Source organism: Nocardia sp. NPDC005998, assembly GCF_040614395.1.
In the GTDB taxonomy this organism is placed as follows: Bacteria; Actinomycetota; Actinomycetes; order Mycobacteriales; family Mycobacteriaceae; genus Nocardia.
Genome location: NZ_JBEXUI010000004.1, coordinates 230,364 through 344,614, shown reverse-complemented (window position 1 = coordinate 344,614; position 114,251 = coordinate 230,364). Strand labels below are relative to the sequence as shown.

At 65.8% G+C, this 114,251-nt stretch carries 110 protein-coding genes and 3 pseudogenes (1 of these 113 only partly in view); 49 read left to right on the top strand and 64 right to left on the bottom strand.

Annotation, left to right across the window (positions count from 1 at the left end; all coding sequences use genetic code 11):
* The 4 genes from ABZ293_RS10000 to ABZ293_RS09985 all read right to left on the bottom strand — a co-directional run.
* Positions 1-8 carry the 5' portion of a hypothetical protein gene (locus tag ABZ293_RS10000; RefSeq protein WP_355179100.1) on the bottom strand. It extends 250 nt beyond the left edge of the window, so 8 of the gene's 258 nt are visible here — the first part of the coding sequence; it begins with the start codon at positions 6-8; its stop codon lies beyond the left edge, outside the window.
* Positions 9-106: 98 nt separating this feature from the next.
* On the bottom strand, positions 107-583 hold the full coding sequence (locus ABZ293_RS09995; protein WP_354957223.1) for an FxsA family protein: 477 nt from the start codon (positions 581-583) through the stop codon (positions 107-109).
* An 84-nt stretch (positions 584-667) separates the two neighbouring features.
* On the bottom strand, positions 668-1,327 hold the full coding sequence (locus ABZ293_RS09990; RefSeq protein ID WP_354957222.1) for a response regulator transcription factor: 660 nt from the start codon (positions 1,325-1,327) through the stop codon (positions 668-670).
* Positions 1,328-1,397: 70 nt separating this feature from the next.
* Positions 1,398-2,576 (bottom strand): histidine kinase, encoded by a 1,179-nt coding sequence (locus ABZ293_RS09985; protein ID WP_355179098.1) that lies wholly within the window; start codon positions 2,574-2,576, stop codon positions 1,398-1,400.
* A gap of 84 nt (positions 2,577-2,660) precedes the next feature.
* Here ABZ293_RS09985 and ABZ293_RS09980 point away from each other — a divergent pair, with 84 nt between their 5' ends.
* A complete protein-coding gene (locus tag ABZ293_RS09980) occupies positions 2,661-3,428 on the top strand; it encodes a TSUP family transporter (RefSeq protein ID WP_355179096.1) in 768 nt (255 codons plus the stop codon).
* 4 nt (positions 3,429-3,432) lie between these two features.
* Here the strand turns inward: ABZ293_RS09980 and ABZ293_RS09975 are convergent, their stop codons facing one another.
* Positions 3,433-4,086: a helix-turn-helix domain-containing protein gene (locus ABZ293_RS09975; RefSeq protein ID WP_355179094.1), complete on the bottom strand. Its 654-nt coding sequence runs from the start codon at positions 4,084-4,086 to the stop codon at positions 3,433-3,435.
* 76 nt (positions 4,087-4,162) lie between these two features.
* Positions 4,163-4,498, bottom strand: coding sequence for a helix-turn-helix transcriptional regulator (locus ABZ293_RS09970; protein WP_355179092.1), 336 nt, complete (start codon positions 4,496-4,498; stop codon positions 4,163-4,165).
* A gap of 86 nt (positions 4,499-4,584) precedes the next feature.
* Here ABZ293_RS09970 and ABZ293_RS09965 point away from each other — a divergent pair, with 86 nt between their 5' ends.
* The 3 genes from ABZ293_RS09965 (at position 4,585) to ABZ293_RS09955 (ending at position 8,390) form a co-directional block, all read left to right on the top strand.
* Positions 4,585-5,352, top strand: coding sequence for a glucose 1-dehydrogenase (locus ABZ293_RS09965; protein ID WP_355179090.1), 768 nt, complete (start codon positions 4,585-4,587; stop codon positions 5,350-5,352).
* 102 nt (positions 5,353-5,454) lie between these two features.
* The gene (locus ABZ293_RS09960) at positions 5,455-6,984 is read left to right on the top strand and encodes a TldD/PmbA family protein (RefSeq protein ID WP_355179088.1); all 1,530 of its coding nucleotides are present in this window, start codon (positions 5,455-5,457) and stop codon (positions 6,982-6,984) included.
* A gap of 8 nt (positions 6,985-6,992) precedes the next feature.
* A complete protein-coding gene (locus tag ABZ293_RS09955; protein WP_355179131.1) occupies positions 6,993-8,390 on the top strand; it encodes a metallopeptidase TldD-related protein in 1,398 nt (465 codons plus the stop codon).
* A gap of 60 nt (positions 8,391-8,450) precedes the next feature.
* Here the strand turns inward: ABZ293_RS09955 and ABZ293_RS09950 are convergent, their stop codons facing one another.
* Together ABZ293_RS09950 and ABZ293_RS09945 are read right to left on the bottom strand one after the other, a co-directional pair.
* Entirely contained in the window at positions 8,451-8,834 is a 384-nt protein-coding gene (locus ABZ293_RS09950) for a PPOX class F420-dependent oxidoreductase (RefSeq protein ID WP_354957215.1), read from the bottom strand.
* Between the two features lie 67 nt (positions 8,835-8,901).
* The gene (locus ABZ293_RS09945) at positions 8,902-9,450 is read right to left on the bottom strand and encodes a helix-turn-helix transcriptional regulator (RefSeq protein ID WP_355179086.1); all 549 of its coding nucleotides are present in this window, start codon (positions 9,448-9,450) and stop codon (positions 8,902-8,904) included.
* Between the two features lie 112 nt (positions 9,451-9,562).
* Here ABZ293_RS09945 and ABZ293_RS09940 point away from each other — a divergent pair, with 112 nt between their 5' ends.
* Positions 9,563-10,282, top strand: a complete 720-nt coding sequence (locus ABZ293_RS09940; protein WP_355179084.1) for a glyoxalase — start codon at positions 9,563-9,565, stop codon at positions 10,280-10,282.
* 45 nt (positions 10,283-10,327) lie between these two features.
* Here the strand turns inward: ABZ293_RS09940 and map are convergent, their stop codons facing one another.
* Entirely contained in the window at positions 10,328-11,095 is a 768-nt protein-coding gene (gene map, locus ABZ293_RS09935) for a type I methionyl aminopeptidase (RefSeq protein ID WP_355179082.1), read from the bottom strand.
* A 194-nt stretch (positions 11,096-11,289) separates the two neighbouring features.
* Here map and ABZ293_RS09930 point away from each other — a divergent pair, with 194 nt between their 5' ends.
* Positions 11,290-12,948 carry a hypothetical protein gene (locus tag ABZ293_RS09930; protein WP_355179080.1) on the top strand — a complete coding sequence of 553 codons (1,659 nt, stop codon included), beginning with the start codon at positions 11,290-11,292 and terminating at the stop codon, positions 12,946-12,948.
* A 148-nt stretch (positions 12,949-13,096) separates the two neighbouring features.
* Here the strand turns inward: ABZ293_RS09930 and ABZ293_RS09925 are convergent, their stop codons facing one another.
* From ABZ293_RS09925 to ABZ293_RS09910, 4 genes are all read right to left on the bottom strand, one after another.
* On the bottom strand, positions 13,097-13,525 hold the full coding sequence (locus ABZ293_RS09925; protein ID WP_355179078.1) for a nuclear transport factor 2 family protein: 429 nt from the start codon (positions 13,523-13,525) through the stop codon (positions 13,097-13,099).
* Between the two features lie 336 nt (positions 13,526-13,861).
* Positions 13,862-15,097 carry an FxsB family cyclophane-forming radical SAM/SPASM peptide maturase gene (locus ABZ293_RS09920; RefSeq protein WP_355179076.1) on the bottom strand — a complete coding sequence of 412 codons (1,236 nt, stop codon included), beginning with the start codon at positions 15,095-15,097 and terminating at the stop codon, positions 13,862-13,864.
* Positions 15,098-15,119: 22 nt separating this feature from the next.
* Positions 15,120-18,164 carry an FxsB family cyclophane-forming radical SAM/SPASM peptide maturase gene (locus ABZ293_RS09915; protein WP_355179074.1) on the bottom strand — a complete coding sequence of 1,015 codons (3,045 nt, stop codon included), beginning with the start codon at positions 18,162-18,164 and terminating at the stop codon, positions 15,120-15,122.
* Positions 18,165-18,231: 67 nt separating this feature from the next.
* Positions 18,232-18,381 carry a hypothetical protein gene (locus ABZ293_RS09910; RefSeq protein WP_355179072.1) on the bottom strand — a complete coding sequence of 50 codons (150 nt, stop codon included), beginning with the start codon at positions 18,379-18,381 and terminating at the stop codon, positions 18,232-18,234.
* 1,101 nt (positions 18,382-19,482) lie between these two features.
* Here ABZ293_RS09910 and ABZ293_RS09905 point away from each other — a divergent pair.
* From ABZ293_RS09905 to ABZ293_RS09890, 4 genes are all read left to right on the top strand, one after another.
* Positions 19,483-19,704 (top strand): hypothetical protein, encoded by a 222-nt coding sequence (locus tag ABZ293_RS09905; RefSeq protein WP_355179070.1) that lies wholly within the window; start codon positions 19,483-19,485, stop codon positions 19,702-19,704.
* Between the two features lie 15 nt (positions 19,705-19,719).
* Positions 19,720-21,510, top strand: a complete 1,791-nt coding sequence (locus ABZ293_RS09900) for an HEXXH motif domain-containing protein (protein WP_355179068.1) — start codon at positions 19,720-19,722, stop codon at positions 21,508-21,510.
* Positions 21,503-22,741 carry an MFS transporter gene (locus tag ABZ293_RS09895; RefSeq protein WP_355179066.1) on the top strand — a complete coding sequence of 413 codons (1,239 nt, stop codon included), beginning with the start codon at positions 21,503-21,505 and terminating at the stop codon, positions 22,739-22,741. The genes ABZ293_RS09900 and ABZ293_RS09895 overlap by 8 nt, the downstream gene beginning before the upstream one ends.
* A 167-nt stretch (positions 22,742-22,908) precedes the next feature.
* Entirely contained in the window at positions 22,909-23,172 is a 264-nt protein-coding gene (locus ABZ293_RS09890; RefSeq protein WP_355179064.1) for a helix-turn-helix transcriptional regulator, read from the top strand.
* A 1-nt stretch (position 23,173) separates the two neighbouring features.
* Here ABZ293_RS09890 and ABZ293_RS09885 read toward each other — a convergent pair whose 3' ends face one another.
* Positions 23,174-23,551, bottom strand: coding sequence for a PPOX class F420-dependent oxidoreductase (locus tag ABZ293_RS09885; protein WP_355179062.1), 378 nt, complete (start codon positions 23,549-23,551; stop codon positions 23,174-23,176).
* Between the two features lie 681 nt (positions 23,552-24,232).
* Between ABZ293_RS09885 and ABZ293_RS09880 the strand changes: the two genes are divergently transcribed.
* Positions 24,233-24,730, top strand: coding sequence for a pyridoxamine 5'-phosphate oxidase family protein (locus ABZ293_RS09880; RefSeq protein WP_355179060.1), 498 nt, complete (start codon positions 24,233-24,235; stop codon positions 24,728-24,730).
* Positions 24,731-25,113: 383 nt separating this feature from the next.
* A complete protein-coding gene (locus ABZ293_RS09875; RefSeq protein WP_355179058.1) occupies positions 25,114-25,626 on the top strand; it encodes a hypothetical protein in 513 nt (170 codons plus the stop codon).
* A gap of 16 nt (positions 25,627-25,642) precedes the next feature.
* Here ABZ293_RS09875 and ABZ293_RS09870 read toward each other — a convergent pair whose 3' ends face one another.
* Together ABZ293_RS09870 and ABZ293_RS09865 are read right to left on the bottom strand one after the other, a co-directional pair.
* The gene (locus ABZ293_RS09870) at positions 25,643-25,774 is read right to left on the bottom strand and encodes a hypothetical protein (protein ID WP_355179056.1); all 132 of its coding nucleotides are present in this window, start codon (positions 25,772-25,774) and stop codon (positions 25,643-25,645) included.
* Positions 25,771-26,274, bottom strand: a complete 504-nt coding sequence (locus ABZ293_RS09865) for a hypothetical protein (RefSeq protein WP_355179054.1) — start codon at positions 26,272-26,274, stop codon at positions 25,771-25,773. The genes ABZ293_RS09870 and ABZ293_RS09865 overlap by 4 nt, the downstream gene beginning before the upstream one ends.
* 558 nt (positions 26,275-26,832) lie before the next feature.
* On the opposite strand from ABZ293_RS09865, the gene ABZ293_RS09860 reads away from it, so the two are divergent.
* The gene (locus ABZ293_RS09860) at positions 26,833-29,148 is read left to right on the top strand and encodes an FdhF/YdeP family oxidoreductase (RefSeq protein ID WP_355179052.1); all 2,316 of its coding nucleotides are present in this window, start codon (positions 26,833-26,835) and stop codon (positions 29,146-29,148) included.
* 49 nt (positions 29,149-29,197) lie between these two features.
* Here ABZ293_RS09860 and ABZ293_RS09855 read toward each other — a convergent pair whose 3' ends face one another.
* Complete coding sequence (locus tag ABZ293_RS09855; RefSeq protein WP_355179051.1) at positions 29,198-29,875, bottom strand: hemerythrin domain-containing protein; 678 nt, start codon at positions 29,873-29,875, stop codon at positions 29,198-29,200.
* A gap of 103 nt (positions 29,876-29,978) precedes the next feature.
* Between ABZ293_RS09855 and ABZ293_RS09850 the strand changes: the two genes are divergently transcribed.
* Together ABZ293_RS09850 and ABZ293_RS09845 are read left to right on the top strand one after the other, a co-directional pair.
* Positions 29,979-33,272 carry a BTAD domain-containing putative transcriptional regulator gene (locus ABZ293_RS09850; protein ID WP_355179049.1) on the top strand — a complete coding sequence of 1,098 codons (3,294 nt, stop codon included), beginning with the start codon at positions 29,979-29,981 and terminating at the stop codon, positions 33,270-33,272.
* 73 nt (positions 33,273-33,345) lie between these two features.
* Entirely contained in the window at positions 33,346-33,801 is a 456-nt protein-coding gene (locus tag ABZ293_RS09845; protein WP_355179047.1) for a nitroreductase family deazaflavin-dependent oxidoreductase, read from the top strand.
* A 23-nt stretch (positions 33,802-33,824) separates the two neighbouring features.
* On the opposite strand, the gene ABZ293_RS09840 is transcribed toward ABZ293_RS09845, so the two are convergent.
* Together ABZ293_RS09840 and ABZ293_RS09835 are read right to left on the bottom strand one after the other, a co-directional pair.
* Positions 33,825-35,480 (bottom strand): sulfatase-like hydrolase/transferase, encoded by a 1,656-nt coding sequence (locus tag ABZ293_RS09840; RefSeq protein ID WP_355179045.1) that lies wholly within the window; start codon positions 35,478-35,480, stop codon positions 33,825-33,827.
* A 185-nt stretch (positions 35,481-35,665) separates the two neighbouring features.
* Positions 35,666-36,283, bottom strand: coding sequence for a TetR/AcrR family transcriptional regulator (locus ABZ293_RS09835; protein ID WP_355179043.1), 618 nt, complete (start codon positions 36,281-36,283; stop codon positions 35,666-35,668).
* Between the two features lie 45 nt (positions 36,284-36,328).
* Between ABZ293_RS09835 and ABZ293_RS09830 the strand changes: the two genes are divergently transcribed.
* On the top strand, positions 36,329-36,670 hold the full coding sequence (locus ABZ293_RS09830; protein ID WP_355179041.1) for a cytoplasmic protein: 342 nt from the start codon (positions 36,329-36,331) through the stop codon (positions 36,668-36,670).
* A gap of 413 nt (positions 36,671-37,083) precedes the next feature.
* Here the strand turns inward: ABZ293_RS09830 and ABZ293_RS09825 are convergent, their stop codons facing one another.
* Together ABZ293_RS09825 and ABZ293_RS09820 are read right to left on the bottom strand one after the other, a co-directional pair.
* Entirely contained in the window at positions 37,084-37,881 is a 798-nt protein-coding gene (locus tag ABZ293_RS09825) for a maleylpyruvate isomerase family mycothiol-dependent enzyme (RefSeq protein ID WP_355179039.1), read from the bottom strand.
* 202 nt (positions 37,882-38,083) lie between these two features.
* Positions 38,084-40,297, bottom strand: a complete 2,214-nt coding sequence (locus tag ABZ293_RS09820; RefSeq protein WP_355179037.1) for a serine/threonine-protein kinase — start codon at positions 40,295-40,297, stop codon at positions 38,084-38,086.
* 300 nt (positions 40,298-40,597) lie between these two features.
* On the opposite strand from ABZ293_RS09820, the gene ABZ293_RS09815 reads away from it, so the two are divergent.
* The 4 genes from ABZ293_RS09815 (at position 40,598) to bfr (ending at position 43,678) form a co-directional block, all read left to right on the top strand.
* The gene (locus tag ABZ293_RS09815; RefSeq protein ID WP_355179035.1) at positions 40,598-40,867 is read left to right on the top strand and encodes a DUF1876 domain-containing protein; all 270 of its coding nucleotides are present in this window, start codon (positions 40,598-40,600) and stop codon (positions 40,865-40,867) included.
* Between the two features lie 64 nt (positions 40,868-40,931).
* Positions 40,932-42,506: a DUF2235 domain-containing protein gene (locus ABZ293_RS09810; protein WP_355179033.1), complete on the top strand. Its 1,575-nt coding sequence runs from the start codon at positions 40,932-40,934 to the stop codon at positions 42,504-42,506.
* 428 nt (positions 42,507-42,934) lie between these two features.
* Positions 42,935-43,135 (top strand): (2Fe-2S)-binding protein, encoded by a 201-nt coding sequence (locus ABZ293_RS09805; RefSeq protein WP_355179031.1) that lies wholly within the window; start codon positions 42,935-42,937, stop codon positions 43,133-43,135.
* Between the two features lie 60 nt (positions 43,136-43,195).
* On the top strand, positions 43,196-43,678 hold the full coding sequence (bfr, locus tag ABZ293_RS09800; RefSeq protein WP_355179029.1) for a bacterioferritin: 483 nt from the start codon (positions 43,196-43,198) through the stop codon (positions 43,676-43,678).
* A gap of 256 nt (positions 43,679-43,934) precedes the next feature.
* Here the strand turns inward: bfr and ABZ293_RS09795 are convergent, their stop codons facing one another.
* Complete coding sequence (locus ABZ293_RS09795; RefSeq protein ID WP_355179027.1) at positions 43,935-44,375, bottom strand: MerR family transcriptional regulator; 441 nt, start codon at positions 44,373-44,375, stop codon at positions 43,935-43,937.
* Between the two features lie 47 nt (positions 44,376-44,422).
* Between ABZ293_RS09795 and ABZ293_RS09790 the strand changes: the two genes are divergently transcribed.
* Complete coding sequence (locus ABZ293_RS09790; protein ID WP_355179026.1) at positions 44,423-45,379, top strand: MBL fold metallo-hydrolase; 957 nt, start codon at positions 44,423-44,425, stop codon at positions 45,377-45,379.
* An 84-nt stretch (positions 45,380-45,463) separates the two neighbouring features.
* Here ABZ293_RS09790 and ABZ293_RS09785 read toward each other — a convergent pair whose 3' ends face one another.
* A complete protein-coding gene (locus ABZ293_RS09785; protein ID WP_355179024.1) occupies positions 45,464-46,669 on the bottom strand; it encodes a glycoside hydrolase family 76 protein in 1,206 nt (401 codons plus the stop codon).
* A gap of 249 nt (positions 46,670-46,918) precedes the next feature.
* A pseudogene (locus ABZ293_RS09780) lies at positions 46,919-47,086 on the bottom strand (sigma factor); the annotation flags it as partial.
* 342 nt (positions 47,087-47,428) lie between these two features.
* Between ABZ293_RS09780 and ABZ293_RS09775 the strand changes: the two are divergent.
* Positions 47,429-47,875, top strand: coding sequence for a hypothetical protein (locus tag ABZ293_RS09775; protein WP_355179022.1), 447 nt, complete (start codon positions 47,429-47,431; stop codon positions 47,873-47,875).
* Positions 47,876-47,930: 55 nt separating this feature from the next.
* Here the strand turns inward: ABZ293_RS09775 and ABZ293_RS09770 are convergent.
* From ABZ293_RS09770 to ABZ293_RS09755, 4 genes and pseudogenes are all read right to left on the bottom strand, one after another.
* Positions 47,931-48,032: pseudogene (locus ABZ293_RS09770) on the bottom strand (IS5/IS1182 family transposase); the annotation flags it as partial.
* Between the two features lie 154 nt (positions 48,033-48,186).
* On the bottom strand, positions 48,187-48,711 hold the full coding sequence (locus ABZ293_RS09765) for a hypothetical protein (protein WP_355179021.1): 525 nt from the start codon (positions 48,709-48,711) through the stop codon (positions 48,187-48,189).
* A 173-nt stretch (positions 48,712-48,884) separates the two neighbouring features.
* On the bottom strand, positions 48,885-52,586 hold the full coding sequence (cobN, locus tag ABZ293_RS09760; RefSeq protein WP_355179019.1) for a cobaltochelatase subunit CobN: 3,702 nt from the start codon (positions 52,584-52,586) through the stop codon (positions 48,885-48,887).
* Between the two features lie 224 nt (positions 52,587-52,810).
* Positions 52,811-53,251: a nuclear transport factor 2 family protein gene (locus tag ABZ293_RS09755; RefSeq protein WP_355179017.1), complete on the bottom strand. Its 441-nt coding sequence runs from the start codon at positions 53,249-53,251 to the stop codon at positions 52,811-52,813.
* A 473-nt stretch (positions 53,252-53,724) separates the two neighbouring features.
* Between ABZ293_RS09755 and cobG the strand changes: the two genes are divergently transcribed.
* The gene (gene cobG / locus ABZ293_RS09750) at positions 53,725-54,990 is read left to right on the top strand and encodes a precorrin-3B synthase (protein ID WP_355179015.1); all 1,266 of its coding nucleotides are present in this window, start codon (positions 53,725-53,727) and stop codon (positions 54,988-54,990) included.
* 337 nt (positions 54,991-55,327) lie between these two features.
* Positions 55,328-55,879: a hypothetical protein gene (locus ABZ293_RS09745; protein WP_354961839.1), complete on the top strand. Its 552-nt coding sequence runs from the start codon at positions 55,328-55,330 to the stop codon at positions 55,877-55,879.
* 134 nt (positions 55,880-56,013) lie between these two features.
* On the opposite strand, the gene ddaH is transcribed toward ABZ293_RS09745, so the two are convergent.
* A complete protein-coding gene (ddaH, locus tag ABZ293_RS09740) occupies positions 56,014-56,886 on the bottom strand; it encodes a dimethylargininase (protein ID WP_355179013.1) in 873 nt (290 codons plus the stop codon).
* A 137-nt stretch (positions 56,887-57,023) separates the two neighbouring features.
* On the opposite strand from ddaH, the gene ABZ293_RS09735 reads away from it, so the two are divergent.
* The 4 genes from ABZ293_RS09735 to ABZ293_RS09720 all read left to right on the top strand — a co-directional run bounded on the left by ABZ293_RS09735 (position 57,024) and on the right by ABZ293_RS09720 (position 60,483).
* Positions 57,024-57,461: an Lrp/AsnC family transcriptional regulator gene (locus tag ABZ293_RS09735; protein WP_354961841.1), complete on the top strand. Its 438-nt coding sequence runs from the start codon at positions 57,024-57,026 to the stop codon at positions 57,459-57,461.
* Between the two features lie 112 nt (positions 57,462-57,573).
* Complete coding sequence (locus ABZ293_RS09730; protein WP_355179011.1) at positions 57,574-58,200, top strand: precorrin-8X methylmutase; 627 nt, start codon at positions 57,574-57,576, stop codon at positions 58,198-58,200.
* On the top strand, positions 58,197-59,816 hold the full coding sequence (gene cobJ / locus ABZ293_RS09725) for a precorrin-3B C(17)-methyltransferase (RefSeq protein WP_355179009.1): 1,620 nt from the start codon (positions 58,197-58,199) through the stop codon (positions 59,814-59,816). Before ABZ293_RS09730 ends, cobJ begins: the two co-directional genes overlap by 4 nt.
* Before the next feature lie 112 nt (positions 59,817-59,928).
* Complete coding sequence (locus tag ABZ293_RS09720; RefSeq protein WP_355179007.1) at positions 59,929-60,483, top strand: dihydrofolate reductase family protein; 555 nt, start codon at positions 59,929-59,931, stop codon at positions 60,481-60,483.
* Positions 60,484-60,834: 351 nt separating this feature from the next.
* On the opposite strand, the gene ABZ293_RS09715 is transcribed toward ABZ293_RS09720, so the two are convergent.
* Entirely contained in the window at positions 60,835-62,061 is a 1,227-nt protein-coding gene (locus tag ABZ293_RS09715) for an MFS transporter (protein ID WP_355179005.1), read from the bottom strand.
* The gene (locus ABZ293_RS09710) at positions 62,061-62,702 is read right to left on the bottom strand and encodes a GntR family transcriptional regulator (RefSeq protein ID WP_355179004.1); all 642 of its coding nucleotides are present in this window, start codon (positions 62,700-62,702) and stop codon (positions 62,061-62,063) included. The genes ABZ293_RS09715 and ABZ293_RS09710 overlap by 1 nt, the downstream gene beginning before the upstream one ends.
* Before the next feature lie 100 nt (positions 62,703-62,802).
* Between ABZ293_RS09710 and ABZ293_RS09705 the strand changes: the two genes are divergently transcribed.
* Positions 62,803-63,333 carry a PadR family transcriptional regulator gene (locus ABZ293_RS09705; protein WP_355179002.1) on the top strand — a complete coding sequence of 177 codons (531 nt, stop codon included), beginning with the start codon at positions 62,803-62,805 and terminating at the stop codon, positions 63,331-63,333.
* A 165-nt stretch (positions 63,334-63,498) separates the two neighbouring features.
* On the opposite strand, the gene ABZ293_RS09700 is transcribed toward ABZ293_RS09705, so the two are convergent.
* The 4 genes from ABZ293_RS09700 to ABZ293_RS09685 form a co-directional block, all read right to left on the bottom strand.
* Complete coding sequence (locus ABZ293_RS09700; RefSeq protein WP_355179129.1) at positions 63,499-64,248, bottom strand: cobalt-precorrin-6A reductase; 750 nt, start codon at positions 64,246-64,248, stop codon at positions 63,499-63,501.
* Positions 64,245-64,835 (bottom strand): hypothetical protein, encoded by a 591-nt coding sequence (locus ABZ293_RS09695; RefSeq protein WP_354961946.1) that lies wholly within the window; start codon positions 64,833-64,835, stop codon positions 64,245-64,247. Before ABZ293_RS09695 ends, ABZ293_RS09700 begins: the two co-directional genes overlap by 4 nt.
* Before the next feature lie 99 nt (positions 64,836-64,934).
* On the bottom strand, positions 64,935-66,191 hold the full coding sequence (gene cbiE, locus ABZ293_RS09690; RefSeq protein ID WP_355179000.1) for a precorrin-6y C5,15-methyltransferase (decarboxylating) subunit CbiE: 1,257 nt from the start codon (positions 66,189-66,191) through the stop codon (positions 64,935-64,937).
* Positions 66,188-66,943 carry an SDR family NAD(P)-dependent oxidoreductase gene (locus tag ABZ293_RS09685; protein WP_355178998.1) on the bottom strand — a complete coding sequence of 252 codons (756 nt, stop codon included), beginning with the start codon at positions 66,941-66,943 and terminating at the stop codon, positions 66,188-66,190. Before ABZ293_RS09685 ends, cbiE begins: the two co-directional genes overlap by 4 nt.
* Before the next feature lie 361 nt (positions 66,944-67,304).
* On the opposite strand from ABZ293_RS09685, the gene ABZ293_RS09680 reads away from it, so the two are divergent.
* Positions 67,305-67,715: a PPOX class F420-dependent oxidoreductase gene (locus tag ABZ293_RS09680; protein ID WP_355178996.1), complete on the top strand. Its 411-nt coding sequence runs from the start codon at positions 67,305-67,307 to the stop codon at positions 67,713-67,715.
* A gap of 19 nt (positions 67,716-67,734) precedes the next feature.
* Here the strand turns inward: ABZ293_RS09680 and ABZ293_RS09675 are convergent, their stop codons facing one another.
* On the bottom strand, positions 67,735-68,862 hold the full coding sequence (locus ABZ293_RS09675; RefSeq protein WP_355178994.1) for a Xaa-Pro peptidase family protein: 1,128 nt from the start codon (positions 68,860-68,862) through the stop codon (positions 67,735-67,737).
* An 89-nt stretch (positions 68,863-68,951) separates the two neighbouring features.
* Between ABZ293_RS09675 and ABZ293_RS09670 the strand changes: the two genes are divergently transcribed.
* Positions 68,952-69,920 (top strand): 5'-3' exonuclease, encoded by a 969-nt coding sequence (locus ABZ293_RS09670; protein ID WP_355178992.1) that lies wholly within the window; start codon positions 68,952-68,954, stop codon positions 69,918-69,920.
* Between the two features lie 191 nt (positions 69,921-70,111).
* On the opposite strand, the gene ABZ293_RS09665 is transcribed toward ABZ293_RS09670, so the two are convergent.
* The 7 genes from ABZ293_RS09665 to ABZ293_RS09635 form a co-directional block, all read right to left on the bottom strand.
* On the bottom strand, positions 70,112-70,831 hold the full coding sequence (locus ABZ293_RS09665) for a DUF4333 domain-containing protein (RefSeq protein WP_355178990.1): 720 nt from the start codon (positions 70,829-70,831) through the stop codon (positions 70,112-70,114).
* Positions 70,832-70,981: 150 nt separating this feature from the next.
* Positions 70,982-73,681, bottom strand: a complete 2,700-nt coding sequence (locus tag ABZ293_RS09660) for an RNA helicase (RefSeq protein WP_355178988.1) — start codon at positions 73,679-73,681, stop codon at positions 70,982-70,984.
* Positions 73,682-73,683: 2 nt separating this feature from the next.
* On the bottom strand, positions 73,684-74,637 hold the full coding sequence (gene tatC / locus ABZ293_RS09655) for a twin-arginine translocase subunit TatC (RefSeq protein WP_355178986.1): 954 nt from the start codon (positions 74,635-74,637) through the stop codon (positions 73,684-73,686).
* 103 nt (positions 74,638-74,740) lie between these two features.
* Positions 74,741-75,013, bottom strand: coding sequence for a Sec-independent protein translocase subunit TatA (gene tatA, locus ABZ293_RS09650; protein ID WP_354957970.1), 273 nt, complete (start codon positions 75,011-75,013; stop codon positions 74,741-74,743).
* Positions 75,014-75,215: 202 nt separating this feature from the next.
* Complete coding sequence (locus tag ABZ293_RS09645; RefSeq protein WP_355179128.1) at positions 75,216-76,250, bottom strand: 2-dehydropantoate 2-reductase; 1,035 nt, start codon at positions 76,248-76,250, stop codon at positions 75,216-75,218.
* 30 nt (positions 76,251-76,280) lie between these two features.
* Positions 76,281-77,267: a YafY family protein gene (locus ABZ293_RS09640; RefSeq protein WP_355178984.1), complete on the bottom strand. Its 987-nt coding sequence runs from the start codon at positions 77,265-77,267 to the stop codon at positions 76,281-76,283.
* A gap of 79 nt (positions 77,268-77,346) precedes the next feature.
* Positions 77,347-78,342 (bottom strand): YafY family protein, encoded by a 996-nt coding sequence (locus tag ABZ293_RS09635; RefSeq protein WP_355178982.1) that lies wholly within the window; start codon positions 78,340-78,342, stop codon positions 77,347-77,349.
* Between the two features lie 88 nt (positions 78,343-78,430).
* On the opposite strand from ABZ293_RS09635, the gene ABZ293_RS09630 reads away from it, so the two are divergent.
* Positions 78,431-78,727, top strand: a complete 297-nt coding sequence (locus tag ABZ293_RS09630; protein WP_355178980.1) for an MTH1187 family thiamine-binding protein — start codon at positions 78,431-78,433, stop codon at positions 78,725-78,727.
* A 40-nt stretch (positions 78,728-78,767) separates the two neighbouring features.
* Here the strand turns inward: ABZ293_RS09630 and pafA are convergent, their stop codons facing one another.
* From pafA to dop, 5 genes are all read right to left on the bottom strand, one after another.
* Positions 78,768-80,126, bottom strand: coding sequence for a Pup--protein ligase (pafA, locus tag ABZ293_RS09625; protein WP_354957974.1), 1,359 nt, complete (start codon positions 80,124-80,126; stop codon positions 78,768-78,770).
* Between the two features lie 175 nt (positions 80,127-80,301).
* Positions 80,302-81,096, bottom strand: coding sequence for a proteasome subunit alpha (prcA, locus tag ABZ293_RS09620; RefSeq protein WP_354957975.1), 795 nt, complete (start codon positions 81,094-81,096; stop codon positions 80,302-80,304).
* On the bottom strand, positions 81,093-81,959 hold the full coding sequence (prcB, locus tag ABZ293_RS09615) for a proteasome subunit beta (protein WP_355178978.1): 867 nt from the start codon (positions 81,957-81,959) through the stop codon (positions 81,093-81,095). Before prcB ends, prcA begins: the two co-directional genes overlap by 4 nt.
* Complete coding sequence (locus ABZ293_RS09610; protein ID WP_014351559.1) at positions 81,956-82,150, bottom strand: ubiquitin-like protein Pup; 195 nt, start codon at positions 82,148-82,150, stop codon at positions 81,956-81,958. Before ABZ293_RS09610 ends, prcB begins: the two co-directional genes overlap by 4 nt.
* Before the next feature lie 315 nt (positions 82,151-82,465).
* Positions 82,466-83,965 (bottom strand): depupylase/deamidase Dop, encoded by a 1,500-nt coding sequence (gene dop, locus ABZ293_RS09605; protein WP_355178976.1) that lies wholly within the window; start codon positions 83,963-83,965, stop codon positions 82,466-82,468.
* A 138-nt stretch (positions 83,966-84,103) separates the two neighbouring features.
* Between dop and ABZ293_RS09600 the strand changes: the two genes are divergently transcribed.
* The 5 genes from ABZ293_RS09600 (at position 84,104) to ABZ293_RS09580 (ending at position 87,710) form a co-directional block, all read left to right on the top strand.
* The gene (locus ABZ293_RS09600; RefSeq protein WP_355178974.1) at positions 84,104-85,315 is read left to right on the top strand and encodes a DUF418 domain-containing protein; all 1,212 of its coding nucleotides are present in this window, start codon (positions 84,104-84,106) and stop codon (positions 85,313-85,315) included.
* 220 nt (positions 85,316-85,535) lie between these two features.
* Complete coding sequence (locus ABZ293_RS09595) at positions 85,536-86,252, top strand: hypothetical protein (RefSeq protein ID WP_355178972.1); 717 nt, start codon at positions 85,536-85,538, stop codon at positions 86,250-86,252.
* 19 nt (positions 86,253-86,271) lie between these two features.
* On the top strand, positions 86,272-86,799 hold the full coding sequence (locus ABZ293_RS09590; protein WP_355178970.1) for an NUDIX domain-containing protein: 528 nt from the start codon (positions 86,272-86,274) through the stop codon (positions 86,797-86,799).
* Between the two features lie 69 nt (positions 86,800-86,868).
* Positions 86,869-87,456: an alpha/beta fold hydrolase gene (locus ABZ293_RS09585; protein WP_355178968.1), complete on the top strand. Its 588-nt coding sequence runs from the start codon at positions 86,869-86,871 to the stop codon at positions 87,454-87,456.
* Positions 87,453-87,710, top strand: a complete 258-nt coding sequence (locus ABZ293_RS09580) for a hypothetical protein (protein WP_355178966.1) — start codon at positions 87,453-87,455, stop codon at positions 87,708-87,710. Before ABZ293_RS09585 ends, ABZ293_RS09580 begins: the two co-directional genes overlap by 4 nt.
* 272 nt (positions 87,711-87,982) lie before the next feature.
* Here the strand turns inward: ABZ293_RS09580 and ABZ293_RS09575 are convergent, their stop codons facing one another.
* Complete coding sequence (locus ABZ293_RS09575; RefSeq protein WP_355178964.1) at positions 87,983-88,852, bottom strand: alpha/beta hydrolase; 870 nt, start codon at positions 88,850-88,852, stop codon at positions 87,983-87,985.
* 45 nt (positions 88,853-88,897) lie between these two features.
* On the opposite strand from ABZ293_RS09575, the gene ABZ293_RS09570 reads away from it, so the two are divergent.
* Positions 88,898-89,674: an AraC family transcriptional regulator gene (locus tag ABZ293_RS09570; RefSeq protein ID WP_355178962.1), complete on the top strand. Its 777-nt coding sequence runs from the start codon at positions 88,898-88,900 to the stop codon at positions 89,672-89,674.
* A 12-nt stretch (positions 89,675-89,686) separates the two neighbouring features.
* Here ABZ293_RS09570 and glnA read toward each other — a convergent pair whose 3' ends face one another.
* Positions 89,687-91,120 (bottom strand): type I glutamate--ammonia ligase, encoded by a 1,434-nt coding sequence (glnA, locus tag ABZ293_RS09565; RefSeq protein ID WP_355179127.1) that lies wholly within the window; start codon positions 91,118-91,120, stop codon positions 89,687-89,689.
* Positions 91,121-91,528: 408 nt separating this feature from the next.
* Here glnA and ABZ293_RS09560 point away from each other — a divergent pair, with 408 nt between their 5' ends.
* From ABZ293_RS09560 to ABZ293_RS09550, 3 genes are all read left to right on the top strand, one after another.
* The gene (locus tag ABZ293_RS09560; RefSeq protein WP_355178960.1) at positions 91,529-91,792 is read left to right on the top strand and encodes a fatty-acid--CoA ligase; all 264 of its coding nucleotides are present in this window, start codon (positions 91,529-91,531) and stop codon (positions 91,790-91,792) included.
* Positions 91,793-91,813: 21 nt separating this feature from the next.
* Positions 91,814-92,986, top strand: coding sequence for a helix-turn-helix domain-containing protein (locus tag ABZ293_RS09555; RefSeq protein ID WP_355178958.1), 1,173 nt, complete (start codon positions 91,814-91,816; stop codon positions 92,984-92,986).
* 238 nt (positions 92,987-93,224) lie between these two features.
* Entirely contained in the window at positions 93,225-94,043 is an 819-nt protein-coding gene (locus ABZ293_RS09550; protein ID WP_355178956.1) for a helix-turn-helix domain-containing protein, read from the top strand.
* A 147-nt stretch (positions 94,044-94,190) separates the two neighbouring features.
* Here ABZ293_RS09550 and ABZ293_RS09545 read toward each other — a convergent pair whose 3' ends face one another.
* A complete protein-coding gene (locus tag ABZ293_RS09545) occupies positions 94,191-94,643 on the bottom strand; it encodes a hypothetical protein (protein ID WP_354957990.1) in 453 nt (150 codons plus the stop codon).
* 95 nt (positions 94,644-94,738) lie between these two features.
* On the opposite strand from ABZ293_RS09545, the gene ABZ293_RS09540 reads away from it, so the two are divergent.
* From ABZ293_RS09540 to ABZ293_RS09530, 3 genes are all read left to right on the top strand, one after another.
* A complete protein-coding gene (locus tag ABZ293_RS09540; RefSeq protein WP_355178954.1) occupies positions 94,739-95,032 on the top strand; it encodes a DUF6412 domain-containing protein in 294 nt (97 codons plus the stop codon).
* A 96-nt stretch (positions 95,033-95,128) separates the two neighbouring features.
* On the top strand, positions 95,129-96,013 hold the full coding sequence (gene yidC, locus ABZ293_RS09535; RefSeq protein ID WP_355178952.1) for a membrane protein insertase YidC: 885 nt from the start codon (positions 95,129-95,131) through the stop codon (positions 96,011-96,013).
* 305 nt (positions 96,014-96,318) lie between these two features.
* Complete coding sequence (locus tag ABZ293_RS09530) at positions 96,319-96,630, top strand: SPFH domain-containing protein (RefSeq protein WP_355178950.1); 312 nt, start codon at positions 96,319-96,321, stop codon at positions 96,628-96,630.
* A gap of 15 nt (positions 96,631-96,645) precedes the next feature.
* On the opposite strand, the gene ABZ293_RS09525 is transcribed toward ABZ293_RS09530, so the two are convergent.
* Positions 96,646-97,023 (bottom strand): nitroreductase family deazaflavin-dependent oxidoreductase, encoded by a 378-nt coding sequence (locus tag ABZ293_RS09525; RefSeq protein WP_355178948.1) that lies wholly within the window; start codon positions 97,021-97,023, stop codon positions 96,646-96,648.
* Positions 97,024-97,100: 77 nt separating this feature from the next.
* Here ABZ293_RS09525 and ABZ293_RS09520 point away from each other — a divergent pair, with 77 nt between their 5' ends.
* Entirely contained in the window at positions 97,101-97,610 is a 510-nt protein-coding gene (locus tag ABZ293_RS09520) for an NUDIX domain-containing protein (RefSeq protein ID WP_355179125.1), read from the top strand.
* 215 nt (positions 97,611-97,825) lie between these two features.
* Here ABZ293_RS09520 and ABZ293_RS09515 read toward each other — a convergent pair whose 3' ends face one another.
* Both ABZ293_RS09515 and ABZ293_RS09510 read right to left on the bottom strand, forming a co-directional pair.
* Positions 97,826-98,506 carry a TIGR00266 family protein gene (locus ABZ293_RS09515; protein WP_354957996.1) on the bottom strand — a complete coding sequence of 227 codons (681 nt, stop codon included), beginning with the start codon at positions 98,504-98,506 and terminating at the stop codon, positions 97,826-97,828.
* Positions 98,507-98,576: 70 nt separating this feature from the next.
* A complete protein-coding gene (locus tag ABZ293_RS09510; RefSeq protein ID WP_355178946.1) occupies positions 98,577-98,945 on the bottom strand; it encodes an arsenate reductase family protein in 369 nt (122 codons plus the stop codon).
* A 72-nt stretch (positions 98,946-99,017) separates the two neighbouring features.
* On the opposite strand from ABZ293_RS09510, the pseudogene ABZ293_RS09505 reads away from it, so the two are divergent.
* Positions 99,018-99,128 (top strand): annotated as a pseudogene (locus tag ABZ293_RS09505) (WYL domain-containing protein); the annotation flags it as partial.
* Between the two features lie 138 nt (positions 99,129-99,266).
* A complete protein-coding gene (locus ABZ293_RS09500) occupies positions 99,267-99,422 on the top strand; it encodes a hypothetical protein (RefSeq protein WP_355179133.1) in 156 nt (51 codons plus the stop codon).
* Between the two features lie 5 nt (positions 99,423-99,427).
* Here ABZ293_RS09500 and ABZ293_RS09495 read toward each other — a convergent pair whose 3' ends face one another.
* The 9 genes from ABZ293_RS09495 to ABZ293_RS09455 form a co-directional block, all read right to left on the bottom strand.
* A complete protein-coding gene (locus ABZ293_RS09495; RefSeq protein ID WP_355178944.1) occupies positions 99,428-100,963 on the bottom strand; it encodes a glycosyltransferase family 39 protein in 1,536 nt (511 codons plus the stop codon).
* 95 nt (positions 100,964-101,058) lie between these two features.
* Positions 101,059-102,366 carry an aspartate aminotransferase family protein gene (locus tag ABZ293_RS09490; protein ID WP_355178943.1) on the bottom strand — a complete coding sequence of 436 codons (1,308 nt, stop codon included), beginning with the start codon at positions 102,364-102,366 and terminating at the stop codon, positions 101,059-101,061.
* Positions 102,367-103,509 carry an ABC transporter substrate-binding protein gene (locus ABZ293_RS09485; RefSeq protein ID WP_355178941.1) on the bottom strand — a complete coding sequence of 381 codons (1,143 nt, stop codon included), beginning with the start codon at positions 103,507-103,509 and terminating at the stop codon, positions 102,367-102,369.
* On the bottom strand, positions 103,506-104,282 hold the full coding sequence (locus tag ABZ293_RS09480) for an ABC transporter permease subunit (protein ID WP_355178939.1): 777 nt from the start codon (positions 104,280-104,282) through the stop codon (positions 103,506-103,508). The genes ABZ293_RS09485 and ABZ293_RS09480 overlap by 4 nt, the downstream gene beginning before the upstream one ends.
* Complete coding sequence (locus ABZ293_RS09475) at positions 104,279-105,181, bottom strand: ABC transporter ATP-binding protein (RefSeq protein ID WP_355178937.1); 903 nt, start codon at positions 105,179-105,181, stop codon at positions 104,279-104,281. Before ABZ293_RS09475 ends, ABZ293_RS09480 begins: the two co-directional genes overlap by 4 nt.
* Complete coding sequence (locus ABZ293_RS09470; RefSeq protein WP_355178935.1) at positions 105,178-106,053, bottom strand: ABC transporter permease subunit; 876 nt, start codon at positions 106,051-106,053, stop codon at positions 105,178-105,180. The genes ABZ293_RS09475 and ABZ293_RS09470 overlap by 4 nt, the downstream gene beginning before the upstream one ends.
* A gap of 88 nt (positions 106,054-106,141) precedes the next feature.
* Positions 106,142-107,179 carry a TIGR03842 family LLM class F420-dependent oxidoreductase gene (locus ABZ293_RS09465; protein WP_355178933.1) on the bottom strand — a complete coding sequence of 346 codons (1,038 nt, stop codon included), beginning with the start codon at positions 107,177-107,179 and terminating at the stop codon, positions 106,142-106,144.
* Between the two features lie 72 nt (positions 107,180-107,251).
* Positions 107,252-108,673: a dihydropyrimidinase gene (gene hydA, locus ABZ293_RS09460; RefSeq protein WP_355178931.1), complete on the bottom strand. Its 1,422-nt coding sequence runs from the start codon at positions 108,671-108,673 to the stop codon at positions 107,252-107,254.
* Between the two features lie 16 nt (positions 108,674-108,689).
* Complete coding sequence (locus ABZ293_RS09455) at positions 108,690-109,526, bottom strand: nitrilase-related carbon-nitrogen hydrolase (protein ID WP_355178929.1); 837 nt, start codon at positions 109,524-109,526, stop codon at positions 108,690-108,692.
* A gap of 122 nt (positions 109,527-109,648) precedes the next feature.
* Here ABZ293_RS09455 and ABZ293_RS09450 point away from each other — a divergent pair, with 122 nt between their 5' ends.
* Positions 109,649-111,109, top strand: a complete 1,461-nt coding sequence (locus ABZ293_RS09450; protein WP_355178927.1) for an aminotransferase class I/II-fold pyridoxal phosphate-dependent enzyme — start codon at positions 109,649-109,651, stop codon at positions 111,107-111,109.
* On the opposite strand, the gene ABZ293_RS09445 is transcribed toward ABZ293_RS09450, so the two are convergent.
* Entirely contained in the window at positions 111,106-112,851 is a 1,746-nt protein-coding gene (locus tag ABZ293_RS09445) for a CocE/NonD family hydrolase (RefSeq protein ID WP_355179123.1), read from the bottom strand. The two genes, ABZ293_RS09450 and ABZ293_RS09445, sit on opposite strands and share 4 nt — an antisense overlap.
* Positions 112,852-113,361: 510 nt before the next feature.
* Between ABZ293_RS09445 and ABZ293_RS09440 the strand changes: the two genes are divergently transcribed.
* A complete protein-coding gene (locus tag ABZ293_RS09440) occupies positions 113,362-114,090 on the top strand; it encodes a peptidylprolyl isomerase (RefSeq protein WP_355178925.1) in 729 nt (242 codons plus the stop codon).
* The last annotated feature ends 161 nt before the right edge of the window (positions 114,091-114,251 follow it).

Genomic DNA, 114,251 nt, shown 5'->3' with positions numbered 1-114,251 from the left:
GTCGCCATCCGGCCACCTTAGTCCTTTGCGGCGTCCTTCGAAATGGCCGTGGCCGTGAAAATTCGCACGGTTTATCGCGCGAAGGTCCCGATCGGCGGGCGAGCGGTTACGGCAGGGCGGGGCGGGTCGACGGGCGCGGGTCGTCGTACCACTCGGTGACCACAACGCCGTCGACCACATCGTCACCGTCGATGATCACGCCGCGATACGGCATCGCCGCGGCCAGACGGCTGAACCGGCGCGCCGCGAACGCGGCGACCAGCGGACGGACCAGGAAGCGGGTCGGCGGCAGCAGCAGAAGCAGTCCGAAGAACGAGGTGACCAGGCCCGGGATGAACATCAGGAATCCGCCAGCGGCGACGAGCGCGCCGTCCGCGACCGCGGTACCCGGATTGATTTCCCCGCGCCCGGCGCGGCGGAACTGTTCGAAGACGCGACGGCCCTGTGAGCCGATGAGCAGCATGCCCGCGGCGGATCCGGCGATCAGCAGCAGGATGGTCGGCATCACACCGATGAGCTGGCCGACAGCGATCAGCGCGGCGATCTCGACGATGACGTAGAGCACGAACAGTACGGCGGGCATGGCGATCCTTTCGGACGATCTACCCGGTTCAACGTCGCGCGGTCCGATTTTTCTCCCGAACCAGCCTGATAGCTCGCTGAGATCTCACCCGCCGGGTCGAACCAGCCCGGTCTCGTACGCCAGCACCACCGCTTGAACCCGGTCGCGCAGACCGAGTTTCGTCAGTACCCGCCCGACGTGCGTCTTGACGGTCGCCTCGGACAGGTACAACTGCTCCGCGATCTCGGCATTGGACCGGCCCGCCGCGATCTGCTCGAGCACCTCGCGCTCGCGCGCGGTCAGTACCTCGAGCACCACTGGATCCCGCATACCGCCGGGATCATCGGCGATGAGCCGGTCCAGCAGTCGCTTGGTCACCTTGGGCGACACCACCGCATCACCACCGGCCACGCTCCGGATCGCCGAGACCAGATCCTCGGGCGGAGTGTCCTTCAGCAGGAATCCGCTCGCCCCCGCCCGGAGCGCGCCGAGCGCGTGCTCGTCGAGGTCGAAGGTCGTCATCACCAGGACCTTGCAGCCGTCGCCCGCCTCGACGATGCGCTGTGTCGCGGCGACACCGTCGACCACCGGCATCCGCACATCCATCAGCACCACATCCGGGCGCAACTCCTTGGCCCGCGTTATGGCGATGGCCCCGTTCTCGGCCTCCCCGATCACTTCGATATCCGGATGCGCGCCGAGCACCATCTTCAATCCCATGCGCATGAGTTCCTGGTCGTCGACAACGAGAACGGTAATCGGCACGTCCCTAATCTATCGGCACCGTCCAGCGCGTTTTCGATACCGTGCGCGCAGCGTCGAAAGAATGCCTCCGCTAACAGCTTTCGTTGCCGCGCTGCAATGGGATGGTCGCGTACACCCGCCATGCGCCGTCGGATGTGCGGCCCGCCTCCAGCGTGCCGCTGAGGACGGCGATGCGCTCGCGCATGCCGACCAACCCCATACCGCCGCCTTCGATCGGGCTCGCGGCCTGCTCCCGCACCGGAATCCCGCCGGTGTCGGTGACCTCGATGACGACATCGGTCGCGCGGCGCTGCACGCGCACCCACGCCTTCGGATGCGAGCCCGCGTGCCGGAGCGTATTGGTCAGCGATTCCTGGACGATGCGGTGCATGCCGAGACTTACCTCGGGGGTGATGTCGTCGAGTTCGCCGGTCATTTCGAGTTCCACGGCCAGGCCGGTGTCGTGCATCATCTCGACCACCTTGGCCAAACCTGCGGTTCCGTGCTGCGGCAGCTGATCGGGGGCGTGTTCGATACGCAGCAGTGCGACGGTCCTGCGCAGTTCGCGCAGTGCCTCCCGGCCGGTGCCCGCGATGGTGGCCAACGCCCGTTCGGCCGCATCCGGATCGCGGCGCAGCGCGTACTTCGCACCGTCGGCCTGGACGATGATCACGCTGACCGCGTGTGCGACGACATCGTGCAGTTCGCGGGCAATGCGGGTGCGCTCGGCGGCCACGGCATCGTGTGCGCGGCGTTCCCGGTCGTAATCGGCGACCGCCAGCCGTGCTGCCACCTCTTGGTCGTAGGCGTGGCGCGCACCGATGAACTCGGCCAGTGTCCAGCACAGTGCGTAGAACATCACGGTGAAGATCAGGTCCGAACCGGATGGCTTGTGCAGCAGCAGAAATGAGATGGTGCTGTCGGCGACCAACCCGAGCACATACAACAGCGCTTCCTTGCGGCCGACGTAGGCGACCAGGGTGTACAGCATGATGCCGAGTCCGAGTAGCGCGATATGGTCGGCCTTGTCCTCGGACGCGTAGCTTACCAGTGCCGAGGCGACCGAGAGCCCGAGCATCGCCGCGGCCATCGCGCGCGGGTACAGCCGCCGAAATGCCACCGGTCCCGGCAGCAGTACACCGATTCCCAGATAGGCCAGCTTGTTATCGGAGTTGCTGACTCCGAGCACCTCGAACAACATGAGCGCGGCGGCCAGGATCGAATCCGCGATGAGGGGCTTGCCGCGAAGCCACAGACTGAACCGACGCACGAATATCAGCCTAGGTGTCACCAGAACCGGCAGCGGCCGCACCCGCCGACGACGCAGAACCCAACCATCTGGTTGGCTGACCGGGTGGATTTCGCAGACTGGGCGGCCTTATTGACGGCCGCGACCGCGGCAGGCTGGGTGGACGCGGTGGTCGGCGGCGGCGGATTGATCATCCTGCCGACACTGTTCCTCGTGGCGCCGGGCATCGCCCCGCAGACGGCGCTGGGTACCAATAAACTCGCCGCGGTGGCCGGTACCACCGCATCGGTCATGACGTTCGCGCGGAAGGTCCCGATGCAATGGCGAACGCTGCTGCCCGCGGCGGCGATCGCGGCGGGCACCGCTGCGATCGGCGCGGCGGCGGTATCGCTCATCGATCGCGACCTGTTCATCCCGATTGTGATGGTGGTGCTGGTCGGGGTTGCCGTCTTCGTCACGCTGCGACCGTCGATCGGCATCACCATGGCAACGCACCCGCCGACGCGACGCAAGGTCGTACTCGTGATCGCCATGGCCGCCGGACTGATCGGCTTCTACGACGGACTGCTCGGCCCTGGCACCGGCACCTTCCTGATCATCACCTTCGCCACCCTGCTCGGCACCGAATTCGTGCGCGCGGCCGCGATGGCGAAGGTGATCAACTGCGGATCCAATTTCGGCGCGCTGATCTTCTTCGGCGTCACCGGTCACATCATGTTCGCCCTCGGCGCGGCCATGGCGGTCGGCAATGTGGCGGGCGCGATTCTGGGCTCGCACATGGCATTACGCAATGGCGCGCAGTTCGTGCGGGTCGTGCTGCTGGTGGTGGTCGTCGGGATGGTGATCCGTTTGGGATGGCAGCAATTCGGCTGACCGGTCAGTGCATGGGTCCGACATGCATCTTGGTACTCGACGCGAGCCAGGGCTGCAGCACCCGCGAGGTGGTTTCGTGGATCTTGCGATGCAGTCGCTCACCGTCCACTCGGGCCACCGGACTCTGGAACAGCACCGTCAGCGCACCGGAAACCGCGCCGACGACGGCACCGACCAGTGCGGCCGCGCCGACCTCGTCCAGTTCCGCCGGAAACGCCACATGCAACTGGCGCGCGATCTCGCGCTGGGCGACCAGCTGTGCATGCGCGGCGCGTCCGCTCACCGCGGGCACGGTGCGCGAAACCTGTGCGCGCAGTGCGGCTAGCCGCGCGTTCAGATCGTCGACCAGGTGTTCGCCCGGATTGTCACCGGCCGCCCGCAGTGCCCGCAATAGCACCTCCACCGGCCGCTCACCGGGCCGACGGCTGGCGATCGCCGCCACCGCGGCGCGCACCCGTTCGTCCTGCTCCGGAAACAGCAACTCTTCCTTGCTGGCGAAGTAGTTGAAGAACGTTCGGGTACCCACCTCCGCGGCGGCGGCGATATCGGCCACCGTGGTCTCCTCATAACCTCTGCCCTCGAAAAGTTCGACGGCTGCTTCGAGGAGGGCGCGGCGGGTACGTTCCCGTTTACGGTCGCGGAGGGCGGATGGCGGCACGCGGGCACAGTACGGCATAACGCGACTTAGGTACGGTAAGCCCGACTTTCGCGCGCGCCGTGCGACCGAACCGTGATCAAATTCGGCTCGCGTCGGGCTGGTCTGCGGCGATATCGCGGCGCGCCGCGTCGATCACCGAGTCCAGTAGGCCGGGAAAGCGGGCGTCGAGATCGTCGCGACGCAACGACTGCAGCGTCTCGCGACCGGACGGTCGCTGCCAGATGATCCCGGCGTCGCGCAGTACCCGGTAGTGATGGGTCAGATTCGACTTGGGCACACCGTCCACGATCGAGCCGCAGGTGTGCTCGCCCCCGTCGGCGAGTACCCGCACGATCTGCAGCCGCAACGGGTTCCCCAGGGCGGCAAAGACATTCGCCAACTGGATCCGATCCCGCTCGGGATGTGCCGTCATCACACGATCAGGATAGCTCGATTGTTGACATACAGTCGAACTGTACGTAAGTATTTGAACAATCCAACTGTATGAGAGGTCGTATCATGCCGAGCAGTTCCCGATTCGACAACAAGGTCGCGCTGATCACCGGCGGTACCAGCGGTATGGGCCTGGCCGCCGCGCGTAGGTTGCTCGACGAGGGCGCGCGGGTGGTCATCACCGGGCGCGATAAGACCCGGCTCGATGCCGCCGTCGAGGAGCTGAACAGCGCTGACCGCGTCCTCGCGGTGCCGGGCGACGCCGCGGATCTGGCCGATCTCGACGCACTGACCGCCGCCATCCAGGACCGATTCGGACGGCTGCACGTGGTTTTCGCCAATGCGGGCATCGGTGCGTTCCAGCCGCTGACCGAGGTCACCGAGACCGAGTTCTACCGCGTCGTCGATATCAACTTCAAAGCCGCGTATTTCACCATCCAGAAGTCCCTCCCGCTGCTGGCCGACGGTGCTGCGATCGTGATCAACGCATCGTTCGCACTGCATCGCGGCGGGCCCGGCGCGGCCCTCTACTCGGCGACCAAGGCGGCCGTGCACAATCTGGCGCGCACGCTGGCGGCCGAACTGGCGCCACGGGGCATCCGGGTCAATTCCGTGAGCCCGGGCTATACCGCGACGCCGGCGTTCTACGCCGAGGCTTCGGCCGAGGTCCAGGCCGCCGCGGTGGCATCGGTGGCCGCGGGCCGCATCGGTACCTCCGATGACGTCGCCGCCGCAGTGGCCTTCCTCGCCTCCCATGAGGCGTCCTACATCAATGGACAGGACCTGCTCGTCGACGGCGGACTCGTCGCCGCCACACCCGCGGCCATGGTGTAAGCCTCGGCGCCGCCGGGCATTTCGTGCGGCGTGGCAGGGATATGGTGTGCGTCAGCGCCCGGGGAGCGGCGCTCGCCCGCCGGACCGACTAGGTTTGGTCGGGTGAGCATCGCGACTTCCAAAGATGTGGACGCCGAGTTCCTTGCGCTACCGCTGCACGCGCTGGCCGACGCCGCCCTGTCCGCGGCGCGCGCGGCGGGTGCCGAGCATGCGGATCTGCGCGTGCATCGGCTGGTCACCCAGTCGATCCGCTTGCGCGACGGCCGGGTCGAGGCGATCAGCAATGCCACCGACCTCGGTTTCGCCGTGCGCGTGATCGTCGACGGCACCTGGGGTTTCGCCTCGCATGCCGCACTCACCCCGGATACCGCCGCCGAGGTGGCGCGCCGGGCGGTCACCGTGGCGACGACCTTGCGCGCCCTCAACCGCGAGCGTGTCGAACTCGCCGACGAACCGCGCTACGACAATGTGCACTGGGTCTCGGCCTACGAGGTGGATCCGTTCGCGGTGCCGACCGCCGACAAGGTCGCACTGCTGCAGGACTATTCGGGCCGCCTGTCCGCCGCCGACGGCGTCGACCATGTGACCGCCTCGGTGCTGCAGGTCAAGGAGCAGACCTTCTACTCCGACACCGCTGGCTCCGTGATCACCCAGCAGCGAGTGCGCCTGCACCCGCAGCTCGAGGCGATCACCGTGGATTCCACGGCGGGCGTTTTCGAGACCATGCGCACCCTGGCCGCCCCGGCCGGACGCGGGTGGGAATACGTCACCGGTGCCGACGGAATCTGGGACTGGAACGAAGAGCTCGCGCAGATCCCCGGGTGGCTCGCGGAGAAGGTGAAGGCACCGAGCGTCGAGGCGGGCCCCACCGATCTGGTGATCGACCCGACCAACCTGTGGCTGACCATCCACGAATCCATCGGCCACGCCACCGAATATGACCGGGCCATCGGCTACGAATCCGCCTATGCGGGTACCTCGTTCGCGACACCGGACAAGCTCGGCACACTCCGGTACGGGACGCCGATCATGCACGTCACCGGTGATCGCACCGAGGTGCACGGTCTGGCCTCGGTCGGCTATGACGACGACGGCGTCGCCGGACAGCGCTGGGATCTGGTGCGCGACGGCGTGCTGGTCGGCTACCAACTCGACCGTGTCTTCGCGCCGCGCTTGGGCCTGACACGCTCCAACGGCTGCTCCTACGCGGACTCCCCGCACCATGTGCCGATCCAACGCATGGCCAATGTCTCATTGCAGCCGGACCCCGAAAACGACACCAGCACAGCCGAACTCATCTCCCGGGTCGACAATGGCATCTACATCGTCGGCGACAAGTCGTGGTCGATCGATATGCAGCGCTACAACTTCCAATTCACCGGCCAGCGGTTCTTCCGGATTCGGAACGGCAAACTCGACGGCCAGCTGCGCGACGTCGCCTACCAGGCGACCACCACCGACTTCTGGGGCGCCATGGAGGCGGTCGGTGGCCCGTCCACCTGGCGTCTCGGCGGCGCATTCAACTGCGGTAAGGCCCAACCCGGCCAGGTCGCGGCGGTCAGCCATGGCTGCCCGTCGGTCCTGGTGCGCGGCATCAACATTCTCAACACCCGGACGGAGGCAGGTCAGTGACGGAGCGCATGATGCCCGCGGGCGCGGTGGTCGAGCAGGCGCTGGCGCTCTCACACGCGGACGAGGCGATGGTGATCATCACCGACGCGCACGAGGCGTCGCTGCGCTGGGCGGGCAACTCGATGACCACCAACGGTTCCTCGATTTCGCGGGAATGGTCGGTCATCTCGATATTCCGGGACGGCCCGAATGCCGCGCGCGTCGGCAGTGTCAGCTCCACCAGCGTCGACCCCGACGATATCGAGGCCGTCGTCCACGCCAGCGAAGCGGCAGCCCGCACCGCCGAACCCGCCAAGGACGCGATGCCGCTCTTGACACCGGATGCCGATGACCTGCCGGGCGGCGACGATACCGCCGATTGGGCCTCCGCGCCGGGCAGCACGGGCATCGAGGTGTTCACCGAGGTGGCGCGCGATCTGGCGGGCGGATTCGATGGCGCCGACCGGCTCTATGGATTCGCCCACCACCAGATGCACACCACCTGGCTCGGCACCTCGACCGGCATTCGCCGCCGGTTCGTCCAGCCCACCGGTTCGGTGGAGATCAATGGAAAGCGCGGCGAGGGTGCGGATCTGGCGAGTGCGTGGGTCGGTGTCGGGACCGCCACCTTCACCGATGTCGATATTCCCGGCCTGCTGAGCGAGCTGTCGCGGCGACTGGACTGGTCCAAACGGCGGGTCGAGTTGCCCGCCGGACGTTACGAAACCCTACTGCCGCCCTCGGCGGTCGCGGATCTGATGATCTACATGGCCTGGAGCATGGAGGGCCGTGGCGCGCACGAGGGACACAGCGCCTTCGCCAAGGCCGGTGGCACCCGAATCGGCGAGCGGCTCAGTGAGATTCCGTTGACGCTCTATTCCGATCCCGCCGCCAGCGGACTCGAGTACCGTCCGTTCGTCGCGACGTCGTCGTCCTCGGAATCACTGTCGGTCTTCGACAATGGCCTGACCGCTCAGCGCGTGGACTGGCTGCGCGATGGCGTCATCGAATCCCTGGTCTACCCGCGCGCCACCGCCGCCGAATTCGGCGCCCCCACTACGGTTCCCGGTGGGAATCTGCTGCTGACCGGCGGCTCCGGCGCGACGCTCGACACCATGATCGGCAATACCGAACGCGGCCTGCTGCTCACCACGCTCTGGTACATCCGCGAGGTCGATCCGGCCACGCTGCTGCTCACCGGCCTCACCCGCGACGGCGTCTACCTCGTGGAGAACGGCGAGGTCACCGCCGCCGTCAACAACTTCCGCTTCAACGAGAGTCCGATCGACATACTGCGCCGCACCACCGAGGCGGGGGCCACCGAAACCACCCTGCCCCGCGAATGGAAGGACTGGTTCACCCGAACTGCTATGCCGCCCTTGCGGATTCCGGACTTCCACATGTCCTCGGTGAGCCAGGCGACCTGATCCGGCCGGTGCCGGGCTCGCTGCGGCGGGCCCGGCGCTCATGATCGAGCGGCGGGGCGATTACGCGCTGGGGGTGATCTCGAGGCCGATGGTGCCGGATTTGCCGCGGCGAATAATGCTCGCGTTCACCAGGATCGGGCCGAGCAGCCAGTACTTCCGCTTGATCAGCTTGCGGACGCGCTGGGTTTCTTCGGCATCGAGCACTCGACCGGTGCCTTCGATGACCTCACCACGCGGCTTACCCGACGGATTGCACGGCTGCAGGGTGACGGCCGGATTGTTGCGCAGCCGCTTGACCTTCCAGCTGTTGGTCTCGGTCCACACGTACAGCTTTCCGTTGTCTTCGGCCGCCCAGACGGCGGTGCCGACCGGCGTGCCGTCCTTGCGGAAGGTCGTCAACAACACGTAATCGGCTTTGCCGACCGCATCCAGCGTGTTCGTCATATGGGCAGCCTATCCGGGATCGGGCCAGCGGGCTCGGCGCGCTCGAGCGCGGACCGCATTGCGCCCGTCAGTCCGACATACGGTATTCGCCTGCTTCCAGGCGTTCGAGCACACCACCGGTCCAGTGCGACAGATTGTCGAATACCCCACTCCACAGCTCGAGCAGATCGGTCGCGTGGGGTGGTTCGTAGCGGCCGGGGAACTTCGGGATCATGGCGAGCAGGTCGTCGCGGACCGCGGCGGCATTGCGGCGTTGTTCACGCAGTTTCTCGATGACGTGCGCGCGCGGCAGGGCATCCATGAACGCGATACCCGCGCCGAGCTCCTCCATATCGACGCTGACCAGCGCCTCATCCATAAGTCTGCGGAACTCGGCTTCCCCGACCTCGGTCAGTTGGAACAGGGTGCGGCCGGGCCCCTCGGTGCTGCCCTCGGTGCCGAACGCACTCAATTTGCCTTCCTGCGTCAACTGCTTGAGCGCGTGGTAGATCGATCCAGGTTTCACATTCGTCCAGGTTTCGGCACGCCAGGACAGCAGTTCGCGGCGCACGGCGTAGCCGTAGGTGGGCTGGTGCAACCGCATCACGCCGAGGACGAGCAGACGCACCGCCGACATTCTGGACTCCCTTTCTCACGGAACGGCCATACTACTCAAATTTGACTTCCGCCGTTTCATCGCTCTAGCCTCTGGTAGTCAAAATTGATTACTGCGATCGGGGTGCGCACTGATGACCGATCTGGCAGTTCCGGTGCTCCGGAGCGGCGATCTGACCGAGACCCTCGACTTCTACCGAACCCTCGGATACAAGGTCACCCATGAACAAACCCGGCCCTACGCCTACGGCGCAGTGGAGGCCAACGGCTGCGCGGTCCATTTCGCCGCCGCGCCCGCTGGCACCGAACTCCCCGCCGAACAGGTCGGCTGCCTGATCATGCTCGACGATGTCGCCGAGCGGCATCGCGCATTCACCGCCGCACTGCGCAAGCGCTACGGGAAGATCCCCGCGAAAGGCTGCCCGCGCATCACCAGATTCCGTCCGGGCCAAAGCCGATTCAGCGTGGTCGACCCGGTCGGCAATACCATCATCTACATCCAGCGCGACGAACCCGAGGAACTCGAATACGGCGGCTCTCGCGCACTCGAGGGGCTGGCACGGGTTGTGGACAATGCGCGCATCCTGCGCGATTTCAAGACCGATCACGCGGCCGCGATCCGGGTGCTCGAGGTCGGCCTCGGCCGGTTCGGCGCGCAGGCATCGACCCTCGACAAGGCTCGAGCGCTGGCGGCACTCGCCGAATTGGCCATTGCCACCGGCGATGCCGAGCGGGCCGCGATGGCACGAGCCGAACTCAGCGCAATAGCGCTGTCGGATACCGAGCGCGCCGCCGTCGCGGCGGACCTGAGCGCCGCGACCGACCTGGCCGATTGGCTGGCCGAAACCGATTGATCAGCAGCCGGTTTCAGCCTGGATCGCACCTTCCGGCGGTCGATCTCACTCGGCCGCGGTAAGGACTTGCGGTCCATCCTCGGTGATCGCGACCGTATGTTCGGAGTGCGCGGTCCGCGAACGGTCGGCTGAGCGAATGGTCCAGCCATCCGGATCTGTGTAGATTCGGTCGGTCGTGCGGGCGAACCAGGGCTCGATGGCAATGGTCAAACCGGGTCGCAGCGGGAATCCGCGACCGGCGCGGCCCACATTGGACACATGCGGATCCTCATGCATCGTGCGCCCGAGTCCGTGCCCACCGAATTCGGTGTTCACCGGATAGCCGTTCGCCCATGCGACCTCCGCGATGGCGGCGGAGATATCGCCCATCCGGTTCCCGGGCAATGCCACCGCGATGGCGGCGGCCAGCGCATCCTCGGTCGCCTTGATCAGTCGCAGATCCTCCGCATCGGCGGTGCCAACGACCATGCTGGTGGCCGAGTCGGCCACCCATCCGTCGATACCGAGTGCCAGGTCCATGGTCAGCAAATCCCCGTCGCGCAGCGCGTAATCGAACGGAAGTCCGTGCAGGACGGCGTCGTTCACCGAAAGGCAAATGGTGTTGCGGAACGGCCCGCGCCCGAAGGACGGCGCGTAGTCCCAGTAGCACGACACCGCACCGCGTTCGCGAATCCGTTCCCGCACATGGGCTTCCAGCTCCAGCAGGTTCACCCCGACTCGGGCCCGCTCACGCACTTCCGCCAGGATCTGGGCGACGAAGCGCCCCGCCACCCGCATGCGTTCGATCTCTGCCGCCGACTTCAACTCCACCATGACCAACCTCCATCTCGGTATTTTTATACCGAGCATAGCGGCACACGGTATAAAAATACCATTCACCCCGCGTGACCAGGCGATGTGTTATGTTCGCGAACGCCAATGAGCACTGGTTTTTCGTTGTTCGCGGCCCATCCGCGGCATGTGTTCCACCGATCGACTGCCCGACAGCGAGCGTAGAGGAGCCACCCATGAGCGAGCGCAGCGAGCGAACCAACAGCCCAACCGCGCGTCGCAAGGCTCTAGCCCTCGCCATCGCACTGACCCTCGCCCTCGTAGCCCCCGCTTGCCGCGGCGATTCCTCGACGACCCAGAACCAGTCGGGCGCCGCATCCGGGCCCGCCCGCAATCCCTATCTGGCCGCTGCGACCTACGGACTCACCCATATCGATCCCGGCCAGTCCGACACCTTCCCGTACCAAACGCCACAGGGCGAGTTCCATGTCGACCCGAAACAACAGGCGCGGGTCACCTCGGGACCGGTCAACATCATGACGCTCGCCGCCACCGAACCGGACTACATGTGGATCTCCTCCACCCAGGGCGTGGTCTACGTCCAGGTCGGCAATGGCATGTTTCGCGAGATCGCCCGCGCCGACGTGCCCGGTATTAAACCGATCGCACCGCAAGCCCTCGACCAGGTACTCAACCAGAATTTCACCGATATCGGCCAGGTGGAGACCGCCGTACACAACGACTGGGGCGTCGACTGGACGCGGCTCACCAATGGCGTCTACAGCCTGGTGGACAAGGACAATCGGGTCTATTACGTCACGCAGAACGCGGAGATCGTCGTCTTCGGCCTGACCAATGCGAACAATCCCCAAGCGGGCGTACGCATTCTGCGCACCCTCGACTTCAAACCGTGGCTCGGCACCGGCGCGGGACTCGGCGGCCTGCCCGAGTCCATCGTCGGACTGAATATGACCTACGACGGCAAGCTCGCGGTGCTCAGCACCCGCGGCCTGTCGATCATCGACCGGAGCCTGCAGGGTGAACCGCAGCAGGTCCACTTCGGCGCCGACGAGGTGGTCTCCAATGCGATGGCGGTGGACGAGAACGGCGGCATCTACGCCGCCTCCGACAAGATCATGCGTAAGGTCGTGTGGACCGGATCCAAACTGTCGGCCGACGCCACCGACGGTGCGTGGGCGGCGCCCTACGATTTCGGACGCCAGCCGCCTGCGGTGAAATTCGGCATCGGCACCGGCTCCACCCCCACGCTCATGGGTTACGGCAAGGACGACCGTCTCGTTGTCATTACCGACGGGGCCGATCGGATGAAGTTGGTCGCGTTCTGGCGCGACGCCATTCCCGAAGGATTCCAACCGAAGCCGGGCACCAAATCCAACCGGATCGCCGATCAGATCCAGGTCACGGCGGGGCTGAATCCGGAGCCCGAATTCATCCAGAGCGAGCAATCGGTCGTCGTGGACGGTTACGGCGCGTTCGTTGTCAACAATGCCCGGCCCGAGGGTGCGCCGGACCGCCTCGTCGATGTGCTCGCCGGTGGGCCTGTCTTCGCGCCCCCATCGGGTATCGAACGGTTCGGATGGGATCCGGCCGACCACCACTGGACCTCGGTGTGGTCGCGCGCCGATGTGGTCGCCACCAGCATGGTGCCCACCGCGAGCACCAAATCCCACGTCGTGTTCGTCAACGGCTACACCAAGGCCGACGGCTGGGAGGTGACCGGACTGGACTGGCAGTCAGGAAAGACGGTGCACCGCACCATCTTCGGGCAGAGCAACCTCGGCAACGGCGCGTACGCGCTGGTCCAGTTCTTCCCGAACGGAGATCTGCTGTTCAACAGTGTCGGCGGGCCGTTCCGGGTGAAGTTCAACAGCTGAGTTTGCGGTATTTCACTACATCCATACAGGTCGGCCGCGCCTCGTTCATGCATCCAGTCTCGGCCGATGCGGATCCCTCGAGCTTCACACGCAGATCCCTACAGCGGGCTTCTCCCCGCGCGTGCGGGGAGCACTCTTGCGTCAGCTGTCAGGCGAGGCGGTCCGGGATGGGAGCGAGGGAGAAGTTGCTCCAGATGTAGTTGTCCATCTGGTGTTGGTCACCGCTGAGGTTGAACACCCGGTCGACCTTGCCGTCGATGTTGAAATGCCAGACCAGCGCCCACATGGTGTCGACTTTGCCGGCACCCTCGGTGGACCAGCCGCGGTGGATGTCGACCACGTATTCGTCGTTGGACTCGAGGAACAGCGGCTCGGCTTGGAACCCAGCCTTGGCCAGTTGAGTGAAGAAAGCGGCGACTTCCTCGACTCCGCGTTTGGTACCGGACAGCGGATGATGCCCGGGAATGGTCCACTCGATGTCATCGGTGAGCACCTCCCGCATTCCATCGAGGTCGTAGGCGGCGTAGGCCGCGAAAAACTTGGTGATCGCCGCGACTTTGTCTGCGCCGGTTGTCATGGTGACTCCTGTTGAGCTGCAATGGTTTACACACCCAGAACGTCGGGAAACCGCCCGGGAATCGAAACCGATTCGGGTGATACCCATGCCCGTGGTGCCGAGAAGGCAGGCTGTTGGCCATTGTTGTGTATATCAGTGCAAGAGCCAGGTGCCAAAGCTGCGGATCAAGATGGCATGGCGATCCAGACCATGGCCGCGACCGCGACGCTCAGCAAGATGGCAGAAACAGGAACCCCAGGCCGTCACCTACACGGTTTCCAGACGTTCGACAAGGTCTGCACGGCGCTTACACCCAGCCTCCGACGATGATCGGGATCCTGTGCGCCCTGAGAGGGGTCACCCATGGAGTGCCGTGGCGATGTCGGCGCGCATTCGCGATTCGATGTGGCGAATCAATTTGGTCAGGTCGGCGCAATACACCGAGGGATTTCGGAAGCCGTCGCCCTCACGGTATCGCGTGACGTAGTGACCACCGCCGCACACGGTGTGTATCGAGCAGGCGCGGCAGGTGTCGCTGAGCGCGTCCACGCCGATCTGGCGCGCCACGATCTCGGGTTCCAGCATGGCCCGGTTGAGCGGATTGCGTTGGCCGGCAGGCAGTTTGGTCGCACCGGAGAAGGTCGCCTTCAAGTCGTCGATCTGCGCCACACTGCCGTCGGTTTCGATCACCGCTATTCGGATCGGCCCGAGGCCCCATACCTCCGATTCCACGGTCCCGCCCAGCAACAGGTCCATGATGTTCTCGAACATTCGGATCCGCGTTTCCAGGTGCGGCGCGCCATACCAGCGGTCGAAGATCGTGATCAGCCAGTCCGCATACGGAGTAACTCCGGGATCGGTGGAAAACCCGGGGGGCGGCGTCGTCCAATTGCCCAGCGGAATCTCGAAATTGACTGCCGGAGGTGCAAACGCGAGCAATCCTTCGTAGGCCTGCAAGGGGTCGTTGTCGAGGTCGATGACGCAGAGCAGACCGTTGAGCAGATGCCGCCGATCGGCGGCCGTCATTTTCTCGAGGGCGGCAGCGACCCGGGAGTAGCTCCCGGCGCCGCGGCGGTCCCGGCGATGGCGGTCGTGACCGTGCTCATCACCGTCGAGACTTACGGTGATGCCGATGTCCCAGTCGTCGCAGATCCTCAGGAACTCGTCGTCGAGCAACACGCCGTTGGTTTGCAGACCGAGCGCGACAGCGGTAAGCGGCTCCAGCGCCGCCCGCGCCTGCGATGCGAAATACTCGAGATCGGCATGGCCCGCCATGAGCGGCTCGCCCCCGAAGAAGACGAGACTCACCGCCGGAGGACTGAACCTGCGCACATGATCGGCGATTGTTCCGAGGGCGTCGTCGAAAACCTCCCGGCGCATCGCCTTCGGCTGCTCCCGCCAACTCTGATCGGCCATTTCGTAGATGTAGCAGTAATCGCACGCCAGATTGCATCGACTGTGAATCTTGAGGAGAAATTCCGTAAACGGAAGGGGCTCGAATCCGTTGCGCTGCAACGCGGCCACGTCGAGTCCCGTTTCGGGCCATGACTTGCGCACTGCGGGCAGCCCCAGTGCCACCGATGTCGGTTCCATTGTCTGTTCTCGATTCCTGGTTTCAGATATCGGTGCGTGGACGGTCGGACAACCACCGCACCAGCTCGACCACGTCGGTCTCGGTGCCATCGGACAGCAGCCGCTGATACAGGCGAGCCGCCACCTCTGCCCGATCGTTGAGAACGCTGAAGTTGTTGTCGGGGAACAGTTCCGGCAGGCTCAAGGCCAGACCGGCCCAGAGCTGCGGGAGCAGCGGGTCCGCGCGCAACTCCAGGGCGTACAACTCGACGGCCTCGGCCGACTCGCCGGCCAGGTAGGCGCGAGTGCCGCGGGGCAGATCAGCGGGTGCAACGCTCGAAGCGGCGGCCTGGTCGTGCAATCTCAGCCGCACCGGAATATGCAGATCGCGGTAGCGATCCGGGATCGTCTCCTGATCCACATACCGTACGGACGGCAGTATGGCGGGAGGTGCCGCTCGAGCGACCCACAGCTCTGCCAGCTCGGCAAGCTCAGCGTCGTCGGACCTACGATTGCGCACCTGCCAAGAAGTGCGATGTGCTACCAGAATCTCGGCCACCGCGTCGCGCGCGTCCGCCGGCACGTCCTCGTCGGCCCATGGCCGGACGCCTGCGGTCAGCGCGCTCATGAACTCCTCGCCACGCTCGGTCAGCAGGCCCGAACCCGATGCCTCCACCATCGCGGTCGCCAGTTGTGAACGCCAGCGTTCGAATTCGATGTGCGCACCCATCGACCGGTGGCAGTCGGCGTGCCGGTGTACCCGCCAGAAGTCGGTGACCCCGAAGAAGGCGTAGATCCCGTGCATCAGACCGAGGATCGGCCGTGGATCATCACGCCACGGCGCGTAGAAGCGACACGTCGGGTCGGGATCCACTATCAGCACCTGATCGGCGAGCATGGCGAGTTTGCTGTGCTGGATCTCGTGGATCAGCGACCCCGCCATTTCACAAGAGTCCTTCGGGGCCGTGGTGTACACACAACCGGTCCCGCTGAACGCGGTGTGGCCGATGGTCGCCGCCACCGGTCGCGCGGTGAGCGGCGTCAGTAGCCGCAGGCAGGCACGCATCGGCGTCAGATAGCCGGGGAAGTCTCGGCGCAGCAGCTGCCAGGCCTGCGCGAAATCCTCTCGCCAAGTGCCGAATTCGTCGGCTGTGAGCCGCGGTGCCGTACCCGAGGGCAGGTCGCGGAACGGATCGAGATCATCGAGGACGACCTCCGGTTCGCCGTTCCCGCCGTGCACCCGCCGCAGCGGCAGCCACGCCGGGTCGGACTCGTCCGCCAGCGACGCCACGCGGATCGGGGCACTGCCCTCAGCGACGATGCGTATCGCGCCATCCACCCAGGTCAGCTCGCAGTGGCCGTAGTCGCCCGCGGATCCGACCCGCGCCATCCCGATCCCGGGCAGCATGACTTCGCCGTTGCGTACGACAATCCGCATCGATCCACTGGGCAGATTGGTGACCACGGCGGCCGCCGCCAACCAGCCGAGGTAGCCGCAGTCGGCCCACAACGGAGTTGGTTCCCGATCGTCCGAGGCGTTGCGCACGCGGTGAAGCACGCGGCCGAGCCACACTCCGGTGTGCGGGTAGACCAGCAGTGCCTCGACCGCGGCCGGGTGTGACTCCTCCAGCTCGGTCAGGACCCGATAGGCATCGGAAAGCCCGGCGGCGGCGTCGATTTCCGGGTGGTGAGCGGTGACTTCGGTGATGAGCGCGCGGAGCAGCACGAGTCGCACGGTCAGCATGTCCGAAGTCATCCGGACGACAGCGGACTCCGTGCCGTAACCAGTGAACAGCTCAGCCGCTGCATCGTCGATACCGATGGTCGGGGCGGACATGGTTGCACTCCTGTCGTCAGTGATGGCGGCGGCAAGGTCGGTGCGGACCTGTGCTCCGATGTGGTGGATCAGCTTCGTCAGATCGGCGCAATACACTGAGGGATTGCGGAAACCGTTGTCGGCGCGATACCGGTGCACGTAATGCCCTCCGCCGCAGACGCTCTGGACAGAGCATGCCCGGCAGGTTTCGCTCAGGGCATCCGCGCCGATCTGACGAGCGACGATCGAGGGTTCCAGCAGTGCGAGGTCAAGCGGATTGCCCACGTTCGAGGTGCGCAACTTGGTGGCCCCCGCGAAGGCCGATTTCAACTCGTCGACCTGCTCCAGAGTGCCGTCGGTTTCGATCACGGCCAGCCGAATGGGGGCCAGCCCGAGTAATTCCGATGTCACGGAGCCACCCAGCAGCAGGTCGATGATGTCATCGAAGATCCTGACCCGGGTCTCCAGCTCCGGCGCCCGGAACCAGCGATCGAACACCGGGATGAGCCAGTCGGCGTAGGGGGTAGCGGTGTGGTCGGCGGTCGACGCCGGTGGTGGCGTCATCCAATTGCCGTGCGGAAGTAGAAAATCGACCGCCGGGGGCCGAAAGGCCAGCAGTGCTTCGTAGGTCCGCACCGGGTCGTTGGCCACATCGATGGTGCAGAGCAGGCCGGCGAACAGGTGCCGGCTCTCCTCCGTCGTCAGTTGCATGATCCCGGCCGCGACACGCGTGTAGCTCCCGGCGCCCCGCCGATCGCGGCGATGCCTGTCGTTGCCGCTCTCGTCGCCGTCGAGGCTGACTCCGACGCGAACATTCCAGCGCGCGCAGATGCGCAAGAACTCCGGGTCGAGCAGCACGCCATTGGTCTGCACGCCCAGCTGCACCTCGGTGATCGGCTCCAGCGATTCGCGCGCCGACCGGGCGAAGTATTCGAGATCGCGATGTCCGACCAGCAGCGGTTCGCCACCGTGGAACACAAGGTCCACCGCGGGCACCTGGAAGCGGCGAGCATGATCGGCGATCATCCGGAGGGCGTCGTCGAAAACCCTGCGGCTCATGGTCTTCGGCTGATCGCGCCAGCTTTGATCGGCCATCTCGTAGACGTAGCAGTAGTCGCAGGCCAGGTTGCAACGGCTGTGGATCTTGACAACGAATTCCGTGAACGGCAGCGGCTCCCAGCCGCTGCGGCGCAGCCCGTCGACATCCAATCCATGTGCGGGCCAAGACGTTTGCACCACGGGAACGCCCAACGGCACCGGGTCGGACTCCATACTTGCTCCCTCGAGCTGCGGGAACAGCCACGGGCGCGCTGCTACCGAGTCGCCCGTGGCTGCGTGATCACTTGGTGGGGTTGATGAACGACTTGAACCCGCCAGCCCTGTCCTGCGAACCCTTGGCGTAGCGCTCGAGGGCGGCTCGCATGGCCGGAGTGCAGTGGGTGACCAACTCGTCCGTGTTGAGTGCGGCGAGTTCATCGAGTCTTCCCATTTACGGGACCTCCTTTTCTGCATTCCCGTACCGGCGCGGCAAATTGCCAGGCGTTGCAAGAATTGATCGGCTCGACAATGCCGACAAGCGAAACGGGATATCTATCAATGGGCGACCGGTTGTCGTCCCGAGAGTGATCGTAATCGCACGAAACGTGCGATCGCCCACATCTATTCCCGTTGTTGGGAAGGGCATCTCGTACTTGTGCAACAGCTACACCGCGACCTCGACCGTCACGATCACACCCGCCGCAATTTCCAGAGCCTTCGCCACTCGCACCGGTCGCCGACCCATGCGTCTCCCCCGCGCTCGTCGCAAAGCCTCGCACCTACCCGAGCCAGTTCACGCACATGATCTTCGTTGATATCCAGATACGGCACGCCACAAATATTGAGGAAGAACGCAACCTGACTCGGAATTTCTATTGCCACAGCTGGATCCCCCCGCGGATCAGGGCACCCGCCGCGGTGCCCGCGTTCGCTGACGCTCTCTCGAGAACTCCCAATTCCCAACCATGGGAGTTGGGCTGTGTCAGGAATCCCGTTGTCTTGCAATAGGCTTCAGGCAGCCGGGTCGACGACGTCGTCCAGCGAAGGCGATCTCCCATGACTGTAGCCGCAATCGTCGGTCGATTATTCGACTGCGGATCGGAACTTCACTATCCGTCAATGGGAGTGAAAGAAGGAGGTATCTCGCGGGAAATCTTGCCGAACTCGCCGAACCGGTGCGGCGCAGTTGATGGCCAACTCCGCCCCCGCTCTGCGCGCCGTGGTCGATCGTCGTCTCATCCATGCCGATTAAGGCCACGGGGGATTCAATTCGTTCATCATCTCCGGTAAGTAGTCCGGCGATATAGAAATTGGCCACGGGCGGCTTGGTGCAGCGCTACCCGTGGTCGTTCACACAGGTAGCGGGAGCCCGAAATGGCGCCGTTGCCTGTATCGATAGGACATTTCCGGGAGCAGCCCTCTTGGCCCGCGGCGGGATTGGATGTCGACGAATTATGTCGCGGCGGCTGGGGAGTCGCCGCCCTTCGTCGAGTTCGTCGTCAAGATTCACAGTAGGTGAAATTCGTCTTGCGCCTGCTGCTATATCTACGAGATGGCCGACCAGGGTTGGCGTGAGCAACCGAAGACGAGGAGCCATCAGGTTTTCGACGACGCCTGCCGGATGATCGGCGAGCATGCGCGCCGATTCGCGCATCGGTATCGCGAGCGTGACGGACTCCGCAACCCCTCGGTGTATTGCGCCGACCTGAAGAAGTTGATCTACCACATCGAATCTCGTGTCCGCGCGGACATCGACTCTGCCATCAACACCTAGCGACGGGACACCCACATGCCAACGACAGTCACCGGGATCGACGATGTCACGGCCAGTTTGAGTTCCGGCCACGGGACCGAGGCGGCCATCGCGACGCTGACCGAAGGCGCGCTACTGATGCGGCTGATCCTGCTGCGCACACTCATCGCCGAAACCACGTCGCGCCCCGAAATTGCCGACGCCGCAGGACTTTCCCTTGCCTACCAGACGCTGGCCGAACTGCAACGATCCCATCCGGCCGAGGTCGTGACGTTGTTGTCCTACCCGCACGTCGGCCCGTGGCTCGCCCAGGTCCTACAGCGCCTTCATGCCGAGCCCGACGACGCGCCGACCCCACTGTGGGCCGACTGCGGCTACTTGGGCTGGCTCGCTGCGGCAGGCGCCATCGCCTGTCTACCCGAAGGTTCCATCAACGTCGTAGTGCGCAACGGCGTGGTGATGTTGCCCGGGATCGGCAGGGCCGATCTCGGCCCTGCCGCGGACAACGGGCACTGCGAACTGCACTGGACACAAGACGGCGCACTGCGCTTCACCCGGGGCACCAGCACAGTTCTCGTCCCGTCCCGGGATGACGAGTCCGATCCCGCCTGGCTGCCGCTGCGGCGATTGCGGGCGGCGGATGCGGAACGGGAGGTGTTCCTGGACGACCTGGACCCGTTCCGACACTTGCTGGACGGCCAGCGGCCACCCCGGCTCACGACCGCCCAAACCAGCACGTGGCAACAGGATTTCGCGGCGGCGTGGGAACTACTGCGCCGCGACTTCGACCGCTACCTCGTGCCGATGCGCAGCTGCCTGCAGTCTTTGGCGCCGCTGAGCGCACAACCACTCGCGGCGAGCACGAGCCACACCGCATTCAACGGAGTCGGCTGCGTCTACACCACGGCCCCCGCGGACCCATGCCAGCTGGCGCTCACGCTGATCCATGAGGTCCAGCACACGAAGTTCACGCTGCTGACCGATCAGATCGTGCTGTTCGATCCCGATCCGGTGTGCCGCTTCTACGCGCCGTGGCGCGACGACCCGCGTCCGATCATGGGCCTGCTGCACGGGATCTACGCGTTCTTCGGAGTCACCGACTTCTGGCGAATACATCGTCACGCCGACTGCCACCGATCGATGCAGGCGAACGTCGATTTCGAATTGTGGCGTCTGCAGGTGGAAGGTGCCCTGGCGCAGGTATCGACCTCGAGCCTGCTCACCGAGGCGGGTTCGCATTTCCTGAGCGCGCTCAGTGCTGAAATGCGCCCCTGGGGCGAGGAGGACGTGCCCACGGCGGTCAGGGTCGCCGCGTCCGAGGTGGCGATAGCGCATCGGACGTTCTGGCAGGTGCGGAACCTGATACCGGACATCGGCGGCATCGCCGAGCTGGCCGCGTGCTGGATCGCGCAGGCGCCACGGCCCGACGGCCTGCCGCCCGCGGATCAGGTGGACCAGCGAGCCGTGCCGAACGACCATCGCCGCCTGCACCTTCCAGTGCAGCTGAAGCTGCTGGACCACGCCGCGGCCGAAGCGCTGTCGATCCCCGAGCAGCCGCGCGGCGACCGGGCCTACCTGGCGGGTGACCTGGCTGCGGCGGTCGCGCTATACATCGAGGAGCTGCACGTCGACCCGCTCCGGCCACAGTTGTGGGCGGGCTTGGCGCTGGCATTGCCGAAGCTCCACCCGGACGATGACTTCAGCGTTCTCGATGACAGGGCCGAGGTCGCCGCCCACCTGTGCCAGGTACTGCTGGCGGATGCCGAAGGTGTCGAGATCGTCGATCTGGTGCGGTGGTTGTCGAGGAATCCGCGCACTCATGGGTAGATCGGGAATCCACACCAACCGGAACTTCCTGCTGCTGTGGTCCGGAAACGCGATATCGCTGGTGGGATTCCACGGCGTCCGAATCGCCTACCCGATGCTGGTTCTCGCGGTGACCGGCTCGCCCGCCGCGGCGGGATGGGTCGGTTTCGCGTTGAACCTACCGAGTCTGATCTTCCAGATCGCGGCCGGCATTGTCGCGGACTATTCCAACCGGATCCGAACCCTGGTGATATGCCAGATCACCGGATTGATCGCGGCCTGCCTGGCGGCCGGAGCGGTCGCTGCCCAGCTCCCGAGCCTCGCGCTGATAGTCGGTGTCACAGCGTTCATCGAGGGCAGTGTCTACGTCTTCGTCGGCCTCAGTGAGCTGGGCGCGGTCCGCGACGTGGTGTCGCACGCACAGCGACCCGCCGCGTTCTCGTTCCTCGAGGCCGAGCAACCGATCGCCATCCTGGTCGGACGAGCAGCAGGTGCGGCGGTCTACGGCGTGGCCCGTTGGCTGCCGTTCATCGCCGACGCCGTGTCGTATCTTTACTGCCTCGTCGCACTGTTGCTGATCCGTCCGGACTCGCCAGCACCGCCGAGAGCCGCCGAGTCCGAGCGTCATTCGGTCCGGCACACCATCACCGACGGCTTCCGTGTCGTATGGACCGAACCTTTCCTACGGACGTCGACGGCAATGATCGGACTGTCGAATATCGTCATTCAGCTCGTCCTGCTGCTGATACTGGTGGAACTGAAGAACGGCGACCGTCCCGCGTGGACCGTCGGCGTGGTGCTCAGCGCCGCGGGCGTCGGCGGAGTACTCGGCGCCGCCGCGGCATCACGGCTCATCACTCGCTTCCCTCCCCGGAATGTCTATCGGGGCGCGCTGTGGGCATGGACGGCGCTGCTCGTTCCAATGGCGTTCAGCGCCAATCCCTTTGTGCTGGCCGCGTGTTGGTGTGGCGTCGGCGGCGTCGGGGTCGTCAGCAACGTCGCGTTGACGATATCCCGGCTCGATGCGATCCCCGAACAGACGTTAGGTCGCGCGGTCGCGACAATGGCACTGTTCTGCGACGGCGCGGTCGCGCTCGGCGCGCTCGGGGCGGGCTATCTGCTGTCCGCAGTGGGCGCCGTCGCCACGCGATGGTTAGCACTCACGGCCATGTTCACACTCGCCACATACGCAAGTACTCGCACCACCCGCTCTCGTGATCTACCGCTTGCGCTGACATCACCCGATTCCTGAAGCGAGAGCCTGCTCGTCCCAGCGGCGCAACCTCGGCAACGGCGCGTACGCGTTGGTCCAGTTCTTCCCGAACGGGGATCTGCTGTTCAACAGGGACGGCGGGCCGTTCCGGGTGAAGTTCAACCGCTGAGCTTGCGGTATTTAAATACCATCCATAGTCTGGTCGCATGGTTCGACTTCCGCTGACACCCGCCCAGGTCGAGGCCGGTCGCCGCCTCGGCAGCCGACTGCGGGCCGCGCGCGCCGATCGCGACCCGGCCCAGATCGCCCGGGCGGCGGGCATCTCGCCGGAGACGCTGCGCAAGATCGAAACCGGACGGCTGCCGACACCCGCATTCGGCACGATCGTGGCGCTGGCCGCAGCCCTGGAGATTCCCTTGCAGGAACTCGCCGATACCTGGCGTTCGGCCGGACTCGCGGAATCGGCCTGATCTACTCGGGGGTGATCGCGATCCCGACGGAGCCGTCCGCACCCTTGAACAGCTTGTGCAGCCGGATCAGCACGGTGCCGATGATCCCGTACTTGCGCGACACCAGATCGCGCACTCGCTGAGTTCCGGCCGCATCCAGGACCTCGGCCTTGCCCGCGAACTTCTCCTCGCTCTTCGGGCGGCCACGGCCATCACATATCTGCACGGCCACCTCCGGATTGCGACGAATCCGCTTGACCTTCCAGGTCTTCGGGTTGGTCCACACCACGATCTGGTCGCCGTCCGGCGCCACCCACACCGGTGTGCCGACCGGTGTGCCGTCCTTTTTGTAGGTGGTCAGTAGGGCGAAAGTGCTCACACTCAGCTCGTTCCAGGTCATACCGAAAACGGTATGCCGCGGCGGTTGCTGCGACATCCGTCTGCGGGCAGAACGCGCCCGTACGCGTGCTGACGTACCGCGAGCCAGGCGACGGGCGAGCCGCCGCCCGCCTTTCCCCCTACTCAGCCCCGATAGGCCCGGAAGAAGGTCCGGACGTCATCGAGCAACCTCTTGATGCCACTCGTGAATCCGACCGCGATCACGCTGACGCCGAAAAATGCGCTCGCACAACGATCCTCACACTGAGCTGTAATCAGTCAAGACTGGGGACGCCCCTGGCCGCCGAGCACCCACCACCGGAAGCGGCCGGACCTCCTCGACATCGTCGTCACGATGACCGATGACCATGCCGTCCAAACGATTACGCCCAGATCTGCTGGCGGCCAGCATCTTCCACTGCGGTGAGCTCACCATGGACCGATGGAGGACTCGATGCGCGGCGGACATCGTCGTCCAGCAGGCGGTACCGCCTATGGGCAGACGTTGTCGTAGGGGCCGGTTCGGCGCGTAGTGATGCCAGCTCTGTTCTGACACGGTCGGCCCAGCCGGCTGCACACCGCCGATTCCGGATCGAGAAGTGTTTGCAGCGCACCGTGGATGTCGAGAACGCTCGGGCGGCTCCGTCCCAGGGGGTACGAGCAGCCGAACGGCCTCGACGACATCGACGAAGGAGCGACCACCATGAAACCGAACGAGATCACCGAGATCCTGAACCGCCCGTTCAGCCAGGAGCTCCTGGCCCGCGACCTGCTGCGGATGGCCTACGTCGCCAAGGACGGCACGCCCCGCAACGTGCCGATCGCATTCACCTGGAACGGCGCGGAGATCGTCGTCTGCACTTCGAAGAACGCCCCGAAGCTGCCCTCCCTGCAGCACAACCCGGAGGTCGCGCTGACGATCGATACCGAGGTGCACCCGCCGAAGATCCTGCTCATCCGCGGTCGAGCGGAGCTGGACGTGGTGGACGGCATCCCGCAGGAGTACCTGCAGATCAATGGCAGCTACGAAATGACCCCCGCGCAGCGCGTCGAGTGGGAGGCCGAGGTCCGCTCGCTCTACGACGGCATGGTCCGGATCGTCATCACCCCGACGTGGGTCAAACTCATCGACTTCGAAACCACCCTCCCCACCGCGGTCGAGGAACTGGTCCAGCAGCGGGCCGAGCGTCAGCACGCCTGAACCGATCAACGTGCTCTACCTCGTCTGCAACGAGGGCTACAGCGGGGACATCGACCTGGCGGCCGAAGCCATTCGCCTGAACCATGGTGGCCTGAGCTGACGACGTACCGGAAGTGGTTGGGATGCAACGCGCAAGCGCAGACAGCTGGGTTCGTCCGCTCACACACTCACAAGCGCACTGAGAGGACGGACCACTCAAACAGACTCAGCCGCAGCGGCTTTGACAACCGTAGGAGCATCCAGCGGTTACCCTCTACGCATAACCAGTCGACCACCCAAGGTCGCGGCCGAGACCAGCCGCGACCCTCCATTCGAAATCCATTGGTGGATCGAGGTTTAATGCCTCTGGTAACGTCCGACTTCTACTGGCAGGTGTCTCAGCTATGAAAACGATTGCCCTGGTCGCTGTCGCATCGGCTACGGTCCTGCTCGGTGCGTGCAGTAGCCACCACACCACCTCTACCTCGAGTCCGGCCCCAGCCGCCGTCTCGGGGGCAGCGCAGCCGGCGTCGGTCAGCCACAAGCTCGGAGACAGGGTCGATATCCCGGATATGGGTCTCGACCATACGGTTACCGGCAGCGAGGCGGTCTACACCGTGAGCAACCTCCATCGCGACGGCCAGAATCCTGCTGTCGATCTCGACTTGAAATGTACGTCCGGGACGGACTGCGCTGTCCGTACGTTCAAGGCGTTGACCGTGTCCGGCAAGGAAGTGGATCAAGTCACGTATTCATCCTCGGAACGCCCGGCCCGGTTCTTCAAGAAGTATCCTTCTCTCTCCGTTGGAGAGCTTCGGACCGGCGCCGTCGTATTCGATACGACCGAAGACATCACTCGAGTGATCCTCTACTACGGCACGGACAATCCCCCAGTGGCTACCTGGTCCCTTAAGTAGCCTCACCAGCACACTGTTATGGGTGGTTCGCCGGGGTGTCGCCAGGCACCGGTACCCAGTCGTACCAGCCGTCGTTGGCGTTCCAGAAGTGATTGAGCGCCCGCCCGTCAATGCCGATCGCGAACAGCGACAGACTGCGCAGCCTCATCCGAGAGCGTCGAGTGTCTTGCCGCGGGTGTTCGTGGTGTCAGCTCCCAGACCCGCCACCGTCCAAAGGCACGAGTCAGCGAGCACGTCGATCGGGTGTGCGGTCATCTTGATTTCGACAGTGCAGTCGCGGCCCGCAAGGCCGGTGATGGGAAAGCGGTAGCTCAGCGAGTTGGATCCCCGATTGATGTGTTCCTGCTTGCCGTCAGCCAAGCACTGGATGCGAGTCTTGTCGCCGACCACCGGGTAGCTCCAGTGCCGCGCGTTCGGCACGTTCGTATCGGGAATCTGGAACTCGGCCCCAGTGGGGCCAAGCAAATGCAGCGTGGCGATCGGGTCCGCAAAGGACGCCTCTTGAACGTTGGTGGGCGCGATATCGACGAATATCTCGTCACCGCCAGAAACCAGCAGGCTGGTGGCTTGGACTCCCAGGTTGCTGGGGACGATAAAGACCGTTCCAACGGCCGGGCATTGCTTGGACACGACTGCATTGACAGTCATCGCCATCATCTCCTAGTTCATCGAATTGCCAGGTAGGGGCGATGACAACGTTTCTCACCTTTCGGATGAGAGGCACGAGTAGCGAACTACTTGCCTTCGTCGGAACCATCGGCCGCCCCAGATACGATCGACGCGGACGAGGCATAGGTGACATTTTCAGGGATCCTCGGTCCCGCTATCTCGTAGGTCCCGTACCTCAGGGGAACCTCACGCCGGCATTGATCACTACCGACCGAATGCAGCTCGAGCTTGGTTCCACAGCACCGTGCAACGGGCCGCTGCTCCTCCTCGCGTTGATGCCGCATCCAATTCGAACAACAGCCGTACCTTTTCGTTCTGAATGCAAGGTGCCGGTGGCGTACATTTAGGACGTCGCAAGGTCTCTATCGCTTGAAGACCTCCACTACCGATGCTTTTGCCGCGCAGAAGTTCGTTGGTGCACGGTCGCCGGATAGCTGCATACATGTCCGTCTGATAGCTGACCGAATATCAAGCAAGAATCGTTGAACATCTGACAACCGATCGTCGGATTCCAGGATTATCGAAGGGTTCAGAGATATGTCCGGTCCACACGACGATTTCGCTCCCGACGAAGGCCCGAGCCGGGACCGCGACCAGAACGCGCAGCCGAAGTTCAGTCCGTACCACCATCCCGCCGCGGGTTGGGGGGCCGCAAAAAGCGTCACCAAGTTCATGGCCCGCGAACGCGAGGCGATCGACGGCCCGAGAGCGATTCTGAAGATGAACCATGAGGGCGGCGGTTTCGACTGTCCAGGGTGTGCATGGCCCGACGATTTGAAGGGCCTGCGCCTCGATATCTGCGAGAACGGGATCAAGCATGTCGCTTGGGAGATGACACACAAGCGAGTTGGCGCCGAGTTCTTCGCGGCACACACGGTGACGGAACTGTCGAAGTGGAGCGAATTCGATCTCGAGAACCAAGGCCGGTTGACCGAACCGATGACCTACGACCCGGCGACGGATCGGTACGTCCCGATCAGCTGGCAGGAGGCGTTCGAGCTGGTCGGCCGTGCGCTTGCCGAGCTCGACGATCCCAACCAGGCGTCGTTCTACACCTCCGGCCGGCTCGGGAACGAGGCGACCTTCCTCTACCAGCTGCTCGCGCGCGAATTCGGCACGAACAACCTTCCCGACTGCTCCAACATGTGCCACGAGGCGAGCGGGCGGGCACTGCAGGCTGCACTCGGCACCGGGAAGGGCACCGTCGACCTCGTGGATTGGGCGGCCGCCGACGCCCTGTTCATCATCGGGGTCAACGTCGCCTCCAACGCACCGAGGATGTTGACCTCGCTGGTCGAGGCCCACAAACGCGGAGCACAGATCGTGCACATCAACCCTCTCGTCGAGGCGGCAGCGCGGCGCGCGATCATCCCGCACGATTTCCTGGAGATGGCCACCTTCCGCGCCACCCCCACCAGCACCCTGAATCTGCAGCCGCGGATCGGCGGCGACATGGCATTGTTGCGTGGAATCGCGAAAGCTGTTCTCGAGGAAGCACGTACGGATCCGATGGCCCTCGATGCGGAGTTCATCGCCCGCCACACGGTCGGCTTCGAGGAATATCGCGCGATGTGCGAGGCCGCGTCGTGGACCGAAATCGAGCGGCAGTCCGAAGTCGCCGTCGCCGACATCCGCAAAGCAGCGCGGATCTACTGTGACGCCGACCGGAGCATCATCAGCTGGTGCCTGGGCATCACCCAGCACGAGCACGGCGTCGACACCGTCCGCGAGATCGTGAACCTGCTGTTGCTGCGCGGAAACCTGGGCCGCGAAGGTGCCGGCCCCTCCCCCGTACGCGGGCACAGCAATGTCCAAGGCAATCGGACCTGCGGCATCGACCACCGCCCCACCGAGGCATTCCTGGACCGGTTGGCACAGGTGTGCGGCATCGACCCGCCGCGGGAACACGGCCTGGACACCGTCCACACGATCGAAGCGATGCAGGCCGGGAACGTGAAGGTGTTCGTCTGCATGGGCGGCAACTTCGCTATGGCCGCACCCGACTCCACCTACACTTACGCGGCGCTACGCAAATGTGAGCTGACCGTGCAGGTCAGCACCAAGCTCAACCGCAGCCACGTCGTCCACGGCCGACGGGCCCTGATCCTGCCATGTCTGGGCCGCACCGAGAAGGACCACCAGCTCAGCGGAATCCAGGCCACCTCGGTCGAGGATTCGATGAGCATGGTCCATCTATCGCTCGGCATGAAACGGCCCGCCTCGCCGCACCTGCTGTCCGAACCGGCGATCATTGCAGGAATCGCACAGGCAGCACTGCCGAACAGCCCGACCCCCTGGCAGGCCTACGTCGAGGACTACGACCGGATCCGCAACACGATGGCCAAGGTGCTCGACGGGTTCGAGGACTTCAACCGCCGCGTGCGGCTGCCGCTCGGATTCCGCATTCGCCAGCCGGCCCGAGAGTTGGTCTTCCTGACCCCGTCGGGCCGCGCGGAGTTCTCGACCGCGGAACTGCCCGACATCGCCCCGGCGGCAGGCACCCTGACGCTGGCCACCGTGCGCTCACACGACCAGTGGAACACCACGATCTACTCCGACAACGACCGGTACCGCGGGATCGAGAACCTGCGCACGCTGGTCTTCATGAATCCCGACGATATGCGCGAACGGGGCCTCAGCGAGTTCGACAAGGTCGATATCACCAGCGTCGCCAACGACGGAAGCAGGAGATCGGTACAGAAATACCAGGCGATCCCCTACGACATCCCTCGTGGTAACGCCGCGGGCTACATGCCGGAGTTGAACGTGCTGTGCGCGATCGGCGACTACAGCACTCAAAGCGATCAGCCGATCATGAAGAACCTCGAGGTCACCATCGAGCGTTCGGCCTAAGTCGATGACGTGGGTACCGGGCAGCAGCGGCTCCGATTGTCGTTCGCGGTCACCACTCGGGATCAGCGTGGTAGATCTCGCGGTATTCCTTGGCGAAGGTGCGGCGGCCGAGCAGGCGCCAGGCGAGCCGGGCGGGGAGTGGCATCTCGGCGAGGAGTTTCCGGCGGTCGGTGTCGGAGACGCCCTGGAGGATGAAGCCGAGGAAGACCAACTGGCGGTCCTTGGGCATGTGCTCGCGGCCGCGTTCGCCGAGGGCCCGCCATTCGAGCGTGGTCATGACGTTCTCGACCACGGGCAGGATGTGCCGCTCCTCCTCGGCCATGTGCTCGTCGAGGGCATCGGAGAGCGCCTGCAGCGTGGCCGCGAGCCGGTCCCGAACCGATGGGTCGGCGGCGCTGGCGAACTCGGCCCCGTCGCGGTGGGCGCGCCCGATGAGTTCGGCGATCCGCTCGTGTTGTTCCTCCATGCGCAGCACCAGGGCGGAGTCGGCGGGGGCGCGCTCGAGCAGGATCGGCCACATGAGCTCGTCCTCGCCGGTGTGGTGGTGGTGCAGGCCGGCGCCGAGTTCGTCGAGGAAGGTGATCAGGCGCCGGGCGCGCTCGATGTCTCCGGGCGCCACCGCCGCGACGAGGCCGGGTAGCGCGCTGAGGTGCCGGCGGAAGGCGTTGTGCACGACGACCATGTCGTAGGTGTCGGGGCGGCCGGGCGCGGTGCCGGTGGTGGTCATACTGTGCTCCTGTTGCTGTCGGGGACCTCGACGACTGTGCGGCCCGCCGCTTGCAGCCCACTTGCGAGGCACTGCACGCGATCCGACTTAGACTTGGCGCGTTATGGTTCGGATCCGGGTACTCGGTGCGCTGACCGCGGCGGACGAGCGGGGCGAACTCGATATCGGCGGTCCGCGGCAACGCGGCGTGCTGGCGCGGCTGCTGGTCGCACGGGGCGAGGTGGTGCCGGTCGATCGCCTGATCGATGACCTGTGGCGGGGTGAACCGCCGCCGCGGGCGCTCGGCGCACTGCAGGCCTACGTCTCCAACCTGCGGCGGTTGCTGGAGCCGCAGCGGGCGCCGCGCACACCCGCCACCGTTCTGATCAGCCGGACTCCCGGCTACGCGGTGCGTTTCGCCACCGAGGACGTGGACGCGTGGCTCTTCGGCGCCGAACTGGACGCCGCTGGGCGACAGAGCGATCCGCGCGAACGACGGCGCGCGCTGGAACGCGCGCTCGCCCACTGGCGGGGCCCCGCCTACGCCGCCTTCGCGGCGGAGCCGTGGGCGACCGCGGAAGCGGCGCGGCTGGAGGAATTGCGGCTGGGCGCACGCGAGCAACTCGCGGCCGCCCTGCTCGAGGTGGGCGAGCCGGCGCTCGCCGCGGCCGAGGCCGAGGTGTTGAGCAGGGAGCACCCGCTGCGGGAGGAGGCGTGGCGGCTGACAGCGCTGGCTCGATATCGGGCGGGCCGCCAGGCCGACGCGCTGAGCGCCCTGCGGCAGGCCCGCAGCGTTCTCGCGGACGAACTCGGCATCGATCCGGGTCCGGCTTTGACCCGGCTCGAGGCGGACATCCTCGCGCAGCGAATCCCGCTGCGCGAGACGGTGATTCCACTTCAGGAGACACCGTCCGCGTCCGTCGCGGCCGGGAGCGCCCCGCAGGCCGGACCGGATCCTGGATTGTTCGGCCGAACCGCGGAACTCGCCGCGCTGCGCGAAGCGGCCGCCGACGCCGGCCCTCGGTCGGCGACTGTGGCGGGCGAAGCGGGCAGCGGGAAATCGACTCTGCTGCAGCACTTCGGCGCCGCCTTGCGCGCGTCCGGGCACCGGGTGGTGATCGGCCGCTGCCCGGAGGACGACGCCGCTCCGTCGGCTTGGCCATGGGTCGAGATCCTGCGCGCACTGGCCCGCGAGCACGATCCCGGCGGCTTCGCGCCTGCCCTGGCGCCGCTGCTCACCGACGGCGCCGGCGCACCGGACGCCGACCGCGCCCACGGCCGCTTCCTGCTGCATCGGGCGGTTTGCGACTATCTCGCCGCCATCGCCGCCATCACGCCGTTGGCGATCCTGCTCGATGACGTACATCGGGGTGACACCGAGACAGCGGCGCTGCTCACCGCGGTGGCGACTCAGGTGCCCGGGCTCGTCATAATCGGCTACCGCCCAGACGAAGTGCCGCCTGCCTTGGCCGACGCGCTCGCCGCCCTGGCCACCACCGTCCGCGCCCGGGTTCGCCTGCGCGGCCTCGACGTCGAGGACAGCGGTCGCCTGATCACCGCCCTGACCGGCAGCACACCGGCGGCCGCCGTGGTCCGGACGTTGCACGAGCGCACCGGCGGAAATCCGTTCTATCTCATCGAGGTGGCACGTCTGCTGCAGAGCGAGGGCGAGCTGGTCGCCGCGTCGGACGTTCCGGAGGGCGTGCGGGACGTGCTGCGTCGCAGGTTTTCCCGGCTTCCCGAGACCGGGGTGGCGCTGCTGCGCTTGGCCGCGGTGATCGGCCGGGAGTTCGATGTCGCGGTGCTGGTGCGCGCGGCCGAGGTACCCGAGGACGACGTGCTGGACGCGGTGGAGGCCGGGGTGCTGGCCGGGCTCCTGGACGAACCCGCCAGCGGCCGAGCGCGTTTCACGCACGTCCTGGTACGGCATACGCTGCTCGGCGACCTGTCCCGGGTCCGCCGCGACCGATGGCATCGGCGGGTCGCCGCTGCGATCGAGGAGATCGATCCGGGCGATCTCGCGGCCCTGGCCCACCACTACGGCGAGTCGGTGAACCCGGAGACGGCACGACGGGCCGCCGACTACGCTGTGGCGGCAGCCGAACGGGCCGAGCGGCGCTACGCCCACGACGTCGCCGCGGCCGGATACGAACGCGCGGCCGCCGCGCTCGAGCGCCACACCGGCGCCGACACCGTCGAGGAACGGATCGCGATGCTGTGCCGGGCGGGTCGCAGTCATCTCACCGGTGGCGCCGGGCTCGCCGCTCGAACCGCTCGGCACCGGGCCGCGGCGCTGGCCGAGGAGGCCGGCCGGGCCGATCTGCTGGTACGGGCGTTCACCGCCTGGGACACACCCACCCCGTGGATGAATCGGCTGTACGGCGTGGTCGAGCACCGGGTCGTCGGCTGGATCGAGGACGCACTGCGTTCCCCCGGCCTCACTCCCGGCGACCGGTGCCGGCTGCTGGTGACCCTCGTTGACGAGATCAGTGGCGAGGCAGGCGAGCGCGCGGCGGTGGCCGCCGCCGAGGCCGAAGCCCTGGCCCGTGAACTCGGTGACGACGCCCTGCTCGCTCCCGCGCTACAAGCAATGGCCTCGCTCTACGACTCGCCAGACCGCGGCGCGCTCGCGGCCGAGCTGATCGAGGTCGGGCGGCGCACCGACCGCAGCGATTACCTGCTCCTCGGCCACACGGTCGCGATCCAGGCCGCCGCATCCGCGGCCGATATCGCCACCGTCCGCGAGCATCTCCAGGCGGCCACCGTGCTGGCCGACCGCTATCAGTGGCGGCAGGCGCAAGTGGCGAACACGATGGCGTGCGGGCTGGTTGCCCTTGCAACCGGTGACCCCGACACGGCCGAGCAGCACTATCTGCGAGCCAACGAACTGCTCACCCGCGCAGGCATTCTCAATGCGGGCGGAATCCTGGCCATGGCGCTGTTCGTGGTGCGGCTGCACCAAGGCCGCGCCGGTGAACTGGTCGAGATGAGCAGCGCATTCACGGACAGCGCCATCCCCGCGACCGTCGACGCCGTGGTGGACTTTCTGGTGCTGGCCCTGCTCGCGGCCGACGACCGGACGCAAGCGGCACAGGTCCGGCGCCGGGCCCGGCCGATCCGCGACGACCTGTTTCGATCACTGTTCCTCACACTGCGCGGCATGGTGGTCGCGACACTGGGCACGCCCGACGAGGCCGCCGCGCTCTACCGCGATCTGCTTCCCTTCCGCGACCGGCTCGGCGGCGCCGACACCGGTTCCTACTCGGTCGGTCCGGTCGACACCGTCCTCGGTGACCTGGCGGCTCGGCGCGGCGATGCCGAGCTCGCCGCCGAGCACTACCGGGCCGCGCTCCGCGTCGCCCAACGCTGCGGCAACCCGACTTGGATCGCGGCCGCGGCCGAACGCCTCGAGCACTGACGCTTCACTAGTCGCTCACAAGTCGGACCCGGAACATCGCTCCCGACGATCCCGATCGACCGAGGAGTACCCCGTGCCGCATACCCGCCGCTTTCGCGCGGCCACCGATCTGTACCTGAAGACCGCAACCACCGCACACCGCAAACTGCTCGACCTCAGCGGCGGCCGCGTCGGTACCCGATTCAAGAAGATGCCCACCCTGGCCCTCACCACCACCGGACGGCGAACAGGGTTGCCGCGCACCGTGATCCTCACCGTCCCCATCGTGGAGGGCAACAGCTATCTGATCGTCGCTTCGCGGGGCGGAGACGACATCTCCCCGGACTGGTTCCACAATCTGTGTGCCGATCCTGCGGTCGAGGTGTCGTTCCAGCACAGCGCGAAGCAACCGATGACCGCCCGCGTGCTCACCCCACAGGAACGCGACCGGCGGTGGCCGCAGGTCGTCGCGGCGTACCCGGGGTACGAGACCTACCAGAAGCGGACCGCCCGCCAGATCCCCTTGGTCCTTCTCAGCCCGCGCGGGTGAGCTGCGTCGCCGCGGGAGCCCGGCTAGTTCTGCGGGGTGAGGAAGTCCTCCAGGAAGTTGCCCAGACGTTCGGCTTTGGCGGTGATGCTGGATTGGGAGGAGATGTAGTCGGAGATGCCTTGCTCTTGGGCATCCTTCAGGTAGGCGGGGAGGGGTTGTTGGAGTTCGGTGTCCATGGCTTGGGCTAGGAGTTGTTCCATTTTGGGGCGCAAGGGGTTTCCGGTGGCGGCTTGGTTGTCCAGTTCCAGGCGGCCCTTGTCGGTGGAGTAATCGTAGAGTTCGAATTCTTGGTCGGCGGAGCTGTCGATTTGAATTCGGCCGTCGAGCCAGTGGGAATATGCCGCGAATTTGGCGTCTGCGGTGCGGACCATGGTGACGTGGCCGGGGGCATTGTGGTCGAAGAGGATGGCGGCCTCTTCGATGGTGGCCTCGTCGGTGGTGTGGGCGATGAAGGGACGACCGGGGGCGGAGGCGTTGCGGCACAGCGCCATTAGGTCCAGGCGGCCGGCCAGGTGCTGGTAGTGGTCGGTGGAGCGCCACTCGTTGCCACCGGTGGCGATGGACAGCAGCAGAGGTGTGAGGTCCACACTGGAGGTGAGTTGCGTTCGGACCGCGGTGGAGTCGGTGGGGCTCAACAGGCCGCGGGGATCGTGGATGTAGAAGGGGACGCGGACGGCTTCGTCGTAGGCGCCACCACCCTTGCCGTGCAGGCCGTGGGAGCCGGCGTAGTCGCCGTGGTCGGAAGTGAAGATGACGACCGTATTGGCAGCGACATCGGGGCGGGACTCCAGAGTGTCCAGGACGCGGCCGATCTGGGTGTCCACCTGCTGTTGCAGCCACAGGTAGAGGTTGCGCATGTCGATCCACGCCTGCATGGCTTCGGGGGTGCCGTAGGGCGCGAGACCGAAGGCCACCACCGAAGCCTGCACCAGCGCCATCTGCAGGCGCGGCTTGGCCGAAAGCTGTTCCAGGGACTCGAAATTGCCAGGCAAGTCGCTCATCCAGCGGGGAATGTCGAGGCTGTTCTGGTCGCGGCGCGTCCAGCGCGGCCAGTACTGGATGTCGTGCGGGTTCACCAGCGATACCGTGGTACACCAGGGGGAGCCGCCGGAATCGTGCTCGAACCAGTCCACGAAGTCATCGACGATCTTGGGATCGGCCTGCAGGCCCTGACCCGGCGCGCCGTTCGGCGAGGGATAGGTGCCGCCGCCGAACCCGTACGCCTCCAACGCGCCCGGCGTCCGATCCGGGTAGTGCCCCAGATGCCACTTGCCCCACCAGGTCGTCTCGTACCCGTTCTCGCGCAACATCGACCCCCAGGTCGGAAACCGCGGGGACAAGGTCGATTCCGACACCACCATGCACCCGGTCTGATGGCTGTACAGCCCGGTGACCAGCGCGCCACGCGAGGCGGTGCAATCATTGGCCGCGGTGTAATGCTGCTCGAAAGACACACTGCCGCGCCGGATCCGCCCGATATTCGGCAGCAACTGATCCAGCATCGACTGCTCGGGGAACCACGCCGGCGCGCGCATCTCGTCCACGATGACGACCAGGATGTTCGGCTTGTTCGGGTCCACATCCGCGCGCACCCGCGCCGCCGAACCCGCCGCGTTGGCCGCGACCGCCGCGGTCACCGAGGCGGCCGCGCCGGTAAGAAATCCACGTCTGCCGAACACTGCGGCCTCCTACGAGTCGATGCCGCGCCGGACTTGGGCGGCGGTGCTGCGGGCAGCGTAGGTCAGCCGCGACACAGCGCACATCACGCGCGGGTGTGACACCAGGTCCCCTGTGTGGGGGATCGTTCGACACCAGTGAGATCGAGACTCGGCGAGCTGCCAGTCGGGATGAGCCACGAAATTCGCTACAGCGCAAGTGCGGGTGGGCTCGGGGGGCTGTCGAGAGACTGCGCGAGCAGAGCTTGCGCTGTGCGGCACAGGGTTTCAGCCGCGTCGGTTCTGGTTAGTTCCGCGACGTCGACGAGCCAGATGAACGATTCGATGCCGGTCGCCGAGCGGATGGCGATGGCCAGGCGGTGCACGTCGATATGGGGCCGGGATTCGCGCAGCGGTGCGAGGGCGTCTTCGATCCAGCCGATCGCGCGCCCGCGCCGCAGCGGCGACGGCTCACCCACGCCGGGCTCGAGCGACAGTCGCAGTGCGGCACGCAGCTCCGGCTCCCATTCCTGGGTGATACGCACGCATTCGCGCATGACCAACTCCAGCCGCGTACGGGGATCGCTTGGCGCGGGGTTGGGCAGCAGGGAGTTCTGTTCGATCTCTGGACGCACCGCCGCCAGCAGGGCTCGCTGGTTGGGGAAGTACCGATAGGCGGTTGTGCGGGAGATATCGGCGGCCTGGGCGGCATCCTCAACGGCCGGAATCGCTCCCTGTGCCAGCAATGCGCGGGTGGCGGTCACCAGCGCGGCGCGAGTGCGGGCCTTTTGGCTCCGTCGGCCACTTGTCTCATATGGTACTGCCATATCCATCATGGTACTCTAGTTCCATATCGATCCTTGGAGGCCGCGATGAGCGCCGATCCCATTGCCGTCAACCCGGAGCTCTATCGGGTGATCTTCGAAAACGAGCGTGTTCGCGTCCTCGAATACCGGGACGAGCCCGGCGATCGAACTCAGCCACATCACCATCCCGACAGCGTGCTGTACCCGCTGACCTCGTTCCGGCGACGTATCAGCGCGAACGGGCAGCAGGTCGAGGTGGCACTGACCGTCGGACAGGTGCGCTGGGTCGGCGCTCAGGAACATGCGGGTGAGAACATCGGCGATACCGAAACCCACGCACTGTTCATCGAACTGAAGGAACCACCACCGACCCGAACCCCTGCGGCACTCGGCCCCAGCACACGATGATTCCCGCGTCACACCAGAAGCGTTGCGTCGCAAGGAGATCACGCCGCATGAATTCGCCTGTGCGAACGCCCGGACATGCAGCTGAGCGGTTGCGACGGGCATAGCTCGGTGACCCGAGTTCAGGCAAGGGTTCCAACCGTGGCAGGAATGCCAGCAGCTCTGCCTCGCGCCGGTCGAATGCCCACTGGGACAGTTCACTGATCGCGGCCTAACACGAGGATCTGGTTCATCCACATGAGCCCGTATTCACTCCGCCGCCCGCGCGAAGTTCGCCGCCAAGACGCAGGCCAAGAACAAACGCACGAAAGTTGGTCGCGCCGCTGTCGTGCACGGCAAGGCCGTGCAGACCAATTACCGAGCCGGCGAGGTACCGCTGGCATCTGTGGTGAGATCGGGGTCGTATCGCAGAAGGTTCAGATGAGGTTGAGTGCGCCGAGAAATTCTGCGGCTACCTTCCTATCACCTTCGATCGATACGAGCCGGCGCCACGGTAGCCGGGTTGTTGACCAGGCCAGAAAATCCTCGCTCGTAGAGGTCAGCATTGCTGCGGCATTGTCTGCCGCGGAGTCGAGTGGTCGCACGGTGATGGCGTCTGCGTCGGGGCTGATGAGCACCTCCCGGGCGGCCGGGCCAGTGAGGCGTAATGCCAGCGGTGCGCTGAGGTGGCCGGCAAGGGTGGGTTGCATCTTCGGGATCCCGCCCAGTAGCCACGACACGGATGGGGTCAACCGCACGTCGTCGAGCGGTGGCATCTCGCGGGCAATAGGTCCCCGTGGCGCGAGGATGTCGTAACGAAGATGGGTGGACATGTCGAAGGTGAACATGTCGGCGATCGCGTGCAGAGGATAGGTTCCCAGGTCGACCATCGGTGTCTGCATGGAGGCCATGGGTTCTTCTTGCAGCGCGGAGAACACCGGTAAGGCCTGCGCGAGTTGCTTGTTCAGGTTGTCAACTGTGCGGGCCGGATCCCAGTCGCGCCGTTGGGCGACCACTGCGTCGTTGATGGCTTCAATGCCGAGGTCGGGCGCCGCTTCACCGCCCACGGCGGCCTGCAGCAGTTCCAGCAGCGCGCCGGCGTGGATGACGACGTCATGCACCGTCCAGCCCGCCGCAGCACTGGGCGTCTGCCATTCATCTTCGGTGAGCCCAGAGCTGACGGTCAGGATGTCGTCTCCGGAGCTGCGCATTCCGATGATTCCCGCGTGGCTCATACAGGCCTCCTCGAGGCGGTCGCTTGCGAAACGGGGCCGGGACATCGCCTGGCCGAGCAATGCGATTGTGTGGGAACAGCTCTTCGAATTCGTGCCCGACAGCGCCTTCGGTAGCTGGCATTCTCGGGCGGTTGCAGTGTCCATCATTTTCGAGACGCGGTCTGTCACCCAAACAGGTGATCGGCAACTAACGAATCAGGCCTTACTGGACCACCCGCTCGAGCGCGCGCAGATCGGCATCCAGCTTGCGGAACAACCAGTAGACGGCGACGAATGCGAGCCCGGAGGCCGCGCACAGCCCCAGCACCGAATCGCGCACAAGCGGAAGCTCTTCGGGTTCGAGGGCGGTGAATCCGGCCAGCACCCCGACCAGCGGCACCGACGCCGTCACCGCGAGATAGACCGTGGTTCTACGGCGCAGCGCACGAAGATGCTCCGAGTCGCGCGCCGTGGCGCGGCCGTGGCGCAGATAGATGGGATAGACGCAGCGGACGACGTAGAACGTGGACAGGAAGAATGTGTAAGCAACAGAGATGGTGCCCGCCACCAGCACGGTCGTCGCAGCATGGACCATCAGCCGCACCGGAAGCTCGGTAAGCCAAACAAGCAACAACACCCCTGTCACGGTTGCGCACACCGCGAACAGAAGGGTGTTCATCGCACACAGGTCGCCCCAGAACAATGTTCGCGACCGCACCCGCGCGAGCCTTGCCTCGTCGTAGCGACGGCCATTGCGCAAGCCGTGCGGCACCGCGAGCAGATCACGCGACATATACGCGTAGATGAGGATGGCCGGTGGCGAGGCACAGAGGATGAAAATGATGACGCCCATATCGATCTGCGAGTTGGTGGCATCGGACAGACGCTCTCTGATCAGCTCTTGGACGTGCACAGCCAGATAGACCGTAGCCAGGCTGACGCCCACCAGCGAAGATAGCCAGAGGATGGGGGTGGGCCATCGCGAAAGTCGTGCCCGCCAGCTGTTCGGCGGCGGAAAGACAAGGTCGCGGGCCCGCTCCTCGAGGCACAGGTCGAGCTGCTGAGCCAATTCCGACCCGCACGAGTAGCGGTCTCGGCGATCGGGCGACAGACACTTCAGCAGCACTCGACGCAGCGCCATCGGGCAATCCGGCGGAAGCTCCGATAGGAACGTCGACTCGACGGGTCTGCGGCGTAGCTCGAGCATGCGGGCCAGCGATGTCTCCGACTCACCGGCGAACGGTTCGTCCGCGAATGGGCGGCGGCCCGTGAGCAACTCCCACAGCATGACACCCAGCGCGTAGATATCGCTTCGCGTGTCGAGATCGGCGGCGGTCGTCGGCAAGTCCGGATGGCAGGCCTCGAGCTGTTCAGGCGACATGTACGCCAGTGATCCGCCGAAGTACGCCAGGGGACTCGTCCCCTTGAGGTGTTTGCTGGAGCTGACATTGAAGTCGGCCAACTTCGGGATTCCCTCGGCGCTCAGCAGCACGTTCGCGGGTTTGATGTCTCGATGCAACACCCCTCGGTCGGCCGCATGCTGAAGTGCGTCCGCCAGTCGGCGGCCCAGCCACCCGACGGTCTCTGGCCACGTCAGTGCGGCGGTCCGGGTCCGAACAGCAGATTCGGTGGGCCGAACCTCGCCCTTCTCGGCCAGCACGTGGTCAATGGCATCGAGCAGCAGTTGCCCGCTGCGCTGTTCCGCAGGCGTCGAGCGCTGTAGGCGCAGCACGTCGAGCAGCGTTCCCCCTGGCAGGTACTGCATGTAGAGCAGCTTGAGCTCGCCATCTGCGATGAGTCGCTGGTCGAAGATGCGCACGATGTATTCATGGTCCAACTGGGCGAGGGTCTGCGGCTCATTGCCGTGGTTGTGGGAAATCTTGACCGCGACCAGTCGCTGCATTGATTGTTGCCGAGCGAGATACACCTGGGCGAAGGCGCCGGACCCGATCCGCATCAGGAGGTCGAAATCGTCGATATGGTCGCCGACATTGATGGCGTCGAGCACAAGTTGGGCACTTGGACGAGCGATCAGCGTGCTGCGGTAGTCGCTCGTGAGCTGTGCGAGCTCAGGGTGAACCGTGGCGGTGGCCTCAGCGAGCACGCTAGCCGTATCGGCTGCGTGTGAACCGCGGCGCAGGGCGTGGAATTCCTCGTAGACCAGCTCGGCTGGCAGCGGGCCATCTTGCAGCTCTGCGAATTCGGCACGGTATTCGTTCAGTCGTTTGGGAAAGTGATAGCGAAGCCAGCGGTATTCGAGATCGATTTTTATCAGTTCGATCAGTATCGCGCGCCGCTCAGCCGCTTCATGTGGTAGGTATGCCGACAGATCTGGTGGGGCCCCGGACGCCCAAGCCACTGAAAACTGTGCCACCACGGCGGCAAGCGCTGTGCGGGTTCGTTCAGCTGGATCGACCAGATCGATCGGCTCGTACATCGGTCGCTCGGAATCGGCGCCGGGTGGTCACCCGGCGGCTACGCGCGATGCGGCCCTGTGTCGCAGTTGCCCCACGTTGTTTCCTTTCCGCCAAACCTCCAGATCAAGGGTATCTCCCCGATATGAGCGAATGGGTGGCAACAGCGGGGGTCGGCCGTGGCAGATGTGCGCGGGCGGTCACCGAGTTCGGCCATTATGGTCGACAAATCGCGAAACCGATCATGGTGTGCGCGAGCTATAGTGGTGCGACTATTGGAGGTGAAGCGACGCGGTCCCCACTGAATCTGGAGGGCAGTGCGAATGCCGTCGAAAACCTGGAACATCTCCATCGATATCGAAGAACTCGACCGCCTCACCAAAGTAGAAGCGCAGCTGAACGGCCGCGGGGACGAGCCATTGATCGCAGCCGGGTCCGCACACGTCAATCCCGCCGACGAGAATATTCCTGCCATCGGCGATGAACTCGCTTGTGCCCGTGCGCTGCAAGATCTGGCTCACCAATTGCTGCACGCGGCCATAACAGATATCGAAGCCCACACGCATAAGCCGGTTCAGGGCTTGCAGGGCTGACTCTGATCTACAGCGTTCAACACCACGCCACGGAAGTTGTCCACAGGTAGCGGGAGGTGCAACTATGCGTCGACTCGTCATGTGCTGCGACGGGACATGGAACACGCCGGGCCAGCTGGCGGTAACGAATGTCCGCCGCTTTTACAATTCCCTCGCCGAAACCACCAAAGGCGGCGAGGACCAGTTGACGCGGTATCAGGCCGGGGTCGGCACCGACAGTGCCGGTCTGGCCGGTTGGCTTTCGGGAGGCGTCGCGGGAGTCGGCTTGTCCCGCAACGTGATGGACGCTTACCAGTGGCTGACCACCACTTATCGGCCCGGGGACAGAATCGCGCTGTTCGGTTTCAGTCGCGGTGCCTTCACGGCCCGCAGCGTCGCAGGGATGATCGCGGCGTGCGGGTTGATCGATACCGCATACCTGGACGAAGACGAGATTCAGGGTCAGGTCCGGCACGCGTATCAGCGGCGGTATCGCCTGGGACGTGACGCCGATCCCGGGTGGAACGAGGGGCTTCGATTCAGCTACGACCCGGGACGGGCCGAGCCGATTCCGGTGGACTTCGTCGGGGTGTGGGACACCGTGGGTGCGCTGGGTATCCCGGACTACCTGGGCTGGCTCAACCTGCTGGACCCCGCGAGTCGACATGCGTTCCACGACGTGAAGCTCAACCCGGCCGTGCGCCACGGTCGCCATGCGGTGGCACTGGACGAGCAGCGGGGTCCGTTCACGCCTACGCTTTGGTCCGACCCGGAGCCGGACCAGGACGTCAAGCAGGTGTGGTTCCCGGGCAGCCACATGGACGTGGGCGGCGGTCACCTGGAGACGGGCCTGAGCGACGGCGCGCTGAAATGGATGATCGATGAGTCACGCGCCGCGATCGGACTGGAGTTCCGCAAGGACGTGGAGGACCAGATCCGGCCCGACGCACTCGGTACGCTGCACGACGACAACCAAGGCGTATACGGCCTACTCGAGCCGTTGTACGAGCCGCTGCTGCGCTCGCTATTGGAGTCGTTCTTCGAGCCGCGGCCGCGCGCCACCCCCATGATCGACAAGGACGGGAACAACCCGTTGCTGCACCGGTCGGTCTACGAACGCAACCAGACGCCGCCGATCGCCAGCGGTCCGTACCGGCGCACCCGGTCGCTCGCTCCGGGTGAGTCCGGCACGGTCAGCGTGTCCGCTCGGGATCCGTGGAATTGGACAGGCCTCTACCTCGAACCCGGCGATTACACCTTTGCCGCGACGGGGCAGTGGACGGATCTCGACATCCCCTGCGGGCCTGCGGGCACCACCGGCTGGCGCAGTTTCCACCCCGGCGAGATTTTCCACGTGGCAAGCACACTGATCGGTCAGGGCGAGCGGATCTTCCGGCGTATAACCCGAAACCCAAGGGCCAACTTCCTGCTGACCCGCCGGGACGAAAGCATGCCGTGGATGTCGCTGATCGGCGTCGTCGCCAACGACGCGATCCCGTGCGAGGGTGCGCAGGCGCTGCCCGAGTGCATCGCCATCGGCGCTGGCACGAACCACCGGATATTCCGTCCCGGGTACCTCTACGCCTTCGCCAACGACGCATGGAGCTTCTACGGCAATAACCGGGGCAGTGTGCAACTCGAGGTGACCAGGAATAGGTAGGGAGTTACCTCGGGCAGACGATCGCGTCGCTGCCGACAGCGGAGTCGACCGATGCATCGGCCCGACATCGAACCGTTCGCCGCGCTGTCCGACCACTTGATCGAATTCCCAAGCCCCCGGCGGGATTTCGATACTCGAGCCGCGGGTCGGGCACGAACGAGCCTGACTACATTCGGCCCGTTCACAGCGCGCCAGCGTGACTGCCCTACTCACTATCTGCACTGGTTGGAAGATCGCCAACTACCGGCCTGATCGCCGACGAACTCAGCGACTTCGATCAGCGAGGGTGGGCCGTTGCCAGCGGATCAGCTTGATCCGCACGCGCTATTGACAGGACCTGGCGCGCGGATGCTATACATTAGGGGAGGCTTACCTCGTTAGATGAGGCTAACCTCGCCGATCTTGTCCCTCCGTCATCGAGGCCCGCTGTGTACGTGTGTATCTGCAACGCCGTCTCCGAGAAAGACGTGCACAGCTGTGTGGCCGCTGGCGCCTGCTCCACGCGTCAGGTGAAGAAGGCGTGCGGCTGGAAGCCCGGCTGCGGCTCGTGCACGAGTCGGCTGACCGAGGTGATCGGCCAGGCCCGCACCATGGTTGCGGCCGAAGCCACGGAGGCGTCCGCCGCCTGATCCGACACTCAGGGCCGCCTAACCGGTTCGTCGGGTGTGAGCTGTGACACGATCACCCCCATGGAAGGCGACAAGGACATCATCGCTCTGCTCAACGAGCAGCTGACGGCCGAACTCACGGCGATCAACCAGTATTTCCTGCACGCCAAGATGCAGGAGAGCTGGGGTTTCACCAAACTCGCCAGGCACACCCGCCACGAATCGATCGATGAGATGAAGCACGCGGAGGTGCTCACCGATCGCATCCTCTTCCTGGCGGGGCTTCCCAACTACCAGAAACTCAACCCACTGCGAATCGGGCAAACCGTCCCCGAGCAGCTGCGGGCCGACCTGAAGATCGAGATCGAGGCGGTGGATCGGCTGCGCGGCGGCATCGAGCTGATGCGCTCGCGCGGCGATGTCACCTCCGCCCGCATCTTCGAGACCATCCTGGAAGACGAGGAACACCACGTCGACTACCTGGAGACCGAACTCGAACTGCTCGAGAAGCTCGGCGAGCCGCTGTACCTGCAGCGCTACACCGACACCACTGACGGGGACTGAATCGCTGAATCCCTTCCCCCACTGCTTCTTTCAAAGTGTGGCGGAAGCGCGGACCATGCCAGGTGCTGCTCGATGGCCAGGACGCGTTCCGGGGCGGCGCGGCGTCGGTAAGCCAGAACGGCTTTGACGCCGCGGCGGGTGGGATCGAATTGCGGTGGTGGAATCGTTGCTCGGCGATACTTCCTCGCTGATCGGCGATTCCATCAATCCCGGCCGATCCGAGTGCGGCGGCATTGTTGGCGTTGCAGCCTCGTGGTCATTGTGGCGGTGCCGCCGATCGGGATATCGGCAAGTCGGTGGGGAATGCGATCGGTTCGAGGCGGCTGAACTCCGAGCATTCGGGGCAGTCGGCGATGACAGGGTGGCTGCAGGAGGTGAGGTGGGCCAGGAAACCGTCGGTGGCTTCGAGGAGGGCCATGCGGGCGTGGATTTCGGCGCGTTTGGCCTCGATGAGTGCGGCGCGGGCGTCATAGGCGCTGGTGCCCAAGTCGCGGATCTGTTCCAGGGACAGGCCGGTGCGTTGGAGGATGCGGATCAGGCGGGCGATGTCGAGGGTTTGCTGGTTGTAGGTGCGGTGGCCGGAGGGGGTGCGGGGTGGGTGGAGTAGGCCGACGGATTCCCAGTGGCGCAGGACGTGGGCCTCGATGCCGAGGATTGCCGCGGCGTCCCCGATGCGTAGGTCCGATACGGTGGTCACGATCGCCTCCTTGACTTCATGTCGACATTAAGTATTAGCGTGCCGCCATGTCAGAACCAGTTCGCAGTCCGAGTCTGTTCGAATGCTGTGCCGCCGCGACGGGTCTGGTGCGCGGGATGGTGCGGCCGCGCAAGCCCGACGACCGCTTCCTGCGGTCGATCGCCGATGCGGGGCTGCCCGCCGCGCAGCGCACGGTCAAGATCACGACCCTGGAACAGGTGCCGCGCACGGTGCCGACGCCCATGGTCGTGGAGGGACGGTTCGATCCGAAGCAGATTCGCAATTCGCTCACCTCGTTCGTCGTTCAGCATCCAGAGGCCACCTTCCTGGTGGATCCGAGCTTCTGCCTCGACGCCGAGCACCGGGCCATCGCCCAACTGCCCTCGATCCTGCGGGTCGCGGTACGGCCCCCTGTCGACACCATCGCGACGGTCACCGCCCTGAACAGCGAATCTCAACTTCCCGCACCGGATTTCGCGCTGCCCACGCACGCACACTGGGATCATGTCTGCGGCCTGCTCGACTTGCCCGGCCTGCCGGTTCACCTGCACAGCGACGAACACCGCTGGATCACCGGCGGCGCGGTTGCTCCGGTCGGCGGCGTGCGCGACTCGCTGCGCGATCGCCCGCTCGAGCAGTTCGACCTCGACGGACCACCGGTGCTCACCTTCACCCGCAGCCGCGACCTGTTCGGCGACGGCAGCGTGGTGCTGGTCGATCTGCCCGGTCACACCCCGGGCAGCATCGGCATCCTCTGCCACACCGAAAGCGGCTGGGTGCTGCTTGCCGGCGATGCCGCCTGGCATCACCTGCAAATCGAGGACATTCGCCAGAAGTCCAGCTACCCGGGCCTTTTCGCCGACGTGGACCGCGATGCCACCTTCAAGACGCTGCACCGGCTGCACCTGGTCCGCCACACGGTGACCATCGTCCCGACCCACGATCACGACGCGACCAGTCGGTTCACTACCCCCCGGATCGATCCCGCGCAGGCGCTGCAATGACCGGTACTGCGACAAGACACGCGCCTCGCACAACTTCCACACCGATACCGCGTCGGCGGGGCTCGCGTTTCGGCTGAACTGGGCTCAGCGTCCCGCGGCGGTGAGCTGGTAATCCGCTTCGAGCAGCATCCACCCGCTCAGCTGTACCGAGAGATCGCGGCTCAGGTTCGTCGACGAAGCGGCGGACGAGTGCGGGCGCGGGCGAAAGGTTCCTGGCTGCTCCGGCACCGTGACCGCGCGGGTCCAGTCCGGACCGAACAGGGGTAGTCCGTCCACCTCGGCGCGGTGCTCCCAGGCCGCCCGCGCGGAAGCGTGCACGATATTCGCGGCGGTGGTGTCGTCCAAGGCCAGTGCGGCTTCGGCGAGATACCTGGCGAGGATGCCCATGAACAGCCCAGAGTCGTTCCCGGAGGCCGCGACGATCACCCCCGCGTCCGTGAGCCGGTCCTCGGTTGCGGCAACCAGTGCTGCCACGCGGCTGTGATGGCTCGATTCGCCTGTGCGCACTGCCAGCTCGGTTTCCAGCCCGATGGTCACGCCCTGGCTGTAAGTGTGGATGGTCGGGTCCACTTGTCCGCGGGGCTCATGGACACCGTCGAGGATCAGGCCGCTGTCGGTGTCGCGTAATCGGGCGTGCAAGAAATCGGCAAGTTGTCGGGCGCGGGACAATTCGCCCAAACGCGCCATGGCGATACCGGTTGGACCGATCGCAGGGGTGTTGTAGAAATCGTCGCCGGAGCGCCAGGGCACCGCACCAACGACCGGGTTCCAGCCGTCGATCAAGGCGGCCCGCAGGTCCCCGACGGCGTCGCTGAACCGGACACCGAGCAGCCGGTCGGTGCGTTCGAGCGCCAGCACCAGCCACGACATATCGTCGTAGTAGTGGTTGGTCCAGCCGGTGAGGTTGCGGGTCCGGATACCGCGTGCGAGGGCAACGACCCGGTCGATGCGTTCGGGGGTGCGGGCGCGGTACGCGGCGTCCACCGCACAGTCGAGAAGATGAGCTTGCCACCAGTAGCACCATCGTACGAATGACTGGTCCAGCGGGGACGCCGGCCAGACGAGCGTGCCGAGCCGCATCTGCGGTTGGCCCCAGAGCGTGTGCACGTGTCGCTGCACGATCGCCTGTTCCGCCAGGTCAGCCCGCTTCCCGGGCTCCTCGGGGCCCGCTGACACCGTCCGCGTGATCGCCCCTGCCTGCGTCGGCTGCGCCATTGGGCTGAGCGCGATCGAGGCTCCGGCCGCCAACAGCATGCTGCGTCGACTGATCCCCTTGTTCCGGCGATCCATCCGCTCGGACTCCCTTTATTGAACAACGATCACCGGAGCCGGGAACCGTGCGGCTACATGCTATCTCGCAACGACCACCGCGGCGCGGCGCCAACCGGCTGCCCAGGTGCAGACGTCAACCGCCGAGCGTGGCTCCGGCCGCTCGGAGATCGACGAAAACCATTTCGCCGTTGGCAATGCCGAAGACAGCGCTGTCCGAACCGGCCACAGCGCTGAAGAACTCGGCCGGGTCGGCCCGGGGCGGTCCTGGCGGGAGCGCAGGAGGTCCAGGCTGATTCGTCCGACCACGGTGGTCAGCCAGCCCGCCAAGTTGCCGATGGTCGACGCGTCCTGGCGGGCGAGGCGCATCCAGGCTTCCTGAACCACGTCCTCGGCGTCGGCGTGCGAGCCCAGTACGTGGTACGCGACGGTGCGCAGCCGATCGCGCTGGGCTTCGAACGCCTCGGTTACGAGGCCGGACGAGTGGGCGCTGCAGGCTTCGGTACGATTGTCGCGGCTGCTTTCGTGATCGACCGAACCTGGTCCGCCGTTGTCGCATAGGCTGTTTCGAGTCGCTGTGTCAGCAAGGAGTTGCGCGCAATGGGCCAACCGTTCCAGCCTGGACCACCGCCATACAATCCGTCACCAAGTCCGGGATGGGCAGCCCCCATCGGCCCGGGCGGCTGGCAACCAAGGCCGGGCTATCCGCCCCGTGGTGGGCGTGGTGCGGCCGATGCGATAGCCGCGGTTGCATTGGCGCTGGCGGCGATCTTGTATCTCGTGCGCCGAATCTGGCTCTACCTTCAGTTCGACAAGTTCTTCTGGAGCGACGTCATTGTGATCATCAGTGTCCTGTTCGCCCTGGTCGCCATGATTCTGCTGTTCACCGCGAGCAAGCGCGCGACCGCCCGGATCGCAGCCGGGATCGCAGTCGGCATGATGTTCGTCCCCAACGTCAGCTATGTTCTCAGCGCCTTCGATCGCGGTGTCCTGCGCCGCTATGGCGTGTGGGCAGACGGTGGTTGGCTGTCGATCCCGGCGACGCTCATCGCGCTCATCGCGATCGGCGCACTGTTTGCGGCAGCGTCCAGCGTGGGACCACAGCATGTCCAAGGGGCCGGGCCCCAGCCGCCAGGCGCCCAGCCACCGAACTCGTGGCCCCAGCCACCGATGGGCCAACCGCCGGTCGGCTACCCCGGCCAGCACCAGCCGCTGCCACCGCAGTGACCCTTCCCGGGCGTGTCGTAATGGTCATGTGACGTTGCCGGTGTTCGATGCGTGGCAGGACGAGTGCGGCGGCGACAATTGCACCGATCCGGTAGGGGTATAGGCTGATTCGGCGCAACGCTATGAAGATGACCGTTAGCAGCGAGTTCCCGCGTTCGCTGATAGCGGGTTTGCTGTTGCGCTCGGTGTTCGCCGCCCGCCGGTTTTAGTGGTCTTTGCAATACTTCGGGCATCCCCGGTCGGGCTATTTCATCGAAAGCCCGGCCGAGGGTGCCTGTTTCGAGAGTTATCCGATCAGTTCGATTTTCCTGTCATTGGTTGGCGCCGGCGATACCGCCGATGATTCCCCCGATTATGCAACCGGGCACGAATCCGGCGACAAAGAACAGGAGCCCGATCAGCGCGCCGACCGCGCAGCCGATCAGCACACCCGCAACCGTGGTGCCCGCATCACCGATGAACTGCAGCGGGGCCGATGCCGGTGCGTTGACCGGCGTGAGCGTCAATGTCGTTGCCGCGGCATCGACTTCGGGCGTGACCTGAATCTGTTGGCCCGCCACCGTCTGCAGCGTTGTCGGTACGGTTGCGACCACCGAACCATCGGGCGCCAGCACGCTGATGCCCGCATCCGGCGTCAGCACGAACCTGCCGGAGGCCAGCGTGATGGTGGCATCGGAGCGGTCCGTCGCCACCGCTGCGGTGTATTCGATGCCGTGATCCACCCCGTTGAGGACGGTTTCGGATGGCACTTCGGGCGAGCCGTAGGCGGTGGCCGCGGTGATGCCGGTCGCGGCTATGGTCAAAACCGTTGTCGCCACCATTTTTTTGATCTTCATCAGCATTTCCAATCATCCAGCCGATTCGATTGATGTTCCCCGAGAAACGGACATGGGACATCAATCATGATGCGCTTCCGGAGCGCTCGGCGTCGACGGTTTCAGGAAATCGAATTACGTTGCAAGATCAAATGATTCGAAAACACAGAGGAATTGGGGGATTGCTTTTTCCGCTATTCCAGTTCACCCTCGGTCTCCAGGTAGATCTGGCGCAATCGGTCCAGCGTCGCCTGCTCCGGACGCTCCCACAACTCCCGTTGCGCCGCCTCCAACAGACGCTCGGCAATGCCGTGCAGCGCCCACGGGTTGGACTGCTCCATGAACTTGCGGTTCACGTCATCGAAAACGTAACTCTCGGCGAGCTTTTCGTACATCCAGTCGGCCACGACATTGGTGGTCGCGTCGTAGCCGAACAGGTAGTCGACGGTAGCCGCCATTTCGAAGGCGCCCTTATAGCCGTGCCTGCGCATCGCCTCGAGCCAGCGCGGGTTCACCACCCGGGCCCGGAAGACACGTGCGGTCTCCTCCGAGAGCGTGCGGGTGCGCACGGCGTCGGGGCGGGTGCTGTCACCGATGTAGGCCTCCGGATTCTTGCCGGTGAGCGCGCGCACGGTGGCGACCATGCCGCCGTGGTACTGGAAGTAGTCGTCGGAGTCGGCGATATCGTGTTCGCGGGTGTCGGTGTTCTTGGCGGCCACCGTGATCCGGCGGTAGGCGGTGCGCATATCGTCGGCGGCCGGGGCGCCGTCGAGGTCGCGACCGTAGGCGTAGCCGCCCCACGCGGTGTAGACCTGTGCAAGGTCGTCGTCGGTGCGCCAACTCTTCGAGTCGATCAATTGCAGGAGGCCAGCGCCGTAGGTGCCGGGCTTGGAGCCGAAGATGCGGGTGGTCGCGCGGCGCTTGTCGCCGTGTTCGGCGAGATCGTTCTGAGCGTGTGCGCGAACGTAATTCGACTCGGCAGGCTCGTCGAGTTCAGCGACCAGCCGGACCGCATCGTCGAGTAGTGCGAGCACGTGTGGGAAGGCGTCACGGAAGAAGCCGCTGATGCGCACGGTGACGTCGATGCGCGGGCGGCCCAGTTCCGCGAGTGGGATCACCTCGAGTGTGGTGACGCGGCGGCTCGCCTCATCCCAGACCGGGCGGACGCCCAGCAGCGCAAGCACTTCCGCGATATCGTCGCCGGAGGTGCGCATGGCGGAGGTGCCCCACACCGACAACCCGACCGAGCGCGGGTACTCGCCATGATCGGCCCGGTACCGATCGACCAGCGAATCCGCCATCGCCTGCCCGGTCTCCCAGGCCAGCCGCGACGGAACCGCCTTGGGATCGACCGAGTAGAAATTCCGACCAGTCGGCAGGACATTGATCAGACCGCGCAGCGGGGAACCGCTCGGGCCGGCCGGAATGAATCCGCCGTTGAGCGCGTGCAGGATTCGGTCGATCTCCACACCCGTCTGTCGCAGGCGGGGCACTACCTCGGTGGCCGCGAATTGCAGGACGGTGCGGATTGCGGAAAGTGTGGTGTCGGCAGCCGAATCGGTCGCGCTCAGCGCATCGGCGAATGCGTCGACCAGGCCGTCGACCGCGTCCGCGGACCAATCGGCAGCCTGCAGTCCGGCGAGCAGCGCACGCGCCTGGCGCTCCACCGCGTCGACCCGTTCGCGCGCCTCGGTACCGGATTCGTTCAGCCCCAGGGCTTCTCGCAGACCCGGCACATTCCGTTCACCGCCCCACAGCTGGCGGGCGCGCAGCATGGCGAGTACCAGATCGAGTTCGGTCTCCCCCGCCGGTGCCTGCCCGAGCACATGCAGCCCGTCGCGAATCTGCACATCCTTGATCTCGCACAGCCAGCCGTCGACGTGCAACAGCATGTCATCGAAGACGTCCTCGTCGGGCCGTTCGTCCAAGCCGAGGTCGTGGTCCATTTTCGCCGCGCGCATGAGGGTCCAGATCTGCTGGCGGATGGCGGGCAGCTTGGCCGGGTCGAGGGTGGAGATATTGGCGTGTTCGTCGAGCAATTGCTCCAAACGCGAGATATCGCCGTAGCTTTCGGCGCGTGCCATGGGTGGAATAAGGTGGTCGACCAGGGTGGCGTGGGCGCGACGCTTGGCCTGGGTGCCCTCGCCCGGATCGTTGACCAGGAACGGGTAGATGAGCGGCAGGTCACCGAGCGCGGCATCGGTGCCGCAGGAGGCGGACATTCCCAGCGTTTTGCCGGGCAGCCATTCCAAGTTGCCGTGCTTGCCCAGATGCACCATGGCGTCGGCAGCGAAACCGTCCGGCGCCGCAATCCACCGGTAGGCGGCGAGGTAGTGGTGGCTGGGCGGCAGGTCGGGGTCGTGGTAGATGGCGACCGGGTTCTCGCCGAAACCGCGCGGCGGCTGCACCATCAGCACGATGTTGCCGAAACGCAGTGCGGCGATGACGATTTCGCCCTCGGGATCGGCCGAGCGATCGACGTAGAGTTCGCCGGGCGGCGGACCCCACGCCTCGACGACGGCCGCGCGCAGATCCTCGGGCAGGGTGTCGAACCAGCGGGTGTACTGGTCGGCGCCGATGCGGATCGGATTGCCCTCGAGCTGTTCGGCGGTGAGCCAGTCGGGATCCTGACCGCCCGCGGCGATCAGCGCGTGGATCAGCGCGTCGCCGTCATGTTCCGCGAGCCCGGGCACCTCGCCGTCGGCACCGAGATCGTAACCGGCCGACCGCATTTCGGTGAGCAGCCGAATCGCGCTCGCGGGGGTGTCCAGGCCGACCGCATTGCCGATGCGGGCATGTTTGGTCGGGTAGGCCGACATCATGATGGCGATGCGGCGCTGTTCGGCCGGGATGTGGCGCAGTCGCGCATGCCGGACCGCGATACCGGCGACCCGCGCCGCGCGCTCGGGATCGGGCACATAGGTGGACAGGCCGTCGGCGTCGAATTCCTTGAAAGAGAACGGAACCGTGATGATGCGGCCGTCGAATTCCGGGACGGCCACCTGGGTGGCGACATCCAGTGGTGAGAGGCCGTCGTCATTGGCCTCCCATTGGGCGCGGCCGCTGGTGAGGCACAGACCCTGCAGGATCGGCACATCCAGTTCGGCAAGGGCCGCGACATCCCAGGCTTCGTCATCACCACCGGCCGACGCGCTCGCGGGCTTGGTGCCGCCCGCGGCGAGCACGGTCACCACCAAAGCGTCTGCTGTGCGCAGAGTTTCGAGCAGTTCCGGCTCGGCAGTGCGCAGCGACGCGCAGTACAGCGGCAGCGCCTTCGCGCCCGCATCCTCGATCGCGGTGCACAGCGCGTCGATGTAGGCAGTATTTCCCGCGAGATGTTGTGCGCGGTAATAGATCACGGCCACCGTCGGCGGTTTCTCGACATCCGAGCTCGGGTCTGCTGTCGCGCTCGGATCGCGGTGCGCGCCAGGGTGACCGGACGGCCGGGAAATGGCCGCAGGGTTGCGCACAGCGCGCTGCAATTCGCCCCAGCTCGGCAGCTGCACCGGCGGCTCGAAGCCGTGGCCGGTGAGCAGCACCGTATCCGAGAGGAAGTTGTGCAGCTGCCGCAGGTTTTCCGCGCCACCGGCGGCGAGGTAGTTGTGCGCGTCGGCGGCCACCCCGCCGGGGACCGTCGAACATTCCATCAACTCGGCATCGGGAGCGATCTCACCACCGAGGGCCACCACCGGCACCCCGCTGGCGCGCACCGCTTCGAGCCCGTCCTCCCAGGCCCGCTTGCCGCCGAGGATGCGCACGATCACCAGATCGGCGTCGTCGAGCAGTGCGGGCAGGTCCTCGAGCAGCAGCCGAGCCGGATTCCCCCATCGATACTCGGCACCGCTCGCACGTGCGCTCAACAGATCGGTGTCGGACGTCGACAGCAGCAAAATCACAGGTGGCAGCCTTCCTCGGGTGACGCGCCCATCGGGTACGGTGCTCGCCGGAGAGGGTCTGGCTGTTGACAGTGGCGCGACCGCACCGGAGTTCCACCGGTTTCCTCATCGCCCGTCGAGCACCCAGATGCTATCTGGTGCCGAATCGCGGTCCGGGCGACGCACCCATACGAGGCCCTAACCGCGGCTGCGGACCGATAACGGTCAGGCCGGTTTCGCTCAGATCAGATCAGATCAGCGTTTCCGTCGATGACCTTCAGGTGGTAGTGGAATTTGTCGACGCGCCAGCCCGCATCGGTGCGCTCCGCGCCGATGGTGTAGCTGCCGACAAAGGTGCGGGTCTTGCCATTGGCCGCATCGTTCTTCACGTGGACGGCGATGGCGTCGGCGTGGATCTCGGCGTGGTCGCCCTGGAGGTCGACCAGATAGTTGCCCGCTTGGTGATGGACGCCGTCGAGGTCATCGAGACCTGCGCGCCAATCGCCGACGATATCGGCCGTGGGACGCACCGCCACCGGCCCACCGAAGCCGCCATCGAAATCGACCTTGCCGGTGAACACCTCCGAGAGCAGGTCATCCCACCGTTTCTGGTCGGTATAGACGAACATCCTGGTGACCACGTCGATTATCGCGAGTCGGTCGGCAACGGTGGAGATTTCACTCATGCGCTCACCCTAGAGCGCCGACCGAGATCGGCGCAGAGCACGCATCGACACGCGTTCTCCCGCTCGAGGCCGAATCAGGAGCTACTGCCACGGCGTGGTGCCACGACGGGGCGCTGCCCGGAGACGGTTTCCGCGATCTCGACCTCAGGGAAAGTTCGTGCGCCGCAATGGAATCCGCGCATGATGTCATCGCGTACCTGGTCAAGCGCAGCCTCCACGGCAAGGCCCTGCCCGGACTCCTCGCCATCAGGGAAGATTTACACCCGCAATCGAATCCGTCTGCGAAGTCAGAGTGATGAGTTGCTCCACGTCGGTCGTCAGCAGATCGGCGGTACTCGCAGGTCACCGACCGTGCAGATTTACCGCGAGCGTTGGCGGTGCTGATTCGACCGCAACGCGCCGGGCAATGGCGCCGTCCCATTCGCCGCCCGATGACTCCGGTATCGCGCCTGGTCACTTAGGCTGGATGGGTCATGACGCGTACGAATCCCGATTCCTGCCCCGGCGTGCTGCGGCTGCATCAGGCAGCCGATGGGCCACTGGCTCGGATTCGGCTGCCCGGTGGGCGGCTGGAGCCTGGACAATTGCAGGTGTTGGCCCAGGCGGCGGCCGAACTCGGCGATGGAAATATCGAGCTGACCTCACGGGGCAATGTGCAGTTGCGGCAGATGCATGATGCGGCGGCGCTGAGCGAGCGATTGGCGGGTGCCGGGCTGCTGCCGAGTCGGACCCATGAGCGGGTGCGCAATATCGTCGCCTCGCCGCTTTCGGGCCGGATCGGTGGACTGTCGGATGTGCATGGGCTCGTTCCGGTGCTCGACACGGGTTTGCAGGCCGCCGCGCGGCTGGCCGAACTGCCCGGCCGGGTGCTTTTCACCCTCGACGACGGTCGTGGCGATATCAGCGGACTGGCTGGCGATATCGGCGTACACGCCACTGGCGCAGACGAATTCGCGCTGGTGCTGGCCGGTCGTGATACCGGCATTCGCATCTCCCCGGCCGATGCGGTGCAGGTGATGCTGGCCGCCGCACACGGCTTTCTCGACCTCGGCTCCGGCCAGTGGCGGTTGCACGAGGTGGATGACGGCGTGCGGCGAGTGATCGAGATACTCGGCCTGTCCCCCGGCCCCGACCGCCTGGAATTCGGTGCCGCCCAGGACATTCCGATCGGCTGGCTCGACCACGACAACGGTCTGGTCAGCCTCGGCGCGGCCGTTCGCCTCGGTTCCCTGCCCGCCCGGACCGCCGAATTCATCGCCGCCATCGAACATCCCATCTTCATCACCCCGTGGCGCAGCCTGGTGATCACTGATCTGGAGGAATGGCCCGCCGAACAGGTCGTCCGCGTACTCGCCCCCATGGGCCTCATCTTCGATGCCAACTCCCCCTGGCTCCAGGTCAGCGCCTGCGCGGGCCGACCCGGCTGCGCAAAGTCCAATACCGACGTCCGCGCCGACGCGGCGGCCGCCGTCGAATCGGGCCGCGTGCTGTCTCCGACCGCCGCGAACCCGCCCGCCGGAGACACCGAAATCGGCGGCCACCCGCTCGACTCGACGGCCACGAACCTCGTGGACTCCGATGCGGCGACAGATCCTGCTCGGACCGTCGAAATCCGCAACGCCGAGGATGTCACGGTGGCGGGCCGTCAGCACTGGTCCGGCTGCGAACGCCGCTGTGGCCGCCCCCGCGGACCGGTCACCGACGTCGTAGCCACCGAGAACGGCTACCGCATCGACTGAGGTGCGAGCACCTGACCATGGGGCATATGCATGGATGCGTCGATAGCGTTCTCGGCTTCGAATAGCCATCCCCGAGGCCGACCGGCAGGCGCGCCGACCAGCACCTGACGCCATCCGGATCAGCGGCTTGCGCCCCTGCCCACTGCACCCGGGAACGCAGTGGCCAACTCACATGTTCCGATGACAATCGGATCGATCGCCCATGTCCACCCGCCGGACCCGGCATATCGACCGCGCCTCCATCCGGTCCAGCACCGACGCCACTCGGGTCGCTGGATCTCGAGCTCTGCCCGTGGCACGGTGAGCTCAGCGGCTGACTCACGGAGGGAGTATTCCGATGACGATTTGGCGGCTCAGTGATGAGGAGATCGACGCGATGTCCGCCGACGAGCGGCGAGCATTGATCCGGCGACTGCAGTTGCCGCCGGAGCGGGTGCTGCCGCGGCCGGAGATCGTGCGGATCCACCGGCGAGTGCGGTTGACCTTGATGGTGGGCGGATCGATCGTGTTGATCCCGTGGATCGCGTACCTTGCAGTGTCGCTGCCGCCCGACTATCAGGCCCACAACTGGCCGCTCACCTGGGTCGGATTCGACAGTCTGCTGGTCATCATGATGGCGATGACCGCCTACCTCGGCTGGCAGCGCAGGCAACTGCTACTACTACCCGCATTCGGCACCGGCCTGCTACTGCTCGTCGATGCCTGGTTCGACATCACGACCGCGAACCCCCGCGACGTCTGGCTCTCCATCGCCATCGCCTGCGTCGGCGAAATCCCCCTCGCTATCCTGCAGATCACCGGCGCGCTCCTGCTGTTCAAGTTCGTCACCGAGGCCCACCCCTTGGCCGATCCCGAAGTCAGCGCCTGGCGCACCAAACTCCCGTTCTGACACCGCTTCGAGGCATGCAGCACCGCCTCGAATGTTCCGGTCAGCCGAGCCGCCACCACTCGATGCGCGGCGCCGGTCCTCGAGCCCGGGAGCGATCGTGCGTCATTGCACGAAAGCCCTTCGCGCTGAATATTTCAGGAAGCAACCGCGGTCGGCGCGCGGCGCGGATCATCATGGATCTCCAAGGTGCAGCACTTCACGCCACCGCCAGCCTTGAGCAGTTCCGACAGGTCCACACCCACCGGGTTGTAACCCTGTCCGCGCAACTCCGACGCCAGATTGTCGGCGCGGCTGCTGATGAAGACGTTCAGACCGTCGGAGACGCCGTTCAGACCGAGGACCACCGCGTCGGCGTCGGTCGCGCGGATGGCGTCGGGAAACAGACCAGCGAGGATGACCTGGCTTTCGGCGCTGAACGCGGGCGGGAAGTAGGCGACGTTGGTGTCATCGAGCACCATCAGCGCCGTATCCAGGTGGTAGAAGCGGGGATCGACGAGTTGGAGGGAAACGACCGGAAGGTCGAAGTAGTGCTCGACCTCGCGGTGCGCGGCAATCGAACTCCGGAATCCGGTCGCGGCCAGCATGCGCTCACCTACGAGCAGGAAGTCGCCCTCACCCTCGTTGACTTCCTGCGCGCCGACCAACTCCGTCAGACCCCGCTGGGCGAACCAGCGGTGATACGCGGGACCTTCGGCAGCCCGCTCGGGATGGGTGAATCGCGCCGACATCGCCCGATCCCCCACGATCAGACCGCTGTTCGCGGCGAAAACCATATCGGGCAGCCCCGGCTCACCCGGCACCACCTCGATGCGGTGACCGTACTGCTCGAAGGTCGCACGCAGCACCTCCCATTGCGATAGCGCGAGTGCGCGATCGACGGGTTCCTGTGGATTCATCCACGGATTGATCGAGTAGAAGACGTCGAAATGATCCGGACGGCACATCACGAACTGCCGCTGGGTCGGCTGCCGTGCGGGCTCGATGCGGAGCGTGGTTACAGAGGTCAACGTGTCTCCCGGAGGTAGCGCGGATCGTTCCGCTGCCACGAAGGTAATTCGCCTACTATTGCGTCAGAAACAACGATTCATTGCGCATGATCGACCGAATTCAGCGAATCATTGCGCGATGAGAGAGCGAGTGTGGCGTGGACGACATCGATCGGCGAATCCTCGCCCATCTGCTCAAGTCCGCGCGCGCCTCCTTCCAGGAGATCGGCGCGAAGGTCGGACTCTCAGCCCCCGCGGCCAAGCGCCGCGTAGACAAGATGGTCGCCAGCCGCCAGATCACCGGCTTCACCGCACTCGTCAACCCCGCCGCACTGGGCTGGACCACCGAGGCCTACGTCGAGGTCTACTACCGCGACAACATCACCCCCGCCGAACTCCGCCGCACCCTAGAACCCATCCCCCAGGTAATAGGCGTCTGGACCATCGCAGGCGAGGCAGACGCCCTGGTCCACGTAATGGCCACCGACATGGCCGAAATCGAATCCACAGTAGAACGAATCCGCGAAAACACCCGAGTAGGCCGCACCCGCTCCTCCATAGTCATGTCCCGAATCCTCGAACGCCCAAGAACCTGATCGTCGAGAATGCGCGCATGCAGGTACCTACTCGACGTACCTGCATCAGCGCATTCGCGCTGGATGTGCCCCGGGGGTTTGGGCGAGGTGGGGGGCTTTTAGGGTGGGGCGCATGGGTGGTTGGTACCTGAGTGATGGGGCCGAGATTTATCGGCGGTCGTTTGCGACTATTCGGGCGGAGGCGGATCTTGGTGGGTTTCCGCGGGATGTTGCGCAGGTGGTGGTGCGGATGATCCATGGGTGTGGGCAGGTGGATCTGGCGGGGGATGTGGCGTTTTCGAATGGGGTGGTGGCGGCGGCGCGGGGGGCGTTGCGGGGTGGGGCTCCGATTCTTTGTGATGCGCAGATGGTTGCGTCTGGGGTGACGCGTAAGCGGCTGCCTGCTGAGAATGATGTGATCTGTATGCTTGCGGATCCGCGGGTGCCGGAATTGGCTGCGGCGATGGGGAATACGCGCTCTGCGGCGGCGGTGGAGCTGTGGCGGGATCGGCTCGATGGCGCGGTGGTCGCGATCGGGAATGCGCCGACCGCGCTGTTCCATCTGCTCGACATGATCGATGCGGGGGCGCCGCGGCCAGCCGCGATCCTCGGGATTCCGGTCGGCTTCATCGGGGCCGCGGAATCGAAGGACGCGCTGATCGAATTCGGCGGGGTCGAGTATCTGACCGTACGTGGACGGCGTGGTGGCAGTGCCATTACCGCGTCGGCACTGAATGCGATTGCGAGCGAACAGGAATGAGCAGCGGGAAGTTGTGGGGTGTCGGGCTCGGCCCTGGCGATCCCGAGCTGGTGACGGTGAAGGCGGCGCGGGTGATCGCGGCGGCCGATGTCATCGCCTTCCATAGCGCGCGGCACGGTCGCAGCATCTCGCGCGCCATCGCCGCGCCCTATATGCGTGCGGACCAACTCGAGGAACACCTGGTCTACCCGGTGACCACCGAGACGACCGACCACCCCGGCGGCTATCAGGGCGCCATCGACGAGTTCTATGCACAAGCCGCCGAACGCCTCGCCGTACATCTGGCGGCGGGCCGGTCCGTCGCGCTGCTCGCTGCGGGCGATCCGCTCTTCTACAGCTCCTATATGCATATGCACCGCCGGTTGGCCGACCGGTTCGAGGCCGAGATCATCCCCGGCATCACCTCGGTGAGCGCAGCCTCGGCCGCCCTCGGCACACCGCTGGTCGAGGGCGAACAGGTACTGACCGTCCTGCCCGGCACCATGCCCACCGATGAACTCACCCGCCGCCTTCGCGATACCGACGCCGCCGCCATCATGAAGCTCGGCCGCACCTATCCCGCTGTGCGCCAGGCTCTCTCGGACTCCGGCCGCCTCGCCGACGCCTACTATGTCGAGCGCGCGAGCAGCACTCGCGAACGCGTCCTCACCGCCGCCGAGGTCGACGATGCGGACGTACCCTATTTCGCCATCACCCTCGTCCCCGGCCCCCAGCCGACAACCCCACTGCGCCTTAAGAATTCAGGACGCGATCAGCGGCACACGACCGAAGCAGCGGACGCGTCCGGGCTCATCGCGCTGGGCACCACCGCCCTGACCACTCCCGACCCAACGCATGCAGCCACGCCCGACGCCACCGACCCCGCCTCGGGGCTCGGCGAAGTCGTGGTGGTCGGGCTCGGTCCGGGCTCGCCCGAGTGGACCACGCCCGAGGTCGAACGCGCACTTGCCGAGGCGACCGATCTGGTCGGTTACACGACCTACATCAATCGGGTGCCGTCGCGTCCTGGGCAGCGCAGGCATGCCAGTGACAACCGGGTGGAATCCGAACGTGCCGCCATGGCATTGGATCTCGCGAAGCAGGGAGCAAAGGTCGTCGTCGTGTCCTCGGGTGATCCCGGGGTGTTCGCGATGGCGGCGGCGGTGCTGGAGGAATCCGCCGATCCGCAGTGGCGCGAGGTGCCGGTGCGGGTGTTGCCGGGACTTACCGCGGCCAATGCCGTCGCCAGTCGAGCCGGCGCGCCACTCGGTCACGACTACGCGATGATCTCGCTTTCGGATCGGCTCAAGCCGTGGGACGTCGTCGCGCGACGGCTTTCGGCGGTTGCCGAGGCGGATATGGCGATCGCGATCTACAACCCGGCCTCCAGCCAGCGCACCTGGCAGGTCGCCGCGATGCGTGACGTACTGCTCGAGCATCGCAAGCCCGACACCCCGGTGGTACTCGGCCGCGATGTCGGCGGGCCCACCGAATCCGTCCGCGTCGTGACTCTCGCCGAGCTGGATCCGGCCGAGGTCGATATGCGCACCCTGCTGATCATCGGAGCGTCCACCACCGCCGTCATCGAGTCCGATCAGGGCACCCGGGTGTACACCTCGCGCCGCTATCAGCACTGATTCCGGTCCCGGAGTGAAACCGTAAACATTCCGAAAACGGTTTCGGCCAAGCTGAACGCACAAACAACAGCGGGCCGCACGGACCCGCGACAACCGGAAGGCAGTATCGCCCATGCGCAAGCTCAAGCTCCAGGTTCAGACGACTATCAACGGGTACATGTCCGGCCCGAACGGCGAGATGAACTGGATGACCTTCCCGTGGTCCGATGACTTCGCCGCCCGCATCGCCGCCATCACCGCCGAATTCGACACCATCGTGCTCGGCCGCAAGCTTGCCGAGGGCTTTATCCCGCACTGGGCCGCCAAGCCGGAACACGAGCCCCAGGAGGCCATCGACAAGATGAACAACACACCCAAGGTCGTGATCTCCAATAGCCTGACCGAATCGCCGTGGGAGAACACCGTCGTCGCGGGCGGTGATCTCGGCGCGACCATCAACGGGCTCAAGGCGCAGCCTGGTGGGGACATCATCGTCTACGGCGGTGGCACACTCGTCGCGAACCTGATCGCCGAGGACCTGATCGACGACCTGCACCTGTTCGTCAACCCGACCGCGATCGCCGCGGGCCTGCCGGTCTTCCGCGGCACCACCCGGCTCGACCTCGTGTCCGCCACCGGATTCGAGTGCGGTGTGACCGAACTGCACTACCGGCCGAAGAGCGCCTGATCGCGCTCGCGGCTTGCCGAAGATGCCGATCAATACATTGATCGGCATCTTCCACGTTTGTGGCGGTCCTGCTGACTTCCCCGCGGCCTACCGGGTGACCCGCCTACTGGTCCACGACACCCCGCCACCGGGCTGAACCGCTCGACCACGCCGAACGGCTCGACATCAACCCCTCGGGCGCGCGATGTCGATCAACTGTGTGAGAACTTCAACCGCGCCAGTCCAGAATGCCGTGCCTCCGCCAACCACGCCGAGCTGAACGACCACTCGGACACCAGGCCAAACGACTACTCAGGACCCGCCAACCGCGCCGATCCGTTGGCCCGGCAAGTCCTACGGCAACCGGAGCTCTTATCGGGAGCGATAGTTCCGGGCCACGAGCGCCAAGCATCCGGCCGCAGCTACGGCGGCGACCGCGAACATCGTCGGATAGCCAACACCGAACGACTGGTGCAGGAACGCCAGCAGCGCGGGGACGCCGAAGCCGAGATAGCTGCCGGAGTAGAAAACCGCGGTCAGCCCGGCCAGGTCGTCGGGGCGGGCGATGCGTTCGATCTCCTGCAGTCCGGCCACCAGCCCGATCCCATAGCCAGCGCCGAGCACGACGGCGGTGACAATCGTGAGCGGCATGGCCAATGTGGCGCAAGCCCATGCGGCCGTGACCATTCCGCAGGCCACCAGTGCCAGCGCAACCACTGCGGCACGAGCCGTGCCGGGCCGATCGATCCGGCGGGCCGCCGATTGGATGGCGAAACCGCAGCCGAGGGTGACCACCGTGATGAACGCGGAGAACGCGATGGGAGCATCGTGCACCTTCGGCGCCATCAGTGTGGGCATGACCGCGTAAGCCGTTGCGGCAGAGGTGAACAGCCACAGCGCGACCGGCAATGCAACACACCGGAATCGGCGATGCGCGGCCGCCGGAACCTTCAGATCATCGATCAATCGACCCGAATTACGCTGCAACGATAACGTTTCCGGTGCCCGAGCCACCCAGGCCGCTGCGACCAGACACAGCACGGCATTGATCAGATATGCCAGCGTATTCGGCAGCGGAGCCCATTGCGCAAGCACCCCCGCCACACCGGCACCGACGGCGAACCCGCCGGTCAGGCTCATCGCCGAACGTCGCGCCCCGGTCCCGGCCGGCAGCTGTGGCCCGAACGGCTGTTGCGAAAGTTCCTTGAGCCAACTGCTTCCCACCGCCATTGCCGAGCCGAGCGCGACCCCGCAGAGCACCCGTCCGGCCGATAGTAGCGGCACCGACGCGGATCCGAAGGCCAGCAGCAGCGAACCGGCCGCGGCGATCAGCGGTGCTGGGCGCATCAGCATGCGGCGGCCGTAGCGGTCCGAGAGGGGGCCGCCGATCAGCAGGGCGGGCACAATACCGAGCACATAGTCGAACAGCAGTAGATCCACCGTGGTGACCGGCAGTCCATTGCCCTTGTACATCACCAGCAGCGGTGTGAATTCGTTTCCGCCCCAGGCGATCGCGAATATCGCGGCCGCGACACCCCACCACTGTCTCGCACCCCGGCCCTGCTCCGACCTGGCGTCGACGGCGAGAAGCGTTGCCATTACAGGCCTCGCATTTCGAGTTGGTGCACGCCGGACATATGGTCGACGAGCGCGGTGGCGAATCCGGCCATATCGCCGGTCTCGATCAGCTCGGCCAGGCGCGTGTGCTGCTCGATGATGCGGGCGGTGTCGGTTGAACCGCGATGCAGCGCAGCGCTGTTCATGCGGCGCTGCCGTTCGCGCAGCGAGTCGTAGAACGCGGTGAGCAGCGGATTGCCCGCGGCGACCACATAGGTGCGGTGAAAGTCGGTGTCCGCGACGGCGAAACGCTCGAAGTCCGCGGCGGCGGCCAGCTCGCGCTGGCGATCCAGCGACGCGTGCAGTTCGGCGATCAGTGCCGCGCGATCTGCCGTAACCACCGCACGGACCGCCGCAGTCTCCACGACGTAGCGGGCGTGTACGACGTGTTCGGCCTCGGCGGGCGGAATCGGCACCACCAGCGCACCGCGTTTGGGGTAGAGCTTCATCCATCCCTCGACCTCGAGTCGCAGAAATGCCTCCCGCACCGGGGTACGGGACATGCCGAGGTCAGTGGCGATCTCCCCCTCGCTGATCAGCTCACCACCCGGCAACGCGCCGGTCAGGATGCGTTCCTTGACCTCGCGGTAGGCGAGTTCGGCGGATGAATACGTCTTAGACACAAGTTGCATCTTAGCGACGCGACATGGGAGCCGATGCAGGGCCCGGCGGCACGCGTCGTATAACATTCCACTATGGAACGTTAAGGGAAGGAGCAGTCTGTTGGCGAACACCTCGACACAACGCAAATCGCTGAACTCCACGGCGGCGTCGCTGCTCGGATTTCTGCACGACGGTCCGATGTCGGGCTGGGATTTGGTGACCGAGGCCCAGGATCGCATCGGCGACTTCTGGACCATTACCCAAAGCCAGGTCTATCGAGAGCTGGCCACCATGGACGCGGCCGGACTCGTCGAAAAGGGTACGATCGGCGCGCGCGACCGCACGCCGTATCAGATCACCGACGCGGGGCGCGAAGCGTTCCTCGAGTGGGTGGCTCGCGATCCGGGTGCGGAGACCATTCGCGTGCCGCTGCTACTGACCCTATCGTTCGGCAAGCACGTCGATCCCGATCACCTCGATCGAATCATCGCCGCCAACAAGGAGATTCACCAGCAGCGTCTGGACCACTATCTCGCCGACGAGCACACCGGCATGTCCCCCTACCAACGTGCCACCCTCGAATTCGGCATCGGCTATGAGCGCACAGTGCTGGCCTGGTTCGACAAGCTGCCAGAACTCCTCGGCCGGTGAGCAGAGCCCCCGCAGGCTGCTACGGGACTGCACGCTGAAACCGACCCCCTGGACATGTCGCGACAACCACGGCGGCGCGGCCTCGGCGATCACCGCAACCGTCGCACTGTGCCGTGCACACAAGAACGGGAAGGGCTCCGGCTTCACATCAGCGGATCGAGTCGATTACGAACGACCGGATGCGATATCCCGCAACCATTTCCACGCCTCCGAGACCGTCTCGGCGACAATCGCCGCGGCCGGCAACTCGGGTCGGTCCACGACGACGACGGGAATGCCCGCCGAGCGAGCGGCGGCGAGTTTGGCGCCGGTCTGATCGCCGCCGCTGTCCTTGGTGACCAGCAGATCGATCCGGTACTGGATGAGCAGGCGCAACTCATCCGCGGGTGAGAAAGGCCCACGTGCGAGGAGTAATTCATGTTGCGGCGGCAGTGCGCCGGCGGGCGGGTCGATAGCGCGAATCAGGAACCACCGGTCCGTCAACCCCGCGAAGGCCGCGACGCCCTGGCGGCCGATTGTCAGGAAGACGCGCTCCCCCAGTCCGGAAACCGCCTGCGCGGCCGCGTCGAGGTCGGGCACCCGGTGCCACCGATCGCCGGACTGTTCGCGCCATCCGGGCCGCCGCACATGCAGTAGCGGCAGGCCGAGATCCGTTGCGGCACTGGCCGCATTCGTGCTGATCGTGCTCGCGAACGGATGTGTGGCATCGATGATGACCGCGATCTCGTTGGCCACCAACCACTTCCGTAAACCATCGACTCCGCCGAAGCCGCCGATCCGCACCGGCCCCTCCGGCAGCAGCGGATCACGAACACGACCGGCGAGCGAGGAAACGATCTCGAATCCTCGCTCGCCGGAAGCGATGTGGGCGAGTTCCCTGGCTTCCCCGGTACCACCCAGAATCAGAGTTTTCAGGGTTGCCCGCTGAAATAGGCGATGCCCGCGTTGATCAGGTTCGGGCCGCCCGCGATGAGCAGGCCGATGAGCGCGCCCACCGGCAGACCGATGCCGAAGAAGAAGAAACCGATAATGCCGCCGATGACCGCACCGAGCGACGCGCGCTGCAGTTCGCTGAAGAACCACTCCTGCGAGGAGATGGCCTCGGCGGAGGCCGTTGCCGCGGCAGCGGTCGGCTTGACATCGGGGGTCAGCGTCAGCTTCTGGGCCGACGGGTCGATGGTGGCGGCGATCGGGATCAGCTGGTCACCGACCTTCGCCTGCAGCGGGATCGAGGTGACGACCGCGCCCTCGGTGTTCTTCACCGTGACGTACTTCTGGTCGGCGTCGAGACTGAACGCACCGCCGGTGACGGCCGCGACGATCGACTTGTCGACCAACTGCACCGCATAGTTCACGCCATGGTCCTCGCCCTGTACCGCGGGCGCGGCCTGGTTCTGCACGGCCGGAGCGGGTGCCGCCGGAGCAGCGCCGGACGTACCCGCCGCAATACCGGTGGCGGCAACGGCCATCATCGCGGTGGCGGCAAACTTCTTGTACTTCATAAATCTCCCCAATAGGACACGGACCCGGCGATAACGTCCGGATCTCGGGCACCGACCCTACCGCCGGATGGAGTCCGTTTCACCTACCAAGTGAGGTTTTCAGAACGAGCCGCCTTTCACGACGACGCACTGCGTGACGGGCAGCTGCGGCCGCCAGGTCGTGAACCTGCCGAGGGCTTCGGCCCGGTAGATCTGAAACTTCCGCAGTTCACCGCCGTGCGCGGCGGACCAGTTCAGCAGCAGCGCTTCGGATTCCGCGGTGACCGCATTCGCCACCAAGCGACCGCCCTGGCGTAGATGGGACCAGCATGTCTCGAGTACGCCATCTCGAGTGAGGCCGCCGCCGACAAAAATGGCATCAGGAGGCGCGAATTCGGTAGATTTTCCTACCTCGGTGAGCACCTCTGCGCGCACACCGACGTGCGGAACACCCAGGGCGGCGGCATTGTCGGCGATCTGCCGCCGCCTGTGTTCGAGTCGCTCGAAGGTGACCGCCCGACAGCTCGGATGGGTGCGGCACCATTCGATCGCGATGCTGCCCGAACCTCCGCCGACATCCCACAGCAATTCCCCGGGCGCGGGCGCCAGCGCGGCCAGCGTCAATGCTCTGACCTCGGACTTGGTGAGCTGACCATCGCCGCCGTACAGCTCGTCCGGTAGGCCGGGCACGCGGGTGGCCCGCGGGTATTTCGGATCGGCGACGCAGTCGATCGCGACGATATTGAGCGGATCACCCGCCGCAAGCTCCCACGTTGCCGCGCGATCGCGCACCACCCGTTCGCGCGGACCGCCCAACTGTTCGAGCACGGTCAGCGTCGATTCCCCGAAACCATTGCCCCGCAACAGTTCCGCGATCCGTCCTGGGGTCTGCTCGTCGGCACTCAACACCAGGATGCGCCGTCGATCCGCCAACTCGGGCAATACCGTCTCCACCGGCCGCCCGACCACACTGACCACCGGCACCTCCGCCAGCGCCCACCCCAGCCGCGCACAGGCCAGCGATGCCGATGACGCCTGCGGAAACACCCGCAGCCGCTGCGCCCCGAACAGCCGCGCCAATGTCACCCCGATGCCATAGAACATCGGATCCCCGCTGGCCAGCACGCACAGCTGCCGTCCCGCGTGGCCATCGAACAACGCGGGCAGCGCGGGCAGCAAAGGCGAAGGCCACTCCCGTGTGTCCGCAGTAATGGTCTCCGGCAGCAACTCCAACTGGCGCGCCGACCCGAATACCACCTCGGCTCCCGAGATCGCCTCCCGTGCAACCGATCCGAGCCCGGACCAGCCATCGGCGCCGATCCCGACAACTGAGATCGGTGGTCCATCCCGGTCCGCGATATTTTGTGCGCCGTTCACCGGGGCATCCGGCGCCAGATGGGTTGGGGCAGTAGCCGGATTGCGAAGATGAACGGTCGCAGGATGCCGGGGACCCAGACGCGGCCTGCGCCACGGCGTAGGCCGCGCACGACCGCGTCCGCCACTTGGTCAGGAGTACTCGACATCGGGGCCGATTCCATGCCCTCGGTCATCCGGCCGATGACGAAACCGCAGCGGAGCAGCAGCAGGTGAACACCGCTGCCGTGCAACGCATCCGCGAGACCGCTGGCGAAACCGTCGAGCCCCGCCTTCGCCGAACCATAGACATAGTTGGCGCGCCGCACCCGCGCTCCAGCGAACGAACTGAAGACGACGATCTGTCCACTGCCCTGCGCACGAAGCAGATTCGCGAGAATGGTGAGCACACTGATCTGCGCGACGTAGTCGGTGTGCACCACCGCGATCGCATGTGCCGGATCACGTTCGGCGCGTGCCTGATCACCGAGCACCCCGAATGCGACCACCGCAACGTCGATCCCGCCGTACTCCGTCGCGATCTTCTCCAGCAGCGCCGGATGACTCGCCGTATCGTCGGCATCGAACTCGACGGCATGCACCGCCCGCGCCCCCGCCGCCGCAATCGCCGCGCTCTCCTCGACCAACTCCCCACTGCGCCGCGCCGCCAACACCACCACCCGCCCCGGCGCCAGCCGCCGCGCCACCTCGAGCCCGATCTCACTGCGCCCCCCGAGCACCACCACCGCCCCGTCGGCAATCCCACGCAATCCCATTCCCCCAGTCTTTCACCCCACCCCCGCCCACCCCGACCGACCCACAGTCCTCAGTCCTGGGTCCAGCCCGCTCCGCACACCCCCTCGCTGTTGCACCGCCCTCGCGGCACACTGGCCCACACCATCCTCGCGGCGCCACGCGCTCGGACCAAGCGCTGTCGCCCAAACGCAGCACTTTCGGCGCGAACCCGGCCGAACGACTCCTCCGGGGTCCATTCGCACCCCGCGCCGAGGTCCGCGCGCCTCGTGGGTGCGCGTAATGGGTGCGGAGCCCAACAAAGAGTGCGGCCGTTGATTGACGGCTTGTGCTGGCACGGCATTGGCTGTGGGCAGGCGACTGGGGCACCGCTACTGTCGGGGGATGCCGATCAGCACTGCACAGTTGTCCCCTGCCGCGCTCGAGTTCGTTGCCGAGCGGCATCTTGCCACCTTGACCACGCTGCGCGCCGATGGGACGCCGCATGTGGTGGCGGTGGGGTTCACCTGGGATGCGGAGGCGGGGATCGCGCGCGTGATCACCAATGACGGGTCGGTGAAGGTGCGCAATGTGCGGCGCTCCGGGTATGCGGCGGTGAGCCAGGTGGATGGGATCCGTTGGCTCACCCTGGAAGGACCGGCCACCGTGCTCGACGATCCGGACAACGTCAGCGAGGCGGTCGACCGGTACGCGGGCCGGTATCGGGTGCCCCGCGAGAACCCGACCCGCGTCGTCATCGCCATTCAAGTCCAGCGCGTACTCTCGAGCAGCACCCTCGCGCACGCGCCAGCCTGAATCGACTCCGGCAGAACTCTCAGAGCACGGTCAACCCGCGCGGCCGCTGGTTCATCGACTCGCAGCCGTCTTCGGTGACCACCACGATGTCCTCGATGCGCGCACCCCAGTCGCCGCGGAAGTAGATGCCGGGTTCGATGCTGAAGGCCATACCGGGTTGCAGGGGCAGGGTGTTGCCTACCACGATGTAGGGCTCCTCGTGGACCGAGAGTCCGATGCCGTGGCCGGTGCGATGGACGAAGGCGGATCCGAGACCGGCCTCGGTCAACACGTTTCGAGCGGCGGCGTCCACCGACTCCGCGGTGACGCCGGGACGAACGGCCGCAACGGCGGCGGCGTGGGCGCGTTCCAGTTCGGCAAATTGCGCGGCCACGGTGGACCCGGGCTCGCCGAGGACGTAGGTGCGGGTCGAGTCCGAGTAGTAGCCGGGTTCGACGGGGCCGCCGATATCGATGACGACCACGTCACCGGATTCGATGCGCCGGTCGGAAACGCCGTGGTGCGGATCCGCGCCGTGCGGTCCACTGCCGACGATGACGAAGGCCGCTTCGGTATGCCCCTCCTCGACGATCGCGGCCGCGATATCGGCGCCGACCTCGGCCTCGGTGCGCCCGACCCGCAGGAATTCGCCCATCCGCGCGTGCACCCGGTCGATGGCCGCACCCGCGCGGCGCAATGCCTCGATCTCGGCCTGATCCTTGATCATTCGCAATTCCCGCAGCACCGGGGTGGCCGAAACCGGCAGGCCGCTGACGGATTCGGCCAATGGCAGCAGATGCAGCGCGGGCATGACATCGGTGACCGCGACCCGGGATCCGACGTGCAGCGCCGACTTCACCAGCTGGTACGGATCGACGCCGTCGACCCAATCCAGCACCTGCAGACCGAGATCACCCGCGGCCGAACCCTCCAGCGAGGCCAACTCGAGCTTCGGGATCACCACCGCCGGAGTGGCGCCGTCGGCCGGGATCACCAGACAGGTCAGCCGCTCGAAGGATTCCGCCGCCGAGCCGATCAGGTAACGCAGATCCGGGCCCGGCGTGATCAATAAGGCATCCAGATGGGCGGAGCGCATCAACTGCACCGCCCGCTCGAGACGATCACCATAGACATCCGCCGCGAATCGGGATTCCGTGTGCGAGCTCATACTGCCGACGTTACCCGCCACCCCGATTACGCCGGACGCGAACGCCGATCGCATCAGGGTTGTCGGATCGGGCAGGTAGCCTCAGCGGCGTGAACGCTACGTCCGGTGGGCCCCTACTGTTGCTCGACGGCGCGAGCCTGTGGTTCCGCGCATTCCACGCGATTCCGGAGAAGATCACCGCACCCGACGGCCGCTCGGTGAATGCGCTGCGCGGCTTCACCGACATGGTGGCCTCGCTGATCACCAAGCACAGGCCGAGCAGGGTGGTCGTATGCCTGGATCTGGAATGGCGACCCGCCTTTCGGGTAGCGCTGGTGCCGACCTACAAAACCCACCGCCTCGATACAGCGGCCGATGCCGCACCCGGCGCCGAGGATGTGCCGGACACACTGACCCCACAGGTCGAGATGATCCTCGACGTCCTCGCCGCGGCCGGGATCGCCACCGGCGGCGCGGCCGGTCTGGAGGCCGATGACGTGCTCGGCACCCTGGCCACCCGCGAGCGCACCGATCCCGTGGTGGTCGTCAGCGGGGACCGCGATCTGCTCCAGCTCGTCCGCGATGAACCGGCGCCCCCGGTCCGCGTGCTCTACGCCGGACGCGGCCTGGCCAAGGCCGAACTGTTCGGCCCCGCCGAGGTATCCGCGAGATACGGTGTGCCACTGGAGAATGCGGGCCCGGCCTACGCGGATATGGCGACCCTGCGTGGCGACTCCTCCGACGGTCTGCCGGGCGTGGCCGGTATCGGTGAGAAGTCCGCCGCGACGCTGATCTGCCGATTCGGCTCGCTCGATGCGCTCACCGCCGCCGTCGCGGATCCCTCCGCTGACCTGGCCCAGGGCGTCCGCGCCAAATTACGAGCCGCCGAGGCCTATCTGAAGGCCGCCGCGCCGGTCACCCGCGTGGTCCGCGACGCCGATGTGGAACTGTCCCGCCCCGACACTCTCCCCACTACCCCCGCCGACCCGGATCGCCTGCGCGAACTGGCCACCGCCTACAACGCCGAAAGCCCGATAACTCGGCTGATCACGGCACTGACCGCCGCGCGCTCGGCGTGACCGCCAGGCCACCGCACCGGTGGTCACACATAAGAATTACGGCCTCACATGCCCGGTAACGACCTCGCAGAGTTGCAGCTTGTGCGAGGCACTTACGGCATGTGCTTCAGCAGAGCCCACTGAAGGGTTTGAGCAGCGGGGCCGCCCCACCGGCACCCGCTCACCAACCTGTCGGCCGCAGGCTCGAACCGTCAGTTCGGGCGGCCGACCTCGTAGGTGCCGTCGTCCTTGGTGATCTTGACGGTGACCTTCTTCTGCTCGCCGCTGACCTTCAGATCACAGGTGAACGTCGCGTCGACCTTGACCTGCTGACCGGACGGGCAGGACACATCGGCGACATCCTGGATCCCGTAGGAATCCGAGAGCACCTTCTTGACGCCATCCTGGACGGCGGCCTGATCGAGTTCGTCCTTACTGGTCAGCACGAGCACCAGCACCACGATGGCACCGATCACGGCGACCGCGAGCACACCTAGGCCGATGAACAGGCCCTTGCTCTTGCCACCACTGCTGGGCTGCGGCGCCTGCTGCTGCCATGGCTGCTGCTGGCCCTGCTGCCAAGGCTGCTGGACCTGCTGCGCCGACCAGTCCTGCGGCGGCTGCTGACCCCACTGCGGCTGACTCGGCTGACCGGGCTGAGGCTGGCCCCACTGCGGCTGACTCGGCTGACTGGGCTGGGGCTGACCCCACTGCGGCTGACTCGGCTGGCTCTGCGGGTTCGGCTGACCCCAAGGCTGCTGCTGCGCGTTCGGATCCCCCCACTGCTGGGTCGGCTGCGCCGCGGGCGTAGCACCCCACTGCTGAGTAGGCCCGGCTGCACCGGGTGCCTGCTGTCCGCCCCATTGCTGGGTGGGATCGTTGCGTCCCTCCTTGGGACCAGGGGCGTCGTTCGGTCCGTACGGGCCGCTCATCTGGTTGCCTCCACTCGCATCGTTATACACACGGTAGCCCCCCGCGTGAGACTCGTCGCACAACAGGACCAATCCGGTATGAGGCGCGATCCTGTCCGACTCCTCCGCCACGGTCGGTACGCGAAAGAAATCAAATCACAATCGAATCGGCTACGCGGCGTCCACGGCTACGACACCCCGTCGGATCGCCCGGACGGCCTTGGCCGCGGTCGCCGCGATCTCCGCATCGTCTGCGGTCCCGTGGATCTGATCGAGCAGATCGATCACCTGTCGGCACCACCGCACGAAATCACCCGCCGACAGTGGCGTGTTCTGATCACCGCTGGCCAGCAACGAATCGGCCAACCCATCGCCACGCGCCCATTTATAAACGCCGGTCACAAAACCGAGATCCGGTTCGCGGGTCGGCGGCAGCTTGTGCCGCGCCTCATCGGAGCGCAACTCGCTCCACACACCGACGGTCGCACCGACCGCACGCCGGATCGGCTCGGTCGGCCCGCTGGCGCCGAGATATCCACCCTCCTGGCGCGATTCGTACACCAGGATGGAGACCACCGCGGCCAATTCGGCCGGTCCGAGCCCGCGCCAGAGTCCCTTCCGCAGGCATTCGGCGACCAGCAGATCGCTTTCGGCGTAGATCCGCGCCAACCGGCGACCTTCCGAGGTCACCTCGCCCTCGTGTACGAAACCACGCTCCTCCAGCAGGCCGAGGATTCGATCGAAGGTGCGTGCCAGCGAATTGGTGGTCGCGGCAACCTTCTGGCGCATCGTCTCGGTCTCGCGCAGCAGCCGGTTGTAGCGCTCGCCGACCCGGCTCATCTGCTCGCGATCGGGTCGGGTGTGCGCCGGATGCGAACGCAGACTGCGTCGCAGCGTCGACAGTTCGCGATCATCGCCCGCCTTCGACCGATCGCCGCGCCGCTGCCGCCCCGGCGCCGAGATCCCGGTGCTGCGCAATGCCGATGCCAGATCCCGCCGGGTGCGCGCGGTCCGGTGATCGATCTTGCGTGGCAACCGCATATGCCCCAATGTCTTCGCGGGCACCGGGAAATCGGCGACCGACACCCGCCCGGCCCATTTGTCCTCGGTGAGCACCAACGGCCGCGGATCTCCAGGCGTGGCATCGGGTTCCAGGATCACCGCGAGCCCGGCTCGCCGCCCGGACGGAATCGCCACCACATCCCCGCGCCGCAGCGATACCAGCGCATCGACCGCGGCACCGCGCCGATCCGCGCGACCCTGCTGTTCGATCTGACGTTCCCGCTGCTTGATCCGCTCCCGCAGCGAAATGTATTCCAGGAAGCCGCCGTCCTCGCCGCCGAGCTGATCGCGCAACTTGCGCAACTGCCCTTCATTGCGTTCGATGCCACGTACCAGCCCCACCACCGACCGGTCCGCCTGGAACTGTGCAAAGGACCGTTCGAGCAGTGCACGCGACTCGTCTGCGCCCATCCGGTCGATCAGGTTGATGGACATGTTGTAGCCGGGCCGGAACGAACTGCGCAGCGGATAAGTCCGCGTCGAGGCCAAACCAGCGACCGCACTGGTGTCGACCTCCGGCTGCCACAGCACCACCGCATGGCCCTCGACATCGATGCCACGGCGCCCGGCGCGGCCCGTGAGCTGGGTGTACTCCCCCGGCGTCAGCTCGGCGTGTGATTCGCCATTGAACTTCACCAACCGCTCGAGCACCACCGTGCGCGCGGGCATATTGATGCCCAATGCCAGTGTCTCGGTAGCGAATACGGCCCGCACCAGACCGCGCACGAACAGTTCCTCGACGGTATGCCGGAACGCGGGCAGCATGCCCGCGTGATGCGCGGCCAGCCCGCGGTGCAGTGCTTCGCGCCACTCCCAGTAGCCGAGCACCTCGAGATCACCCTTGGGCAGATCCCCCGTGTGCTTCTCGATGATCGCGTCGATCTCTTCGGCCTCGTCCGCCCTGCTGAGATCCAGCCGCGAACGCAGGCACTGCGCGAGCGCACCGTCGCATCCGGCCCGGCTGAAGATGAAGGTGATCGCGGGCAGCAGCCCTTCCTCATCCAGTTTGGCCAGCACCTCCGGCCGTGGCAGCGGCCGGAAACTGCGGTTCCCGCCGCGACCGCCGCGCGGTCCGCCCCAGCCGTTCATCCGGTCGGCGGCCTCGCGATGGCGGATATAGCGGACGAGATCCTCGTCGACGAGCACCTTCTGCTCGCTGGAATTGGTGTCGAACAGGTCGAACATCCGCCGCCCGACCATCACGTGCTGCCACAGCGGCACCGGGCGGGTCTCATCGACCACCACCGCGGTATCGCCGCGCACGGTCTCCATCCACGCGCCGAACTCCTCGGCATTGCTGACCGTCGCCGACAGGCTGACCAGCCGCACATCCGGCGGCAGATGCAGGATGACCTCCTCCCACACCGCGCCACGGAACCGGTCGGCGAGGTAGTGCACCTCATCCATCACCACATACGACAGTCCGCGCAACGCGTCCGAGGAGGCGTAGAGCATATTGCGCAGCACCTCGGTGGTCATCACGACCACCGGCGCGTCCGGGTTGATGGACTGGTCCCCGGTGAGCAATCCGACCTGGTCGCGTCCGTGCCGCTCGGTCAGATCGGCGAACTTCTGATTCGACAGCGCCTTGATCGGTGTGGTGTAGAAACACTTTCCGCCCGCGGCCAGCGCGAGGTGCACCGCAAATTCGCCGACGACGGTCTTACCCGCGCCGGTCGGGGCACAGACCAGTACACTGTGCCCACCCTCGAGGGCCACACAGGCATTGCGCTGGAAGGGGTCCAACCCGAAAGTCAGCTCGGCGGAGAACTTGGCCAGCTCGCCCGCCTGCGACAGGTGATATGTCACCGTCAGAGGGTATCGGAGTAGTCCGACATGGGGCGCGCCGATTTCTCGGCCGGATCCATGATCGACTCGGCCGCGCTGATCGGCTCGGGTCCGGCGATCGAGGAGGCCTCCTCATCCGAGAGCGCCGCCAGGGCTTCGGCCTCCCGGCGCGCGCGTCGCCGATCGTTGATCCGGGACAACTGGATGGCGACCTCGAACAGCACCGTCAGCGCGAAGGCCAGCGCGAGCATCGAGAACGGATCCTGCGGGGTCACGATCGCGGCAAAGACGAAGAGCCCGAACACGATTCCGCGCCGCCACTTGGCGAGCTTCTCGTACTTGAGCACCCCGACCAGGTTCAATCCGACTACCAGCAGCGGGATTTCGAAGCTGACACCGAAGATCACCAGCAGATTGATGATAAAGCTGAAGTACTGCGAACCGCTCAGGGCCGTGATCTGCGCATTGTTGCCGATATTGAGCAGGAAGCTCAACGCATGCGCGACAACCCAATACGCCAGTACGGCACCGGTCACGAACAGCGCACTGCCCGAGGTGACGAACCCGACCGCGTACTTGCGTTCCTTCACATACAGGCCCGGCGTGATGAACGCCCAGATCTGATACAGCCATACCGGGGCGGCGAGCACGACACCCGCGGTCATGCCGACCTTCAACCGCAGCATGAACTGTTCGAACGGCGCGGTCGCCAACAGGCGGCAGGCGCCGTCGGCGGTCAACACGGCCCGCGACGAGGCGGGCAGCGAACAGTACGGTCCGGTCAGCACCGATCCGAGGCTTTCGATGCCGAAGATCGTGTGCGCATACCAGAAGAAGCCGAACAGCGTGGTGACGACGACCGCGGCGATCGAAATCAGCAGCCGACGACGCAGCTCCTGCAGATGCTCGACCAACGACATGGTGCCGTCGGGATTCGTCCTGCGCTTACTGCGCCGGGGATCGAACGGGATTCGCATGGTGGTGTGTTGGCCCCTGGGGTCGAAGGTGCCCGCGGCGGTCGGCGGGCAACAGCACTACACCCGGAGCGAGTTCGCACTCACCCCGGCGGCAACGCTTGGCTCAGAGCGACTTCGGCTGTGCCTGGGGCTCTGCTTGCGGCTGGGTCACCGTCGGCTGGACGACCGGAGCCTGCGGAAGCTCCGCGGCCGGTTGCTGGGCCGGTGCTGCACTCGCCTGTGCGCTGCTCTCGTTCTGCATCTGGCTGACTTCGCTCTTGAAGATGCGCAGCGAGCGGCCCAGGCTACGGGCAGCATCGGGCATACGCTTCGCGCCGAAGAACATCACGAAGACCGCGGCGATGATCAGCCAGTGCCAGATGCTCAGACTGCCCATAATTAACCTCCAAAGAATGTGGTAGCTCTGATGCTACCGGACTATGACATGGGGGAACTCCGGCGTTGATGTGCGTTTACTCCCCCGTCTCCCCGAGCCTTTTGCCGGTCGTAGGTGCCTCGACAGCACCGTCGCGGACCGGCGATGGAATGGTCCGCTCAGTGCTGGGCGAACCCGACGAGTTACCCATGTGCTCACGAAATCAGGCGTTCCTCGGGTCCGCCGCAGCGCGCAGCTGATCCAGCAATTCCGGTCCGGTCCAGGTGCGCCGGTCGCCGTGTTCGGCGGCCACGATCAGTTCGATGAGGCGCTGGTTCACCGGTGTCGGCAGTCCGACCATCGCCCCGAGGCTCACGATCTCCCCGCACAACCAGGAGATTTCGGTCTTCCGCCCGAGCGCGAGGTCATCGGCCATGGACGAGCGGGCCTCCGGATCAACGGCGAGGACCTTGGCGGCGACCCGGGTGAAGATCGCGTCCGGAACGGTGAGCACCCGGGCCATCAACTCCGGCGGCAGCGGTGTCAGCCGGGCCGGGCGAATGCGCGCCCGCTTCATCGCGGCGAGCGCCTCGCCCTGGGTCAGCGCCAGGCAGCGGCGATAGTCGCGGTCGGCCAGCTCCTCCCGCAAGGGGCGACCCGACAGTGCATTGATGGGGTTGTTGAGGTTGAGCAGCAGCTTCGCCCATTGCACCGGTAGCAGGTCCGGATGGCGACGCAACGTCAGGCCGGCCCGTGCGAAGACGTCGGTGAACGCGCCGAGCGCCGGATCGTCCGCCACCGCGAGCCCGCCGTCGGTGCCTCGATGGAAGCGGCCCTCGGCCTGGTGCACGACATTGAACATCACCATGCCCGCCAGCACCACGCAGGTGGGCAGGATCTCGCGGATCACCGCATCGTTGCCGATCCCGTTCTGCAGGCTCAGCACCACAGTGCCGGGACGGATCTTGCCATCGAGATCGCGCACAGCCGTCGCGGTCGCCGCCGACTTCACCGTTACCAGCACCAAGTCGGCGGATCCGACATCCACGGGGGTGGTCGCGACCCGGACCACATCGCCGGCCACCGAGACATCGCCGCCGTCCAGATCGGTGAGCCGCAGCCCGGACGCGCTGATCTCGTCCACTGCCCGCTGCCGACCGACGAAGGTCACATCGGCCCCGGCCGCCGCGAGCTTCCCGCCGACGAACGATCCGATGCTCCCGGCGCCGAGGACCAGCACCCGAGCGGGCACCATCATGTCACTCACGCCGATCCAGCCTCCGTGCGTTCATCTGGTCTCCAGGAAACCGGCCGCCTCATAGGCGGCAAGGGCGGCATTCGAGCGCTCACGTACCGCGGCGATCAATTCCGGCGGACCGAGCACGGTGACACCGGAACCGAAGCCGAGCAACAGCCGCGCCATCCAGTCCAGGGTCGCGAAACGCATGGTCGCCTCGATGCTGCCGTCCGGATGCACCGCCATCCGGTGCATCGGATACTGGTCGAGCACCCAGCCGTAGTCGCCGCGAATACGCAAGCGCGCCAATGGAACCGCGGGATCGTCCTGGAACAGGTCGAGTGCCGCGGACTCTTCGGTCGCATGGCTCGGTGGGCGGGCGGGCTCATCGAGTTCGGTGGCCGCCTCGATCCGGTCGAAACGGAACAGCCGCACTCCCTCGGCCTGCCTGCACCAGGCCTGCAAATAGCTGTTGTTGTCCACTAGGACAATACGAATGGGATCGACGACACGTTCGGAGACCACATCGCGACTCGCCGAGTAGTAGACCAGCCGCAGCGCGCGCTGGCGGGCCAGCGCGGAACGCACCGTCGCAACGGCCGGTGCCTCGGTCGGCGGCAGCTGCTCGCGGGATTCGGCGTCATCGATGGTCTTGCCGCCGACAATGGCGGATTCGAGTTTGGCGATCGCCGCATGCGCCGCGGTCGGATCGACCATGCCCGGCATATCCACGATCGACCGGAGCGCCACCAGTAGCGCGGTCGCCTCGGTGGAGGTCAGGCGCAGCGGGCGGTCGATACCCGCCGAAAAGGTGACCTCGATACTCTCCTCGGAGAACGACAGGTCGATCAGATCGCCGGGACCATAGCCGGGCAGACCGCACATCCACAGCTGGTTGAGATCGCTCATCAGCTGCTTGGTCGTAACCCCCAGGTCGGCCGCGGCCTCGGCGGCGCTGATGCCCGGATTGGCGATGAAGTACGGAATCATGTTCAGCAGCCGCGAGAGCCGAACCGAGAGCCGACTGCGCTCACTCATGACTGCACCTCGCCGGCGCTCGGCTCCGTCATCAGCGAAGGATGCTCAGCTGTGCTCATCGTTGGCTCGCTGCACTCGCTCATGCGGTGACCTCCGTATGGTCGAACACCGAACGCAGGCGCTCGACCACATCCGCGCGCAGTTCCGGTGGTGCCAGCACCACGGCGTCGGGCCCGAGCCCGGTGATCAAGCGCGCCAACCAGTCTCGGGATCGGATCGGGAGTTCGACGACCACACCGGTGCGGTCGCCGATGGACCGCTGCTCCAGTATCGGTCCGAGCCTGCGGATTTCGCGTCCGTGGCCATCGGCCACCCACACCGTCGCGGTGCCACTGACCGGGGCGCTGCCGGTGACTGTGCCGACGATCTCCCGCAGGTCGACGCCCTCGGGCTTGCCGATCGCATTCGGCGGGCCATAGGCGGTCACATCGTCGCCGATGCGCGATAGCCGGAAGCTGCGGACCGCTTCCCGGTTCCGGTCGTGCCCGACCAGATACCAGCGGCCGTTATGGGTCACCACGCCCCAGGGCTCGACATCGCGCATGACGTAGGGCTCGTTGATCGCACCCCGATGTTCGAAGCGCACCGCCTGACCGGCATCGATGGCGGCGAGCAGCTTGCCGAGCACCGCATCCGATCCGCGGGTGCGCGCTGGAACCGCGGGCACCGACGCCACCGCGGCATCGGTCTCCACATGAATCCCGGCCGCGCGCAATTTCAACAGCGCGCCCTCGGCCGCGGCAGCCAGTTCCGGCGACTCCCACATCTGCACCGCGACCGCGACCGCCGCCGCTTCCTCACTGGTCAGATCGATCTCGGGCAGCTCATAGGCATCCCGGTTGATCCGGTAGCCCTCCACTGTCGAATATCGGCTCACCTGCCCGACCTCCAGGGGAATGCCCAGGTCACGCAGTTCGTTCTTATCCCGCTCGAACATTCGACTGAATGCTTCGTCGCTGGCCGAATCCTCGTACCCCGCGACGCTGTCCCGAATCCGCTCCGCGGTCAGGAATTGCCGGGTCGACAGCAGCGCGATGACCAGATTCATCAGCCGCTCGACCTTGGATATCGCCACTCGACACAGGGTAATCGGCCCGCCGCCACGACCGCGCGTCGGCGCGCGATTCCCCCCATTCCGGTTACCGCGCCGCCATCATGGACCCATGATCATCGCGTTCTCTGTGACACCACTGGGTGATGGTGTCGATGTCGGCCGAGCCGTCGCCGAAGCGGTCCGAGTGGTGCGAGCCAGCGGCCTCCCGAACCGCACCGACGCCATGTTCACCACCATCGAGGGCGAATGGGACGAGGTGATGGCCGTGGTCAAGTCCGCCACCGATGCCATCCTCGCCGCGGCACCGCGCTGCAGTCTCGTGCTCAAGGCCGATATCCGCCCGGGTGTCACGGGCGCGATCACCTCGAAGGTGGAGACCGTCGAGCGCTATCTGGCGGAGGGCTAGCCGCGCCCGTGCCGGCCCCACCTGGGTACGGCCGAACCGCCTACATCGAGGCGATCAAGCGATCCACCCGCTCGTCGACCGAGCGGAACGGGTCCTTGCACAGCACCGTTCGCTGCGCTTGGTCGTTGAGCTTCAGGTGCACCCAGTCGACCGTGAAATCGCGGCCCGCCTCCTGAGCCGCGGTGATGAAGTCACCGCGGAGTTTGGCGCGGGTGGTCTGCGGTGGGGTGTCCACGGCGGCGTCGACGGCATCGTCCTCGGTGACGCGCTTGGCCAGGCCCTTGCGCTGCAGCAGGTCGAAGACGCCGCGACCGCGCTTGATGTCGTGGTAGGCCAGATCCAGCTGGGCGATCTTGGGGTCGGACAGCTCCATGCCGTAGCGGTCCTGGTAGCGCTGGAAGAGTTTGCGCTTGATCACCCAGTCCACCTCGGTATCGACCTTGGCGAAGTCCTGTGCCTCGACCGCGTCCAGGGTGCGGCCCCACAGGTCGACGACCTGGTCGATATTCGGGTCGCGGTCCCGGTTGCGCAGGTGCTCGACGGCGCGGGCGTAGTACTCGCGCTGGATTTCGAGTGCGCTGGCCTGCCGTCCACCGGCGAGCCGGACCGGACGACGGCCGGTCAGGTCGTGGCTGACCTCGCGGATAGCGCGGATCGGATTGTCCAGGGCGAAATCGCGGAACGAGACGCCCGCCTCGATCATCTCCAGCACCAGTGCCGCGGTGCCGACCTTGAGCATGGTGGTGGTCTCGGACATATTCGAATCGCCGACGATGACGTGCAGGCGGCGGTACTTCTCCGCATCCGCGTGCGGCTCGTCGCGGGTATTGATGATGGGCCGCGAGCGGGTGGTCGCCGAGGAGACGCCCTCCCAGATGTGCTCGGCGCGCTGCGAGAGGCAGAAGGTGGCGGCCTTCGGCGTCTGCAGCACCTTGCCCGCGCCGCAGATCAGCTGGCGGGTGACCAGGAACGGCAGCAATACGTCCGAAATGCGGGAGAACTCCCCCGCACGCACAACAAGGAAGTTCTCGTGGCAGCCGTAGGAGTTGCCCGCGGAGTCCGTGTTGTTTTTGAACAGGTAGATATCGCCGCCGATGCCTTCCTCCGCGAGGCGCTGCTCGGCGTCGATCAGCAATTCCTCCAGCACGCGCTCACCGGCCCGGTCGTGGGTGACCAGCTGCGCCAAGTTGTCGCACTCTGCGGTGGCGTACTCCGGATGCGACCCGACATCGAGGTAGAGCCGAGCACCGTTGCGGAGGAACACGTTAGAGCTACGGCCCCAGGAAACTACCCGGCGGAACAAATACCGGGCCACCTCGTCGGGGCTGAGCCGACGGTGTCCGTGGAAGGTGCACGTCACACCGAATTCGGTCTCGATCCCCATGATTCGTCGCTGCACACTATCGACATTACAGCCATGTCATGCACTCGCGTGGGGCTGCGGACAACCCCGATGCATACGTCTTCACAACAATTTCGCACGTGAGCGCAACGTTCAACCGAAAACCATCGCCCATGACAAAGGCCCTCCCGATAAATCGAGAGGGCCTTCGCGGTGGCACGAACCCGGTGAACTACTCCGACTTCGGAGCGTCCTTCGACTCCTCCTCGGCCGCGGCCGTCGCTGCCGCCGCCTTGGCCTTACTGCCCGACTTACCGCTGGTCAGCAACTGCTCCAAGGTCGGACCGGCAACCCGCCGGAAGGCACGCCGCGGCCGGGCCTGCTCCAGGGTGGCGACCTCGAGTGAGCTCACGCCCAGGACGCGCTTGTCCTTATCCGCGGTGCCCTCGGGCACTCCCGCCTGTAGCGCCTTGACCGCCACGGCGACGGCATTGGCCAGGTCGAGGCCGGACTTGTAGGACGCCTTCAACGCGGTCAGGATCGGCTCGGTCGTGCCGCCCATCACCACGTATTCGCGCTCGTCCACGATCGAACCGTCGAAGGTGATCCGGTACAGCACCGATTCCGGTGACTGCTCCGGATAGCCCACCTCGGCCACGCAGATCTCGACCTCGTAGGGCTTGAGTTGATCGGTGAAGATCGTGCCGAGAGTTTGCGCGTAGGCGTTGGCCAGTCCGCGACCGGTGACATCGCGCCGGTCGTACTGGTAGCCCTTCAGGTCGGCCTGCAGGATGCCGCCGCGGCGCAGTGCCTCGAACTCGTTGTACTTGCCGACGGCCGCGAACCCGACCCGGTCGTACAGCTCACTCACCTTGTGCAGCGTTGCCGACGGATTCTCCGCGACGAACAGCACACCCTTGTCGTAGGTCAGCACGATCACACTGCGACCGCGGGCGATACCCTTGCGCGCGAGTTCGGTCTTATCGCGCATGATCTGTTCGGCCGACGCGTAATACGGCAGTGTCATGCTGAGGCACTCCCCTCTTCCGCGGCCTCGCGATCGGCGACGATCGCCCGCGTGATCTCCTCCAACCGCGATTCGGTCACCTCATCGGCGCCCTCATCATTGATCACGATCGCCGTCGGGTAGATGCCGCGCACCAGATCCGGACCGCCGGTGGCGGTATCGTCGTCGGCCGCGTCGAACAGCGATTCGACGGCGATCCGCAACGCGCGGTCCTCATCGATTCCCTTGGCGTACAGCTTCTTCAAAGACGATTTCGCGAACATCGAACCCGAGCCGACCGCGGTGTAGCCGAACCGCTCCTCGCTGCGCCCGCCGACCACGTCGTAGGACACGATGCGACCCGCCTTATCCGGATCGGTGGCGTGCTGGTCGTAGCCGACCAGCACGGGAACCACCGCAAGACCCTGGAGTGCAGCAGGGAGGTTGTCGCGCACCATCTTCGACAGCTTGTTGGCCTTGCCGTCGAAGGTCAGCGAGACGCCCTCGATCTTCTCGTAGTACTCCAACTCCACTGCGAACAACCGCACCATCTCGATGGCCATACCCGCGGTGCCCGCGATACCGGCCGCCGAATAGGTGTCGGTGATGTAGACCTTCTCGATATCCCTGCTGGCCAACAGGTTTCCCTGGGTGGCCCGCCGGTCACCGGCGATCAGCACACCGCCGCGGAACGAGACCGCCACGATGGTGGTTCCATGCGGAGCCAGATCCTTCGCGGCGGTGCCACCGGAGATTCCGGTGGCACCCTCGATCGCGCCGAATCGGTTGGCTGGCAACAGTTCCGGTGCGTGCATGCGCAGGTGCTCGGTGAACGACGAGAGGGCGTGCCCCGGGTGGAGACGCAAGGGGTCACCTGCTGTCACTGGCCGCCCTTCTGCACATACGCGCGAACGAAGTCTTCCGCGTTCTCCTCGAGCACATCATCGATCTCATCGAGCAGGTCGTCGGTGTCCTCCGCCAGTTTCTCGCGGCGCTCCTGACCGGCGGCGTCGACGCCCTCCGGGCCCTCGTCCTCGTCGCCGCCCCCGGCGCGCTTGGTCTGCTCTTGTGCCATGGCAGCCGACCTCCTCTGTCCTCATCATGACCAGGGCTCCATTCTGAGCACGACCCTGATCATGAGCAATGTCCGTGCCCGTATCTCAACACTACCCAGCCATACCGACACTGTGCTCTGTTATCGCCCGTGCGGGCGCGGCGTGTTCGCGGCCCCTTGGCCTCGCGTCCGAGCCGTCGAGACTCGCGCCTGCGGCGCATGCGCTTCGAGAACTCCGACATGAGACTGGCCGCGAACCCCTCGCTCGTACAACTCGCTCCGTGCCGCGTATGTTCGCGATACTCGTTGCTACCTGGGCTTATTCGCCCATCTGGGCTAGGTGGTGAGCTGTTCGACCAACTCAGCGGCGGTATGCACCCCGTCGAGCAGCTTGCCGACGTGTGCCTTGGTGCCGCGGCGCGGTTCCAGGGTCGGGATGCGCACCAGAGAATCGCCACCAAGGTCGAAGATCACAGAATCCCAGCTGGCGGCGGCGATATCGGCACCGAATCGACGCAGACATTCGCCCCGGAAGTAGGCGCGGGTGTCGGTCGGCGGCTTGGTCATCGCGTCGAGGACCTGCTGTTCGTTGACCAGGCGCTTCATCGACCCGCGCGCGACCAGGCGGTTGTAGAGCCCCTTGTCCAGGCGCACATCGGAGTACTGCAGGTCCATCAGGTGCAGCTTGGGCGCGGCCCAGCTCAGGCCCTCACGCTTGCGCATGCCCTCGAGCAGGCGCAGTTTGGCGGGCCAGTCGAGCAGGTTGGCGCATTCCATCGGATCGCGTTCGAGCAGGTCGAGCACCATGGCCCAGTTCTCCAGGATGTCCTTGACCCGCTCGTCATCGTTGCCGCTGCGGGCCACGAATTTCTCCACCCGGTCCAGGTAGATGCGCTGCAACGCGAGTCCGGTGAGTTCCCGGCCGTCGGTGAGCGCCACCGTCGCGCGCAGGGTCGGATCGTGGCTGATCTGGTGCACCGCGGTGACCGGGCGGGCCAGTTGCAGATCCGACAGATCCTCGCCCGCTTCGATCAGGTCGAGCACCAGCGCGGTGGTGCCGACCTTGAGGTAGGTCGACATTTCGGCGAGGTTGGCGTCGCCGATGATGACGTGCAGGCGGCGGTATTTGTCCGCGTCGGCGTGCGGTTCGTCGCGGGTATTGATGATGCCGCGCTTGAGTGTGGTCTCCAGGCCGACCTCGACCTCGATGTAGTCGGCGCGCTGGGACAGCTGGAATCCGGCGTGGTCACCGGACTGGCCGATGCCGACCCGACCGGAGCCGCAGATCACCTGACGGGAGACGAAGAACGGGGTGAGGCCGACGATGATCTGGTTGAACGGGGTGTCGCGGCTCATCAGGTAGTTCTCATGGGTGCCGTAGGAGGCGCCCTTGCCGTCGACATTGTTCTTGTACAGCTGAAGCCGCGGCGCGCCGGGCACGCTGGAGGCGTGCCGGGCCGCCGCTTCCATGACGCGTTCGCCCGCTTTGTCCCAGATGACCGCCTCCAGCGGGTCGGTGACCTCCGGCGCGGAGTACTCCGGGTGGGCGTGGTCGACGTAGAGCCGGGCACCGTTGGTGAGGATCATATTGGCCGCGCCGACCTCGTCGGCGTCGATCACGGGGGCCGGACCGTTCATCCGGCTCAGGTCGAAACCGCGGGCATCGCGTAGCGGCGACTCCACCTCATAATCCCAGCGCGTGCGCTTCGCGCGCGGCACACCCTCGGCGGCCGCATAGGCGAGAACCGCTTGGGTGGAGGTCAGGATCGGGTTGGCGGACGGCTCGGTGGGGGTGGATATGCCGTATTCGACCTCGATGCCGATGATGCGCTGCATACGTCGAGCCTAGGCGACGCCAGCTCGCCGTTTGTCGGGACCGGCGGCATCGGCGATCGACGGTGGACCGCAATGTCATACCGAGGGTGGTACTTCCGAAGGATACGTGCAGGCCGCGGCGGCCCGGATATTCGGAGGATGACCGATTCGATCGTCGAAATCACCGGACGCGGGCGCAAGCCGGACGAGCCGATCACCGCCGCACCGACGGCCTCCGCGCGGCTGGTCGCCCTGGACGTGCTGCGCGGCATCGCGATCCTGGGCACGCTCGGCACCAATATCTGGATCCTCACCAATGCCGAGGGCCTGGTCGGGTACCTCGACGAACTGGGCAGGTCGGCAACCGGCTGGATGTGGGCAGAGCGGGTGCTGCAGCAACTGGCCCAGGGCAAATTCCTCGGATTGCTCACCATCATGTTCGGCATCGGCCTCGCCATCCAGCAGGGTTCCGCGGTGCGCGGTGGGCGACGGTGGCCCGGTAGCTATCCGTGGCGGGCCGGACTGCTGTTCCTCGACGGTGTGCTGAACTTCGTCTTCATCGCGGAGTTCGACGTGCTGATGGGGTATGCGGTCACCGGACTTGTCGTTGCCTGCATCCTCGCGACAAGTGAACGCGCGCAACGTCGTTGGCTGGTCATCGCGGCGGGCCTCCATATCGCAATGCTCACCCTCATCGGGATCGCGATGTCCCTTGCCGATCAGCAGGATTCGACGCGACGTGAAGCGCTGGACCCGAATCCCTATGCGGACGGATCATTCTGGGATCTGGTGCTGTTCCGGCTGGAGCATGCGGGCATGTTCCGTTTCGAGCCGATCTTCATCTTCCCGATGTCGATCGCGCTGTTCCTCGCCGGTGCGCGGTTGTTCCGGGCCGGAGTGTTCCGGCCGGAGGGCGCACGCCTGCGCCGCCGACTCATGATCATCGGATTCGCGATCGCCGCGCCGATCGACCTGGTGGTCGGCGTGCTCGGCGGCGGTGACCTGGTGTTGCTGACCAGATACGGTAGCGCCCCGTTCGTCGCCTTCGGCCTGCTCGCGGCGGTCGCCGAGTTCTACCTGCGCCGCCCGCGCGTCGGATTCGTCGGCAGGCGGCTCACCGAGGTCGGCCGTACCGCGTTGAGCTGCTATATCCTGCAGAATCTCGTCGCTTCGATCCTGTGCTACGGCTGGGGCTTCGGGCTGGCCGCGCACGTGTCCGCCGATGCCAGGGTGCCGTTCACGATGGGTATCTACCTGACGGTCGCGCTGATCATCGTGACCGCCGCGCACCTGTGGCTGCGCCGGTTCGAGCGCGGTCCGGTCGAGTGGATGTGGAATCTGAGCTATCGAGCGTTGGCCCGTGAACGCTGAGTCAACCCCGCGCTGATATATAACGCCGCAGCTCGAGGACCGGAAATCCGGAAAATGGCGGCCGCATGCGGCCGAGCGCGCGCCGGAAAGAACACGAGTACAGGACTACTCGTGTTCTTTTCGCGCGGGTGCCGGATTCTGGCGCTGCGTCACCAAAACTGGGTCGGCGTATCGATTTCAGTTGTATCGGAGGTGCGTCGTGTCGGAACCGGCCCGAGCAATGAGTAAGGACCACGCATTCGCCGAGCTCGAACGACTCGCCAGTGAGGACCTGATCCGCTTCGACGGGCCCGGATCACCGGCCCTGGTCGGATTCGCCGGATTCGACCCGCACTCGGGGCGGCACCAACCCGGCGGTCTCGCCGGGGTGATCATCCGCCGCGGCAACACCCCGGTCACTCCCAAGCACCTGGATCCGCGAAATGCGTTGGCGCTGGTGCGATTCTGTCGTTTCCTCGCCGCCAACTTCGGCGTCACCGAGCTGTCGGCGCTCGAGATGGACGGCGGCGGAAGGTATCCGGACGGCACCCCGCGCGTCGACTGTCACGGCCAGGGCCGCGCCATGGATTTCGCCGGGGTCACCATGCCGGTCGGTGATGTATCGCGCAGGATCACCGTGGCGTCGCACTGGGGCACGGTCGAGACCGCCGTGACACCCGGTGGCAGCTGGCCCGGCGGCACCCAGATGCGCTATCGACTCGACGAACCCGATGCGAGTCCGCTCGGCGACCCGGACGGCGATCTCTTCGTCGCCGACTTCTTCCGCAGCGTCTACGATTTCGCGGCCAGTGAATGGCAGGACTGCTCCGACAGTCCCGATCCCGCGTGCGCCATCTCCACCATCGGCGATCCGAGTTTCATCCGGCATCCCGACCATCCCGACACCCGCTCCGTCGACCACATCCACTGCCAGATCGGCAAGTCGGGAACCGAGTGAGTGGACTAGCGTCGACGGTGTGACGCTGGCCGACCGATATCCGTTGCTGCACACGCCGACCCGCTGGGAATGGGGCGGCCTGGACGTCCGGTTCTCCACCGATCTGCCGCCCGACGAACTCGTCACCAATATCCATGTCATCTGCTTCGTCGGCACCGATATCGTGCTGTGCCGCGACGATCGCGATATTTGGATCGTGCCCGGCGGCACCCGGGAAGCGGGTGAATCGATCGACGACTGCGTGCGCCGCGAACTCATGGAGGAGGCCGGTGCCCGCCCGACCGGACCGGTGCGCCCGTTCGGAGCCCACCACACGACCACCGATCGCCCTGCGCCGCATTATCCTTGGCAACCGCATCCGCACAAGGCATGGCTGTGGTGTACGGCGGATGTGGTGCTGGATTCCGCGCCGACCAATCCCGATGATGCGGAGAACATTCTCGAGGTCGGCACATTCGCGCCCGATGAAGCAATGCGCCGGTCCCGAAGCGACGGCGACCATATGGCCGAATTGATCGCCCTCGCAATCGAATTCCATCGGGCATGATCACTTCGGTGCGCGACATCCATTTTACAAAACGCTACGGGGCGTTTCGATTCAGGAGTTGAGTGACCATTGAGTGCGATCATCGTCAGCCATGGCCTCGGAGCTCGCAGCGACAGTGTGTGGTTCCCCTACTTCGCGGCCAAGTTGGCCGCACAGGGACATGCGGTAACGATCCCGAATCTGCCCGAACCCGAAGCGCCCCGGCTGGATTCGTGGCGCAAGACCTTCGCCGAGGCGGCGGCAGCGGCGGGTCCGGCGCGCGATACCGTGCTGGTCGGCCACAGCATCGGCGGCGTCAATGTGCTGCGGATGCTCGAACAGCACGATGTCGCCGCGGCCGGGCAATTCGCCGGGGTAGTCCTGGTATCCACCGCCGCGCACGAGGTCGGCTATGACCTGCTGGCCGAATTCTTCGACGGACCGTTCAACTGGACGCGCATCCGCGGCGCGGCGCGTGAGTTCCGGGTACTGGCGGCCGCCGACGATCCGGTCAACGTGCCCGATCCGGTCGCACATGTCGGACTGCTGGTCCGCGGATTGGCAGCCAGCGCGGTGCTCACCGCCACCGGTAGCCATCTGGGCAACCATCCCGACGATCACATCGAATTGCCCGAGGCCGTTCGGCTGGTCGACGAAATCCTGGCGGCCACCCGATGACTCAGCAGCAGACGAACGAAAACCCCGGTCCTGCTACGCATTCCGCGGGGCCGGTCAAGTGGAAACTGTGGCTGCTGACGGTAGTCGGGATCTACCCGCTGCTCACCGTTCTGGTGACGGCTACCGGCTCCTTGCTCGAGCCGCTGGCGCCGCCGCTACGGCTGGCGATCATCGTTCCGATCGCCGTCGCGGCCATGGTGTGGGTCGTGATGCCGTTCCTCACCCGCCGCTGCGCGCGCTGGCTGACGCGATGACAACGGGTTCCGCACAGCCCTCGTCGCACCTCCCGCTGTAGCGGAACCCCTTCGGATCGGGCACGTCGAGACCGCGGTGGCTTGGGTGAAATCAGGTTGCGCCACATGAACTTTCGGATGCCGTGTACGAGATGACGCACCGAGGTTCGGCGACGACCGGGTCCGCGACACTACGACCTCACCTTGCCAGCGGATCGTGAACCAGCACACGAGTATTCGGGGCCCGCACTACTGGACAGCCCCGGGCTCGGAGGTTCCACTAGAAGTCACCCTCAGCGGGTCGCCGGGCGGAGTAGCCAGGCCCGCAATGCCGCGGTGACCTCGTCGGGGCGTTCTTCCATGATGAAATGGCTGCCGTCGATGCGGACGAGCGTGGCGTACGGGATGCGGTCGGCGAGTTCCTCGGCGGTGCGCATGGGGATGGCCGGATCGCGGTCGCCCCAGATCACGGTCGTCGGGCAGTCGATGGCATCGAGTCCGGCGGCCAATTCCGGCCGGATCCGGACGCGGTAGCCGGACCAGAAGTGCGCGTACCAGCGGCGGCCCGCGGCAGTATTCAGGAAGGCAAGGTACCGGTCCAATTGGGCGGTGTCGAAGGACCCGTTGCGCACGTAGCTTGCGAGACCGATGCGATGCACCCAGCGGATCGGTCGGGTGGTGAGCAGCGCACGCAGCAGTGCAGTGTGTGACAGCACCGTCAGCAATCCGAACAAAATGTAGTACGGCAGCGTAAAAACGCCATGGGCCCGCGAATTCAGAATCGCGAAGCGGCGCACCCGTTCCGGATGACGCTGCACAAAACCCGATCCGAGAAAGCCGCCGTAGTCGTGACAGGCCAGGTCGACGCGATCCAGGCCGAGGGCATCCAGCATGCGGCCGATACGTTCGACCTCGCTGTCATAGTCACAACTGAGCGCCTCATCCCGGTCGGAGGCACCCCATCCGAGCCAGTCCGGCGCGATGACCCGGCTCGATAAGGCGAGCGGCCCGATCTGGTGTCGCCACGCGGCGTGGCTTTCCGGCCAGCCGTGCAGTAGCACGAGCGGATCACCCTGCCCGATATCGACATAGCGCAGCCGCGCACCGTCGACTGTTACCTCCCGCAGTTCGAAGCTCGACTCCGCTTCGCTCTCCAGCTTCATCCTTGATCTCCCGTCTGTCCTGCGCCTTTGGGTATCGTCGCGGATATGACGCGGTCGGCACTTCCAGAAACGTGCGCTTTCGACACGGCGATCACTCCGGCGCGGCTATGGCTACGGCTCGGGCACGCGATCTACATCGGGCCCGGGATGGCCCTTGGCGCGCACTCCACCGCGATCGCCAGTCTCGGGGTGGGACTGGACGGCCCATTCCGCGTCCGCGTCACCGACGCTCCGGATATCAGCGCCCGCAGTTTTCTGTTCCGCGCCCGGGTCACCCACCACGTCCTGGATACCGACGTCCCCAAGCTCTTCTGCTTCTTCGACCCGACCTCGACCAGCATGGCCCGCTGCCTCGGCGGCATGCGGCGCACAGTCAACGGATACCGCACCGACCACCGGCACGAGGCCGAGTTGATCGAACTGTGCGCCGATCCGGCACCGGATATCGACCGGCTACTCGACCTGGCCAGCATCCCGGTCCCCACCATCCGCGATCCCCGCATCGCCGCCGTCGCCGAGGCCATCCGCGCCGATCCGACCCAACAGCAGCGCGCCGCCGAAAAGGCAAGTGCCGCAGGACTATCCACCTCCCACTTCCTGCGCACCTTTGCCGAACAGACCGGCACCAGCTTCCGCCGCTATGTGCAATGGGCGCGCATGCTGCGCGTTGCCAAGGCCTATGCCGCGGGCCATGACCTCACCCGAGCCGCCGTCGACGCAGGCTTCGCCTCCCCTTCACATTTCAGCGACACCTTCCGCGCCATGTTCGGCCTCACTCCAACCGCCTTCACCACCATCAATGGCGAACTGCATATCGACTGATCCGGTACGGGCCTATACATCGAAATAGAGTTCGAACTCGTAGGGGTGCGGGCGGACGTTGATTTCGGCGATCTCGTTGTCGCGCTTGAGCCGGATCCAGGTTTGGATGAGGTCGTCGGTGAAGACATCACCTTCGGTGAGGTAGTCGTTATCGGCTTCCAGGCGGTCGATGACGCTGTCGAGGCTGGGTGGGGTTTGGGTGACCTCGGCGGACTCCTCGGGAGTGAGTTCGTAGAGATCCTTATCGATCGGCGCGGCGGGTTCGATCTTGCGGCGAATACCGTCCAAACCGGCCATCATCATGGCAGCGAAGGACAGGTAGGGATTCCCGGAGGAATCGGGGCAGCGGAATTCGAGGCGCTTGGCCTTCGGATTGGCACCGGTAACCGGAATGCGGACGGCCGCCGAGCGATTGCGCTGGCTGTAGACGAGATTGACCGGGGCCTCGAAGCCCGGCACCAGGCGCTTATAGGAGTTCACGGTCGGGTTGGTGAAGGCGAGCAATGACGACGCGTGGCGTAGCAGGCCGCCGATATAGTGCCGGGCCAGATCGGACAGACCCGCATAGCCCGATTCGTCGTAGAACAGCGGCGTTCCGTCCAGCCACAGGGACTGGTGCACGTGCATACCGGAACCGTTATCGCCGAACAGCGGTTTGGGCATGAAGGTGACGGTCTTGCCCTCGGCCCACGCGGTGTTCTTGATGATGTACTTGTACAGCTGCAGATCATCGGCGGCGGCCAGCAGGGTATTGAATTTGTAGTTGATCTCGGCCTGGCCCGCGGTGCCGACCTCATGGTGCCCCTTCTCCAATTCGAAGCCCGCGTTCTGCAGGTTGGTGCACATCCGATCGCGCACGTCGACGTCGGCGTCGTAGGGAGCCACCGGGAAATAGCCGCCCTTGGCACGCACCTTGTAGCCGCGGTTGATCGAGCCGTCCGGATTGTATTTGGCACCGGTGTTCCAGTCGGCGGAGGAAGAATCCACTTCGTAGAAGGCACCGTTCATCTTTGTGTCGTAGCGCACGGCATCGAAGATGTAGAACTCCGCTTCCGGGCCGAAATAGGCGGTATCGGCGATGCTGGTGCTCTTCAGATACTCCTCGGCCTTGCGCGCGATATTGCGCGGATCACGGCTATAGGCCTCATGGGTATGCGGATCGTGGACGAAGCAGTTCAGATTCAATGTCTTCGCGGCACGGAACGGATCCAATTGCGCGGTGCGCAGGTCCGGCAGCAGCAACATATCCGATTCGTGGATCGACTGGAAGCCGCGCACCGACGAACCGTCGAAGGCGATCCCGTTATCGACCAGATCCGCACCGAACGCTACGGCCGGAATCGAAAAATGTTGCTGTACACCGGGAACGTCACAGAATCGAATATCGACGTATTCGACTTCTTCGGCGCAGATATATTCCAGCACTCCCTCGGTGGTTGCAGTCAAGGCTGCTCGCTCTTCCAGCACGGCTCGCTCCTCGCTCTCGCGGCGCAGGTTGTTCTATCCGCGGATGGCGAGGCGACCGTCCCATCACAACCGGACCGTTCACGGGGTCACGGCAGGTCCTGCTCGCCGAGTCTCACGATACGACCTCGGCATCGGCGGCGGACCCGAATCCAGGCGAGAAGCGGACCGATCCGGCGTGTCCGCAACTGCGGTACGGCCCAGGTCACCGCCGTATCGACCGATAATCTCGCCGAGAACGTCAACGAGCCGTCTGGGTAGCCCGGGCCGAAATTACCTGTCCCCCAATACCGCAGCAGCCCTGGCCATCTCTCGACTCCCCGGCCTGCGCCTGACACGCGATCGAGATCAACCTATGGCGGCATCGCAGAGCCCCAATGCCGCCCGATCTTGGTCTCACCGATCAGACAGCGCTACCGGTTCACCGCGACCACCGTCGCCGAATTGGCGAAGAATCCGGAAGTCCTGACGGCAATCGAGCAAGATGCGGCCGCCGCCAATGGCAAACTCTCCCGGGTGGAGCAGATCAAGAAGTGCATCGTGCTACCCGAGGTGTGGGAGCCGGGCAGCGATGTCCTGACGGCGACCGGCAAACTCGAACGCACCCCGATCGCCGCCCGCCACACGGATACGATCGAGCGCTTGTACTCGTAAGTCCGGGACGGAGAAGTTCATATGATGCCAACGCGGACCCGAGCCTTCGATGATCTGCACCGCAGAGCCACAGCACTGGTCGACGGGTCCTACGCGTCGATGCCGCCGTATCCGCGGCTACCGCAGTCACTGGTGGAGACCGATTTCGCGCGCGGCAGCAAGCTCAATGTCGATCTGTTCTTCGAGTATCTGCGCGGGGGCACCGACCCCTCGGAGGAGGACACCAGGGAACTCGTCGAGTTGGCCATCGACCGGCTCCGCGATGGCACACCCCTGTCGGAAGTCCTGGACCACTATCGCCTCGGCGCGGCCTTCATCTGGGAGCGGCTGCGCGAATCGGCCACCGCCGCCGAGCTGGACCTGATGCTCGATGCCGCACTGGTGCTGCTGAAGTACATCACGCTGGTGACCACCCGCATCGCCACCGCGGCCACCGAGCGCGTACACGATCCGCGCTGGGAACTGGTGGAACGGCGCCGCGGCATCGCCGACGCCCTGCTCACCGGGCGCGATCCGGTCGAGTTGGCCAATGATCCCGTCATTCCGGTCGCCGATGCGTTTCTCGTCGCGGTCTTCCGCTTGCGCGGCACCCGTGGCGGACACGCGTCGGCGCTGCGGCACCGGGTGGAGGCGATTCCGGGGGTCTTCCTGCGGCCGGACGCGGGCGGATGGACCGCACTGATCCCACTGCAATCCGGCGACGACGGCAGTGCCGCACTCGGTGGCCTCACTGCGCGACTGCCCGCTCATCAGCCCGATCAGTCGCCGCCGTACTGGGTCGGTGTCGGCGCGGCGGCGAGCAGGGCGGAGATTCCGGCCCAATTCGCCGAGGCGCGGGTGCTCGCCGAATTGGGCCGCTGCCTGGAGCGTCGCGAAATCCTCTGCCGCCGCACGAATTTGCAGTTCGAGTACACGGTCGCGGTCAGCGATGCTGCCCGCCCGGGCCTGGCCTCGGTGCTCGCACCCCTGGACACCCAGCCGATGCTGGCGGAGACACTCGAGGTGTTCGTCGACAGCGGGTTCAACCAGTTGGCGACGGCGCGACAACTCAGCGTGCATCGCAACACCGTGACCTACCGGCTGTCCCGCGTACACGAACTCACCGGCCTGGACCCGCACCGTCCCGCCGATGCGATGACGCTGTCCGCGGCTCGGCTGGCCCGCCGTCTCGAGTCCGCCGACTTCGCCCCCTGACTGCCCGAACGCGCACTCGGCCGACCCCGGCTATGCTGGCGCGTCTTCCTGCACAACGCGGGCGGCGACCGACCCCCCGCATTTCCCGCGCGCCCGATTCCCGGACCCCCTACTGCCCGTGCCTTGATCACCGAGTTCCTCGAACGCGTCGCCGTTACCCTGACAGCGGCCGGGTGACCGGGATAGTCTCCGTGAGGGATCCGATTCGGGATTCGCAGTCACCCGGGAGCATCCGATGATGAAGGCTCTGGTTACCAACGGGGCAGCCACCTCCGCCCGATCCGTGCACTATGCCTCCGGGACTCCCGGTGAATTGCATTGGGAAGGTACCGCACTGCTGCGCGCTGGCGTGCTGGCCTTCGGCGGCAGCATCGGCCCCACCGCATTGCACGCCCACCACGCCGTACAGGTGCTCGCCGCGTGCACGCCGGTGGTCGTGGTGGATGCCAGCGGCAATCGGCATCACGGCACCCATGTCATCGTGCCCGCCGACGCACCGCATCGCATTGCCTCCGGCGCCGAACGCGGCACCGCCATCTATCTCGACCCCGAATCCGTCGCGGGGGCGGCCGCCGACCGCAGGGCCCACAACTACGGCTGGGCCGACAGCGCACATTCGCTGCCGATCGACCCGGAGCGGGAAACCCTGGCAGAGCTGGTCGCCGAGGTCGTCGACGATCTCGAACGCGATGATTCGCAGAATATCGAGCGGGGCCGCCACGAGGCGGTCACCGAGGCGCTCGAGCTGCTGCCGTCGCTGGTCGGCGACGGACCGATCCGCGGTGCGGAGGTCGCGCGTCGGGTCGGCATCTCCGCGACCAGGCTCACCCACCTGTTCACCGAGCAGGTCGGAATTCCATTGCGCCCGTACATACTATGGCTCCGACTACATGTGGCGATCTCCCGCGTCCGCTCCGGCGACGACCTGACCGCCGCCGCCCACGCCGCCGGATTCGCCGACAGCTCCCATCTGACCCGCACATGCCGCCGCACCTTCGGTCTGCCCCCGTCGGCGCTGAGTCGCCGCGTCCAGTGGGATCTCGGCGACGCACCCTAGGTCGACCGAATTGTTCAAGTGATCGCGGGCCTCGCCGACCAGGCTTGGCCTAATGACCACCGCTATCCGCACCCCCATACAGCGTCTGGCGCGCTCGACCAACTCGTCTACCCGTTCACAGCGGACGGCGGCTGCGAAATGTAGTCCCTACGTGGCCGATCGATGCCGCAGGAACCAGGCCGTGGATTCGCGCTTGCACAGCAGCACGATGATGGCGAACGACAGGCACAGGCCCGTCAAACCCGGCAGCGGGCCGACGGCCATCAGACCGAGGCACAGGAATCCGGAAACGGCCGCGAGCGCAACGCCGACCACCTGCACGGTCCGGCCTACCATGGCGAAGGCGAAGGCGACACCGCCGAGCAGCCAGGCGGACAGATAGCCGAAGGCGATCGCGCCCCCGAGATCCGGATTCCCGGTAATGATCGAGACGCCGATCAGTGCCACGCCGAGTCCGGCCAGGAACCAGGACAGGGCCCGGGCCATGCGGACCGATGGGGGCATGATCTCCGGTGATCCCGCGAAACCGTAGTGGCGCGGGTCGTAGTCGGCATATTCGGAACTCGCCGGGTCATCGGAGAAAGAGTCGTACGAATTCACGGCACTGCTCCTTCGATAGATGAGGACATCATCAATTCGGTGAGCGCCGGGTCACTATATCGCCGGGATGGGTCGACGGCCGGTAAGCTCTTGGCATGTTCTCGCGGGTACATCTGATGGCGTTTGCGGTTGTCGCACTCGTCGTCCCCGCATTCGCCCTGACGGCTCCGGCGAATGAACCGGCGGCACTGGCCGTCTTCGGTGTCATCGCCGCATCGCTGGCCCTGACACTGGGCGCATTGCGGAGCCCGCAGCTGCCGGTGGCGCTGGCCCACTCGGGTCCGCCGCCTTCGGCGCAGCGCCGCCGCCGGGGTTCCTTCCTGCGCCAGAGCAATCCCGACACCGCGGGACGGCCGCGCCCCCGAGCACCCGGATCCGCCACCGCGTAGCGACTGCTCGCGAGTCGCTGCGTACCGCCTGGTCTTCAGGCGATTCGGCCGACCGTTCCCATCGACGTGCGCACATTCGCACAGTCAGGTGCTCCCATGCTCGACTTCATCTACTATCCGGTGTCCGCCATTCTCTGGGTGTGGCATACCGCCTTTGCCGCCGTCCTCGGCCCCGCCAGTGGCATCGCCTGGGTGCTCGCGGTGATATTTCTCGTCATTACCCTGCGGGCCGCGCTGTTCTTTCCGTTCCTGAAACAGGCCCGCACCCAGGCGGTCATGCAGCGATTGCAGCCGCGCGTCAAAGCCATTCAGCAGAAATACAAAGACGATCCACGTCGCAAGAACACCGAAATCCAACAGCTGTTCACCGATAACGGCGTCAATCCCTTCACCAGCCTGATTCCACTGGTCGCCCAGGTTTTCGTCTTCATCGGACTGTTCCATGTGCTGCGCTCATTCGACCGCACCGGCACCTTCGACTACCTACCGGTCGGCCGCGCCGCAGCCATGACGGCCGAACAGAATGCCGCCACCGCGAATTATCTCTTCGGCCCCACCGATGTGCAGTCGTTTCTGCACGCCGACCTGTTCGGTGCGCCGCTGTCGGCAACGCTCGCCGGTGCGGGCGAATTGCTCTCCACCGTGGCGATCGTGGCGCTACCGCTGATGCTGATCGCCGCTGTCGCAACGCATTTCACCGCACGTGCAGCAATGGGTCGCCAGACCGGGACCACGGCGGTCCCCTTCATGCGCACTCTCAGCCTGTGGGTGTTCCCCGCCGCCGCGATTGTCGGCGGCGCGATGCTGCCGGTGGCGATCCTGCTGTACTTCGTCACCAACAATGCATGGACGCTGGCGCAACAGCATGTCGTCTACCGACGCCTCGATGCCGAAACAGCCGCCGAGGCAACGCAGGTCGCCGCGCGTCGTGTTGCCGCGGCCCCGAAACCCGGCGTAAAACCCGAGCGGCAACGGCGGTAATAAATCACTCGCGCGCCCCGGTCGTGATGCCTATGGTTGTCGAAGATCGAGTCAAGGGGCGCACCGGAATCTCCGGCCCGCGTTCCCCGTGTCGGGCTCGGTCTCAACCTGGCGAAGGGCGAAAAGCCTGGATGGGGTTCGATTCCTCTGCGATGCCACTCGGTTCCGGTCGGATACGGAAAGCGGCTCTGCGGGCTCCGCGGCTCCGGCCGCGGGACGCCCCCGCCGCGATTCCGTGACCGGGACCGGGTGACATTCGAAATAGCAAGGCCAACAACGACACACACCGCGGGAGGAGTGAAGATATGTACACGACGGTTATGGCATGGCAGCGGACGCTGCTGTACCGGGACGGCACACTCGAGCGAGTGCTCGAGCCGGGACGCCACCGCTACGACGACAAGCGCTGCACACTGATCGTCGTGGATATGCGCCCCCGGCTGCTGACCGTCAGCGGCCAGGAACTACTCACTCGCGACGGCCTCGCGCTGCGGGTCAGCTATGCGGTGAACTGGCAGGTCACCGACCCGGAGCAATTCACCACCGGCGCACAGTACCCGGAGCAGGTGCTCTTGATGCCGAAACCCCCTGCCCACTGGGACAGGGGGTTTCGGTGACTCGACAGGGGCTACTTACGCCTGACGAGCCTGCAAGTAGTAGGTGGCCGACATCGCCTTCAGCACCTGCCGGATGACCGGTGGCGCCCACCGCACCGACGGGTCGCTCTGCACCACCGGATCGATGAGCAGCACGACCGTGCGCTTGGTCTCCAGCTCGAAACCGCCTGCGGCCGTGATGTTTTTGACCCAGTCGACATCGCGGCCGTACGTCAGCGCGATGCGATAGACGCCGTCACCGTCGAACGCCACCACCGGAGTTCTATAGGGGCGCCCAGATTTTCGTCCTTTGTGGACGACCATGCTCATCGGCGGAACCCGACCGGCCAATCGGCCCAGGATCGGATTGGTGACATGGCGGTTCAATTTCGCAAGTGCTCGCGGAAGCACCATCGGGAGCGGTCCTCTCTCAGGGTGGAGTGCGGTGATCAGGTTACCCTCGACCGGTGGCTGTGCACCCTCACTCGGAGATGATCGCCGTCTATGACGCCGCGGGCCGCGAGATCGGCGCGGCCGACCGGGCCACCGTCTATCGCGACGGGATCTGGCATGCCAGCGCGGGCGTGCTGGTGCGCTCCGGCGACGGTGAACGGATCTATGTGCACCGTCGCACCGAGACGAAGATGGTGTTCGCTGGCATGCACGACTGCCTGGCCGGTGGTGTCGTCGATCCGGGCGAGACCCCGGCGCAGACCGCGCTGCGTGAACTCGCCGAGGAACTGGGCATCATTCTGCCCGCCGACGCGCCCCCGCTACCGCTACGGGCCCGCGCGTCCTGGGACGGTATCTGGCAGGGCGCACCGATGCGGTGTCATCTGTTCGCCTATGAGCTGCGCTACGACGGACCCATTCGCCACCAGCCCGAGGAGATCGCGGACGGCTGGTGGTGGACCGATGCCGAACTCCGCGCACATCTGGCCGATCCGACGTGGGCGTTCGTACCCGACACCCGCATCCTCACCGGCCAACTTCTCGCCTGATATGGCATCGGCCCATCAGGGTCGTAGACCTGATGGGCCGATGAGCCGCAAATCCGTCAGGCGGCACTGCCGCTCATAGCACCCATGACCTGGGTAAAGAGGTTTGCGACGACTTCGAGGAGCTCCATGTACATTCCCTTGCTGGACCCGATATGAAATTTGCATTCTGCATGATCGAGATGTCCAGCAGGTAAGGAGGCCGTGAAGTCGGGCGACTACCCCGAGGACGCCACCGATCCGGCCCAGGCGGCGAAGGCGCCCGGATTGCGGGTCTGCAGCAGGACCCGGCCGGGTCCGGTGAAGTCGAAGACGAAGCCCTCGCCCGACTTCAGCGACTGGATGGACCGCCCGGAGACCGCGCGCCGGATGGTGAAGTTCATGGCCAGGTCATAGGCCACCACATGCCCGGTATCGATGGTGACCGGCTCACCCGGCTGCAGATCGATGACATCGATTGCGCCGAACACACCGACGACCACCTCACCGTCGCCGTGCGCGCGCAGACCGAATCCGCCCTCACCACCGAACAGGTTCGCGAAACCACCCCACTTGCCCTCCACCTGGACGCCGTGCGAATTGGCGATCCAGCCGCCGCGGCTGATGAAGAACGGCCGATCGGGCGTGATCTGCAGATTCAGCATGTCACCGGGTAGTGCGGGTGCCACGTCCACCCAGCCGCCCTGCGGCGGTGCGGTGAAGGTCGAGACGAAAAACGACTCGCCCGCGAGCACCGAGCGCTTCAGCCCGGCGAGGATGCCGCCTTCGGCCTTGGCCTGCAACGAAACTCCCGCCGAATGCGCGACCATGGCGCCGCTCTCGACCCGCATCGGCTCGCCGCCCGCGAGGAAGCACCGAGCGACCGCAGAGGCCGGACTATGACGCAGTTGTACCTTCATACGCCGACCCTACCGGCTGATTCGCACCGAAAGGCGGGCCGAATCGAGGCCGATATCAGGGGGTTTCGGGTCAGCTCAATGAACGCAGCGTTTCCTCGTCCCTCGCGACCACCGCGCCACCGTCCGGGGTGAGCACGATCGGGCGCTGGATCAGCTTGGGATGCGTTGCCAGCGCCTCGAGCCACTTATCCCGATCGGCCGGGGTGCGTCCCCATCCGGGCATGCCCAGATCCTTCGCGATCTCCTCACCTGTCCTGGTGATGTCCCACGGTTCGGCTCCCAGCCGCTTCAGCACGGCGCGCAGTTCCGCAACGGTTGGCGGATCATCGAGGTAGCGCCGCACCGTGTACGCGACGCCCGCCTCGTCCAGGCGCGCGGTCGCGTTGCGGCTCTTGGTGCACCGCGGGTTATGCCAGATCTCGGTCTGCCCAGATGTCATGGCTTCCAATTAACCATGGCCGCCGGGTTTCGGTCCGCACCGGCCGACCGAAACCCGGCGCACCTGGGGGCGCGCTGGTATCTGGCCGCCTGGGATCGCGACCGCGCGGACTGGCGCACCTTCCGGGCCGACCGCATCCGCCCCGTCACACCGACCGGGCCCCGATTCGAACCCCGTGCGCCTGCTCGGCGGGGATTCCGCTGCACATGTCGCCAGCGGTGTGGCCCGCAGGTGGCCGTCGCGCCATCATTCGGCTCGCGGTGCCCGCCGAATCCGATACCGCTCGTTCGGCGGCGATCCATGGCACCGTCGAGCCGATCTATGCGCACAGCTGCCGCTCGGATATTGGCGCGGACTGCCCGCAGTCGCTGGTTCCTGCTCGCCGCGATCGACGCCGATTTCCGGATCGAGGACGGCGACGAGCTGGCGGCACATCTGCGTCGGATCATGGTGCGCTGCCGCTCCGTGCTCGACTGAACCGATTACAGGTGCATCCAGTTCGGCCACACCTCGGACCACGAATGGCGCAGGCCGGTGCAGGTCCATACCGTGACGTCCTGGGTGTTGCCCGGGTAGCCGATTCGGCTGTCCACCTTGGCGACCGGCGCGCAGTTGTCGAAATCCCAGTGCAGGAGGCCATCGTTGACGCCGACGGCGATGACTGCCGACGCGGTGTCGGGGGGTGTGCCGAAGTATCCGAAGCCGCGGCTGGGGCTGTAGATCGGGGGCAGGTTGGCGCGCTCGAATTGGTCCAGCGCGCTGGCTTGCCAGTAGGTGTCGGTGACGATGATGGCGTCGGCGCGTTCGGCCGGGGTGAGCGAGTCATAGGCCTTGCTGACGGCGGAGGTCAGCTCCGGCCAGCCGAATTCGCCGTAGACGCCGATATTGATGGCGGCCTCGGCGGCATTGGCGGGCGGCTCGACCTGGGCGGCGCCGCGCCATGGAGTCGACCAGAGCAGAAAGCCCGTGGCCACCGCGGCGAGCGCAGCACCGGCACCGGCGACCCAGCGTCGCGGTACGGGATCCAGTCGACACGCCAATTCATGGAGACCGACCGCACCCGCGGCGAGCACCACACCGTACATCCCGGCCATGTAGTAGATCCGCCCGCCGACCACCAGAAAGGTGGCGACCAGTATCAGCAGGGTCGCGCCGAGGAACAGGTACGGCCGCAGCGAGGTATGGAACAGCAACGCCCACACGCCGTACATCAGCAGCACCGCGCCGAAGTACCCGGCCAGCAGCACCGCGAGCGGCACGAACATCACCCGACCGCCGAGAATGCCCTGTTCGCTGCTGATCACCCCGCCCATCGACAGCTGCGGCCAATCCTGGCGTGCCTGCCAGATCAGCGACGGCACCGTCGCCGCGACCACGATCGCCCCGCCGAGCCACAACAGCGGCCGCCGCACCAGTTCGCGCGGGCCGCAGATCAGCGAAGCCACCGCGACCGCGATCCAGAAGAACGGAATCAACCATTTCACCTGCATATCGACCGCGGTCACCAGGGACGCGCACAGCAGCAGGCGATCGCGGCGGGTCCGCACCCAGCGCACGATCAGCCAGGTGATGATCACCCAGAGCACGGTATCGACCGCATTGGTCGTCAGCATCTTGCCCTGGAGCAGCAGGTACGGCGAGGTCGCGTAGCCGATCGCGGCGAAGATCTGCGCACCGCGGCCGCCGCCGAGTTCCCGCGCTATCACCGCGCACAGCACGACACCGAGCACGGTCAGCGCCACCACCGGCAGCCGCAGCACGAAGAAATTGCCCGGTGCGATCGTGTCAATCAGGCGCGCCAGCATCGGCAGCACCGGCCCCTGATCGGCGTAACCGAACGAGGGCCGCCGCCCCGCCGCGAGAAAATACAGCTCATCGCCGAAATAGTCGTACCGGCTCGCGGAGAACAGCAGGACCGCAAGCGCCAGCGCCGCGACTGCGCCGACGCCAGCGATCGCCAGCGCCGGACGCTCCTCGGGCGAGGTGGCCAGCTTCTGACGATCTTCGATATCGGTCACGCCAGCTCCTGGAGGAGTTCCGAGGTGGACGTATCGAATCTAGCGGGAAATGGCCGTCGCGGACTACCCGCATGGTCGGTCCGCGCGGCCTGCCATTACCGCACGTATTCGTCGGCGATATCGAGCACCTCGTCGACAATATCCAATCCGGTGCGCAGCTCATCCGCCGTCGTGGTGAGCGGCGGTGCGATCTGAAAGCGGTTGCCCGCGTTGAACGGCCACAGCCCGCGTTCCTTGGCGGCGGCGGTGACCCGGTTCATCGGTTCGGCGGCCGAACCCGCGGCGGCGAACGGAATCAGCGGTTCCCTGGTCTGTGGGTCGCGCACCAGCTCCAGCGCCCAGAAGAATCCGAGACCCCGCACCTCGCCGACACTGGGATGGCGAGATGCCAAGTCCGCCAGCCCCTTTCCGAGCACATCGGCGCCGACCGAGCGGACATGGTCGAGAATGCCGTCGCGTTCGAAGACACCGATCGAGGCAACGGCCGCCGCGCAGGCCAGGGGGTGGCCCGCGTAGGTCAGCCCGCCGGGATAGACCGTATTGTCGTAGCGCTGAGCGATCCGCTCGGCCATCAGCACACCGCCGAGCGGGACGTAGCCGGAGTTCACGCCCTTGGCGAAGGTGATGATGTCGGGTGCCACGTCGAAGGCCTGCACCGCGAACCACTCGCCGACCCGGCCGAATCCGACCATCACCTCATCGGCGATATAGACGATGCCGAATTCGTCGCACAGCGCCCGCACACCGGCGAGATATCCGGGCGGCGGCACCAGAACACCGTTGGTGCCGACGACGGTCTCCATGATCAGCCCGGCGATGTGCTGCGGCCCCTCCAACTCGATGACCTGGCGCAGATGCCGCAGCGCCGCCGCCGTCTCTTCCTCGGGAGTTGTTGTTTCCCAAGGAGATCGGTAGGGATACGGCCCGAAGAAGCGGACCACGTCGACATTGGTCGGCTCCGCACCCCAGCGCCGCGGCTCACCGGTCAGACCGATGGCGACACCGGTGCCGCCGTGATAGGAGCGATAGGCAGCCAACATTTTGGTGCGGCCAGTGTAACTGCGTGCCAGTCGCACCGCATGTTCGACGGCCTCGGCACCACCGGTGGTGAACAGTATGCGATTCAGCTCGCCGGGTGCGCGTTCGACGATCAGCCTGGCCAGTTCGCTGCGCGCCTCATTGCCGACGGTCGGTGAGATGGTGGTGAGCTTCTGCGCCTGTTCGATGATCGCGGCGACGATATCCGGATGCTGGTGGCCGATATTGACATTCACCAGTTGGGAGGAGAAGTCGAGGTAGCGCTTACCGCTCTCCTCCCAGAACCACGAACCCGACGCGCCGACGATCGGGACCGGATTCAGTGTGGCCTGGGCGCTCCAGGGATAGAAGACATGATCGACCACCTATTTGCCGCCTTCGGTCAGGGTCACCTGCTGCGGCGTGAATCCCGATCCGGTGACGTCGGTGCCACCGGATTTCAGCAGATCCAATGCCTTGGTGACGTATTCATTGGTGAACGCGCCCGCGTCGGGATCCTTCTTCAGCACCGTGACACCCTCCTGATTCTTGGTCTCCTTGGCGATTTTCACGGTGCGGTCCCACGCGGTCTTATCGATCATGCCGACACCGTTGGGCGAGGGCCAGATCAACTTGTTGACCTCATTGATCTGCCACTGCTGATGGGTCGAGCCGAGGGTGCTGCCCGCGGCCACCGTGATATCGCGGCACTTGTCGACATGGTCGCGGCAGAACGCCCAGCCCTTCAGCGAGGCCGTAATGAATTTCACGGTCTGGTCCTGGTATTTCGAATCCTTCAGCCTCTCCGAATTCGCCCAGATCGCGTCCTGCAGCATGGCCACGCCCTCATCGTTCCAGTCGATGGTGGCGAAATCGTCTGCGGTGTAGAGCTTTCCGGTAGCCGGATTCTTTGTCTCCAGCAGCTGGGCGTACTCGTTGTAGGACATGGCCTGGGCGGCATTGATGTCCTTGGCGAGGAAGGCGTTCATATCGAACTGCTGCTGGACCAGCTTCACGTCCCTGGCCGGATCAATGCCCGCCTTCGTCATTCCGGCGAACAGCTCGAATTCATTGCCGTAGCCCCAGTTTCCGACGGTCTTGCCGCGCAGTGCGGCCGGGCCCGAGATATTGTCGGACTTGAACGAGACCTGCTTGGTGCCCGAGCGCTGGAAGACCTGGGCCACTTCGGTAATGCCCGCCCCGGCCTCACGGGAGGCGAGCGCCTTGGGCACCCAGGCGATCGCGTAATCGGCTTGGCCCTGCGCCAGCACCGTCTGCGGCACGATATCGGTACCACCGTCGAGGATTTCTACGGAAAGGCCCTGCTCCCGATAGAAGCCCTGGTCCACGGCGGCCAGATAACCGGCGAACTGGCCCTGTTTGAACCACTGCAGCTGTAACCGGACCTTGGTCAGCCCTTCGGCGGTGGTCCCCGAGCTGTTGTCGGTGGTGCTGCAGCCGGTCAGCGCGGCCGCCACCAACGCCGCCAGCGCGAGACAAGCACGCAAACGCCCTGTGTTACTTCTCATTTCGATCTCCCAAAGATATTACGAATCAGGATGGTCCGAGGTCGGCGGGTCAGTTGTTCGAGGATCAGCACGACGGCGAGGAAGAGCAGGCCGACGATCATGGCGCCGACCACATAGGCCCACGCCCGTGGATAGGCGGTATTCGCCGCGGCCGAGGTGATCCGACTGCCGAGCCCGTTCTGCAGGCCGCCGAAGTATTCGGCGATGATGGCCGCGATCACCGCCCCCGGCGCCGCAATGCGCAGACCGGTGAACAGGTACGGCAGCGCGGCGGGCAAGCGCACCATGCGAGTGATCTGCCAGCCGCCGGCCGCATACGAGGTCATCAGATCGGCATGCACCTGCGGAACCTGCCGCAGACCACGCGCGGTGCTGACGAACATCGGGAAGAACACCACAATCGCGACCACCATGCGGCGCGGAGTGTCGGTGGTGGTCGAGTACATCGAATTCAGCAGCGGGGCGAGCGCGACGATCGGTACCGCGGCCGCCGCGGCGGCCAGCGGCGTCAATAGGCCCTCGACCAGCCGGAACCGCACCGCCAGCATGGCCGCGACAATGCCGAGGACGGCGCCGACCAGTAATCCGATGAGGGCATTGGTGCCGGTGGCGGTGGCGGCATCGACGATGCGGTCGAAATTCTCGGTGAACTGTTTCGCTATCGCGGTTGGTGCGGGCAGCAGGAACGAGGGCACGCCGGCCACTACGGTCAGCACCTGCCACAGCGCCAGGCCGCCGACGCCGAAAACTACCGGTGGTAGCCAGGTTCTCATCGCATATCCCGTCCCGCCACGATGATGTCGGTGGCCTCGTGTCCACCGCGCAGCGCGGTGCGAACCGCGGCGACGGCCTCGAAAAAGGCCTCGCTGGAACGGATATCGTCGCCGCTGACGCCCGCCTCACGGCCCCAGCCGCCGGTCGGCACGATCTCGGTGATGCGGCCCGGCCGCGGTGACATGACCACCACGCGGTCGGAGAGGAAGACCGCCTCGGGAATCGAGTGCGTCACGAAGACCACCGCGGCACCGGTCTCTCCGGCGATGCGCAGTAGTTCGCCCTGCATGCGTTCGCGGGTCATCTCGTCCAACGCGCCGAATGGTTCGTCCATCAGCAGCAGCGAAGGCTTGCGGGCCAATGCCCTGGCGATCGCCACGCGCTGTTGCATGCCGCCGGACAGTTCCGCCGGATAGCGGTGGGCGAAATCGGTGAGACCGGCCATTTCCAGGAGTTCCGCACTGCGCTTGCGTCTGTCGGCCTTGGGGACCCTGTGCAGTTCGAGGGGCAGTTCGACATTGGCCTGTACGGTGCGCCAGTCGAGCAGGCCCGCCTGTTGGAAGGCGATGCCGTAGTCCTGGTCGATCCTGGCCTGCCGAGCGGATTTGCCGTGTACGGTCAGGCCGCCGCTGGTCGGCTGTTCCAGATCGGCGATGATGCGTAGCAGGGTGGATTTACCGCAGCCGGACGGCCCGATCAGCGAGACGAACTCCCCCGCGCGCACTTTCAGCGAGACATCGGTCAGCGCGGTGACCGAACCCGCGTCGAAGATCTTCCCGACATTCGTGAGGTCGACCGCCGCGACATCATCGGCCTCGACGCCGACCGGATCCGATGCCTCGATCGGCTCGTCGGCCGCCTCGGTGTGCGCGGCGGCCGATTCCACTTTCCCGGTCAACGGGTACCTCCTGAAGAGCCGCGCGCCCCGGCGGGACGGCTGTAACGACGTAGTGCCAGTTCGGCCAGGCCGACGACGGCGGTGACGGCGACACCGAGCAGTGCCGCGGCGAGCACGGCCGCGTACAGCCGAGCCGCATCGCCGGTGGCCTGCTGTGCGAAGACAATGATCTGGCGGCCGATACCACCCGCTGTACCGGTGGAGATCTCCGCGACCACCGCACCGATCACCGATGCCGCCGCGGCCAAGCGCAATGCGGGCAGGAAATGCGGCACCGCGGCGGGAAACCGCAAGTGCACCAATGTCTCCCACCAACTGGCCGAGTAGCTGTGCAGCAGTTCCACCGACGCCTTCGACGGTGCCTGCAGGCCGCGCAGCATGCCGACCGCGACCGGGAAGAAGGCCAGATACGACGCGATGACCGCGATACTCATCCACGGCCGCCACGGCTGCCCGGCGATGACGATCTTGCCGCCCCATCCGGCCACCAGCGGCGCCAGCGCGATCAGCGGAACCGTCTGCGAGACCACGATATAGGGCAGCAATCCGCGCTCGACGAAGGCGAAGCGCTGCATCACCACCGCGAGGGCTGTGCCGACCAGGGTGCCGATCGCCAGTGCCAGCATCGCGAGCCCGAAGGTGAATCCGGCCGTGCGCAGCAGTGTCGCACCGACGGTGCCGGTGCCGTCCTTATCGCCGAGTACGGTGATGACCGACCAAACATGTGGCAGCGCAGCATCACTCGTGCGCGGCAGGATCCGGGTGTCACCGATGCTCACCCCGCGCTCGGGCACGAAGTACTTGACGAGCTCCCAGACCGCGATGACCAGCACCGCAACGCCGACCGCATAGCCGACCTGCCGTGCCCGCATTGCTCCCGCTCTCATCGATCACCCGCCGATACCGCAACCGGCTCCGCCTCGGACTCCGCGAGCACGAGGGTCACCACCATCGCGGCGATCACTCGGCGCCCTCCGTCGCAGTGACCGGATGCGCCAACCGCGGCAGCACCGACTCCCCGTACGCCTCCAGCGTGGCCGTCTTGGCGTCGTGCTGGAGGTAGACCGCGAACTGGTCGACGCCGAGCTTCTCCAGTTCGTGCAGCCGGGCCACTTGCTCGTCGGGCGTGCCGATCAGGCAGAAGCGATCCACGATCGCATCCGGCACGAATTCGGCGTGCGTATTGCCCGCCTGGCCGTGCTCGTTGTAGTCGTAGCCGCGGCGGCCCGCGATGTAATCGGTGAGCGCATGCGGAATATCACCGTCGGTACCGTATTTCGCGACGATATCGGCGACGTGATTGCCGACCATGCCACCGAACCAGCGGCACTGTTCGCGGGCGTGCGCCATCGCGGCGGCGGATCCGTCGGTGACGTAGGCCGGTGCGGCAACACAGATCTTCACCGATCCGGGATCGCGGCCCGCCTGCTCGGCAGCAGCACGGACCCGGGCGATCGTCCACGCGGTGATATCCGGATCGGCCAACTGCAGGATGAATCCGTCCGCGACCTCACCTGTCAGCTCGAGCGCACGCGGCCCGTATCCGGCCACCCACACTTCCAGTCGCGAGGCACTGGCCCACGGGAAGCGCACGATGGTGTCGTCGACGCGGGCGCTGCGGCCATTGCCGAGTTCCCTGATCACCTCGATCGCTTCGCGCAATGTCGCCAAGGTGGCCGGTTTGCCGCCGAGGGTGCGGACCGCGGAGTCGCCGCGGCCGATACCGCAGATGGTGCGGTTGCCGAACATATCGTTGAGCGTCGCGAAGGTCGACGCGGTGACCGTCCAGTCCCGGGTAGACGGATTGGTGACCATCGGGCCGACGACGACCTTGCGGGTGGCGGCCAGTATTTGGCTGTAGATGACATAGGGCTCCTGCCACAGCAGGTGCGAATCGAAGGTCCACACATGCGAAAAGCCGTGTGTCTCCGCCTGTCTGGCCAATTCGACCACCCGCGAGGCGGGAGGTGTGCATTGCAGCACCACACCGATATCCATGCGGCACTCTCCATTTCGGGTCAAGAACGTCGGCCGTTTCGAATGGAACGTGGGCCGTTCGAGTCGGCGGCGTCAGATCAAGTTCTGCGACAGTTCGCGGACGATGAACCGGCCGTGCCCGGCAGTGCCCAGATAAGCACCGTCATCGATGATCACGCGGCCGCGTGAGAGCACGGTGTCGACGTGCCCATCGATCTCGAAGCCCTCCCAGGCCGAGTGGTCCATATTCATGTGGTGGGTCTTGCCGAATCCGATGCTGGTGTGCCCGTTCGGGTCGTAGATCACGATGTCGGCATCCGCACCCGGGCTGATGACACCCTTGCGCGGGTACATCCCGAACATCCGCGCGGGCGTGGTGCAACACACCTCGACCCAGCGTTCCAGCGAGATCCAGCCGTTCTTCACACCCTGGAACATCAGATCCATCCGGTGTTCCACACCGCCGATCCCATTGGGGATCTTGCTGAAATCGCCGACGCCGAGCTCTTTCTGATCCTTCATGCAGAACGGACAGTGGTCGGTGCTGACCGAGGTGACCGCACCGGTGCGGATATAGCGCCACAACTCGTCCTGATGCCCTTCGGCCCGCGACCGCAGCGGCGTCGAGCACACCCACTTGGCGCCCTCGAAACCCGGTGCGCCCAACTGCTCTTCGAGTGAGAGGTACAGATACTGTGGACAGGTCTCACCGAAGACGTTCTGCCCGTTACCCCGTGCGGCGACGATCTGTTCCATCGCCTGCTTGGCCGAGACATGCACGACATACAGCGGTGCATCGGTCAACTGCGCCAACATGATCGCGCGGTGGGTGGCCTCCTCCTCCATCTGCCACGGCCGGGTGACGCCGTGGTAGTACGGCGAGGTCTCCCCGCGCGCCAGCGCCTGTTCGACCAGCACATCGATGGCAATGCCGTTCTCCGCGTGCATCATCAGCAGTGCGCCGAGGTCGCCCGCAGCTTGCATGGCCCGCAGGATCTGGCCGTCGGTGGAGTAGAAGACGCCGGGATAGGCCATGAACAATTTGAAGCTGGTGACGCCCTCGGCCACCAATTCGCTCATGCCCTTGAGGGATTCGTCGTTCACCTCACCGATGATCTGATGGAATCCGTAGTCGATCGCGCAGTTGCCCGCCGCCTTCTCATGCCACAGACCGAGGGTGTCCTGCACCCGCTCCCCTGGCTTCTGCACGGCGAAGTCGACAATGGTCGTGGTACCGCCCCAGGCGGCGGCGCGGGTGCCGGTCTCGAAGGTGTCGGACGCCTCGGTGCCGCCGAAGGGCAGCTGCATATGGGTGTGGCCGTCCACGCCACCGGGGATCACATATTTGCCGGTCGCATCGATGACCACGTCCGCCGATGCGGTCAGGTCGGCGCCGAGCGCGGTGGAGCCGGGCTGTAGGACCGCGACAATGGTTTCGCCCTCGATCAGCACATCGAGCAATTGCGATCCGGTAGCCGAGACCACCGTGCCGCCGTGAATGAATGTTTTCGTCATATCGATATCACCAGCCTCAGGGAGCCACCAGTGGTCCGTAGGCGTCGGGGCGGCGATCGCGATAGAACGCCCAGCGGTCGCGCACCACCTTGATCAGATCCATATCGAGGTCACGGACCACCAGTTCGGGATCGGTGTCCGAGGCGACGTCTCCGACGAATTTACCTTCCGGATCCACGAAATAGCTGGTTCCGTAGAAATCGTCATCGCCGTATTCCTCGATGCCGACCCGGTTGATGGCGCCGATGAAATATTCGTTGGCGACCGCCGAGGCCGGTTGCTCCAGCTTCCAGAGGTAGCCGGACAGGCCGCGTGAGGTGGCCGAGGGGTTGAAGACGATCTCCGCGCCCGCCAGACCGAGTGCGCGCCAGCCCTCCGGGAAATGCCGGTCGTAGCAGATATAGACGCCGACCTTGCCGACCGCGGTGTCGAAGACCGGCCAGCCCAGGTTGCCCGGTCGGAAGTAGAACTTCTCCCAGAACCCCTTGACCTGCGGAATGTGGTGTTTGCGGTATTTGCCGAGGTAACTGCCGTCCGCATCGATGACCGCCGCGGTGTTGTAGAGCAGACCCGATTGTTCCTGCTCGTACACCGGCAGAATCATCACCATGCTCAGTTCCTTGGCCAGGGCGGCGAATCGCTCGGTGGTCGGCCCGGGCACCGATTCCGCGTATTCGTAGAACTTCGCGTCCTGCAATTGGCAGAAGTACGGGCCGTAGAACAACTCCTGGAAGCAGATCACCTTGGCGCCCTGCGCGGCGGCCTGACGGGCGTAGTCCTCGTGCGCCTTGATCATGGACTCTTTATCGCCGGTCCAGTTGGTCTGGACGAGCGCGGCTCGAACGATTCCCATGCTTTGTTATACTTCACTGCGAACCAATTCGGTTGTGTTACAAGATTGCGGAAACAGTTTCGTAGCCGTAAACCTTGGGGCCGGTCATCGTTCCGGCGCTGTGCCCGACGCAGAATGACGCTGTGAACTTCGACCCCGCTACCGCGCCGCAGGTGCCCGCAGACAATGTGCGAGACACCCCGCAAGCACCTGCCGTAGCCGGGTCCGGCCTGTTCAACACCGATCTCGATGATCGAACCCCGGCGGGAATCGCGGCCGCGGTGAGCCGCCGGATTCGTTCCGGTGCCATCGCACCCGGGTCGAGGCTGCCGACCGTGCGCGAAGTCGCCCGCGAGTTGCGGGTCTCCCCCGCCACCGTCAACCAGGCTTGGCGGGCGCTGGCGGCCACCGGCGCAATCGTCGCGCGAGGGCGCGCGGGCACATTCGTCGGCGAACGCCCCGCCACCCGTCCGGCACCGCCGACAGGCCGCTACCAGCGCCTGCATCCCCCCTCGGATAGCGCCTTCCGCATCGATCTGTCCCGCGGCACCCCCGATCCGGAACTACTGCCGGACCTGGTCGCCGCATTGCACACGATCACCGAGCACGGTCGCGGCGGCGGTCTGGCCGCCGACTACCTCGATGCGGCCGTGCTGCCGGAGCTGGCCGCCAAGGTGCGCGCCGACTGGCCCTTCCGCGCCGAACGTCTCGCGGTGCTCGACGGGGCACTCGACGCCATCGACCGACTGCTCACCAGTCATGTCCGCCTCGGCGATGCGGTCGCGGTCGAAGATCCTTGCTTCCCACCGTTTCTCGACCTGCTCGCCCGTCTGGGTGCGCGGGCGATTCCGGTTCGTATGGACGAATCCGGCCTCCTACCGGACGATCTCGACCGCGCCGTGACCGAGCACGGTGTCACCGCCGTGATATTGCAGCCCCGTGCGCAGAATCCGACGGGTGCCTCGCTCACTACCGCCCGCACGCGCGAACTGACCGATATCCTCGCGGGCACCGGCACCCTCGTCATCGAGGATGACCACTCCGCCGGAATCGCCTCCACCGCATTGCGTTCCCTCGGATCGCGACTGCCGAACCAGACGGTGCACATCCGCTCGTACTCCAAATCGCACGGCGCGGATCTGCGTCTCGCGGTGGTTGGCGGTCCGGCCGATCTGCTCGACCCAATGATCGATCGCCGCATGCTCGGCCCCGGCTGGACCAGCCGCCTGCTACAGCGTCTGCTGCTCACGATGCTCGACGACGACACCGCCCTGCGTACCGTCGCGGCCGCTCGCACCGAATACCGCAGGCGCGCAACCGAACTCCGCCGTGCCCTGGCGCGCAGGGGCATCACCGTCGCCCGTGGTGACGGCATCAACCTCTGGTTACCGGTCGCCGACGAGAACGCGGCGATGATCTCCCTGGCCGCCGCGGGTATCAAGGCCGCACCCGGGCGCCCCTTCGAGGTCGAGGACCACCCGCACGGCGACCACCTGCGCATTACCGTCGCCGCAATCGCCGACGGCGAGTTGGACTGGCTCACCAGCGAACTCGCCGCCGCGACCACTGCCGCGCCCACCTACCGCCGTGTCCGGCGCGGCTAAGACCCCGGCTCGAGGTCGAAGCTGGTCGAGCCGCTATTTCCGGCCGGAATTATCGGCAGCACCACCGACGACGGGTGCTCGGCATCCTTATAGATGGTCTGCGTCGCGGGCTGTGTCCGGGCGCTGTCACCGAAAGGTTCGCCGGTATTCGGGTTCGGCGCGTACTGCGGATAGTCGCTGCTGCTGATGGCCACCCGGATCCGGTCGCCCGCGTTGAACTGATAACTCGTCGGCCAGATCTTGATGGTGAACGCATACGGCTGACCGGGCACCAGGGCGGCGGGTTCGGACAACGAGTCCCGGAATGCGGCGCGGATGATGCCATTGTTGAGGTTGACCGCCGATCCGTCGGATGCGACCACTTCCAGCCGCGCGACGAAGTCGGTATCCGGTGCGGTGGACGATGCCCACAACTTGACGGTGATCGGACCGGTGACCTCGGTATCCGCAGTGAGTGGATCGCTCGTATAGGTGAGCACATCCGAACGCTGCTCGACCGCCGACTGGTCGAACGGTCCCTGCGGGCCCGAGCCCACCGAACAGCACGAATGTCCGCCGATACTCGGTGCCGGAGAGGCCGGGTCGTAGACATACCGGTCGAGCGCCGCGGGTCCGTTCGGCGCCCGCTCGACCAGTTTGCCGACCCTCCCGGCCACGCTGTTGGCGCCACTATCGGCGAAGTAGTATTCCTTCCACTGTGTTTGCGGCAGCGGCCAATTCGGCGCCGACTTCCAGCGATTCGCGCCCATGAGGAAGTAGTCGACGCGCGGTTTACCCGATACGCCGTTGTCCTGTCCCTTCAGGAAGTGGTCGAACCACGCGAGCATCAACTCGTTGATCGGACTGTCGCCGACCGCCCCCAACTGCTCGAGTCGAGGCGCGATCGTCGAGGTGGGCCGTCCCCAACCGAGGTGGTCCCACGGGCCGATCACCAATCGCTGGTTCTGCCGCGCCTGCGGGTCGCCGCCGCGCTCGACCATGCCGGTGAAGTTCTCCACGCCGCCCGCGAGGAAGGCGTCGTACCACCCCTCGATATCGAGCACCGGCACCCGCACATTCGGGTAGCGGTCGCGGATGCTCCACTGCTTCCAGTAGTCGTTGCGCACCGAGTTGCGGATCCAGTCGAAGTACCACGGCGCGACGGCCGGATTGCCCGGTTGCAGCGGCGGAAAGTCCTTGTACGGGCGGTAATTCAGCCATGCGGTGATGTTCTGCAGATCCGTGCCCAGTTGGTCCGCGGTGGCCTTGTCGGCACGCTGCTCGGCGGATTCGAGTCCGATGGTGCCCATGGCCCATGGTTCGACAAAGCCGAGCCGGTATGCGCCGCCCTCGTAGGTCCAACCGTCGTAATAGTCGGAGGCGGTATTGGCGGGCACGATGGTGCTCAGATGCGGTGGCGTCTCGATGGCGGCAAGCCATTGCGTGGCACCGACATACGACGAACCGTACATACCCACCTTGCCGTTCGAACCGGGCAGTCGCGCGGCCCATTCCACCGTGTCGTAGCCGTCGTGGGTGTCATTGCCGAATTCGGTGAAGGTGCCCTCGGAATTCCCGATGCCGCGGACGTCCTGGACGACCACCAGGTAGCAGTGCGAGGCGAACCAGTCCGGCGGTCGATAGCGCGAGGGCTGGATCTGGGCTGCGGATTTGCCGTACTGGGTGCGCATCAGCACCACCGGCACCGGATCGCTGGTCTGCGGACGGTACACATCGGCGCGCAGGATCGTGCCGTCGCGCATCGTCGCCGCGACATCGGTCTGCTTGTCGACCGCACACGAACCCCGGTCTTCGTTGGGCGGCCAAGCACCCTTATACGATGACGATTTCGTATCCGTGCTCGCGGTGCACCCGCCGACCAACGCACCGACGCACACCACGGCGGTGAGCAGACGAACGATGGCCCACCCGCCACCGGGCCGCCACCCCTCATCGAATCGCTGCGCGATGCTGCCGAATGCGTATCCGGACAAGTCGATACACCTCCTGCGGAGGCGGTATCACCGGAGATTCAGTACGTGCCGAGCCATGGGTCGATCAGATGTGCCTCCGTCGCAGCCATGCTAACCGACACCTCCAGCCGCTTCCGCTGATTTTCCGCCCGGCCCAAGAGTATTCACCGGGCTGAATACGTCCGCGTTCCTGTTGCGACGCAGTCGTAATGCACCATCTCGTTCCGCGCGCGGCGCCGAGATGGAATGATCCGCTGAGCATCGCCCGATGCGATACCTAACAGAAGGAGACCTCGACCGGTGAGCAGCGACGTGCAGGCGCGGCAATTCGACCACCATCAGCCCACCAGGCGCCAGCCTCGCAGAGTCGGGTCCGCCCTGCTACGGGGCCTCGGCGTATTCGCTGTCGGCACCGCCCTCGCGATCTTCGCCGCGGGCGGCGTCTCGGCGAATCCGGGCAGCGCGCCGGTCGCCGGATGCGTGGCCCCGGATATGGTCAAGCCCGAGATCAAGCAGTGGGACGCCGAACCCGCGGTGTCGATCAATACCGGCGCGACCTACACCGCGAAGCTGGAGTCCACCTGCGGCACGGTGACCATCGCCCTGGATGCCGCCCGCGCCCCGCGCACGGTGAACTCGTTCGTATTCCTGGCCGGGCAGAGGTACTTCGATCACACCCAGTGCCACCGCATGACCACCAGCGGCATCTTCATCCTGCAATGCGGTGATCCCAGCGCTACCGGTATGGGCGGCCCGGGCTACCAGTTCCCGAACGAGAACCTCGACGGCGCCACTTACCCCGCTGGCACGGTCGCCATGGCCAATGCCGGCCCCGACACCAACGGCAGCCAGTTCTTCCTGGTGTACAAGGACTCGCCGCTGCCGCCGAACTACACCCCCTTCGGCAAGATCACCGGCGGAATGGACGTCCTGGAGAAGGTCGCCAACGCGGGTGTCGTGCTCGGCACCGAGGACGGCCGTCCGAACGCCGATGTCATCCTGAATTCGGTCACCACGACCCAGAGCTGATCGATTCACCCCCGGTGGCGGTGCCGTTTCGTGCGGCACCGCCACCGCTGGTTCTGCCGAGATGCGACCTCATAAGACGTCCCTAGTGGTTGCGAGAGGCGATGGGGCGGGACGGATTTGCGACCACAGACTTGACTTGGAGTGCACTCCAAGTCATAGCG

Bases quoted from the DNA above. Each gene is read 5' to 3' on its own strand.
- ABZ293_RS09995 (WP_354957223.1), bottom strand. From the start codon at position 583: ATGCCCGCCGTACTGTTCGTGCTCTACGTCATCGTCGAGATCGCCGCG.
- ABZ293_RS09970 (WP_355179092.1), bottom strand. From the start codon at position 4,498: ATGACGGCACATCCCGAGCGGGATCGGATCCAGTTGGCGAATGTCTTT.
- ABZ293_RS09965 (WP_355179090.1), top strand. From the start codon at position 4,585: ATGCCGAGCAGTTCCCGATTCGACAACAAGGTCGCGCTGATCACCGGC.
- ABZ293_RS09955 (WP_355179131.1), top strand. From the start codon at position 6,993: ATGATGCCCGCGGGCGCGGTGGTCGAGCAGGCGCTGGCGCTCTCACAC.
- ABZ293_RS09950 (WP_354957215.1), bottom strand. From the start codon at position 8,834: ATGACGAACACGCTGGATGCGGTCGGCAAAGCCGATTACGTGTTGTTG.
- ABZ293_RS09945 (WP_355179086.1), bottom strand. From the start codon at position 9,450: ATGTCGGCGGTGCGTCTGCTCGTCCTCGGCGTGATGCGGTTGCACCAG.
- ABZ293_RS09940 (WP_355179084.1), top strand. From the start codon at position 9,563: ATGACCGATCTGGCAGTTCCGGTGCTCCGGAGCGGCGATCTGACCGAG.
- map (WP_355179082.1), bottom strand. From the start codon at position 11,095: ATGGTGGAGTTGAAGTCGGCGGCAGAGATCGAACGCATGCGGGTGGCG.
- ABZ293_RS09930 (WP_355179080.1), top strand. From the start codon at position 11,290: ATGAGCGAGCGCAGCGAGCGAACCAACAGCCCAACCGCGCGTCGCAAG.
- ABZ293_RS09925 (WP_355179078.1), bottom strand. From the start codon at position 13,525: ATGACAACCGGCGCAGACAAAGTCGCGGCGATCACCAAGTTTTTCGCG.
- ABZ293_RS09920 (WP_355179076.1), bottom strand. From the start codon at position 15,097: ATGGAACCGACATCGGTGGCACTGGGGCTGCCCGCAGTGCGCAAGTCA.
- ABZ293_RS09915 (WP_355179074.1), bottom strand. From the start codon at position 18,164: ATGGAGTCCGACCCGGTGCCGTTGGGCGTTCCCGTGGTGCAAACGTCT.
- ABZ293_RS09910 (WP_355179072.1), bottom strand. From the start codon at position 18,381: ATGGGAAGACTCGATGAACTCGCCGCACTCAACACGGACGAGTTGGTC.
- ABZ293_RS09905 (WP_355179070.1), top strand. From the start codon at position 19,483: ATGGCCGACCAGGGTTGGCGTGAGCAACCGAAGACGAGGAGCCATCAG.
- ABZ293_RS09900 (WP_355179068.1), top strand. From the start codon at position 19,720: ATGCCAACGACAGTCACCGGGATCGACGATGTCACGGCCAGTTTGAGT.
- ABZ293_RS09895 (WP_355179066.1), top strand. From the start codon at position 21,503: ATGGGTAGATCGGGAATCCACACCAACCGGAACTTCCTGCTGCTGTGG.
- ABZ293_RS09890 (WP_355179064.1), top strand. From the start codon at position 22,909: ATGGTTCGACTTCCGCTGACACCCGCCCAGGTCGAGGCCGGTCGCCGC.
- ABZ293_RS09885 (WP_355179062.1), bottom strand. From the start codon at position 23,551: ATGACCTGGAACGAGCTGAGTGTGAGCACTTTCGCCCTACTGACCACC.
- ABZ293_RS09880 (WP_355179060.1), top strand. From the start codon at position 24,233: ATGAAACCGAACGAGATCACCGAGATCCTGAACCGCCCGTTCAGCCAG.
- ABZ293_RS09875 (WP_355179058.1), top strand. From the start codon at position 25,114: ATGAAAACGATTGCCCTGGTCGCTGTCGCATCGGCTACGGTCCTGCTC.
- ABZ293_RS09870 (WP_355179056.1), bottom strand. From the start codon at position 25,774: ATGAGGCTGCGCAGTCTGTCGCTGTTCGCGATCGGCATTGACGGGCGG.
- ABZ293_RS09865 (WP_355179054.1), bottom strand. From the start codon at position 26,274: ATGACTGTCAATGCAGTCGTGTCCAAGCAATGCCCGGCCGTTGGAACG.
- ABZ293_RS09860 (WP_355179052.1), top strand. From the start codon at position 26,833: ATGTCCGGTCCACACGACGATTTCGCTCCCGACGAAGGCCCGAGCCGG.
- ABZ293_RS09855 (WP_355179051.1), bottom strand. From the start codon at position 29,875: ATGACCACCACCGGCACCGCGCCCGGCCGCCCCGACACCTACGACATG.
- ABZ293_RS09850 (WP_355179049.1), top strand. From the start codon at position 29,979: ATGGTTCGGATCCGGGTACTCGGTGCGCTGACCGCGGCGGACGAGCGG.
- ABZ293_RS09835 (WP_355179043.1), bottom strand. From the start codon at position 36,283: ATGGCAGTACCATATGAGACAAGTGGCCGACGGAGCCAAAAGGCCCGC.
- ABZ293_RS09830 (WP_355179041.1), top strand. From the start codon at position 36,329: ATGAGCGCCGATCCCATTGCCGTCAACCCGGAGCTCTATCGGGTGATC.
- ABZ293_RS09825 (WP_355179039.1), bottom strand. From the start codon at position 37,881: ATGAGCCACGCGGGAATCATCGGAATGCGCAGCTCCGGAGACGACATC.
- ABZ293_RS09820 (WP_355179037.1), bottom strand. From the start codon at position 40,297: ATGTACGAGCCGATCGATCTGGTCGATCCAGCTGAACGAACCCGCACA.
- ABZ293_RS09815 (WP_355179035.1), top strand. From the start codon at position 40,598: ATGCCGTCGAAAACCTGGAACATCTCCATCGATATCGAAGAACTCGAC.
- ABZ293_RS09810 (WP_355179033.1), top strand. From the start codon at position 40,932: ATGCGTCGACTCGTCATGTGCTGCGACGGGACATGGAACACGCCGGGC.
- bfr (WP_355179029.1), top strand. From the start codon at position 43,196: ATGGAAGGCGACAAGGACATCATCGCTCTGCTCAACGAGCAGCTGACG.
- ABZ293_RS09790 (WP_355179026.1), top strand. From the start codon at position 44,423: ATGTCAGAACCAGTTCGCAGTCCGAGTCTGTTCGAATGCTGTGCCGCC.
- ABZ293_RS09785 (WP_355179024.1), bottom strand. From the start codon at position 46,669: ATGGATCGCCGGAACAAGGGGATCAGTCGACGCAGCATGCTGTTGGCG.
- ABZ293_RS09765 (WP_355179021.1), bottom strand. From the start codon at position 48,711: ATGAAGATCAAAAAAATGGTGGCGACAACGGTTTTGACCATAGCCGCG.
- ABZ293_RS09755 (WP_355179017.1), bottom strand. From the start codon at position 53,251: ATGAGTGAAATCTCCACCGTTGCCGACCGACTCGCGATAATCGACGTG.
- cobG (WP_355179015.1), top strand. From the start codon at position 53,725: ATGACGCGTACGAATCCCGATTCCTGCCCCGGCGTGCTGCGGCTGCAT.
- ABZ293_RS09745 (WP_354961839.1), top strand. From the start codon at position 55,328: ATGACGATTTGGCGGCTCAGTGATGAGGAGATCGACGCGATGTCCGCC.
- ABZ293_RS09730 (WP_355179011.1), top strand. From the start codon at position 57,574: ATGGGTGGTTGGTACCTGAGTGATGGGGCCGAGATTTATCGGCGGTCG.
- cobJ (WP_355179009.1), top strand. From the start codon at position 58,197: ATGAGCAGCGGGAAGTTGTGGGGTGTCGGGCTCGGCCCTGGCGATCCC.
- ABZ293_RS09720 (WP_355179007.1), top strand. From the start codon at position 59,929: ATGCGCAAGCTCAAGCTCCAGGTTCAGACGACTATCAACGGGTACATG.
- ABZ293_RS09715 (WP_355179005.1), bottom strand. From the start codon at position 62,061: ATGGCAACGCTTCTCGCCGTCGACGCCAGGTCGGAGCAGGGCCGGGGT.
- ABZ293_RS09695 (WP_354961946.1), bottom strand. From the start codon at position 64,835: ATGAAGTACAAGAAGTTTGCCGCCACCGCGATGATGGCCGTTGCCGCC.
- ABZ293_RS09685 (WP_355178998.1), bottom strand. From the start codon at position 66,943: ATGGGATTGCGTGGGATTGCCGACGGGGCGGTGGTGGTGCTCGGGGGG.
- ABZ293_RS09680 (WP_355178996.1), top strand. From the start codon at position 67,305: ATGCCGATCAGCACTGCACAGTTGTCCCCTGCCGCGCTCGAGTTCGTT.
- ABZ293_RS09675 (WP_355178994.1), bottom strand. From the start codon at position 68,862: ATGAGCTCGCACACGGAATCCCGATTCGCGGCGGATGTCTATGGTGAT.
- ABZ293_RS09665 (WP_355178990.1), bottom strand. From the start codon at position 70,831: ATGAGCGGCCCGTACGGACCGAACGACGCCCCTGGTCCCAAGGAGGGA.
- tatC (WP_355178986.1), bottom strand. From the start codon at position 74,637: ATGCGAATCCCGTTCGATCCCCGGCGCAGTAAGCGCAGGACGAATCCC.
- tatA (WP_354957970.1), bottom strand. From the start codon at position 75,013: ATGGGCAGTCTGAGCATCTGGCACTGGCTGATCATCGCCGCGGTCTTC.
- ABZ293_RS09645 (WP_355179128.1), bottom strand. From the start codon at position 76,250: ATGATGGTGCCCGCTCGGGTGCTGGTCCTCGGCGCCGGGAGCATCGGA.
- ABZ293_RS09640 (WP_355178984.1), bottom strand. From the start codon at position 77,267: ATGAGTGAGCGCAGTCGGCTCTCGGTTCGGCTCTCGCGGCTGCTGAAC.
- ABZ293_RS09630 (WP_355178980.1), top strand. From the start codon at position 78,431: ATGATCATCGCGTTCTCTGTGACACCACTGGGTGATGGTGTCGATGTC.
- prcA (WP_354957975.1), bottom strand. From the start codon at position 81,096: ATGACACTGCCGTATTACGCGTCGGCCGAACAGATCATGCGCGATAAG.
- ABZ293_RS09610 (WP_014351559.1), bottom strand. From the start codon at position 82,150: ATGGCACAAGAGCAGACCAAGCGCGCCGGGGGCGGCGACGAGGACGAG.
- dop (WP_355178976.1), bottom strand. From the start codon at position 83,965: ATGCAGCGCATCATCGGCATCGAGGTCGAATACGGCATATCCACCCCC.
- ABZ293_RS09600 (WP_355178974.1), top strand. From the start codon at position 84,104: ATGACCGATTCGATCGTCGAAATCACCGGACGCGGGCGCAAGCCGGAC.
- ABZ293_RS09595 (WP_355178972.1), top strand. From the start codon at position 85,536: ATGAGTAAGGACCACGCATTCGCCGAGCTCGAACGACTCGCCAGTGAG.
- ABZ293_RS09580 (WP_355178966.1), top strand. From the start codon at position 87,453: ATGACTCAGCAGCAGACGAACGAAAACCCCGGTCCTGCTACGCATTCC.
- ABZ293_RS09575 (WP_355178964.1), bottom strand. From the start codon at position 88,852: ATGAAGCTGGAGAGCGAAGCGGAGTCGAGCTTCGAACTGCGGGAGGTA.
- ABZ293_RS09570 (WP_355178962.1), top strand. From the start codon at position 88,898: ATGACGCGGTCGGCACTTCCAGAAACGTGCGCTTTCGACACGGCGATC.
- ABZ293_RS09555 (WP_355178958.1), top strand. From the start codon at position 91,814: ATGATGCCAACGCGGACCCGAGCCTTCGATGATCTGCACCGCAGAGCC.
- ABZ293_RS09550 (WP_355178956.1), top strand. From the start codon at position 93,225: ATGAAGGCTCTGGTTACCAACGGGGCAGCCACCTCCGCCCGATCCGTG.
- ABZ293_RS09540 (WP_355178954.1), top strand. From the start codon at position 94,739: ATGTTCTCGCGGGTACATCTGATGGCGTTTGCGGTTGTCGCACTCGTC.
- yidC (WP_355178952.1), top strand. From the start codon at position 95,129: ATGCTCGACTTCATCTACTATCCGGTGTCCGCCATTCTCTGGGTGTGG.
- ABZ293_RS09530 (WP_355178950.1), top strand. From the start codon at position 96,319: ATGTACACGACGGTTATGGCATGGCAGCGGACGCTGCTGTACCGGGAC.
- ABZ293_RS09525 (WP_355178948.1), bottom strand. From the start codon at position 97,023: ATGGTGCTTCCGCGAGCACTTGCGAAATTGAACCGCCATGTCACCAAT.
- ABZ293_RS09520 (WP_355179125.1), top strand. From the start codon at position 97,101: ATGATCGCCGTCTATGACGCCGCGGGCCGCGAGATCGGCGCGGCCGAC.
- ABZ293_RS09515 (WP_354957996.1), bottom strand. From the start codon at position 98,506: ATGAAGGTACAACTGCGTCATAGTCCGGCCTCTGCGGTCGCTCGGTGC.
- ABZ293_RS09510 (WP_355178946.1), bottom strand. From the start codon at position 98,945: ATGACATCTGGGCAGACCGAGATCTGGCATAACCCGCGGTGCACCAAG.
- ABZ293_RS09500 (WP_355179133.1), top strand. From the start codon at position 99,267: ATGCGCACAGCTGCCGCTCGGATATTGGCGCGGACTGCCCGCAGTCGC.
- ABZ293_RS09485 (WP_355178941.1), bottom strand. From the start codon at position 103,509: ATGAGAAGTAACACAGGGCGTTTGCGTGCTTGTCTCGCGCTGGCGGCG.
- ABZ293_RS09480 (WP_355178939.1), bottom strand. From the start codon at position 104,282: ATGAGAACCTGGCTACCACCGGTAGTTTTCGGCGTCGGCGGCCTGGCG.
- ABZ293_RS09470 (WP_355178935.1), bottom strand. From the start codon at position 106,053: ATGCGGGCACGGCAGGTCGGCTATGCGGTCGGCGTTGCGGTGCTGGTC.
- ABZ293_RS09465 (WP_355178933.1), bottom strand. From the start codon at position 107,179: ATGGATATCGGTGTGGTGCTGCAATGCACACCTCCCGCCTCGCGGGTG.
- hydA (WP_355178931.1), bottom strand. From the start codon at position 108,673: ATGACGAAAACATTCATTCACGGCGGCACGGTGGTCTCGGCTACCGGA.
- ABZ293_RS09455 (WP_355178929.1), bottom strand. From the start codon at position 109,526: ATGGGAATCGTTCGAGCCGCGCTCGTCCAGACCAACTGGACCGGCGAT.
- ABZ293_RS09445 (WP_355179123.1), bottom strand. From the start codon at position 112,851: ATGCGCGACGGCACGATCCTGCGCGCCGATGTGTACCGTCCGCAGACC.